This is a genomic window from Massilia sp. Bi118 (assembly GCF_918697865.1).
In the GTDB taxonomy this organism is placed as follows: domain Bacteria; phylum Pseudomonadota; class Gammaproteobacteria; order Burkholderiales; family Burkholderiaceae_D; genus Telluria.
In genome coordinates this window covers 1-112,840 of the sequence record NZ_CAKKMV010000008.1, presented here as the reverse complement: position 1 = coordinate 112,840, position 112,840 = coordinate 1, and the positions used below count along the sequence as shown (strand labels likewise).

98 protein-coding genes, 1 tRNA gene and 1 riboswitch (1 of these 100 cut by a window edge) are annotated in these 112,840 nt (G+C 64.3%); of the genes, 35 read left to right on the top strand and 64 right to left on the bottom strand.

The window, feature by feature from the left end; translation table 11 throughout:
* Together LQV39_RS13585 and LQV39_RS13580 are read right to left on the bottom strand one after the other, a co-directional pair.
* Positions 1 to 964 carry the 5' portion of an MFS transporter gene (locus tag LQV39_RS13585; protein ID WP_230026541.1) on the bottom strand. It extends 206 nt beyond the left edge of the window, so only the first 964 of its 1,170 coding nucleotides appear in the window; its start codon is at positions 962 to 964; the stop codon falls past the left edge of the window.
* The gene (locus LQV39_RS13580; protein ID WP_230026535.1) at positions 961 to 1,740 is read right to left on the bottom strand and encodes a DeoR/GlpR family DNA-binding transcription regulator; all 780 of its coding nucleotides are present in this window, start codon (positions 1,738 to 1,740) and stop codon (positions 961 to 963) included. The genes LQV39_RS13585 and LQV39_RS13580 overlap by 4 nt, the downstream gene beginning before the upstream one ends.
* A 181-nt stretch (positions 1,741 to 1,921) precedes the next feature.
* Between LQV39_RS13580 and LQV39_RS13575 the strand changes: the two genes are divergently transcribed.
* Positions 1,922 to 3,535 carry a response regulator gene (locus LQV39_RS13575; protein WP_230026528.1) on the top strand — a complete coding sequence of 538 codons (1,614 nt, stop codon included), beginning with the start codon at positions 1,922 to 1,924 and terminating at the stop codon, positions 3,533 to 3,535.
* Positions 3,536 to 3,646: 111 nt separating this feature from the next.
* On the opposite strand, the gene LQV39_RS13570 is transcribed toward LQV39_RS13575, so the two are convergent.
* Positions 3,647 to 4,996, bottom strand: coding sequence for a glutamine synthetase family protein (locus LQV39_RS13570; protein WP_230026521.1), 1,350 nt, complete (start codon positions 4,994 to 4,996; stop codon positions 3,647 to 3,649).
* A 174-nt stretch (positions 4,997 to 5,170) separates the two neighbouring features.
* Here LQV39_RS13570 and LQV39_RS13565 point away from each other — a divergent pair, with 174 nt between their 5' ends.
* Entirely contained in the window at positions 5,171 to 6,235 is a 1,065-nt protein-coding gene (locus LQV39_RS13565) for a sensor histidine kinase (protein WP_230026509.1), read from the top strand.
* A gap of 10 nt (positions 6,236 to 6,245) precedes the next feature.
* Complete coding sequence (locus LQV39_RS13560; RefSeq protein ID WP_230026503.1) at positions 6,246 to 6,989, top strand: LytTR family DNA-binding domain-containing protein; 744 nt, start codon at positions 6,246 to 6,248, stop codon at positions 6,987 to 6,989.
* Positions 6,990 to 7,114: 125 nt separating this feature from the next.
* Here the strand turns inward: LQV39_RS13560 and LQV39_RS13555 are convergent, their stop codons facing one another.
* Positions 7,115 to 8,599, bottom strand: a complete 1,485-nt coding sequence (locus tag LQV39_RS13555) for an aldehyde dehydrogenase (protein ID WP_230026500.1) — start codon at positions 8,597 to 8,599, stop codon at positions 7,115 to 7,117.
* A 133-nt stretch (positions 8,600 to 8,732) separates the two neighbouring features.
* Between LQV39_RS13555 and LQV39_RS13550 the strand changes: the two genes are divergently transcribed.
* The gene (locus LQV39_RS13550; protein ID WP_230026494.1) at positions 8,733 to 10,190 is read left to right on the top strand and encodes a sodium:solute symporter family protein; all 1,458 of its coding nucleotides are present in this window, start codon (positions 8,733 to 8,735) and stop codon (positions 10,188 to 10,190) included.
* A 138-nt stretch (positions 10,191 to 10,328) separates the two neighbouring features.
* Here the strand turns inward: LQV39_RS13550 and LQV39_RS13545 are convergent, their stop codons facing one another.
* From LQV39_RS13545 to LQV39_RS13525, 5 genes are all read right to left on the bottom strand, one after another.
* The gene (locus LQV39_RS13545; RefSeq protein ID WP_374199430.1) at positions 10,329 to 11,747 is read right to left on the bottom strand and encodes an aspartate aminotransferase family protein; all 1,419 of its coding nucleotides are present in this window, start codon (positions 11,745 to 11,747) and stop codon (positions 10,329 to 10,331) included.
* A gap of 42 nt (positions 11,748 to 11,789) precedes the next feature.
* On the bottom strand, positions 11,790 to 13,160 hold the full coding sequence (locus LQV39_RS13540; RefSeq protein ID WP_230026480.1) for a glutamine synthetase family protein: 1,371 nt from the start codon (positions 13,158 to 13,160) through the stop codon (positions 11,790 to 11,792).
* 116 nt (positions 13,161 to 13,276) lie between these two features.
* Complete coding sequence (locus LQV39_RS13535; RefSeq protein ID WP_230026473.1) at positions 13,277 to 14,038, bottom strand: gamma-glutamyl-gamma-aminobutyrate hydrolase family protein; 762 nt, start codon at positions 14,036 to 14,038, stop codon at positions 13,277 to 13,279.
* 166 nt (positions 14,039 to 14,204) lie between these two features.
* Positions 14,205 to 15,323, bottom strand: coding sequence for a diguanylate cyclase (locus LQV39_RS13530; protein WP_230026466.1), 1,119 nt, complete (start codon positions 15,321 to 15,323; stop codon positions 14,205 to 14,207).
* Positions 15,324 to 15,327: 4 nt separating this feature from the next.
* Positions 15,328 to 15,966, bottom strand: a complete 639-nt coding sequence (locus tag LQV39_RS13525; RefSeq protein WP_230026462.1) for a hypothetical protein — start codon at positions 15,964 to 15,966, stop codon at positions 15,328 to 15,330.
* Positions 15,967 to 16,107: 141 nt separating this feature from the next.
* Here LQV39_RS13525 and LQV39_RS13520 point away from each other — a divergent pair, with 141 nt between their 5' ends.
* From LQV39_RS13520 to LQV39_RS13510, 3 genes are all read left to right on the top strand, one after another.
* The gene (locus LQV39_RS13520; RefSeq protein ID WP_230026456.1) at positions 16,108 to 17,562 is read left to right on the top strand and encodes an NAD-dependent succinate-semialdehyde dehydrogenase; all 1,455 of its coding nucleotides are present in this window, start codon (positions 16,108 to 16,110) and stop codon (positions 17,560 to 17,562) included.
* A 3-nt stretch (positions 17,563 to 17,565) separates the two neighbouring features.
* On the top strand, positions 17,566 to 17,934 hold the full coding sequence (locus LQV39_RS13515) for a DUF4844 domain-containing protein (RefSeq protein WP_230026449.1): 369 nt from the start codon (positions 17,566 to 17,568) through the stop codon (positions 17,932 to 17,934).
* A 210-nt stretch (positions 17,935 to 18,144) separates the two neighbouring features.
* The gene (locus tag LQV39_RS13510) at positions 18,145 to 19,971 is read left to right on the top strand and encodes an ATP-dependent endonuclease (RefSeq protein ID WP_230026444.1); all 1,827 of its coding nucleotides are present in this window, start codon (positions 18,145 to 18,147) and stop codon (positions 19,969 to 19,971) included.
* Positions 19,972 to 19,996: 25 nt separating this feature from the next.
* Here LQV39_RS13510 and LQV39_RS13505 read toward each other — a convergent pair whose 3' ends face one another.
* From LQV39_RS13505 to LQV39_RS13465, 9 genes are all read right to left on the bottom strand, one after another.
* A complete protein-coding gene (locus LQV39_RS13505; RefSeq protein ID WP_307727847.1) occupies positions 19,997 to 20,362 on the bottom strand; it encodes a nucleotide pyrophosphohydrolase in 366 nt (121 codons plus the stop codon).
* On the bottom strand, positions 20,359 to 21,033 hold the full coding sequence (gene can, locus LQV39_RS13500; protein ID WP_230026437.1) for a carbonate dehydratase: 675 nt from the start codon (positions 21,031 to 21,033) through the stop codon (positions 20,359 to 20,361). Before can ends, LQV39_RS13505 begins: the two co-directional genes overlap by 4 nt.
* 58 nt (positions 21,034 to 21,091) lie before the next feature.
* The gene (gene dnaJ, locus LQV39_RS13495; protein ID WP_230026433.1) at positions 21,092 to 22,216 is read right to left on the bottom strand and encodes a molecular chaperone DnaJ; all 1,125 of its coding nucleotides are present in this window, start codon (positions 22,214 to 22,216) and stop codon (positions 21,092 to 21,094) included.
* Between the two features lie 145 nt (positions 22,217 to 22,361).
* The gene (gene dnaK / locus LQV39_RS13490) at positions 22,362 to 24,305 is read right to left on the bottom strand and encodes a molecular chaperone DnaK (RefSeq protein WP_230026431.1); all 1,944 of its coding nucleotides are present in this window, start codon (positions 24,303 to 24,305) and stop codon (positions 22,362 to 22,364) included.
* A 93-nt stretch (positions 24,306 to 24,398) separates the two neighbouring features.
* The gene (gene grpE / locus LQV39_RS13485; protein WP_230026428.1) at positions 24,399 to 24,962 is read right to left on the bottom strand and encodes a nucleotide exchange factor GrpE; all 564 of its coding nucleotides are present in this window, start codon (positions 24,960 to 24,962) and stop codon (positions 24,399 to 24,401) included.
* 332 nt (positions 24,963 to 25,294) lie between these two features.
* On the bottom strand, positions 25,295 to 26,398 hold the full coding sequence (hemH, locus tag LQV39_RS13480) for a ferrochelatase (protein ID WP_230026426.1): 1,104 nt from the start codon (positions 26,396 to 26,398) through the stop codon (positions 25,295 to 25,297).
* Positions 26,399 to 26,528: 130 nt separating this feature from the next.
* Complete coding sequence (gene recN / locus LQV39_RS13475; protein ID WP_230026424.1) at positions 26,529 to 28,193, bottom strand: DNA repair protein RecN; 1,665 nt, start codon at positions 28,191 to 28,193, stop codon at positions 26,529 to 26,531.
* A gap of 50 nt (positions 28,194 to 28,243) precedes the next feature.
* Positions 28,244 to 29,146 carry an NAD kinase gene (locus LQV39_RS13470; protein WP_230026422.1) on the bottom strand — a complete coding sequence of 301 codons (903 nt, stop codon included), beginning with the start codon at positions 29,144 to 29,146 and terminating at the stop codon, positions 28,244 to 28,246.
* 141 nt (positions 29,147 to 29,287) lie between these two features.
* Positions 29,288 to 30,259: a DUF3667 domain-containing protein gene (locus LQV39_RS13465; protein WP_230026420.1), complete on the bottom strand. Its 972-nt coding sequence runs from the start codon at positions 30,257 to 30,259 to the stop codon at positions 29,288 to 29,290.
* Between the two features lie 147 nt (positions 30,260 to 30,406).
* Between LQV39_RS13465 and LQV39_RS13460 the strand changes: the two genes are divergently transcribed.
* The 5 genes from LQV39_RS13460 to ribB all read left to right on the top strand — a co-directional run bounded on the left by LQV39_RS13460 (position 30,407) and on the right by ribB (position 34,064).
* Positions 30,407 to 30,730 carry a hypothetical protein gene (locus LQV39_RS13460; RefSeq protein ID WP_230026417.1) on the top strand — a complete coding sequence of 108 codons (324 nt, stop codon included), beginning with the start codon at positions 30,407 to 30,409 and terminating at the stop codon, positions 30,728 to 30,730.
* Positions 30,727 to 32,061: a sorbosone dehydrogenase family protein gene (locus tag LQV39_RS13455; RefSeq protein ID WP_230026410.1), complete on the top strand. Its 1,335-nt coding sequence runs from the start codon at positions 30,727 to 30,729 to the stop codon at positions 32,059 to 32,061. Before LQV39_RS13460 ends, LQV39_RS13455 begins: the two co-directional genes overlap by 4 nt.
* Before the next feature lie 30 nt (positions 32,062 to 32,091).
* Positions 32,092 to 32,520 (top strand): OsmC family protein, encoded by a 429-nt coding sequence (locus tag LQV39_RS13450; RefSeq protein ID WP_230026403.1) that lies wholly within the window; start codon positions 32,092 to 32,094, stop codon positions 32,518 to 32,520.
* A 147-nt stretch (positions 32,521 to 32,667) separates the two neighbouring features.
* Positions 32,668 to 33,081 carry a lactoylglutathione lyase gene (gene gloA, locus LQV39_RS13445; protein WP_230026396.1) on the top strand — a complete coding sequence of 138 codons (414 nt, stop codon included), beginning with the start codon at positions 32,668 to 32,670 and terminating at the stop codon, positions 33,079 to 33,081.
* Positions 33,082 to 33,154: 73 nt separating this feature from the next.
* A riboswitch (FMN riboswitch) is annotated at positions 33,155 to 33,302 on the top strand.
* 99 nt (positions 33,303 to 33,401) lie between these two features.
* Positions 33,402 to 34,064: a 3,4-dihydroxy-2-butanone-4-phosphate synthase gene (gene ribB, locus LQV39_RS13440; protein WP_374199426.1), complete on the top strand. Its 663-nt coding sequence runs from the start codon at positions 33,402 to 33,404 to the stop codon at positions 34,062 to 34,064.
* 62 nt (positions 34,065 to 34,126) lie between these two features.
* Here ribB and LQV39_RS13435 read toward each other — a convergent pair whose 3' ends face one another.
* From LQV39_RS13435 to LQV39_RS13420, 4 genes are all read right to left on the bottom strand, one after another.
* Entirely contained in the window at positions 34,127 to 35,488 is a 1,362-nt protein-coding gene (locus LQV39_RS13435; RefSeq protein WP_230026390.1) for a TolC family outer membrane protein, read from the bottom strand.
* Between the two features lie 60 nt (positions 35,489 to 35,548).
* Positions 35,549 to 35,872: a rhodanese-like domain-containing protein gene (locus LQV39_RS13430; RefSeq protein ID WP_230026384.1), complete on the bottom strand. Its 324-nt coding sequence runs from the start codon at positions 35,870 to 35,872 to the stop codon at positions 35,549 to 35,551.
* Positions 35,873 to 35,876: 4 nt separating this feature from the next.
* A complete protein-coding gene (locus LQV39_RS13425; protein WP_230026377.1) occupies positions 35,877 to 36,530 on the bottom strand; it encodes a protein-L-isoaspartate O-methyltransferase in 654 nt (217 codons plus the stop codon).
* Between the two features lie 161 nt (positions 36,531 to 36,691).
* Positions 36,692 to 37,357 (bottom strand): TetR/AcrR family transcriptional regulator, encoded by a 666-nt coding sequence (locus LQV39_RS13420; protein WP_230026370.1) that lies wholly within the window; start codon positions 37,355 to 37,357, stop codon positions 36,692 to 36,694.
* Positions 37,358 to 37,442: 85 nt separating this feature from the next.
* Here LQV39_RS13420 and LQV39_RS13415 point away from each other — a divergent pair, with 85 nt between their 5' ends.
* The 3 genes from LQV39_RS13415 to recQ all read left to right on the top strand — a co-directional run bounded on the left by LQV39_RS13415 (position 37,443) and on the right by recQ (position 40,537).
* Entirely contained in the window at positions 37,443 to 37,715 is a 273-nt protein-coding gene (locus tag LQV39_RS13415; RefSeq protein ID WP_230026363.1) for a YkgJ family cysteine cluster protein, read from the top strand.
* 137 nt (positions 37,716 to 37,852) lie between these two features.
* Complete coding sequence (locus LQV39_RS13410; protein ID WP_230026356.1) at positions 37,853 to 38,686, top strand: undecaprenyl-diphosphate phosphatase; 834 nt, start codon at positions 37,853 to 37,855, stop codon at positions 38,684 to 38,686.
* Between the two features lie 30 nt (positions 38,687 to 38,716).
* Positions 38,717 to 40,537 (top strand): DNA helicase RecQ, encoded by a 1,821-nt coding sequence (gene recQ, locus LQV39_RS13405; RefSeq protein WP_230026349.1) that lies wholly within the window; start codon positions 38,717 to 38,719, stop codon positions 40,535 to 40,537.
* Between the two features lie 18 nt (positions 40,538 to 40,555).
* On the opposite strand, the gene LQV39_RS13400 is transcribed toward recQ, so the two are convergent.
* From LQV39_RS13400 to trmB, 3 genes are all read right to left on the bottom strand, one after another.
* Positions 40,556 to 41,314, bottom strand: coding sequence for a LytTR family DNA-binding domain-containing protein (locus LQV39_RS13400; protein ID WP_230026342.1), 759 nt, complete (start codon positions 41,312 to 41,314; stop codon positions 40,556 to 40,558).
* Positions 41,311 to 42,534, bottom strand: coding sequence for a sensor histidine kinase (locus tag LQV39_RS13395; protein ID WP_230026335.1), 1,224 nt, complete (start codon positions 42,532 to 42,534; stop codon positions 41,311 to 41,313). Before LQV39_RS13395 ends, LQV39_RS13400 begins: the two co-directional genes overlap by 4 nt.
* Before the next feature lie 137 nt (positions 42,535 to 42,671).
* Complete coding sequence (gene trmB, locus LQV39_RS13390) at positions 42,672 to 43,352, bottom strand: tRNA (guanosine(46)-N7)-methyltransferase TrmB (protein ID WP_230026810.1); 681 nt, start codon at positions 43,350 to 43,352, stop codon at positions 42,672 to 42,674.
* A 208-nt stretch (positions 43,353 to 43,560) separates the two neighbouring features.
* Between trmB and LQV39_RS13385 the strand changes: the two genes are divergently transcribed.
* A complete protein-coding gene (locus LQV39_RS13385; RefSeq protein WP_230026328.1) occupies positions 43,561 to 44,196 on the top strand; it encodes a PEP-CTERM sorting domain-containing protein in 636 nt (211 codons plus the stop codon).
* Between the two features lie 74 nt (positions 44,197 to 44,270).
* On the top strand, positions 44,271 to 45,389 hold the full coding sequence (locus LQV39_RS13380) for a succinylglutamate desuccinylase/aspartoacylase family protein (RefSeq protein ID WP_230026324.1): 1,119 nt from the start codon (positions 44,271 to 44,273) through the stop codon (positions 45,387 to 45,389).
* A gap of 115 nt (positions 45,390 to 45,504) precedes the next feature.
* Here the strand turns inward: LQV39_RS13380 and LQV39_RS13375 are convergent, their stop codons facing one another.
* The 5 genes from LQV39_RS13375 to LQV39_RS13355 all read right to left on the bottom strand — a co-directional run bounded on the left by LQV39_RS13375 (position 45,505) and on the right by LQV39_RS13355 (position 54,688).
* On the bottom strand, positions 45,505 to 48,213 hold the full coding sequence (locus LQV39_RS13375) for an EAL domain-containing protein (RefSeq protein ID WP_230026317.1): 2,709 nt from the start codon (positions 48,211 to 48,213) through the stop codon (positions 45,505 to 45,507).
* 57 nt (positions 48,214 to 48,270) lie between these two features.
* Positions 48,271 to 50,292 (bottom strand): ATP-binding protein, encoded by a 2,022-nt coding sequence (locus tag LQV39_RS13370; RefSeq protein WP_230026310.1) that lies wholly within the window; start codon positions 50,290 to 50,292, stop codon positions 48,271 to 48,273.
* Positions 50,293 to 50,583: 291 nt separating this feature from the next.
* Positions 50,584 to 52,386 (bottom strand): reverse transcriptase/maturase family protein, encoded by a 1,803-nt coding sequence (locus LQV39_RS13365; RefSeq protein WP_230026305.1) that lies wholly within the window; start codon positions 52,384 to 52,386, stop codon positions 50,584 to 50,586.
* A gap of 537 nt (positions 52,387 to 52,923) precedes the next feature.
* On the bottom strand, positions 52,924 to 54,597 hold the full coding sequence (gene ltrA / locus LQV39_RS13360; RefSeq protein WP_230026299.1) for a group II intron reverse transcriptase/maturase: 1,674 nt from the start codon (positions 54,595 to 54,597) through the stop codon (positions 52,924 to 52,926).
* Positions 54,598 to 54,614: 17 nt separating this feature from the next.
* A tRNA-Gly gene (locus LQV39_RS13355) sits at positions 54,615 to 54,688 on the bottom strand.
* Positions 54,689 to 55,588: 900 nt separating this feature from the next.
* Here LQV39_RS13355 and epsC point away from each other — a divergent pair.
* Positions 55,589 to 56,512 (top strand): serine O-acetyltransferase EpsC, encoded by a 924-nt coding sequence (gene epsC, locus LQV39_RS13350; protein ID WP_230026291.1) that lies wholly within the window; start codon positions 55,589 to 55,591, stop codon positions 56,510 to 56,512.
* A gap of 100 nt (positions 56,513 to 56,612) precedes the next feature.
* Here epsC and LQV39_RS13345 read toward each other — a convergent pair whose 3' ends face one another.
* A complete protein-coding gene (locus LQV39_RS13345) occupies positions 56,613 to 57,647 on the bottom strand; it encodes a TraB/GumN family protein (RefSeq protein ID WP_230026286.1) in 1,035 nt (344 codons plus the stop codon).
* Between the two features lie 197 nt (positions 57,648 to 57,844).
* On the opposite strand from LQV39_RS13345, the gene LQV39_RS13340 reads away from it, so the two are divergent.
* Positions 57,845 to 58,609, top strand: a complete 765-nt coding sequence (locus tag LQV39_RS13340) for a CPBP family intramembrane glutamic endopeptidase (protein WP_230026280.1) — start codon at positions 57,845 to 57,847, stop codon at positions 58,607 to 58,609.
* A 1-nt stretch (position 58,610) separates the two neighbouring features.
* On the opposite strand, the gene LQV39_RS13335 is transcribed toward LQV39_RS13340, so the two are convergent.
* Complete coding sequence (locus LQV39_RS13335; RefSeq protein WP_230026278.1) at positions 58,611 to 60,131, bottom strand: UdgX family uracil-DNA binding protein; 1,521 nt, start codon at positions 60,129 to 60,131, stop codon at positions 58,611 to 58,613.
* The gene (locus LQV39_RS13330) at positions 60,128 to 61,357 is read right to left on the bottom strand and encodes a putative DNA modification/repair radical SAM protein (RefSeq protein ID WP_230026276.1); all 1,230 of its coding nucleotides are present in this window, start codon (positions 61,355 to 61,357) and stop codon (positions 60,128 to 60,130) included. Before LQV39_RS13330 ends, LQV39_RS13335 begins: the two co-directional genes overlap by 4 nt.
* Before the next feature lie 130 nt (positions 61,358 to 61,487).
* Here LQV39_RS13330 and LQV39_RS13325 point away from each other — a divergent pair, with 130 nt between their 5' ends.
* A complete protein-coding gene (locus LQV39_RS13325; RefSeq protein WP_230026274.1) occupies positions 61,488 to 62,288 on the top strand; it encodes an alpha/beta fold hydrolase in 801 nt (266 codons plus the stop codon).
* Positions 62,289 to 62,290: 2 nt separating this feature from the next.
* On the opposite strand, the gene LQV39_RS13320 is transcribed toward LQV39_RS13325, so the two are convergent.
* The 14 genes from LQV39_RS13320 to LQV39_RS13255 form a co-directional block, all read right to left on the bottom strand.
* Positions 62,291 to 65,059 carry a pitrilysin family protein gene (locus tag LQV39_RS13320; protein ID WP_230026271.1) on the bottom strand — a complete coding sequence of 923 codons (2,769 nt, stop codon included), beginning with the start codon at positions 65,057 to 65,059 and terminating at the stop codon, positions 62,291 to 62,293.
* 26 nt (positions 65,060 to 65,085) lie between these two features.
* On the bottom strand, positions 65,086 to 66,660 hold the full coding sequence (locus LQV39_RS13315) for a hypothetical protein (RefSeq protein ID WP_374199425.1): 1,575 nt from the start codon (positions 66,658 to 66,660) through the stop codon (positions 65,086 to 65,088).
* Positions 66,638 to 68,797: a bifunctional diguanylate cyclase/phosphodiesterase gene (locus LQV39_RS13310; protein ID WP_230026809.1), complete on the bottom strand. Its 2,160-nt coding sequence runs from the start codon at positions 68,795 to 68,797 to the stop codon at positions 66,638 to 66,640. The genes LQV39_RS13315 and LQV39_RS13310 overlap by 23 nt, the downstream gene beginning before the upstream one ends.
* A 94-nt stretch (positions 68,798 to 68,891) precedes the next feature.
* Positions 68,892 to 71,000 carry an HDOD domain-containing protein gene (locus tag LQV39_RS13305; RefSeq protein ID WP_230026808.1) on the bottom strand — a complete coding sequence of 703 codons (2,109 nt, stop codon included), beginning with the start codon at positions 70,998 to 71,000 and terminating at the stop codon, positions 68,892 to 68,894.
* A gap of 303 nt (positions 71,001 to 71,303) precedes the next feature.
* A complete protein-coding gene (locus tag LQV39_RS13300) occupies positions 71,304 to 72,578 on the bottom strand; it encodes a multidrug effflux MFS transporter (protein WP_230026267.1) in 1,275 nt (424 codons plus the stop codon).
* A gap of 3 nt (positions 72,579 to 72,581) precedes the next feature.
* Positions 72,582 to 73,805 (bottom strand): class I SAM-dependent RNA methyltransferase, encoded by a 1,224-nt coding sequence (locus LQV39_RS13295; RefSeq protein ID WP_374199424.1) that lies wholly within the window; start codon positions 73,803 to 73,805, stop codon positions 72,582 to 72,584.
* A 146-nt stretch (positions 73,806 to 73,951) separates the two neighbouring features.
* Entirely contained in the window at positions 73,952 to 74,365 is a 414-nt protein-coding gene (locus LQV39_RS13290) for a CopD family protein (RefSeq protein ID WP_230026265.1), read from the bottom strand.
* A 60-nt stretch (positions 74,366 to 74,425) separates the two neighbouring features.
* Complete coding sequence (locus tag LQV39_RS13285) at positions 74,426 to 75,691, bottom strand: glutamate-5-semialdehyde dehydrogenase (protein WP_230026263.1); 1,266 nt, start codon at positions 75,689 to 75,691, stop codon at positions 74,426 to 74,428.
* A 13-nt stretch (positions 75,692 to 75,704) separates the two neighbouring features.
* Positions 75,705 to 76,718 carry a DNA polymerase III subunit delta gene (gene holA, locus LQV39_RS13280; protein WP_230026261.1) on the bottom strand — a complete coding sequence of 338 codons (1,014 nt, stop codon included), beginning with the start codon at positions 76,716 to 76,718 and terminating at the stop codon, positions 75,705 to 75,707.
* A 10-nt stretch (positions 76,719 to 76,728) separates the two neighbouring features.
* On the bottom strand, positions 76,729 to 77,247 hold the full coding sequence (lptE, locus tag LQV39_RS13275) for an LPS assembly lipoprotein LptE (protein ID WP_230026259.1): 519 nt from the start codon (positions 77,245 to 77,247) through the stop codon (positions 76,729 to 76,731).
* A gap of 3 nt (positions 77,248 to 77,250) precedes the next feature.
* Entirely contained in the window at positions 77,251 to 79,911 is a 2,661-nt protein-coding gene (gene leuS / locus LQV39_RS13270) for a leucine--tRNA ligase (RefSeq protein WP_230026257.1), read from the bottom strand.
* A gap of 53 nt (positions 79,912 to 79,964) precedes the next feature.
* Positions 79,965 to 80,291: a barstar family protein gene (locus LQV39_RS13265; protein WP_230026254.1), complete on the bottom strand. Its 327-nt coding sequence runs from the start codon at positions 80,289 to 80,291 to the stop codon at positions 79,965 to 79,967.
* A gap of 155 nt (positions 80,292 to 80,446) precedes the next feature.
* Positions 80,447 to 81,265: a 4-hydroxy-tetrahydrodipicolinate reductase gene (gene dapB / locus LQV39_RS13260; protein ID WP_230026252.1), complete on the bottom strand. Its 819-nt coding sequence runs from the start codon at positions 81,263 to 81,265 to the stop codon at positions 80,447 to 80,449.
* 4 nt (positions 81,266 to 81,269) lie between these two features.
* Positions 81,270 to 81,887 carry an outer membrane protein assembly factor BamE gene (locus LQV39_RS13255; RefSeq protein WP_230026250.1) on the bottom strand — a complete coding sequence of 206 codons (618 nt, stop codon included), beginning with the start codon at positions 81,885 to 81,887 and terminating at the stop codon, positions 81,270 to 81,272.
* Positions 81,888 to 81,987: 100 nt separating this feature from the next.
* Between LQV39_RS13255 and fur the strand changes: the two genes are divergently transcribed.
* Positions 81,988 to 82,419, top strand: coding sequence for a ferric iron uptake transcriptional regulator (gene fur / locus LQV39_RS13250; RefSeq protein ID WP_230026249.1), 432 nt, complete (start codon positions 81,988 to 81,990; stop codon positions 82,417 to 82,419).
* 23 nt (positions 82,420 to 82,442) lie between these two features.
* Here the strand turns inward: fur and LQV39_RS13245 are convergent, their stop codons facing one another.
* The 3 genes from LQV39_RS13245 to LQV39_RS13235 all read right to left on the bottom strand — a co-directional run bounded on the left by LQV39_RS13245 (position 82,443) and on the right by LQV39_RS13235 (position 85,271).
* The gene (locus LQV39_RS13245; RefSeq protein WP_230026247.1) at positions 82,443 to 83,309 is read right to left on the bottom strand and encodes an alpha/beta fold hydrolase; all 867 of its coding nucleotides are present in this window, start codon (positions 83,307 to 83,309) and stop codon (positions 82,443 to 82,445) included.
* A gap of 194 nt (positions 83,310 to 83,503) precedes the next feature.
* Positions 83,504 to 84,517, bottom strand: coding sequence for a heat-inducible transcriptional repressor HrcA (gene hrcA, locus LQV39_RS13240; protein WP_230026245.1), 1,014 nt, complete (start codon positions 84,515 to 84,517; stop codon positions 83,504 to 83,506).
* 40 nt (positions 84,518 to 84,557) lie between these two features.
* A complete protein-coding gene (locus LQV39_RS13235) occupies positions 84,558 to 85,271 on the bottom strand; it encodes an HAD family hydrolase (protein ID WP_230026243.1) in 714 nt (237 codons plus the stop codon).
* 171 nt (positions 85,272 to 85,442) lie between these two features.
* On the opposite strand from LQV39_RS13235, the gene LQV39_RS13230 reads away from it, so the two are divergent.
* Together LQV39_RS13230 and LQV39_RS13225 are read left to right on the top strand one after the other, a co-directional pair.
* On the top strand, positions 85,443 to 86,051 hold the full coding sequence (locus LQV39_RS13230) for a hypothetical protein (RefSeq protein ID WP_230026241.1): 609 nt from the start codon (positions 85,443 to 85,445) through the stop codon (positions 86,049 to 86,051).
* Positions 86,052 to 86,069: 18 nt separating this feature from the next.
* Positions 86,070 to 86,762 (top strand): hypothetical protein, encoded by a 693-nt coding sequence (locus LQV39_RS13225; RefSeq protein ID WP_230026239.1) that lies wholly within the window; start codon positions 86,070 to 86,072, stop codon positions 86,760 to 86,762.
* Positions 86,763 to 86,949: 187 nt separating this feature from the next.
* Here LQV39_RS13225 and LQV39_RS13220 read toward each other — a convergent pair whose 3' ends face one another.
* Positions 86,950 to 87,144: a hypothetical protein gene (locus LQV39_RS13220; protein WP_230026237.1), complete on the bottom strand. Its 195-nt coding sequence runs from the start codon at positions 87,142 to 87,144 to the stop codon at positions 86,950 to 86,952.
* A 194-nt stretch (positions 87,145 to 87,338) separates the two neighbouring features.
* Here LQV39_RS13220 and LQV39_RS13215 point away from each other — a divergent pair, with 194 nt between their 5' ends.
* On the top strand, positions 87,339 to 88,157 hold the full coding sequence (locus LQV39_RS13215) for a DUF6851 domain-containing protein (RefSeq protein WP_230026235.1): 819 nt from the start codon (positions 87,339 to 87,341) through the stop codon (positions 88,155 to 88,157).
* Between the two features lie 33 nt (positions 88,158 to 88,190).
* On the opposite strand, the gene rsmA is transcribed toward LQV39_RS13215, so the two are convergent.
* The 4 genes from rsmA to LQV39_RS13195 are packed head-to-tail and all read right to left on the bottom strand — an operon-like array spanning position 88,191 to position 93,767.
* Positions 88,191 to 88,967, bottom strand: coding sequence for a 16S rRNA (adenine(1518)-N(6)/adenine(1519)-N(6))-dimethyltransferase RsmA (gene rsmA / locus LQV39_RS13210; RefSeq protein ID WP_230026233.1), 777 nt, complete (start codon positions 88,965 to 88,967; stop codon positions 88,191 to 88,193).
* A gap of 9 nt (positions 88,968 to 88,976) precedes the next feature.
* A complete protein-coding gene (pdxA, locus tag LQV39_RS13205) occupies positions 88,977 to 90,035 on the bottom strand; it encodes a 4-hydroxythreonine-4-phosphate dehydrogenase PdxA (RefSeq protein ID WP_230026231.1) in 1,059 nt (352 codons plus the stop codon).
* A 3-nt stretch (positions 90,036 to 90,038) separates the two neighbouring features.
* A complete protein-coding gene (locus tag LQV39_RS13200; protein ID WP_230026229.1) occupies positions 90,039 to 91,451 on the bottom strand; it encodes a peptidylprolyl isomerase in 1,413 nt (470 codons plus the stop codon).
* A gap of 33 nt (positions 91,452 to 91,484) precedes the next feature.
* Positions 91,485 to 93,767 (bottom strand): LPS-assembly protein LptD, encoded by a 2,283-nt coding sequence (locus tag LQV39_RS13195; RefSeq protein ID WP_230026227.1) that lies wholly within the window; start codon positions 93,765 to 93,767, stop codon positions 91,485 to 91,487.
* Between the two features lie 95 nt (positions 93,768 to 93,862).
* Between LQV39_RS13195 and LQV39_RS13190 the strand changes: the two genes are divergently transcribed.
* The 4 genes from LQV39_RS13190 to LQV39_RS13175 are packed head-to-tail and all read left to right on the top strand — an operon-like array spanning position 93,863 to position 98,163.
* Positions 93,863 to 94,921, top strand: a complete 1,059-nt coding sequence (locus LQV39_RS13190; RefSeq protein WP_230026225.1) for an aminoglycoside phosphotransferase family protein — start codon at positions 93,863 to 93,865, stop codon at positions 94,919 to 94,921.
* Positions 94,922 to 94,937: 16 nt separating this feature from the next.
* On the top strand, positions 94,938 to 95,663 hold the full coding sequence (gene murU / locus LQV39_RS13185; protein ID WP_230026222.1) for an N-acetylmuramate alpha-1-phosphate uridylyltransferase MurU: 726 nt from the start codon (positions 94,938 to 94,940) through the stop codon (positions 95,661 to 95,663).
* Entirely contained in the window at positions 95,660 to 96,994 is a 1,335-nt protein-coding gene (pepP, locus tag LQV39_RS13180; protein ID WP_230026220.1) for a Xaa-Pro aminopeptidase, read from the top strand. Before murU ends, pepP begins: the two co-directional genes overlap by 4 nt.
* Positions 96,991 to 98,163, top strand: a complete 1,173-nt coding sequence (locus LQV39_RS13175) for a UbiH/UbiF/VisC/COQ6 family ubiquinone biosynthesis hydroxylase (protein ID WP_230026218.1) — start codon at positions 96,991 to 96,993, stop codon at positions 98,161 to 98,163. Before pepP ends, LQV39_RS13175 begins: the two co-directional genes overlap by 4 nt.
* 33 nt (positions 98,164 to 98,196) lie before the next feature.
* Here LQV39_RS13175 and LQV39_RS13170 read toward each other — a convergent pair whose 3' ends face one another.
* The 4 genes from LQV39_RS13170 to LQV39_RS13155 form a co-directional block, all read right to left on the bottom strand.
* On the bottom strand, positions 98,197 to 99,039 hold the full coding sequence (locus LQV39_RS13170) for a methyltransferase domain-containing protein (RefSeq protein ID WP_230026216.1): 843 nt from the start codon (positions 99,037 to 99,039) through the stop codon (positions 98,197 to 98,199).
* Between the two features lie 119 nt (positions 99,040 to 99,158).
* Positions 99,159 to 100,616: an NAD(P)(+) transhydrogenase (Re/Si-specific) subunit beta gene (locus tag LQV39_RS13165; protein WP_230026214.1), complete on the bottom strand. Its 1,458-nt coding sequence runs from the start codon at positions 100,614 to 100,616 to the stop codon at positions 99,159 to 99,161.
* Positions 100,613 to 100,957, bottom strand: coding sequence for an NAD(P) transhydrogenase subunit alpha (locus LQV39_RS13160; protein WP_230026212.1), 345 nt, complete (start codon positions 100,955 to 100,957; stop codon positions 100,613 to 100,615). Before LQV39_RS13160 ends, LQV39_RS13165 begins: the two co-directional genes overlap by 4 nt.
* Positions 100,958 to 101,074: 117 nt before the next feature.
* Positions 101,075 to 102,187 carry a Re/Si-specific NAD(P)(+) transhydrogenase subunit alpha gene (locus LQV39_RS13155; protein WP_230026210.1) on the bottom strand — a complete coding sequence of 371 codons (1,113 nt, stop codon included), beginning with the start codon at positions 102,185 to 102,187 and terminating at the stop codon, positions 101,075 to 101,077.
* A 258-nt stretch (positions 102,188 to 102,445) separates the two neighbouring features.
* Here LQV39_RS13155 and LQV39_RS13150 point away from each other — a divergent pair, with 258 nt between their 5' ends.
* The 3 genes from LQV39_RS13150 (at position 102,446) to LQV39_RS13140 (ending at position 104,753) form a co-directional block, all read left to right on the top strand.
* Positions 102,446 to 102,952, top strand: a complete 507-nt coding sequence (locus LQV39_RS13150; protein WP_230026208.1) for an NUDIX hydrolase — start codon at positions 102,446 to 102,448, stop codon at positions 102,950 to 102,952.
* Between the two features lie 5 nt (positions 102,953 to 102,957).
* Positions 102,958 to 104,067 carry a tRNA 2-thiouridine(34) synthase MnmA gene (gene mnmA, locus LQV39_RS13145; protein WP_230026205.1) on the top strand — a complete coding sequence of 370 codons (1,110 nt, stop codon included), beginning with the start codon at positions 102,958 to 102,960 and terminating at the stop codon, positions 104,065 to 104,067.
* A 209-nt stretch (positions 104,068 to 104,276) separates the two neighbouring features.
* Entirely contained in the window at positions 104,277 to 104,753 is a 477-nt protein-coding gene (locus tag LQV39_RS13140; RefSeq protein WP_230026203.1) for a chemotaxis protein CheW, read from the top strand.
* Between the two features lie 4 nt (positions 104,754 to 104,757).
* Here LQV39_RS13140 and LQV39_RS13135 read toward each other — a convergent pair whose 3' ends face one another.
* The 3 genes from LQV39_RS13135 to LQV39_RS13125 are packed head-to-tail and all read right to left on the bottom strand — an operon-like array spanning position 104,758 to position 106,617.
* On the bottom strand, positions 104,758 to 105,141 hold the full coding sequence (locus tag LQV39_RS13135; protein WP_230026201.1) for an ANTAR domain-containing response regulator: 384 nt from the start codon (positions 105,139 to 105,141) through the stop codon (positions 104,758 to 104,760).
* Between the two features lie 16 nt (positions 105,142 to 105,157).
* Positions 105,158 to 105,934 carry a 5'-3' exonuclease H3TH domain-containing protein gene (locus LQV39_RS13130; RefSeq protein ID WP_230026198.1) on the bottom strand — a complete coding sequence of 259 codons (777 nt, stop codon included), beginning with the start codon at positions 105,932 to 105,934 and terminating at the stop codon, positions 105,158 to 105,160.
* 11 nt (positions 105,935 to 105,945) lie between these two features.
* Complete coding sequence (locus tag LQV39_RS13125) at positions 105,946 to 106,617, bottom strand: glutathione S-transferase family protein (protein ID WP_230026196.1); 672 nt, start codon at positions 106,615 to 106,617, stop codon at positions 105,946 to 105,948.
* Positions 106,618 to 106,780: 163 nt separating this feature from the next.
* On the opposite strand from LQV39_RS13125, the gene LQV39_RS26405 reads away from it, so the two are divergent.
* The 3 genes from LQV39_RS26405 (at position 106,781) to LQV39_RS13105 (ending at position 111,077) form a co-directional block, all read left to right on the top strand.
* A complete protein-coding gene (locus tag LQV39_RS26405; protein ID WP_290368586.1) occupies positions 106,781 to 108,328 on the top strand; it encodes a methyl-accepting chemotaxis protein in 1,548 nt (515 codons plus the stop codon).
* A 110-nt stretch (positions 108,329 to 108,438) separates the two neighbouring features.
* Positions 108,439 to 110,367: a CocE/NonD family hydrolase gene (locus LQV39_RS13110; RefSeq protein ID WP_230026194.1), complete on the top strand. Its 1,929-nt coding sequence runs from the start codon at positions 108,439 to 108,441 to the stop codon at positions 110,365 to 110,367.
* A 128-nt stretch (positions 110,368 to 110,495) separates the two neighbouring features.
* Positions 110,496 to 111,077 carry a hypothetical protein gene (locus tag LQV39_RS13105; protein WP_230026192.1) on the top strand — a complete coding sequence of 194 codons (582 nt, stop codon included), beginning with the start codon at positions 110,496 to 110,498 and terminating at the stop codon, positions 111,075 to 111,077.
* Here LQV39_RS13105 and LQV39_RS13100 read toward each other — a convergent pair.
* Both LQV39_RS13100 and LQV39_RS13095 read right to left on the bottom strand, forming a co-directional pair.
* The gene (locus LQV39_RS13100; RefSeq protein ID WP_230026190.1) at positions 111,074 to 111,331 is read right to left on the bottom strand and encodes a Txe/YoeB family addiction module toxin; all 258 of its coding nucleotides are present in this window, start codon (positions 111,329 to 111,331) and stop codon (positions 111,074 to 111,076) included. The two genes, LQV39_RS13105 and LQV39_RS13100, sit on opposite strands and share 4 nt — an antisense overlap.
* The gene (locus tag LQV39_RS13095) at positions 111,306 to 111,605 is read right to left on the bottom strand and encodes a type II toxin-antitoxin system Phd/YefM family antitoxin (RefSeq protein WP_230026187.1); all 300 of its coding nucleotides are present in this window, start codon (positions 111,603 to 111,605) and stop codon (positions 111,306 to 111,308) included. The genes LQV39_RS13100 and LQV39_RS13095 overlap by 26 nt, the downstream gene beginning before the upstream one ends.
* A 148-nt stretch (positions 111,606 to 111,753) precedes the next feature.
* Here LQV39_RS13095 and LQV39_RS13090 point away from each other — a divergent pair, with 148 nt between their 5' ends.
* The gene (locus LQV39_RS13090) at positions 111,754 to 112,641 is read left to right on the top strand and encodes a DUF72 domain-containing protein (protein WP_230026185.1); all 888 of its coding nucleotides are present in this window, start codon (positions 111,754 to 111,756) and stop codon (positions 112,639 to 112,641) included.
* Positions 112,642 to 112,840 lie beyond the last annotated feature (199 nt).

The following is a 112,840-nucleotide window of genomic DNA, read 5'->3' as shown; positions in this document are numbered from 1 at the left end:
GCGGCACCACGTTCGCCGCCGACAGGCCGATCAGCGCAAAGCCGCAGGCCGACAGCACGAAGTGGGTGCTCAGCACCGCCAGCATCAGGCCGCAGAACATGCCCATGCCGCCCGCCACCATCACCCGCATCGGGCCGAAGCGCAGCACCAGGCGGTCGCCCGCGAAGCGGCAGGCCGCCATCGCCACCGAGAAGGCCGAATAGCCGAAGGCTGCGGACGCCGGATCGGCCTTCGTCCGCTCGGTCAGCAGCAGCGCGCTCCAGTCGACCAGCGCGCCCTCGACCGCGAAGCACAGCAGGCCAAGCAAACCGAGGAACAGCGCCGGTCCGCGCGGTAGTGCGAAGTGACTTTGCTGCGGGCTCTCGTGCTTTGCCGCCGCCACGTTCAATACGAAGGGCGTGCACAAGGCGACGACAATCGCGATGACCACGCCCGCCATCAGCCCACCGCGGCCGTCGCCCAGGCCGGCGCCAATCAAGAGGCCACCGAGCGCCGCACCCAGCAGCCCTCCCAGGCTGAAGAAGCCGTGGAAGGAGGACATGGTCGGGATGCCGCGCGCGGTCTCGACCTCGCTGGCGTTGGCGTTCATCGACACGTCCAGCACGCCGTTGCTGGCGCCGAAGGCGAAGGCCGCCAGGAACAGCGGCATCAGGCCATCGACGTTCATCAGCACCGCCGTCGTGATGGAGAACAGGAAGGCGCTGGCCAGGGCCACCGTGCGCGTGCCCCAGCGCCCCGCGAGCCAGCCCGCCAAGGGCATCGCCGCGATGGCGCCGCCGGCGATGGTCAGCAGCAGCAGGCCGAGCACGCCGGTATCGATGCCGGCGTGCGCCTGCACCAGCGGCACGTGGGCGGCCCACAGGCCGATGCCGGCGCCGTTCAGCAGGAAGATGGTGGAGATGGCCCAGCGCGCCTTGTTGACGGCGCCGGTGCTGGCTGGCTGGAGATTCTCGGCCGGTTTCATGGTTTCACTTTCGCTGCGAACTTGATGTCGGGGGTGGGGTCGAGCTGGCGCAAGCGCTCCAGCACCTCGGGCGGGCAGGCGGCTTCCAGCACCAGCTGGTCGACTTCGCCCAGGGGCGCGATCAGGAAGGGCGCCGGCGCCTCCAGGCGCTCGTTGAGCACCGCGACCACGCGCCGGCTGGCGGCGGCCAGCATGGCCTGCTTGACGGCGGCTTCCTCGGCGTCGCTCGCGCCCAGCCCGCGGTCGGCTTCGACGCTGCAGACGCCGACCACGGCCAGGTTCACGCGCAGCCTGCGGATTTCATCGACGGTCTGCGCGCCCAGCACGGCGCCGGCGTGGCCGGCATAGATCCCGCCCAGCAGGATGACCTTGGTCTTGCGCAGCTCGCCCAGCGCCAGCGCGATCTGCGGGCTGTTGGTGATGACGGTGGCGGCGCGGCCGTCTTCGAGCAGGCGGGAGAAGGCCAGGTTGGTAGTACCGGCGTCGACCAGCACGGTGTCCCCGGGACGCACGGCCTCGCACAGCGCCTGGGCCAGCATCGCCTTGCGGGCGCCGGCATCGTCGACGCGCTGGCCGAAGCTGGGCTCGGCGCGTGTACGCCGCATCGCGCCGCCATGCACGCGGCGCAGCAGGCCGGCAGCGTCCAGCTCGCGCAGGTCGCGCCGGATCGTATCCTCGGAGGTCTGGAAACGCAGCGCCAGCTCGGCGGCCAGCACCTTGCCCTGTTGGTCCACCATGTCGACGATTTGTTGCCGACGCTCTTCCGCTAGCTGCATGCCTGTCCTCGCTTGTTCGAGGCGCCATTTTACACGTTTACGCATAAACCAGCATATACAAGCACAGTTCCAGCATGAACATGCGTATTCTGCATGCATATTGACAACAAATTCCGCCTTGCCAGTTGGTTGAGAACGTATTCGTTGTTACACTCGGCCAATAGAAAAAGATATAAAAATCATGGACAAGTCCGCCTCTATCCTGATCGTCGACGACTACCTGCTGATCCGCACCGCAGTGCGCCAGGTGCTCACGGAACTCGGCTTCATCAACATCTTCCAGGCCGAGAACGGCAAAACCGCGCAGGACCTGATGCGGAAGCAAGCGATCGACATCGTGATCGGCGACTGGAGCATGCCGATCATGAGCGGCCTCGAGCTGCTGGGCTGGATGCGCAAGGACTCGCGCTACGCCAGGACCCCGTACATGATGCTGACCGCCGAATCGAACCCGGCCTCGGTGCGCAGCGCGTTGCAGGCGGGCGTCAGCGCCTACATGATCAAGCCCTTCACGGTGCACAGCTTCGCCAGCAAATTCATGGCGATGATCGGCTCGCCCTCGGCGCCGCCTGCTTCGCCTTTCCAGCGCGCGGCCGCGCCCGCGAAACCTGCCGCTGCACCGGCGCCGGCCCCTGCGCCCGCCGCAAGCGCGCCCACCCCGCTTACCCCGCCGCTCGATACCGGCGCCCACGTGATCGGCCTGCAGCAGCCGCTGGCGGAGCGCATCAAGAAAAGCACGGTGCTGATCGTCGACGACGTGCCGACGAATATCGAGATCCTGGCCGGCGCGCTGAAGGACGAGTACGCGATCAAGGTGGCCATCAGCGGCCGCAAGGCGATCGAGATCGCCAACAGCTTCCAGGTCGACCTGATCCTGCTCGACATCATGATGCCGGTGATGGATGGCTTCGAAACCTGCCGCGAGCTGAAGGCAAACCCGAAGACGGCCGGCATCCCGATCATCTTCCTGTCGGCGAAGGATGCCGTCGACGACGTGGTCGGCGGCCTGCGCCTGGGCGCGGTCGACTACGTATCGAAACCGGCCGACCCGACCATCCTGAAAGCGCGCATCGCGACCCACCTGACGCTGGCCGCGGCCACCGCCGACCTGCAGCGCCAGAACGCGCTGCTGGTGGAGAACGCCCACCTGCGCGAAGACGTCGAGCGCATGACCCGCCACGACCTGAAAAGCCCGCTGGCCGTGGCCCTGCACGGCAGCCAGGCCTTGCAGGATTCCGAGCTGACCGACAGCCAGCGCGAGCACGCGCGCATGATCGAGATGGCGGCCAACAACGCCCTCGAGATGATCAACCGCACGCTCGACATCTACCGCATGGAAAAGGGCGAGTACCAGCCGGCGCTGCAGGGCTTCGACATCAAAGCCCTGCTCGAGCGCGTGGCCCAGCAGACCCGCCTCGCCTTCGCGCCCAATGAAATCGACATCCGCTTTGCCGCACCCAGCGACACCATCTGCCTGGGCGAACCGCTGCTGTGCTACTCAATGTTCTCGAACGCCTTCAAGAACGCGGCCGAGGCCTCGCCGGAAGGCGGCGTCATCAAGGTCGACGTCTCGCCGGGCTACGGCAGCCTGCACGTGGTGATCGACAACGAGGGAGAAGTGCCGTTGACCATGCGCGGACGCTTCTTCGAGAAGTATGCGACCGCCGATAAGGAAGATGGATCGGGGCTCGGCACGTATTCGATTCGTTTGATGGCCGAGGTGCAGGGGGGTGGGGCGGAGATGGATACTGGGGATGGGCATACCCGGTTGACCATCACGCTGCCTTGCGTATAACCCCCGTCATTCCCGCGAAGGCGGGAATCCAAGTTTGCGTGCAACTCGTTAGCACATGCTATTTGTCCGCGACGAACTTGGGTTCCCGCCTGCGCGGGAACGACGAGCCAACTACACCAGCAGCATCAAATGCTCCCGCTCCCAACTGCTGATCACCCGCGAAAACGTCGCAAACTCCAGCTCCTTCACCTCGCAAAACGCCTCCACGAACAAGGGCCCCAGCATTTCCGCCAGCGCCGGGCAGCCACGCAGCTGCAGGATCGCATCCTCAAGGTTCCGCGGCAGTTCGCCATGCACGTGCTCCGCACTTTCCGCCGTCGGCGGCGCGGGCTGCAAGCCTTCCGTCATGCCCAGCCAGCCGCAAGCCAGGGTCGCTGCCATTGCCAGGTAGGGATTCACGTCCACGCCCGGCACGCGGTTCTCGACCCGGCGGTTGAGCGGCGTGGAGTTCGGCACGCGGATGCCGCAGGTGCGGTTGTCGTAGCCCCAGTGCACGTTCATCGGCGCTGACTGGAAGCGCGACAGCCGCCTGAAAGAATTTACATGGGGCGCGAACAATAAGGTCGCTGGCGGCACGTATTTTTCCAGCCCGCCGATGAATTGTCGGAACAGCGTGCTTTCGCTGCCATCCTCGTTCGAGAAGATATTGCGTCCACTAGCAAGCTCTACCACGCTCTGGTGCACGTGCATGGCGCTGCCCGGCTCGGTCTCCATGGGCTTGGCCATGAAGGTGGCGAAGATGCCGTGCCGCAGCGCCGTCTCGCGCACGGCGCGCTTGAACAGGAAGACGCGGTCGGCCAGCTCGAGCGCATCGCCGTGCGTGAAATTGATTTCCATCTGGCCGGCGCCGGCTTCGTGAATGAGCGTCTCGACGCCCAGTTCGTGCTGCTTGCAGAAGGCCGACAGTTCCAGAAAGAAGGGATCGAAGTCGTTGACGGCGTCGATCGAGTAGGACTGCCTGCCCTGCTCCGTAAAGCCGCTGCGGCCGGTCGGCGGGCTCAGGGGCTCGTGCGGATTGAGGTTGCGCGCGACCAGGTAGAACTCCATCTCGGGCGCCACCACCGGCTTCCAGCCGCGCTCGCGGTACTTTTCCAGCACGCGCCGCAGCACCGAGCGCGGCGCCAGCGCCACCGGGCTGCCGTCGAAGTTCTGGCAATCGTGGATCACACAGGCGACCCGTTCGGTGGCCCAGGGAACGACGCGGATCGTCGCCGGGTCCGGCACGCAGACCATGTCGGGGTCCATCGGTCCGACGTAAGGCATGTTGTTCGGCTGCTCGCCGTGGACGGTGTTCAGCAGCACGCTTTTTGGCAGGCGCATGTGCTCGCCGGACAGGAACAGGTCTTTGGGGAGGATCTTGCCGCGGGCGATGCCGGTCATGTCCGCGATGACGCACTCGACCTCGTGGATATTGTGTTCGCGCAGAAAAGCGCGCATGTCGCCGCCGCTTGCCTCAGCCATCGAGCTCCCCGCTTGCCCCGCTGTGAATCACGCAGTACAAGCCGAATATAGCACCGGGACCGAAGCTGCTGCGCGCCAATGCCCCGCGTTCCGATCCCGCAATTCGTTGCACGAAATTCGCAGTTGGCGTCATGGCCATCGCTATGGCCGGGATTCTGCGCCATACTTTCTGTTATGGAACTCACCACACATCACGCTATCCCGACCGGCCGCATGTGGCGCCTGTATGCCCTCGGCTGGTTTGCCTACCTGTGCCTGCTGATCATGGCGCTGCAAGTCGACGATTTGCGCGCCGGCCGTTTCAATTGGGCCGTGATCGGCCAGGCCATGTGGACTGCACCGCAGGCATGCATCCTTGCCCTGCTGTGGCCGCTGAGCGGCTGGCTGGAGCGCAAGCGCCCTGTGCCCGTGCTGGAATTCCTGCTACATGCGTTCAATGCCTGTTTCTACGCCATCGGTTCCTATGCCCTGCTGTTCCTGGTGACCGGATTGAAGCAGGCGCTGTCCTGGTACGTCTGGCCCGTCCTGTATGGCATGATGAGCTATGGGGTGATCGCCACCATGTTCCATCTGGTGCGCGTGAACCATGCCCGGCAGCGCCAGGCCCTCGCCATCCAGCAGGCCCAGACCCTGCTCGTCGCCTCCGAGCTGAACGCCCTGCGCAACAAGCTGAACCCGCACTTCCTGTTCAACACCCTGCACTCCATCATCGCGCTGACGCGCCGCAATCCCGAAGCCGCGGAGACCGCCCTCTTCCAGTTCTCCGACATGCTGCGCTACGTGCTCGACACCGAAAAGAGCGGCAGCGACCGCGTCACCCTCGAAGACGAGCTGCGCTTCGTGCGTAACTACCTCGAGCTGGAGAGCCTGCGCCTCGGCCCGCGCCTGAAGATCGAATGGGAACTCGACATGGAGGCCGCCGGCCTGCCACTGCCCGCGCTCTCGCTGCAGCCGCTGGTCGAGAACAGCATCAAGCACGCCTTCAATCCGCACAGCCGCCCGGGCCTGCTGCGCATCCGCACCCGCGTCGACGATGCGGCGCAGTCCCTGACCATGACCGTCGGCGACGACGGCCCCGGCGCCGACCTCGCCGGCGTCAGGCAGTCGAACGGCCTGGGCATCCGCACCGTCGAACGCCGCCTGCAGCTCGAGTACGGTCCGCGCGGCGCGCTGCAGATCGATACCGCGCCGGGCGCCGGCTTCGTCGTCACGATGTCGATTCCGTTCGAAACCGCCTGAGGAGCTTGCATTGGACACCAAAACCGTATTCATCGCCGAAGACGAACCGCTGGCCCGCGACGTGCTGCGCGACGCCATCTACGCCCACCCCGCCCTGCGCCTGGCGGGCGAAGCCGGCGACGGCGCCAGCGCGCTCGAACAGATCGAGCGCATCCGCCCGGACGTGGTCTTCATGGACATCCAGATGCCGGAGATGACCGGCCTGGAAGTGCTGCGCCGCCTCACATGCACGCCCGACATCGTGTTCACCACCGCCTACGACCAGTACGCGGTGACGGCCTTCGAACTGAACGCGGTCGACTACCTGCTCAAACCCTTTACGCGTGCCCGCTTCGACGCCGCCGTGGCGCGCCTGCTCGACTCCCCCGCGCCGCCGCGCGCGATCGTCGACGCGGCGCTCGAACAGGCCACACAACGTGCGGCGGGCCGCCTGGAGCGCATCCTGGTGCGCGACCGCGGGCGGATCTTCCCGCTGTCGCTGAACGAGATCGAGTACTTGAAGGCGGATTCGAAGTACACGGCGATTGCGGCGCGCGGGCAGACCTTCCTGGTGCGGATCGGGATCTCGGAGCTCGAGGCGCAACTGGACCCGGCGCGCTTCATCCGCGTGCACCGTTCGGCGCTGGTCAACCTGGATTTCGTGGATTCGATGCGGGCGGACGATCAGTCGCAGCTGGTGATCCAGATGCGGGATGGGGCGGTGTTGACGGCTAGCCGGGAGGCTTCGAAGGTGCTGAGGGAGATGGCGATCTGATCGTCGTCCCCGCGCCCTTTACTCGTCGTCCCCGCGAAGGCGGGGATCCAAGTTTGCGTGCAACTCGTTAGCACAAGCTATTGGTACGCAACGAACTTGGGTTCCCGCCTGCGCGGGAACGACGCTTATATTCGTATCCACGTCGTCTTCAACTCCGTGTACTTGTCAAACGCATGCAATGACTTGTCCCGCCCATTCCCCGACTGTTTATAGCCCCCAAACGGCACCGTAATATCGTCATTGTCATACTGGTTCACATGCACGGTCCCTGCCCGCAGCCTGCGCGCCGTGCGGATTGCCTTGCTCATGTCCGCGGTCCATACCGCCGCCGCCAGGCCGTAGGGCGTGCTGTTCGCCTGCCGCACCGCCTCATCCAGATCGGTAAAGGACAGCACGGACAGCACCGGCCCGAAAATCTCCTCGCGCGCAATCCGCATTGTCCCATCCACGCCATCGAACAGGGTCGGTTCGATATACAAGCCCCCCGTCTCCGCACGCGCCGCGCGTCCGCCTGCGAGCAGGCGCGCGCCTGCCGCCTTGCCATCCTCGATATAGCCGAGCACCGTCTTCATCTGGGTCGCATCGACGATCGCGCCCATCACGGTCCCGGGGTCGAGCGGATCGCCGGGCGCGTAGTTCGGCATCAGGGCCATCGCTTTATCGAGAAAAGCTTCGCGGATCGATTCCTCGACAAACAGGCGCGAGGGCGCGTTGCAGCTTTCGCCCTGGTTGAAGTAGATCGAGCCGATCGCGCCCGCCACCGCCGCATCCAGGTCCGGACAGTCGGCGCAGACGATGTTCGCCGATTTGCCGCCCAGTTCCGTCCACGCGCGCTTCAGGTTCGACTGGCCCGCCATCTGCAGGATCTGCTTGCCGACGCGGGTGGAACCCGTGAAGGCGATGCAGTCGACGTCCATGTGCAGGCCGAGGGCCCTGCCGGCCTCAATGCCGTAGCCGGGCAGGACGTTGAAGACGCCTTCGGGCACGCCGGCCTCCAGCGCCAGCTCGGCCAGGCGCAGCGACGTCAGCGGCGCCTTCTCGGACGGTTTCAGGACCAGGCTGTTGCCGCTTGCTAAGGCCGGGCCGATCTTCCAGGCCGCCATCAGCATCGGGTAGTTCCAGGGGATGATCGCGGCCACCACGCCCACCGGCTCGCGCACGATCAGGGCCAGGCTGTCCTGCGCGGTCGGCGCCACTTCGTCGTAGAGCTTGTCGATCGCCTCGCCGTACCAGCGGATGCAGTTCTGGGCCAGTTGCACGTCCACGCTGCGGCTGTAGCGGATCGGCTTGCCCATGTCGAGGGTTTCCAGCAGCGCCAGCTCGTCCCTGTTCGCCAGCATCAGGTCGGCGAAGCGGATCAGGATGCGCTTGCGCTCGGCCGGCGCCTTGCCCGACCAGCGGCCGTCTTCGAAGGCGGCGCGGGCGCTTTGCAGGGCCAGGTCGACGTCGGTCTCGGTGCAGCGCGCGACCTCGCCGAGCTTGCGTCCATCGATCGGTGAGATACAGTCGAAACGGGCGCCGGCGACGGCGTCAATACGCTTGCCGTCGACGACGGCGCGGCCATCGATCCGCACTGTTCTGGAACGTTCATGCCAGGATTCGGTCGTCATTGTGTCCCCTCCGGAGTCATGATTGTTGTCTGGCTGATACTAGCAAACAAAATCGATCCAGTTGACGATTTATGCCGCTATAATCGCGAATTTTTCCAGCCAGAATTTTCTCTTTCCCGCTGCCGGAGCCCCAATGAATACCATCCTGATTTCGTCCGTCGTGGTCTACCTGCTGGGCACGCTCGGCCTGGGCATGTGGGCCGGCACGAGGATCAAGAACACGTCCGACTTCGCCGTGGCCGGCCGCAGCCTGCCGCTGATCATGGTGATCACCACCACCTTCGCCACCTGGTTCGGCGCCGAGACCGTGATGGGCATTCCCGCCAGGTTCGTGCAAGGCGGCCTGAATGGCCTGGTCGAGGACCCCTTCGGCGCCGGCACCTGCCTGATCCTGGTCGGCCTGTTCTTCGCGGCGCGCCTGTACAAACTGAACCTGCTGACGATCGGCGACTACTACCGCGCGCGCTACGGCAAGGGCATCGAGGTGTTCTGCTCGATCGCGATCATCCTGTCCTATCTGGGCTGGGTGGCGGCGCAGATCACGGCGCTGGGCCTGGTGTTCTCGGTGCTGACCGGCGGCGCCATGTCCGAGACCGCCGGCATGATCGTCGGCACCCTGGCCGTGCTGATCTACGTGGTGGTCGGCGGCTTCCTGGCGGTGGCGATCACCGACTTCATCCAGATGATCGTGCTGGTGGTGGGCATGTCCATCATCGCCGTCTTCTCGTCGGAGCTGGCCGGCGGCACCGACGTCGTTCTGAAGATGGTCCAGCAGAAAGACCTGTGGAACTTCCTGCCGAAGCATAACTTTACCGACATCGCCTTCTTCGTCGGCGCCGCCGTGACGATGATGCTGGGTTCGATCCCGCAGCAGGACGTGTTCCAGCGCGTGATGTCGGCCAAGAACGCGCCCACCGCGCGCGCCGGTGCCGTGATCGGCGGCGCCAGCTACATCCTGTTCGCCTTCGTGCCGATGTTCATCGTCGCCTGCGCCGTCATCGTGATGGGCAACGACGCCCTGGAACTGGCCAAGAGCGACTACCAGCGCGTGCTGCCGACCTTCGTGATGACGAAGATGCCCTTGATTATGCAGATCCTGTTCTTTGGCGCGCTGCTCTCCGCCATCAAGAGCACCTCCTCGGCCACCCTGCTGGCGCCATCCACCAGCTTCACCGAGAACATCCTCAAGAACCTGCGCCCGGGCATGAGCGACCGCCAGCAGCTGTTCGCGATGCGCGTGACCATCGTCGTCTTCGCGGCGCTGGTGCTGACCTACGCGATCGCGATGAAGGGCACTTCGATCTACGAACTGGTGTCCTCGGCCTACCAGGTGACCCTGGTCGGCGCCTTCGTGCCGCTGGTGATGGGCCTGTACTGGAAGCGTGCGACCACCCAGGGCGCGATCCTGTCGATCGCGGCGGGTATCGCGACCTGGATCGTGTTCTTCCCACAGATCTCCGCGCTGGGCGAAGCCTTCCCGGGCCAGCTGGCCGGGCTGCTGGCGGCGTTTATCGGGATGATCGTGGGGTCGCTGGCGCCGCAGGTTTTGAAGAATCGGCATGAGCCGCACAAAACTGCACTGAGTGTGTGAATGATGGGGCCTCGAACGATGTTCGGGGCCTTTTTGTTTGCGGCTTTGGAAGGAAACTTGGGTTCCCGCCTGCGCGGGAACGACGGCGCCAACTCGTCGTTCCCGCGCAGGCGGGGACCCAAGTTTGGCGAGTAGCCGTCACCCCATCCAGCCCCGCTGCTGCACGTCTTTCAGGGTCAAATCCAGGCAGTACCTGATCCGCTCCACCATCTCATCGATCTGCCCCGTCGTCATCACCAGCGGCGGCGCCACGATCATCCGATCCCCGACCGCCCGCATGATCACGCCGTTGTCGAACATGTGAGCCCGGCACACCATGCCCACGCCCAGCCCTGAAGGGAAGGCTTCGCAGTCGTGCATTGACGCCCCCTTGCGCCGCACCAGGTTCAGTCCCGCCGTCATGCCCATGCTCTCCGCGTGCCCGACCAGCGGGTGCGCAGCCAGCGTCCCGAATGCCGCCTTCAGATGCGGCCCGGTTTCCAGCACTACTCGCTCGACCAGGCCTTCGTCGATCATGATGCGCAGGTTCTCCAGCGCCGCCGCGCAGGCGACCGGGTGGCCGGAATAGGTGAAACCGTGATTGAAGTCGCCGCCCTTCTCGACCAGCGCATGCGCCACGCGCGCGCCGACCAGCACGCCGCCCAGCGGCACATAGCCCGAGGTGACGCCCTTGGCGAAGGCGATCAGGTCGGGCCGCGCGCCCATCAGCTGGCAGCCGAACCAGGTGCCCAGGCGGCCGAAGCCGCAGATCACTTCGTCGGACACCAGCAGCACGCCGTACTTGTCGCAGATGCGCTGGATTTCGGGCCAATAGGTCGGCGGCGGGATGATCACGCCGCCCGCGCCCTGCACCGGCTCGCCGATGAAGGCGGCGACCTTCTCCGGCCCCAGTTCAAGGATCTTCTCTTCCAGCCAGCCGGCCGCGCGCAGGCCGAATTCGGCCTCGCTCATGCCGCGTCCATGCTCGGCAAAACTGGGCTGATCGATGTGGTGGATGCCGGGGATGGGCAAGGCGCCCTGCGCGTGCATGCCGGCCATGCCGCCGAGAGAGGCGCCGGCCACGGTGCTGCCGTGATAGGCGTTGCGGCGGCTGATGATGGCCTGACGCTGCGGCTGTCCCATGATCTGCCAGTAGCGCCACACCATGCGGATGATGGTGTCGTTGGCTTCCGAGCCCGAGCCGGTGAAGAACACGTGCTTGAAACCCGGTGGCGCAAGTTCGACCAGTTGCGCTGCCAGCATCACGGCCGGCACGTTGGTCGTGTTGAAGAAGCTGTTGTAGAAGGGGAGCAGGTCCATCTGCCTGGCCACGGCGGCGGTCATGCTCGCGCGGCCGTAGCCGACGTTCACGCACCACAGGCCCGACATGCCGTCGATGACCTTGTGCCCTTCCGAATCCCACAGGTAGATGCCGTCCCCGCGCACCATCACGCGCGCGCCGCGTTCGCGCAGGGCGCCGTGGTCGGTAAAGGGATGCAGGTAATGCGCGCTGTCCAGCTCCTGCAGCGCACGTGTGTCAAAGCCCGGAGTGTCGACCTCCAGGATCGGCGCGAGCATGTCGCCCGCAATGGTATCGCTTGCCATGTTGAACTCCCATTGTCATACATGCAGCAGCAGGTGCTCGCGCTCCCACGGGCTGATCACGGTCATGAATTCCTGGTGCTCGAGTTCCTTGACCGCGGAATAGACATCGATGAAGCGCTCGCCCAGGATGTCGCGCAGGCGGTCTTCCTTGCGCAGCAGGCTCAGTGCTTCCGGCAGGCCTTGCGGCAGTTCCACGGCCATCTTGTAGGCGCTGCCCTCCACCATCGGGGTCGGCTCCAGCTGTTCCTGGATGCCGAGGTAGCCGCAGGCCAGGGTCACGGCCAGCGCCAGGTAGGGGTTGGCGTCGGCGCCGATCACGCGGTTCTCGACGCGGCGGTCCTGCGAGCCCGACACCGGCACGCGGATGCCGACCGTGCGGTTATCCACGCCCCACTGCAGGTTGATCGGCGCGGCGGCGCGGCGCACGATGCGGCGGTAGGAGTTGACGTAGGGCGCAACGATGCCCATCGCCGACGGCATGTACTTCTGCAGGCCGCCCACGTACCAGCGGAACAGCTCGGACGGCGAGCCGTCTTCCTTGCTGAAGATGTTCTGGCCTGTTTCGCCGTCGACCACGCTCTGGTGCACGTGCATCGCCGACCCCGGCTCGCCCGCCATCGGCTTGGCCATGAAGGTGGCGTACATGTCGTGCTTGAGGGCCGCCTCGCGCAGCGTGCGCTTGAAGTAGAAGACCTTGTCCGCCAGCCCGAGCGGCTCGCCGTGCTGGAAGTTGATCTCCATCTGGCCGGCGCCGATCTCGTGGATGAGCGTGTCGACATCCAGGCCCATCATGTCGCAGTAATCGTAGATGTCTTCGAACAGCGGGTCGAACTCGTTGACGGCGTCGATGCTGTAGACCTGGCGGCTGGTCTCGGAGCGCCCGCTGCGGCCGATCGGCGCGGCCAGCGGCAGGTTGGGGTCGATGTTCTTGGCGGTGAGATAAAACTCGAGCTCCGGCGCCACCAGCGGCTTCCAGCCCTTTTGCGTGTAGAGCTTCAACACACGCCGCAGCACGCTGCGCGGGGCGAAATCGACCAGGCGGCCATCGGCGAAATAACAGTCGTGGATCACCTGCGCGGTCGGGTCGACGGCCCAGGGCACCATCGTGATCGTGCCGGGGTCGGCCTTCAGGATCATGTCGCGGTCGGTGGTCGAGATCGCGCGGTCGAAGGCGTCGTCGTTCTCGGGCGAATTGCCGGTAACGGTCATGCCCAGCACGATTTCCGGCAGGCGCATGCCGCGGTCTTCAGTAAATTTTACACGTGGCAAAATTTTTCCACGGGCGACGCCGGTCAGGTCGGGGACCAGGCATTCGATTTCGGTGACTCGTTTACCGTTGAGCCACTCGTCCATGTCGTTGTACGAAAAATTGTCGCGGATAGCCATGATGATTCCTCTGTTCGTTGAATGGTCGCGGGCGCGCAAACGCAGCCCGCGGCGCGCGGGTTGGTCTGAACAGGGACGCTATGGGACGGGGCGGGCCGCCCACTTTTCGTAGACGGTCATAGGTTCTTCCGTTTTTTGGATTGAAAACGGGCGCGGCAGGCGTCGCCAAAGGCACCGAACATCTTCATCGAGTGCGGATTCTGGGCGATGCGCCATTCCGGGTGCCATTGGCAGGCCAGGGTAAAGCCCGGCGAGATCGAGACGGAAAACGCCTCGACCAGCCCATCCTCCGCTACCGCTTCGACCGTCAGGCCGGGCGCAAGTTCGTTGACGCCCTGTCCATGCAGGGAATTGACCGGAATTTCATCCTTGCCCAGGATCCCATGCAGCATCCCTCCTTCGATGATCCGGATCTTGTGCGCGTCGCCATACTGCTCGTCCATGCCGAGTTCAGGGTTTTCGCGGTGGTCGAAATGCCCCGATACGGTCTGGACTGCCTGGAACAGGCTGCCGCCCAGCGCTACGTTCATCTCCTGGAAGCCGCGGCAGATCGCGATGATCGGAATGCCGCGCTTGACCGCCTCCCGGATCAGCGGCAGCGTGGTCTGGTCACGCGCCGGATCCTGCGGCAGGGTCGGGTCGAGTACTTCTTCGGAGTAGTAGCTGGGATGAACGTTGGACGCCGAACCGGTCAGCATGATGCCGTCGCACAGGTCCAGCATGGTTTCCAGGTCGAGCCTCTCCCCCAGCGACGGCAGGATCATGGGCGCGCAATCGGCGCCGATCACGACTGCGTCGACATATTTGTGCTGGGCCGCGTAATAAGGATGTTCTCCGAAATCGCGGGTGCAAGCGGGGATGATAACGATCGGGCGCATGGTCTCTACCTTGAAGTGAGGCGCACACGAACCATCATACTGCAATCTGATCCGAATGCGGAGTGGCCGTTAATCCAGATCAACTGGCTGGAAACCGATAGCAAAATCTTATCGTCAACTCGCAAACGATGCCAACACGAACCGGCGTCGACCGGGAATGCCGGCTCTACAGGGCGTGGACTTGCAAGGGCATGTCCATATGCATCCTCACCTGATCGCCTCCTGCATTTTTGGCGCGGTAGACAGCAGCATCCGCAGCGGCAAAGAGTTCGTTGATACTCTGCCCTTGTGCCATGGTTGCAACACCGATCGACACCGTGACCTGCACTTTCGGCTTGTTCAGAAGGGGAAGCTCCGCCACTCCCGTGCGGATACGCTCGGCCACTTCGCGGGCGGTGGGCAGCGTCGTCTCCGGCAGGACGACGACGAATTCCTCGCCGCCATAGCGCGCACAAAAATCGCCCGAGCGCAGGAATTCGCGCAGCCTTTGCGCGAACGCCCGCAACACATCGTCGCCGACCAGGTGCCCGAATTCATCGTTGATCTTCTTGAAGAAGTCGATGTCGAGCATCAGGATGGAGAAGGTTTTCTGGTGCTTGAGGAAGTCGTCGAGTGCGCGGCGGTTCCATTGCCCCGTCAGCGCGTCGGTGGCCGCATCGAGTTCGACCTTTTGCAGCGCCGACCGCAGCTGCGCCGCCAGCGACGCATTCGCGTGCTGCAAGCGGATCCCTTCCATCAAACGTTGCGAGATCGCGCGCGTGTAGTAGGCGGTGAGCGCGATGAACACGCTCAGGCCGGCAGCGTAATCGATCGCGCTCTGGCTGCCGGTCACCAGCATCAAACCGAGTACCGACACACCCCAGAGGATACCGATCTGCCCGTAATAAGCCGATACATAGGTGCCATACACTTGCGCATTGATGGACGTGACGCCGCACAGCAGCGCCATCAGTATGGCATCCAGCACGGGGTCGTAACCGACCAGGAACCACGCGAGCGATCCCCAGCCCAGGCCATCCAGTGCGGCGATCCAGCGGAAGCGCTTGCGATGCAGCGCCAGCTTCGGCCCCTTGACGATCAATTGCTGCAGGACCAGCAGGCTGCCGGCCCATATCGTGGCGGCCGTGCCCAGCCACAGGAAAATCGCGTCCGAGGGAACGCGGCCCCAGCAGAACCATACGGCGAGCAGCCAGCCGACCGGGGTGGTCGTGAGCGCACGCCGCAGCGCAATGGCGCATTCTGAAAAGCCCGCTGCGCGCGCGATGGAAAGGTCGGATTCGGTCATGGTCTCATTGGTGCTCACGGCCCGGCTGCCGGCAAATGTTCTTGTACGCGTCGGCATAAGGCTTGTCGAAACAGTTCTCCAGCCCCTCGACGACATCGATATTCAGCGGCCAGCGTATCTTCCGCTTCGAGCCGTCGGCAAATTCCGCTTCCATGTAGCCATCGACGACAGGCGGTATGCCGGCGCCCACTGGTGGCGGGACGGCAGCCAGTGCCAGCCTTGCCTGCCGCAGCGCCGCCCGGTTCCTGCGCAGGAAGGCAATCGTCGCGTCCACGTACGGGTTCCACCCGGCCCTGTCCTCCGCCGCGGGTTTGTAGGCCCGTTTCATCAAGGCGATCGCTTGCGGGTACTGTCCGGCATTGGCCCGTACCTGGGCCTCATGCCAGAACAGCAGGCCCGAGTCCGGATGATGCGCTTCCCGGTAATCGCGCAGCAGGTCCGCTGCCACCAGGGCGCAGCCCGGTATGGACGACAACGCCCGCCATCCTCCCGACATGTCCTGGTCGAACTGGTTTTCATCCAGCGCGAGCAGGTGTGCGCGGTCATGCGCGCAGCTTTCCGGGGCAGGCGCCTGCGCGCCGGCCACGCCGCAGGAGGCGCCGATGGCACACGCAAGGAGAACGATCAGAGGTCGGTTTGGCATAAGTCGCCAGTTGGGGGATTGATGCGAAGCATTAAGTTACCAGAAACTCAAGCCCCAAAATACATACATTCTCACGCCGACGACCGACTGTTGCGTGGCGTGCTATCTTTATCTTCTGATACGAGCACGTACGAGGACATCATGCTGAACCTGAAAGATCCCTCCCTGCTGCGCCAGCAGGCCTGCATCGACGGCGAATGGTGCGATGCGAACGAGGGCCAGACCGTGACGGTGACCAATCCCGCCACCGGCGAATCGCTGGGCACCGTGCCGCACATGGGCGCCCAGGAGACCCGCCGCGCGATCGAAGCCGCGAACGCCGCCTGGCCGGCATGGCGCAAGAAGACCGCGCGCGAACGCTCGCTCATCCTGCGCAAGTGGAACGACCTGATGCTGGAAAACGCGGACGACCTCGCCGCCATCATGACCGCGGAACAAGGCAAGCCGCTGGCGGAAGCCAAAGGTGAAATCAGTTACGCCGCCTCCTTCTTCGAATGGTTCGGCGAGCAGGCCAAGCGCATCGAGGGCGACGTGCTGGAGGCGCCGGCGCGCGACCGCCGCATCATCGTGACCAAGGAACCGATCGGCGTCTGCGCCGCCATCACGCCCTGGAATTTCCCCTCGGCGATGATCACCCGCAAGGTCGCCCCTGCCCTGGCCGCCGGCTGCCCCATCGTGCTGAAGCCCGCCGAACTGACCCCGTATTCCGCGCTGGCCCTGGCCGTGCTGGCGGAGCGCGCGGGCGTGCCGAAAGGCGTGTTCTCGGTGGTGATCGGCGATGCGAAAGCGATCGGCGCCGAGATGTGCGCGAATCCGCTGGTCCGCAAATTGAGCTTTACGGGCTCGACCGCGGTCGGCCGCCTGCTGATGGAACAATGCGCGCCGACGGTCAAGAAGCTGTCGCTGGAACTGGGCGGCAACGCTTCCTTCATCGTGTTCGACGACGCCGACCTCGACGCCGCGGTCGAAGGCGCGATCGCATCCAAGTACCGCAACGCCGGCCAGACCTGCGTCTGCGCGAACCGCATCTACGTGCAGGACGGCGTCTACGACGAATTCGCGCGCCGCTTCACCGAGAAGGTCAAGGGACTCAAGGTCGGCAACGGCATGGAGCCGGGCGTGAACCAGGGGCCGCTGATCGAAGACAAGGCTATCGTGAAAGTCGAGCACCACATCGCCGACGCCCTGTCCAAAGGAGCGCGCCTGCTGCTCGGTGGGAAACGCCATGAACTGGGCCACAGCTTCTTCCAGCCGACCGTGCTGGCCGACGTCACGCCGTCCATGCTGATTTCGGAAGAGGAAACCTTCGGCCCGGTGGCGCCGCTGTTCCGTTTTAAAACCGAGGAAGAGGTGATCGCCCTGGCCAACGACACGGAATTCGGCCTGGCCTCCTACTTCTACGCGCGCGACATCAAGCGCGTGTGGCGGGTGGCCGAGCAGATCGAGACCGGCATGGTGGGCGTGAACACCGGCCTGATCTCGAACGAGATCGCGCCTTTCGGCGGCGTGAAGCAGTCCGGCCTGGGCCGCGAAGGCTCGAAATACGGCATGGACGACTACCTGGTCATCAAGTACATCTGCCTCGGAGGCATGTAAAGCATGGAAGGCGACGACCCATTCGAATTCGTGCAGGATGCGCCGCTGTTCGTCGTGCCACGCACGCTGGAGCAGCTGCGCGCCTTCCGCGAAGGCCCCAAGCTGGCCGACCTGCCGGGCGTGAACCCGTCGCCGGAACGCGAGCGCCTGGCGGTGGTGCTGGACGACCTCACCACACGTCTGCTGGCCGGGATCGAGGCGCATCCGACCAAGTTCTGGGTGCTGAAACAGTTCCAGGAATCGCTGGAGATCGTGCGGGAGGAGGATACCGAGGCGCGTGAGCATTTTGGTATGGAGCTGGAGCGGCTGATGGAGATGCTCGGGATCGAGAGTTCGGATGGGGTGCTGACTTACTACCTATCTCCAATCTAGATTCACTCTGCAAATAAAACGCTGTATTATTCTTACAACTACTTACATAAGCAGTGTACGTTGTTAGACGATGTCATTTTCTACGACCTAGATGGTACAGCGCATCGAATTTTTGAACCGTATTGCATCGGCTTAAGCATACCGCTTACAAATCGGTTAAGAGCAAACCATTAATCATTCCACTTCGCATTTAATCACTAATAATCACTAATGCAGATCCTAGCATTTTCTGTAAAGAATTTTCGCTCCATTGTTGACTCAAAGTGGATCAAACTCTCCCCAGATGGAATTACTGTTTTTGTTGGGCAAAACGAAAGCGGCAAATCCTCCCTTTTAGCCGCACTTTCGTATGCGCTCTCTTATAATTATCCATCTAGTGATGACTTCAGGGTCGGCGCTGAAGATCCCACTGTAGATTTGAGAATACAGCTCCCGTATTCCGAGATCGAAGAAGACATGAAAGGATATACAAACTCCGAGTGTGAAGCAATACGATCGTATCTCGATGAAGAAAGCGAATTTTTAGATATTAGAGTTTACTGGAAAAAGACCGACAGCGGGATTGAAGAAGTCGAACGGGTAGTAGAACTAAAATCTGCCAGCCTAATAAAACGGATCGGAGAATTATCCAGAGCTTCAAAAGCCGGCCGTATGACTTTTAGTGGGAATAGCGCAAACGCATATGAAACAATTATAATTCGCGATGCTGCCGACGATGTAGAACCATCCTTAGAACTTACTCAGACTTTATTAGCGGATATCATTTGGCAAGCACTTCCACTCGGAGTCCTATTTAGTGAAGAAGATGGCCAGCTACCAAATACCATTGATATAAATGATGAAGGCGAGCCGTATGGAGACGGCGCACACGCCGCTGAAAGCTACCTACGCATAGCCAATATCAATCTGGCCGAGCTAATGAAAAAAGAACGCCGGAGCCGTGAATATATTTTAAACAAAGCCAATGAAAAGCTGACAGACGATTTTAATTTATTCTGGAGCCAAACAATTGGAAAAACTGGGCGTTTGTCCTTGAAATGTGAGATCGATCATTACGACATTACCGATATTGAGAGAGTTGGCAAGCCTCACCTTACATTTTGGATTTCTGATGGCCACACTCAGTTGTACCCACGGCAGCGTAGTCAAGGCGTACGGTGGTTTATTTCTTTTTATCTGCAATTAAAAGCAAGCGAAATTGATGGGTACGATCGAGTGTTCTTGCTTGATGAGCCGGGAGCAAATTTACACACGCGTGCGCAGGCGGACGTTTTAACGCTTATAAATAATCTTCGAAAGAAAAATTCCACTGTTATATATAGCACTCATAGCCCGCAATTATTAGAATACTCAAAATTGTACCGAGTACATGCCATACAAAGAAATAGCGATCTAGACGACAATCCATCAGTGGTTATTGGTGCCCACGAGTTAGGCGTAGCCTCGTCAGATACCTTATCTCCTATTTTGAACGCGATGGGAGCAAACTTATCGAATCAGCAAGTAATACATCGAAAGAACAATGTCTTGCTTGAAGAAATGAGTGGGCACTATTATCTCTCATCCTTTTGGAAGTTAACAAAACAAAGCAGAAATGCCCATTTTATAGCTGCCACGGGTGTCAATAAAATTGAACCGCTTGCTAATATGTTTAGAGGATGGGGGCTTGATTTTATTGTTGCAATCGATGATGACACTCAAGGACGCGAAGCCTATAAATCGATGAGAAAAAATCTATTTGGGGATAATGATGAGCTTTCACGCAGAAAACTATTAAAGCTTCCCGAGTGTCCCGGGATAGAAGACGTTTTTAGTCAAAGCGATTTTTCCCGATTCGTCCTCAAAGATCCAAATTTGAAGTTTTCAGAATCAACAAGCAGCTATGTTAAGATACAAGGGCTATCAAAACCGGTTCTTGCTTTCCAGTTTGCCCTTATGGTGGAGGAAGGGAATATCAAATTCGAGGACTTCGATGAAATTACGAGAACTAAAATATTAAAGGTAGTCAACGAAATCAATAAAAGACTTTCTGACTAAATTAATTACAGTTCTTGAAAATACCCTATGGTTCTGAGCGACTTTTGTACTCGTAATACTTGCGCGCATCCCCGCGCACCTGCTCCGCCGGGTACTTGGCCCGGTTGACCACCATCTTCTCCTGCACCGCGGCCACCAGGTCGACGTCCAGCTTGTCGGCCATACGCACCAGGTAGACCAGCACGTCGGCCATCTCGTGCCGCACTTCCACCAGCTTGTCCGGCCCGAGTTCCTCGATGCGGCCGTGCTGCAGCCACTGGAAGTGTTCCAGCAGCTCGGCCGCCTCCACCGTCAGCGCGGACGCCAGGTTCTTGGGCGTGTGGAACTGGTCCCAGTCGCGCTCGTCGACGAACTGGCGCACCAGTTCGCGCAGCTGCAGCAGATCGCTCACGCCGGAGTCCAGCCTTCCGCGTAGCGCGTCAGCAGCGCGTCGTATTTTTCCGTCAGCTCCTCGGCGCTGGACACGGTCACGCCGAGGTCGCGCAGCAGGCCGTCCTTCAGGCCGTAGACCCAGCTGTGGATCGTCAGTTCCTGGCCGCGCTCCCAGGCGTCCTGCACCACGGTGGTCTGGGCGCAGTTGATCACCTGCTCGGCCACGTTCAGCTCGACCAGGCGGTCGTGGGCGGCGGTGGGCTGCACGATCTCGCCCAGGTAGCGGCCGTGCTTGTGCTTGACGTCCTGCACGTGGCGCAGCCAGTTGTCGGTCAGGCCGACCCGGCGTCCGGTCAGGGCCGCATGCACACCGCCGCAGCCGTAATGGCCGCAGACGATCACATGCTTCACCTTCAGCACATCGATGGCGAACTGGAGCACCGACAGGCAGTTCAGGTCCGAGTGCACCACCACGTTCGCCACGTTGCGGTGGACGAACATCTCGCCCGGCATCATGCCCAGCAGTTCGTTGGCGGGTACGCGGCTGTCCGAACAGCCGATCCACATGTATTCCGGCGCCTGCTGCGCGGACAACGATTGGAAGAAATCCGGCTGCTTGGCGACGACCGATTCCGCCCAGGCGCGGTTCTTGGCGAAAAGTTCTTTGGTGATGGGTTTTGAATTTGGCATCTTTTTTCCCTAAAAAAAACCGCTGAAGGCTCGCACCGTTCAGCGGTCTGTGGACCTCTTACTCGAAGAAGTCCTTCACTTTATCCATCCAGCCCTTGCTTTGCGGGCTGTGCTTGGAACCACCTTCCTTGGTCAGGCGGTCGAATTCCTTCAGCAGGTCCTTTTGCTTGTCGGTGAGCTTGACCGGGGTCTCGACCACGACGTGGCAGAACAGGTCGCCCGCATAGCCGGAGCGCACGCCCTTCACGCCCTTGCCCTTCAGGCGGAAGGTCTTGCCGGTCTGGGTGCCTTCGGGGATGGTGAAGGACACCTTGCCGCCCAGGGTCGGGACTTCGATCTCGCCGCCCAGCGCCGCCTTGGTGAACGAGATCGGCATTTCGCAATGCAGGTCGTCGCCTTCGCGCTGGAACACTTCGTGCGGCTTGATGTGGATCTCGACGTACAGGTCGCCCGGCGGCCCGCCGTTGGTGCCCGGCTCGCCGTTGCCCGAGGAGCGGATCCGCATGCCGTTGTCGATGCCGGCTGGGATTTTCACTTCCAGGGTCTTGTTGCGCTTGATGCGTCCGGCGCCGCCGCAGGCCGCGCAGGGTTCCGGAATGATCTTGCCGCTGCCGTGGCACTTCGGGCAGGTCTGCTGGATCGAGAAGAAGCCCTGCTGCATGCGCACCTGGCCGTGGCCGGCGCAGGTCGAGCAGGTGACGGGCTGGGTGCCCGGCTTGGCGCCGCTGCCGTGACATGTGTCGCACTTGTCCCAGCTCGGCACGCGGATCGTGGTGTCGAAGCCGGCGGCTGCCTGCTCCAGCGTGATCTCGAGGTTGTAGCGCAGGTCGGCGCCGCGGTACACCTGCGGGCCCGAGCTGCGGCCGCGGCCACCACCGAAGATATCGCCGAAGATGTCGCCGAAGGCATCGCCGAAACCGCCGGCGCCAAAGCCGCCCCCGCCCATGCCGCTGTTCGGATCGACGCCGGCGTGACCGTAACGGTCGTACGCTTCGCGCTTCTCCGGATTGGTCAGCATCTCGTAGGCTTCCTTGACCTCCTTGAACTTCTCCTCCGCTTCCTTGTTGTCAGGGTTGCGGTCGGGGTGGTACTTCATCGCGAGCTTGCGATACGACTTCTTGATCTCGTCTTCCGACGCAGTCTTCGCGACCCCGAGGATCTCGTAAAAATCACGCTTTGCCATTTGTCGGCACCTTGCTGTTGTCTATCTACTGAACTGTCTGTGCAAAAAAACCGAGCCGGGCACCAGAAGGCTGCATCGGCTCGGGATATTCCGCGAGGGATGGCGGGTGGCCACACCGGCCATCCCGCAACCCCCTATTGTGACATTACTTGGCGTCCTTGACTTCCTTGAAGTCGGCGTCGACCACGTCATCGTCCGCCTTCGCGCCCGAATCGGCGCCCGGCTGTTGCGCGCCAGCCGCACCCGCAGCGCCAGCCTGCTGGCCCTGCATGTCGGCGTACATCTTCTCGCCCAGCTTTTGCGCAGCGGTCGACAGGGCTGCCACCTTGGCGTCGATCTCGGCCTTGTCGCCTGACTTGATCGAGCCTTCCAGGTCGGTGATCGCAGCTTCGATCTTCTCCTTCTCGCCGCCTTCCAGCTTGTCGCCGTACTCGGTCAGGGACTTGCGGGTCGAGTGGACCAGCGCGTCGGCCTGGTTGCGCGACTCGGCCAGTTCCTTGACCTTCTTGTCTTCTTCCGCGTTCAGCTCGGCGTCCTTCACCATCTTCTGGATCTCGTCTTCCGACAGGCCCGAGTTCGCCTTGATGGTGATCTTGTTTTCCTTGCCGGTGGCCTTGTCCTTCGCGCCCACGTGCAGGATGCCGTTGGCGTCGATGTCGAAGGTCACTTCGATCTGCGGGGTGCCGCGCGGCGCCGGCGGGATGCCTTCGAGGTTGAATTCGCCCAGGCCCTTGTTGCCCGCAGCGATTTCACGCTCGCCCTGGTAAACCTTGATGGTCACGGCCGGCTGGTTGTCGTCGGCGGTCGAGAACACCTGCGAGAACTTGGTCGGGATCGTCGTGTTCTTGTGGATCATCTTGGTCATCACGCCGCCCAGGGTTTCGATACCCAGCGACAGCGGGGTCACGTCCAGCAGCAGCAGGTCCTTGCGGTCGCCGGCCAGCACCGAGCCCTGGATCGCGGCGCCGACTGCGACGGCCTCGTCCGGGTTGACGTCCTTGCGCGGATCCTTGCCGAAGAACTCCTTCACCTTTTCCTGCACCTTCGGCATACGGGTCATGCCGCCGACCAGGATGATGTCGTCGATGTCCGAAACCTTGACGCCTGCATCCTTGATCGCAACGCGGCACGGCTCGATGGTCTTGTTGATCAGTTCCTCGACCAGAGACTCCAGCTTGGCGCGGGTCATCTTCAGGTTCAGGTGGACCGGCGCGCCGTTCGCCATGGCGATGTACGGCTCGTTGATTTCGGTCTGCTGCGAGGACGACAGCTCGATCTTCGCGCGCTCGGCCGAAGCCTTGATGCGCTGCAGGGCGATCGCGTCCTTCGACAGGTCGAGGCCGTTGATCTTCTTGAACTCGTCGATGATGTAGTCGATGATGCGCTGGTCGAAGTCTTCGCCGCCCAGGAAGGTGTCGCCGTTGGTCGACAGCACTTCGAACTGCTTCTCGCCGTCGACGTCCGCGATCTCGATGATCGACACGTCGAAGGTGCCGCCGCCGAGGTCATACACGGCGATCTTGCGGTCGCCCTTGTCGGTCTTGTCCAGGCCGAAGGCCAGTGCGGCCGCGGTCGGTTCGTTGATGATGCGCTTGACGTCCAGGCCGGCGATGCGGCCGGCGTCCTTGGTTGCCTGGCGCTGCGAGTCGTTGAAGTAAGCCGGCACGGTGATCACGGCTTCGGTGACTTCTTCGCCCAGGTAGTCCTCGGCGGTCTTCTTCATCTTGCGCAGCACTTCGGCCGAGATCTGCGGCGGCGCCAGCTTCTTGTCGCGCACGCCGACCCAGGCGTCGCCGTTGTCGGCCTTGGTGATCGAGTACGGCATCAGCGAGATGTCCTTCTGGACTTCCTTCTCGTCGAATTTACGGCCGATCAGGCGCTTGACCGCGAACAGGGTGTTCTTCGGGTTGGTGACAGCCTGGCGTTTTGCAGGCGCGCCGACGAGGATTTCGCCGTCTTCCTGGTAGGCGATGATCGAAGGCGTAGTGCGAGCACCTTCGGCATTTTCGATGACCTTGGGCTGGCCATTTTCCATGATCGCCACGCAGGAGTTGGTGGTGCCCAGGTCGATACCGATGATTTTGCCCATAATGTTGTCCTTTTTAGTACTTAGTGTTCAGATGTGTCGAATATAGGGAAAAACTGCGTGCTTTCAAGAGCTTGGAAGTAGGCTCAGCAATATTTATTTCGGCTGTGCAGCAGTCACGATGGCCGGACGCAGCAGGCGGTCGGCAATCATGTAACCTTTTTGCAACACTGCGACGACGGTGTTCGCTTCCTGCTCCGAAGGCACGACGGCCACGGCCTGGTGCCTGTTCGGGTCGAGCTTGTCGCCCGCCTGCGGCATCACTTCGACCAGGCGGTTCTTCTCGAACGCGGCGGTGAGCTGCTTGAGGGTCATCTCGACGCCTTCCTTGATCGACTCCACGGTGGGAGCTTCGACCTTCAGGGCCATCTCGAGGCTGTCGCGCACCGGCACCATGGCCTCGGCAAAACTCTCGATCGCAAATTTATGGGCCTTGCTCACATCTTCCTGGGCGCGGCGGCGGATGTTGTCCGCTTCGGCTTTCGCGCGCATGAATGCATCGTGCATCTCGGCCAGCTTGGCTTCGGTGGCGCTCAGCTGTTCTTCGAGGCTGGTTTCCGACGATTGCGCGGCCTGGCCTGCATTCGCGGCATTCGCCGCGTCGGCAGCGGCGTTGGCTTCCGGCTGGTTGGATACCTCTTGGTTTTCTTGGTCTTGCATCGAAAAAACTCCTAGAATCAAGGACTTGGCTGATTGTTTAACTTGTCCTGCTTGTCACACGGGCCACATATGGGGCGATCCCCTACGTTTTCAAGGGGAATTGCAGGGCTAACATGTGCATATCGCGTCATTTTTTGTTACAAGATTTACGCGGCAGCAGAACCCGGCAACCATTGGCCGTTTTACCATGTTTCCTAATTGGAACAGGGGAAAGATCATGAGACTGCATCTGATCAGCGGCGCCGTGGTGGTCTGGACCGCCCTCGCACTGGCAGCGATCTGCCTGGCGGAACTTGGGGCGACGCCGCAAAACGTGCCATTTTAGCAGGTGATTACGCGCCCAAACGGGCGGCGTGCTCGCGCGCGGCTTCCGCATCCTTGCGCTGGGCTTCGCGCTGTGACGGGCTCATCATCGTGGGCCAGCCGATCAGGTGCTGCTCGGCGATCTCCGCCAGCCCCGTGATCCAGACCGGATTGTCGTTCAGGCAGGGAATGTAGTGGTAGTCCTGGCCGCCATTGGTCTCGAAATCGCGCCGCACTTCCATATTGATTTCTTCGAGGGTCTCCAGGCAGTCGCTGGTGAAGCCCGGGCAGATCACATCGATGCGCTTGACCCCCTCGCGCGCCAGCTGCTGCACGGTCGGCGCCGTGTAGGGCTGCAGCCATTCGGCGCGCCCGAAGCGCGACTGAAAGGTCACCAGGTACTGGTCCGGAGACAGGCGCAGGCGCGCCGCCAGCAGGCGCCCGGTGCGCTGGCATTCGCAATAGTAGGGGTCGCCCAGCATCAGGGTGCGCTTCGGCACGCCGTGGAAGCTCATCACCAGCTTCTCGCCGCGGCCGTGGGTTTCCCAGTAATCGAGCACCGAATCGGCGAGCGCCTCGATATAGCCTTCGTGGTCGTGGTAGTGCTTGACCAGGCGCAGTTCGGGAATGTTGCGGACCTGGCCGTAGTGCGCGTAGACGGCGTCCCAGATCGAGGCCGTGGTGGTGCCCGAGTACTGCGGATAGGCCGGCAGCACCACGATGCGGTCGACGCCCTTCGCCTTCAGTTCATCGAGCACCTGCGGCAGCGGCGGCGAGCCGTAGCGCATCGCCATCGCCACTTCGACGTCCTCGTGGCCGCGCTCGACCAGCAGCGCCTGCAGCCTGCTTGCCTGCCGCGCCGTGTACACCTTCAGCGGCGAGCCTTCGCGGGTCCAGATCATCGCGTACTTCTGCGCCGACTTCCCGGAACGGAAAGGCAGGATGACGAGTTTGAGGATCAGGTTCCAGATCGCGCGCGGGATTTCCACCACGCGCGGGTCGGACAGGAATTCCTTCAGATAACGCCGCACCGCCTTGCGCGTGGGCGCGTCCGGCGTACCGAGGTTGACCAGCACGACGCCGCTCTTGGCGATCGTGCCATGGGTATGAGGCGGTTCTTTTCTGAAGGGCATGAGTTGGGATAGGGGAATTCGACCTGTAATTATGCCATCCGTCGTCCCCGCGCAGGCGGGGATCCAAGTTCGTGGCGCATCAGAGAAACTTGGGTTCCCGCCTGCGCGGGAACGACGGGCAGGCGACGACTCAAGACGCCAGCAGCTCGCGGGCGTGCTTGCGCGTGGTCTCGGTGATCTCGATGCCGCCCAACATGCGCGCCACCTCTTCCACCCGTTCCTTCTTGTCCAGCACGTCGATGCGCGAGACGGTCTTGCCCTCGCCGGTCGTGCCCTTGGCCACCTGGAAGTGTTGGTTCGCCTGGCTCGCCACCTGCGGCAGGTGGGTCACGCACAGCACCTGGCGGCTGTGGCCGAGGCGCTTCAGCAGGCGGCCCACCACTTCCGCGACGCCGCCGCCGATGCCGGTATCGACCTCGTCGAAGATCAGGGTCGGCACCGTGGTGGCGTGCGAGGTGATGACGGCGATCGCCAGCGAGATGCGCGCCAGTTCGCCGCCCGAGGCCACCTTGGCCAGCGGGCGCGGCGCCACGCCGGCGTGGCCGGCCACCAGGAATTCGACCTGCTCCATGCCGTAGACGGCCGGCTCGCAGGGGTTCAGCGCGACCACGAAACGGCCGCCGTTCATCGACAGTTCCTGCATCGCTTCCGAGACCTGCTCGCTCAGGCGCTGCGCCGCTTCCCGGCGCGTGGACGACAGCGCGGCGGCGACTTCCACGTAGGCGGCCTTCGCCTTCTCTTCCTGGCGCCGCAGGCCCTCGACGTCAGTGGCGTCGGCCAGCTGGCGCAGCTTGGCTTTCAACGTTGCGTGCTCATCCGGCAGTTCCTCCGGCGTGACGCGGAACTTGCGGGCGGTGCTGTGGATCGCATCCATGCGCGCATCGACCTGGGCCAGGCGCTCGGGATCGAGCTCGACCTTGTCGATGTAGTCGTTCAAGGCGTACACCGCTTCCTGCAGCTGGATGCGGGCCGGCTCCATGCAGTCGAGCACATTCTGCAGGCCGGCGTCGACGTCGACCAGCTTGGCCAGCTTCTGGTTCATCGAGGACAGCTGCGACAGGATGGGCTGCTCGGATTCGGAGATGGCGTTCAGCGCTTCCTGCGCACCTTCGAGCAGGCTGGCCGCGTGCGACAGGCGGCTGTGTTCATTCGTGATCTCGGTCCACTCGCCCGGCTTCACGGCCAGCTTGTCCAGCTCGCCCACCTGCCATTCGAGGCGCTCGCGTTCGAGCAGCACGTTCTTCGCGTTGGTCTCGAATTCCTCGCGCTGGCGGGCCAGCGCGCGCCAGGCTTTGTAGCAGGTTGCGACCGCGTGCACCTGGGCCGTCGATTCCGGATCGCGCACGGCGATCTGGTTGTCCAGCAGCGCGCGCTGGGCATCCTGCTTGAGCAGCGACTGGTGCGCGTGCTGGCCGTGGATGTCCACCAGCAGCTCGCCCAGTTCGCGCAGCTGGCCGGCGGTGGCGGCGATGCCGTTGATATAGGCCTTCGAGCGGCCGGCATTGTCGATCACCCGGCGCAGCAGCGCGCCGCCTTCCTCGACGGCGAATTCGTTCTGCTCGATCCAGCTGGTGGCCGCCGGCGTGAGGGCGAAGTCGGCGCTGATGTCGGCCTTGGCTGCGCCTTCGCGCACCATGCTGGCGTCGCCGCGGCCGCCCAGCGCCAGCTGCAGCGCATCGATCAGGATCGACTTGCCGGCTCCGGTCTCACCGGTGAAGACCGTGAAGCCATTCGAGAACTCGAGTTCGATCGTATCGACGATGACGAAGTCGCGGATGGTCAATGTGCGCAACATGAAGAAACAGGTCTCCTGAGGATCGGTAAATAAGCGGAATTTCTTGTTGATTATTTCAGCTTGCCGTCGCTGGAGGGATACTCGTTCCAGTGCAGCTTTTCGCGCAGGGTGTGGTAGTAGCTCCACCCCTCGGGATGCAGGAAGGTGATGGTGTTCGGCGAGCGCGAGATCATGATCTGGTCGCCGTGCTGCAGGCTCGTGAAAGTCTGCATGTCGAAGTTCACGCTGATGTCGCGGCCATTCATGATCTCGACCACGATGTCGCTGGTGTCCGGCACCACGATCGGGCGGTTCGACAGCGCGTGCGGCGCGATCGGCACCAGCACGATGCCGGCCAGGGTCGGATGCAGCAGCGGGCCGCCGGCCGACAGCGCGTACGCGGTCGAGCCGGTGGGCGTGGACACGATCAGGCCGTCCGAACGCTGGTTGTACATGAAGGCGCCGTCCACCGACACCTTCAGTTCGGCCATGCCGGCGCCGGAACCGCGCGCCACCACCACGTCGTTCACCGCCACCGAGCAGTGGATCTCCTTGCCGTCGCGCACCAGGCGCGCTTCCAGCAGGGTGCGTTCCTCCGCCCTCGCCTTGCCGCTGAGGATCTCGGCCAGCGCCGGCAGCATGCGGTCGATCGGGATGTCGGTCATGAAGCCGAGGCGGCCCTGGTTGATGCCGATGAGGGGCACCTTGTAGCGGGCCAGCTGGCGCGCCACGCCCAGCATGGTGCCGTCGCCGCCCATCACGATCACGAGCTTGGCCTGTGCGCCGATCTCGTCGACACCCATCGCGGCCACGCCCTCCACCTGCACATGGCTGGCGGTCTCCTGCTCGAACACGACAAGGTAGCCGGCATCGCGCAGGAAATCCACGATGGCCTGCACCGGCTCGTCGATCCCGGCAGTGTTGTGCCGCACGACCAGCGCGATGGTTTGTTGCGTTTCGGGCGTAGCGGACATAGGGAGATCTCGGCGGTAATGGAAAACGACACGGGGGAGATTAACCGATTCTCCCGGCTTCTGCCATACGGCCGCTCAGCAATTACTGTACAAACGCACAGTATATTTGGCCGGCGCAGATCCGGCAAGATTCACCGGAACTTAATGCGACGCCCCGACTCCGACCGTGACGGAGATGGCAACGGTCAGTGTCAGCAGATGCAGGAACATCAGCACGATCCATCTTAATGCCGTCATCTTGCGCGAGCCGCCATACACGCGGCGCATCGCGGTGGGCAGGTAGAAGGTCAGCCACAGGCCGAGCAGCTTGCCGACCCAGGGTACGCCGGACGGGATCACGAGGAGCAGGGTCAGCATCAGGAAGGCGAAGGCATTCGTGTGCAGCGCGAACAGCAGGTGCTCGCCGTAGCGCTTGCCGGTGCCCAGGTAAAGTATTTTCAGGTACAGGGCGAACAGCGGCATCATCGCGAACACCGCATAGGGCGCGGAGCCGAAGAAGACCTTCTTGAGCTTTGCGCCATCGTCGTCGGCTGCGGCGCTGGCGATTTTTTCGATCGTCTCGACGATGCCCGCATTGTCCTTGCCGAGGTCCTTCTTGACGTCCTGCAGGGCCTCGTCCTTGCGCAGTTCGGCGCGCACCTTGTCCATCGCCGGCGGATCGTCGCTTTCGTCCTCGTCCGGCTTGGCGGCCGTCGCGGCGGGCGGGTGCGTGGACGCGGCCTTCTTCTTGTCCTGTGGGTCGACTTTGACGACTGGGGCACCGTCGAGTTTGACGCCGCCGATGTGATGATCCTCGCCCATGAACTTAAACACGGCAAAGAAGATCAGACTGAAGGTCAGGTAGACGCGCAGCGGCTCGATGTAGCGCACGCGGCGTCCCTGCATGTATTCGAGGCTCAGCTGGCCGGGCTTGAGCAGCAGCAGCTTCATCGTCTGCAGCAGCTTGCCTTCCAGCGCCACGTAATGGCCGACGAATTCGTGCAGGAACTCGCGCGTGCTCGGCGGATGCAGCACGGTCTCCTGGCCGCATTCGTGGCAGAAGTTCCCGGACACATGGGCCCCGCAATTCGGGCAGTCGCTGGCGGTATGGTGGAGGTCGACTTGAGAGTTCACGGCAATTCCCGGCAAACGGCACACAAACCAGCATGTTAGCTATTTAATTGCAAAAAAGCATCACTGTCTTTGTATTCAATTGCGCGACCCGCTTTCAGGCTGCGCGTTAGGCTTTAAGCAATGTGAGCATGCTTGAGGAGAATTGCTATGGTAGAAGAAGCCAAAGACCGCGTCGTGAACACCGACCGCAAGATCGAAGAGCAGGACTACAAGCGCGAACCGCACGAGCGCGACGAATCGCCGGACGGCCAGGGCATCAAGCCGCGCGGCATCATCCAGCAAGCGGCTTCCGATCTGGAAAACGGCCTGGTCGATACCGAGAACTACGAAGGCCGCGGCACGCCCGGCATCGAGCAGGCTGTCGACCCGAAACCGGGCGCCACCGGCCAGGCTGAACCGCAGCCCGAACGCCATCGCGACATGCGCGATCACGATGCCGCCCGCCTGGGCAACGACGGAAAAAAAGAATGACCCCGCGCACTCTCACGGCGGCCCTGCTGGGCGCCGCGAGCCTGTGTGCGTGTGCCCAGCAGCCCGTCTCCCCGCCCCTGTCCGCCGGCGGCTATGCGCCGGGCTTCGGTCCGAATCCGACCCTGCCGGCGCCCGAGCACACGCTCATCCCGACGGTCCACATCGCGAAGGCCGAGGCCTGGCCGCAGGGCACGCACCCGACCCCGGCGGCCGGGCTGGCGGCCACCGCCTACGCCAGCGATCTCGAGCACCCGCGCTGGCTTTACGTGCTGCCGAACGGCGACGTGCTGGTTGCCGAGAGCAACAAGCCGGTCAATGCGCCGAAGGAGCCGGGCATCAAGGCCAAGGTGCAAAAACTGGTGCAGAAGCGCGCCGGCGCCGGCGTCGAATCGCCGAATAAAATCATCCTGCTGCGCGGCGTGAAGGCCGACGGCACGGCGGAATCGAAAACGGTGTTCGCGGAGAACCTGAATTCGCCCTTCGGCATGACCCTGGCCGGCAGCGACCTGTACATCGCGAATGCCGACGCCTTGTGGCGCTTCCCGTACAAGACCGGCGAGACCACGCTCGGCGGCCAGGGCGTGAAAGTGATGGACCTGCCGGCCGGGATCAACCACCACTGGACCAAGAACGTGGCTGCTTCGCCAGACGGCAAGAAGCTCTACGTGACCGTCGGCTCGAACAGCAACGTCGCCGAGAACGGCATGGCGGCCGAAGAAGGCCGCGCCGCGATCTGGGAATATGACATTGCCAGCGGCAAGGCGCGCATCTTTGCTTCCGGCCTGCGCAACCCGAACGGCCTGGCCTTCCACCCGCAAAGCAAGCTGCTGTGGACCGCCGTCAACGAGCGCGACGAGCTGGGCAACGAGCTGGTGCCCGACTACATCACCTCGGTGAAGGACGGCGCCTTCTACGGCTGGCCCTACAGCTACTACGGCCAGCACGTCGATACCCGCGTCAAGCCGCCGAGGCCGGAGATGGTGGCCAGGGCGATATCGCCGGATTACGCGATGGGCGCGCACACGGCCTCGCTGGGCCTGGCCTTCTACGACGCCAGCCTGATGCCGCAGTTCAGAAACGGCGCCCTAGTCGGCCAGCACGGTTCGTGGAACCGCAGGCCGTATTCCGGCTACAAGCTGGTCTTCGTCCCCTTCAGCGACGGCAAGCCGAGCGGCCCGCCGCAGGACGTGCTGACCGGCTTCCTGAGCAAGGACGACAAAGCCTATGGACGACCGGTCGGCGTCGCGGTCGACAAGCAGGGCGCGATCCTGCTGGCGGATGACGTCGGTAACGTGGTGTGGCGGATCACGCCGGCCTCATCAGGCAAATGAGCAATCAAATGAGCAAAAGGAGATACTCACATGATCAAGCGTAAGGGAAGCGCCGTCTGGAGCGGCGGACTGAAAGACGGCAAGGGCACGGTCTCGACCCAGAGCGGCGTGCTGAACCAGAGCCAGTACGGCTTCAATACCCGTTTCGAAGACGGCGCCGGCACCAATCCGGAAGAATTGCTGGCGGCGGCCCACGCCGGCTGCTTCACGATGGCCCTGTCGGCCCAGCTGGGCGAGGCCGGCATGACCGCACAAAAGCTGGAAACCACGGCCACTGTCTCGCTGGACAAGGCCGACGGCGGCTTCGCGATTCCCGCGGTCCACCTCGAGCTTGTCGCCACCATTCCGGGCGCCAGCGAGCAGGCCTTCCAGGAAGCGGCGCGCAAGGCCAAGGAAGGCTGTCCGGTGTCGAAGCTGTTCAATGCCGAGATCACGCTGGACGCGAAGCTGCAGTCGTAATTTCGTAGGGTGGGCTCTCCGAGCCCACGCGTGACGCTTGCATCTGGCCGGCATCGACGTGGGCACGGTGTGCCCACCCTACGTCAGCAGGAATTCTCCCGAGCGCATAAAATTCCAGCTTCACCGTATCTCTACCAAGGAACAAGAATGCGCCTCCTGCACACCATGTTACGCGTCGGCGATCTGCAGCGCTCCATCGACTTCTACACCAAGGTGCTGGGCATGAAGCTGTTGCGCACCAGCGAGAATACCGAGTACAAGTACACCCTGGCCTTTGTCGGCTACGGCAACAACCCGGACCACGCCGAGCTCGAGCTGACCTACAACTGGGGCACCGACAAGTACGAGATGGGCACCGCCTACGGCCACATCGCGATCTCGACCGAAGACATCTACAAAACCTGCGAGCAGGTGCGCGCAGCCGGCGGCAACATCACCCGCGAGCCGGGCCCGGTCAAGGGCGGCAGCACCGTGATCGCTTTCATTACCGACCCGGATGGCTACAAGGTCGAGCTGATCGAGCGTGCCGACAATGCCGGCGGCGGCGGTCTGAGCAGCTAAAAGCGGCGGCCGGCAGGCTTTTGCCGGCCCTGCTACAATCGTCTTCGCCTGTGTGAAAGCAGGCAAACAACCAATACGTCTTCGGGGCGGGGTGCAATTCCCCACCGGCGGTATGGCCATCACGGCCGAGCCCGCGAGCGCCTGCAGTGTCAAACTGCAGGGTCAGCAGACCTGGTGAGAAGCCAGGGCCGACGGTATAGTCCGGATGAAAGAAGATGTGCGTCATAACGCGTCCTGCTGCCGCTATCGGCATGCAGTGCCGCGCCGTTTCGCTTTGCCCTGATGCGTTCCTTTTATTATTTCGCGAGGAGCGTCTCACAATGAGTACCACCATCAACACCTTCACCCTCGAAAGCAGCGACCTCCAAGGCCGCATCGCCGCCGCCCTCGAAGCCACGCGCGCGGGCATTCCCGTGATCCTGCTCGACGACTTCGACCGCGAGAACGAGGCCGACCTGATCGTCGCCGCCGAAAAGCTCACCGTCGAGACCATGGCCGTGATGATCCGCGAATGCAGCGGCATCGTCTGCCTGTGCCTGTCCGACAGCAAAGTGCGCGCACTCGAGCTGCCGCCGATGGCGCCCGAAAACGGCAGCCGCTACGGCACCCCGTTCACGGTCTCGATCGAAGCGCGCGAAGGCGTCACCACCGGCGTCTCGGCCCAGGACCGCGTGACCACCATCCGCGCCGCCATTGCGCCGGACGCCCGGCCCGATGACCTGGTGCGTCCGGGCCACGTGTTCCCGCTACGCGCCAACCCGGCCGGCGTGCTGGGCCGCAAAGGCCATACCGAAGGCTCGGTCGACTTGTCCATCCTGGCCGGCCTGCAGCCCTCCGCCGTGCTGTGCGAGCTGATGAATGAAGACGGCAGCATGATGCGCGGGGAAAGCATCGAACGCTTTGCGCGCGAGCGCGGCTATCCGATCCTGACGATTGCCGAGCTGATCGCGTGGCGTACGCAGCTGGAGCAAAAGGCGGCGTAAGCGTCCGCCATCAACGAAAAACGGCGCCGCGGCGCCGTTTTTTACGTCAGCGGTGGAACCGCTTACGGCTGCGACAGCAGCGCATTCACCGGCAGCAGGTCTTCCTCGCGCAGCGAACCGGCAGCCGCCTTCAGCTTCAGGCCGGCCAGGATGGTGTTGTAGCGCGCCTTGGCCAGGTCGGTGCGGGTCTGGTACAGCTGGCGCTGGGCGTTCAGCACGTCGATGTTGATGCGCACGCCAACCTGGTAACCCAGCTTGTTCGATTCCAGCGCCGAGTTGCTCGACACTTCGGCCGCTTCCAGCGCCTTCACCTGGGCCAGGCCCGAGTTCACGCCGAGGAAGGATTGGCGCGCCACCAGGGCGGCGTTGCGGCGGTTCGCTTCGAGGTCGTTCCTGGCCTTGTCTTCCAGGGCGATCGATTCACGCACGCGGCTGGTGACGGCGAAGCCGCTGAAGATCGGGATGTTGTACGAAATGCCGATCGCGTTGTTGCTCGAACGGCCTGACTGGTTGGTCTGGCCGCTGAGGTTCGTATGCTGCGAGCTCGCCACCAGGTCCAGGGTCGGCAGGTGGCCGGCACGCTGCTTCGAGATCTCGCGCTTGGCCGATTCCAGCTGCAGCTGGGCCACCGACACGGCGTAGTTCTGGTTCTCGGCGGCCGAGACCCACTGGTCGACGTTGATCGGCTGCGGCGCGGTCAGGTTGACGCCGGTGCGCAGGGTGGCCAGCGCGGCTGGCGGGGTGCCGATGATGGCCTGCAGCGCGGTCTTCTTGCTTTCCAGGTCGTTGACCGCGGCGATCTCCTGCGAGATCACCAGGTCGTAGGCGGCCTGGGCTTCATGGGTGTCGGTGATGGTCTGGGTGCCGACTTCGAAGTTGCGCTTCGCCGAGGCCAGCTGCTCGGTCACGGCTTCCTTCTGGGCGCGGGTCGAGGCCAGGGTGTCCTGGGCCGCCAGCACGTCGAAGTAGGCCTGGGCCACGCGGGTGATCAAGTCCTGCTGGGCCTGGGCGAACTGGGCTTCGGCAATCGACTGCTGCAGCTTGCTCTGCTGGTAGGTTTCCCAGCGGTCCCAGCGGAACAGCGGCTGCGACAGCTGGACCGTGTACTGCTTCTGGGTCGTGGTGGCTCCCCCGCCTTCGACGAACTGGGTGACGCCGTCGTCGTCCTTGAAGGGCGTGCCGACGTTCCACGGTGTGCTCTCGCCCTTGGCGCGGGTCACGTTACCGATGATGCCGACAGTAGGCAGCAACCCCGCGCGCCCCTGGGGGACGCGTTCGCGGCCCACGGCAGCGGAAGCGCGCGCGCTCGCATAGGTCGCGTCATTCGCCAGCGCCTGCTGGTACACCTGCAGCAGATCGGCCGCCTGGGCGTTGAGCGAGAAAAACGCGCTGGCCAACAGCACGGCGATGAGGGGTTTCTGCATTACTTTCTCCGTCGGAGTCATCAATAGTCAAAGGACACAGGCCGCCGAATGCTCAGTACATCAGTACTTCGGCATCGATGGATCGACCTGCACGGCCCAGGCGTGTATGCCGCCTGTCAAATTCGTAATCTTTTCAAATCCGTTACGTTCCAGGAAAGCCGCCACCTGCATGCTGCGCGCGCCGTGATGGCACACGCAGACGATTTCCTGGTCATCTTCCAGCTCGCCGACGCGGATCGGGATCAGGTTCATCGGGATCTGCTTCGAACCGTCGATGTGGCAGGTCTCGAATTCCCAGTTTTCCCGCACGTCGAGCAGCAGCGGCTTCGGGCGCGACGGGTCGGCCAGCCAGGCCGCCAGTTCGGGAGCGCTTACGTGCTGCATCGTCTTAGAACTGGAAGTGCGAGACTGCCGGCGCGCCGGTCAGGTACTTCACGTTGGTCTCGAACACTTTCACCGTGTTCCAGCTGTTTTCGCCGGTGCGGGTGACGATGTTGAATTCCATGGCCGGCGGCTCGCCCACGATCGCTGCGATGCGGCCGCCCACCTTCACCTGCTTCAGGAAGGCTTCCGGCAGCACTTCCAGTGCGCCCGAGATCACGATCACGTCGTAGGGTGCGCCCTTGTCCCAGCCTGCAGCGCCGTTGCCCAGTTCTACGGACACATTGCTGATGCCGGCCTTGGCCAGGTTCTTCTCGGCCAGTTCCTTGATCTCGGGATTCACTTCCACGGTGGTGACCTTGGCCGCGCGGTGCGCCATCAGGGCCGCCATGTAACCCGAGCCGGCGCCGATTTCCAGCACGGTCTCATGCTTCTTGAGGCCGATTTCCTGCAGGATGCGCGCTTCAAGCTTCGGGTTCAGCATGGCCTCGCCAGCCGGCAGCGGGATTTCGGCATCCGCGAACGCCAGGTTCTGGTACGCGGCCGGCACGAACTGTTCGCGCTTGACCACGTGCAGCAGGTCGAGGATGTCGGTGTCCAGCACGTTCCATGGACGGATCTGCTGTTCGATCATGTTGAAGCGGGCTTGTTCGATATTCATGTTGTTACTCGGCGAGAAATTAAATAATCCGATATTTTATCGTTGAACGGCCTCGGGAACACATCTTAGCGATATGGCACCCGGGACCACGGGAAATTGCGACAGTCTGCAGTTTAGGAGGGATGAACGCCGGAAAAAGGCGTCCTGACTCGACAATATGCTCACGCCGCGGCCGGCCGCGTTGCGCAGTCCCTGGCCGGCAGCAGGCCGTTCAGGGCCATGTCGAGGAAGGTGTCGAGGAAGGCCAGCGGTTCCAGCTCGGCGCGCGGACAGGGGCCGACCGAATGCTTCCAGGTGATCAGCATCAGCATGGGCGCCACCAGCACCTGGGTCATCAGGGTGATGTCCATGGGACGGAACTCGCCGCGTTCGATGGCGCGTTCCAGCATGCTGGCCATGGCAGCGGTGCCGCGGTTGATGACTTCTTCCTGGTAGAAGCACGCCAGTTCGGGGAAGTTGTCGGCTTCGGCCATGACCAGCTTGATGATGCCGGATGCCTTGGTCGCGCCCAGGCGCTGCCACCAGGAATGGATCACGTGGCGCAGCAGGTCGGCGCTGTGGCCTTCGAATTCGGCGACGGAGGTTTCGGCATCGCCGATGACCGGCACGATGCTGCCGCGGACCACGGCCTTGAACAGCTCTTCCTTGTTCTCGTAGTACAGGTAGAGCGTGCCTTTCGAGACCCCGGCGCGGCGCGCGACGTCTTCCAGGCGTGTGGCGGCGTAGCCACGTTCGACGAACAGGTCGATGGCTGCCTCCAGCAACTCCTGGGGCCGCGCGTCTTTACGGCGCTCCCAGCGTGGCTTGGCATCAAATGGGCATGGCATGCTTCTGTCCGACAACTAACTGTTGAGTCAGGAAATATAGACCGGGGGCTGGGGGTAGTCAAGCTACCGGTAGTATACTTACAGGATGAATGTCCCGCCCGAACCCGCCAGTTGCCGTCCCGACTGCGGCGCCTGCTGTATTGCGCCCTCGATCAGCTCCCCCATCCCCGGCATGCCGAACGGTAAGCCGGCCGGCGTGCGCTGCGTCCAGCTCGACGAGCGCAACGGCTGCAGGATCTTCGGGCAGCCGGCGCGGCCCAGGGTGTGCGGCGGCCTGCAGCCCTCCCACGAGATGTGCGGCGATTCAAGCGGGCAGGCGATGTTCTTCCTGAGCGAGCTGGAGCGGTTGACCGCCTGACAAGGCGGGAAAAATGATACCGGGTAACTCGACGGCAGGCGGTCCCGGCATGGTAAGCTTGCGGCCTGCCGCAGTTCCGTCGCACCGAGCAGCCCCCTTCCCCGTTCCGACCACAATAACATCCTTAATAAAACTTCATGGACATCATTCTCGCCCTGAAAGCGATCATCATGGGCCTCGTCGAGGGCTTCACCGAGTTCCTGCCGATTTCCTCCACCGGCCACCTGATCCTGGCCGGCAGCCTGATCAATTTCACGGGCGAAGTCGCCAAGGTCTTCGAGATCGCCATCCAGGCCGGCGCCATCCTCGCAGTGATGTGGGAATACCGCGCGCGCATCGCCACGGTGCTGGGCGGTTTGACGTCGGATGCGCGCCAGCAGAAGTTCGTGCTCAACCTGATCGTCGCCTTCCTGCCGGCCGCGGCCCTGGGCTTCCTGTTCAGCAAGGCGATCAAGGCCCACCTGTTCGCCCCGGTCCCGGTGGCGCTGGCCTTCATCGTCGGGGCCTTCGTGATCCTGTGGGCGGAACGCCGCCATAAAGTGCTGCCGGGCTCGCACCGCATCGAGACCGTCGACGACATGAACATGCTCGACGCCTTCAAGGTCGGCTGTGCGCAATGCTTCGCGCTGGTCCCGGGCACCAGCCGTTCCGGCGCCACCATCATCGGCGGCATGCTGTTCGGCCTGTCGCGCAAGGCGGCCACCGAATTCTCCTTCTTCCTGGCGATCCCGACCCTGCTGGCGGCTACCGTGTATTCGGTCGTCAAGGCGCGCCACGAGCTGCACATGAGCGACCTGCCGCTGTTCCTGGTCGGCGGCGTGGCGGCCTTCATTTCCGCCTTCCTTTGCGTCCGTTGGCTCTTGCGCTTCATCAGCTCGCACGACTTCACGGGCTTCGCCTGGTACCGTATCGTGTTCGGTATTGTCATCCTCGTCACCGCGCACTTCGGCTGGGTGAACTGGGTCGACTAACCAAGGCACTGGACTGAACGAAGCAACATCATGACGAGCGACATCCAGCAAAGCGCCCTGCACATCCTGCAGACGGTATTCGGCTATCCCGCCTTCCGCGGGCAACAGGCCGAGATCGTCGAGCACGTGGCCAATGGCGGCGACGCGCTCGTCCTCATGCCCACCGGCGGCGGCAAGTCGCTGTGCTACCAGATCCCGGCGCTGGTGCGCGATGGCGTCGGCGTGGTGGTCTCGCCGCTGATCGCGCTGATGCAGGACCAGGTCGACGCCCTCGCCGAAGTCGGCGTGCGCGCGGCCTTCCTGAATTCCACGCAGACCTTCGAAGAGACGCTGCGCATCGAGCGCCTGGTGCGCACCGGCGAGATCGACCTGGTCTACGTGGCGCCCGAACGCCTGATGACGCAGCGCTGCCTAGACCTGTTCGAGGACTCGCACATCGCGCTGTTCGCGATCGACGAGGCGCACTGCGTCTCGCAATGGGGCCACGATTTCCGTCCCGAGTACATCCGCCTGTCGATCCTGCACGAGCGCTTCCCGCACGTGCCGCGCATCGCGCTGACCGCCACCGCCGACCAGCTCACGCGCGCCGAGATCGCCCAGCGCCTGCAGCTGGACGAGGCGCGCCAGTTCGTGTCGTCCTTCGACCGGCCGAACATCCGTTACGCCATCGTCGAGAAGACCAACGGCCGCAAGCAGCTGCTGGACTTCATCAGCGCCGAGCACCCCGGCGACGCCGGCATCGTGTACTGCCTGTCGAGGAAAAAGGTCGAGGAGACCGCCGAATTCCTCAACGAGAACGGCATCCGCGCCCTGCCCTATCACGCCGGCATGGACTACGCGCTGCGCGCCGATAACCAGGCGCGCTTCCTGCGCGAAGACGGCATCGTGATGGTCGCGACCATCGCCTTCGGCATGGGCATCGACAAGCCGGACGTGCGCTTCGTCTGCCACCTCGACCTGCCGAAGTCCCTGGAAGGCTATTACCAGGAGACCGGACGCGCCGGCCGCGACGGCCTGCCCTCGAATGCCTGGATGGCCTACGGCCTGCAGGACGTGGTGCTGCAGCGCCGGATGATCGACGAGTCGGACGCCGACGAGAATTTCAAGCGCGTGCTGGGCTCGAAACTCGACGCCATGCTGGGCCTGTGCGAAACGCTCAGCTGCCGCCGCATGCGTTTACTGGAATATTTCGGCGAGCGCTCCGGCCCCTGCGGCAACTGCGATACCTGCCTGATCCCGCCGGTTTCCTTCGATGCCACCGTGCCGGTGCAGAAGCTGCTGTCGGCCATCTACCGCGTCGACCAGCGCTTCGCCGCCGGCCACGTGATCGACGTGCTGCGCGGCGTGCAGACCGAGCGCATCACGCAGTGGCATCACGACAGCCTGACCGTCTACGGCGTCGGCGCCGACCGCAGCGAGCACGAATGGCGCGCCATCGTGCGCCAGGTGATCGCGCTGGGCCTGATCACGGTCGACCACGACGCCTTCAGTTCGCTGAAGCTGACCGAAGCGGCGCGCCCGGTGCTGAAGGGCGAGCGCAAGGTCGAGCTGCGCCAGTACCAGAAGCCGGTCAAGCAGAAGCGCCAGGCCGGCCCCACCAAGGGCTATGTCGAGATGGACCTGTCGCCGGCCGAGCAGAAGATCTTCGAGAAGCTGCGCTGGTGGAGACTGGAGACGGCCAAGGCGCACAGTGTGGCCGCCTTCATCATCTTCGGCGACGCGACACTGCGCGAGATTGCCAAGGTCAAGCCGACCTCGCTGGACGAGTTGCGCGTGGTGTCCGGCGTGGGCGCGAAGAAGTTAACGTCCTACGGCGACGAGATTGTCGCAATGATCACCGAGATGGTTTGATCATTCGTCGTTTCCCAGTTACTCCCTGAACAAGTGCACGAAGGTCCGGCTCACCGCCAGCTTCTCCTCACTCCCCTTCACCAGAACCTGCATCCGCTCGGCATCGATCCGCTCCGCCGCGGCAATCGCATTCGCGTTCACCACCGTGGCCCGGTGAATCTGCCAGAAGCGGTCCGGATCCAGCGTGCTCAATAAATCCTTCAGCGGCGTGCGCACCAGCGCTTCGTAGTCGCGCAGCACGATGCGGGTGTAGCGGGTGTCGGACTGGAAGAACAGCACCTCGTCGACGTCGATCACGCGCACCTGGCGGCCGACGCTGGCCTTGATCCATTTGGTGCGTTCCTGGCGCACGCCCGGCAGCGCGGTTTTCAGGTGGCGCAGCAGCTCGCCCATCGAGGCGCCGTCCGCGGGCGGCTGCGCCAGCTTGGATTTCAAGCGCGCCAGCGCCCGCTCCAGGCGGTCAATCTGCACCGGCTTCAGGAGGTAATCGACCGCGCCGGCGTCGAAGGCGTCCACCGCATACTGGTCGTAGGCGGTGACGAACACCACGTGGGCCATGGCGCCGATGCGCTCGGCCACTTCGAGGCCCGACAGGCCGGGCATGCGGATGTCGAGGAAGACCACGTCCGGCTCGTGCTCGAGAAAACCGTCCCAGGCATCGTTGCCGTTTTCCGCCACCATGACGACCCGCGCTTCCGGCCAGGCCTGCGCCAGCATCTCCAGCAGCCGCTCGCGCATCAGCGGTTCGTCTTCTGCCACCAGGATGCTCGTGTTCATGCGCATGGGTCTTTCAAAGGGATGCTCAGGTCGGCGATCAGGCCCGGCTCGCCGTCGCGCAGTTCGAGGCAGGCCGCGCCGCCGTAGGCCAGGCGCAGGCGGTGGCGGACGTTATCGAGGCCGGTACCGCCGCCGCCGTCCGGCTCCGGGAGCGTGCTCATGCCGACGCCGCCATCCTGCACGCGGATCCGCACGGCGCCGCCGACCGCCTCGGCCAACAGCGTCACCTCGCCGCCGCGCAGGGCCGGCTCGATGCCGTGCTTGATCGCGTTTTCGACGAGGGTCAGCAGGATCATCGTCGGCAGCTGGACCTCCTCGAGGGCGCGCGGCAGCTGAAGGCTGAAGCGCAGGCGTTCGCCCAGGCGCACCTGCATCACCTTCAGGTAGGACTCGACCAGGCCGAATTCAGCGGCCAGGCACACCTGCTCGCTGCGCATGTCGCGCATGCTGGAGCGCAGGAAGTCGATCAGGTTACTGGTGAGTTCCGCGGCGCGCGGCGCGCCGTGCTGGGCCAGTTGCTGCACGGCGCCCAGGGTGTTGAACAGGAAGTGCGGCTCGATCTGGGCGCGCAGCAGCCGCAGCTGGGATTCGGACAGTTCGCGCGCCAGGCGCGCCTGCTCGGCTTCCTGCTGCAGCTGCAGGTTCAGGGTTTCGTACTGGCGGTTGCGCAGGATACTGATGATCAGCGCCGGAATCATGATGGTCAGTGCGCCGGCCAGCACGCCACCCGTGAAATGCGACACCCTTTCCATGGCATGGCCCAGCGGCTGCCCTTTCATCCACATGGACAGGCCGGTCGAGGTGACGGCGGCGAACACGCTGAAGCCCAGGATCGCCAGCAGCAGCTTGCCTTTTTCCTGGGTCAGGCGGCGGTAGTCGTACCATGCGCCGACCACGGCGGCGGTGACCGAAAACCCAATGACGTTGGCGATGAACATCGAAAACAGGAAGCCCATGTCCTGCGCAAAAAAGTGCAGCAGGACGCCGCACAGGCTGAACACCAGGGAAAGCCTGGCAAGCGCCCAGGCCATGCGCGCGCCGCGGTATTTCTCGGTAAAGGCCTGCAGCTGCTTGCGCTGCACCAGCGGCATCTTCGCCAGTTTCAGCGCCTGGCGCTTGCGGTAGCCCGGCGGCAGGGTTTCCGCCAGCTCCGGCTGCGCCAGGACGGCCAGCGTTTCGTCTTCCCACTCCGTGTACCAGTTCGCAAACCTGCGCAGCATGATGCCCTCCCGTGATCGTTAATATATAGCAACGATCACAGTCTAGGCAGGGCTGGCTGAACCGCCTATGAAAATGGGACGAGCGACGAATCCGGGCGCACGAACGACGAGCCCCGCCTGCGCGGGGCCGACGTAAATCATTTTTTGGTGAACACCAGGTCCCACACCCCATGGCCCAGCTTCAGGCCGCGGTTCTCGAACTTGGTCAGCGGGCGGTAGGACGGCTTTTCCGCATAGGTTTCGGCCGTGTTGGCCAGCATCGGCTCGGCGCCCAGCACTTCCAGCATCTGCACCGCGTAGTCTTCCCAGTCGGTGGCACAGTGGATGTAGCCGCCCGGCGCCAGCTTTTCGCACAGCAGCTTGACGAAAGGCGGCTGAATCAGGCGGCGCTTGTTGTGGCGCGCCTTGTGCCAGGGGTCCGGGAAGAAGATGTGCACGCCGGACAGCGAGCCGTCGGCGATCATGTTGTTCAGCACCTCGACCGCATCGTGCTGGATCAGGCGCAGGTTCTCGATGCCCTGTTCGCCGATCTGCTTGAGCAGGCTGCCCACGCCCGGGGTGTGCACTTCGACGCCGACGAAATCCGTGTCCGGCATGGCCCTGGCGATGTGGGCCGTGGTGTCGCCCATGCCGAAGCCGATTTCCAGCACCAGCGGCGCCTTGCGGCCGAAGGGCGCGTGGAAGTCGAAGGCTTCCTTGCGGTACTCGATCATGAACTTCGGCCCGAATTCCTCGAGCGCGCGCGCCTGCCCGGTCGACAGCCGTCCCGCGCGGGTGACGAAGCTGCGGATGCGGTGCTCGGTCGGGTCGTAGAGCATCGGACGGCCTTGGCTGTTGGTGGGCGTATCGGAGGACATGATCGGTCGTGTGACAGGAGAAAAGGGCGACATTATAGCAGCGCCTGTCGGCAGACTTTACACTGCGGTTCCCAATGCAAACTTAAGCGTTTGTTTTTTCTGACATTTTCCTTGAAGGCATGAAATTTGCTTAATTGCAAACATCGTTTCTATCAATACAGGAATTAGCATGAAGAGCTTCATCACCTCCCTGGCCTTGGCCGCTTCCCTCACCGCGCTGGCCCTGCCGGCATCGGCCGATATCGTCTGGACCGACGTTCCTGTCACGGACAAGGGTGCACTGGGCCAGACCTGGACCGGCGTCTGGGACCAGGACAACAGCTGGAACGTCGCCGAATACGTCAGCGACGTCTCGGTGACCGGCAATACCCTGTCCTACAAATATCTGGGCGCGGGCTTCTGGATGGGCACCCCGACCCAGACCTATGTGTTCAAGACCACCGCCGCTACTGCCGGCTCGCTGACCCTGGGCATCGACCTGATCACCAATACGGCGTGGGATGGCTCGGCCGCCAACCTGTACATCTGGCAGGGCAGCACCGCCACCCGCACCCTGCTGGCCAGCGATACCGACGGCAAGGTCGAGCACAAGACCTTCGCGCTGGAGCTGGAAGCGGGCCAGGACTGGGGCTTCCTGGCCGTCAGCGGCAGCATCGGCGACGACCTTCACTTTACCGGTCCGGTGTGGGGCTCGATCACCATCACCGACCCGGCGACGCCTTCCGACGTCCCGGAACCGGCCTCGCTGGCCCTGCTGGGCCTGGGCGTGCTGGGTGCTGCCGCGGCGCGCCGCCGCAAAGGCTGATCCATCGGAACGGGACGTGGCCGCGCACGGTTCTCATTCATAATGGCGCTTCGCCGAATGGAGAGAGAAAAAGCATGCAGTCCATGTCCCACCCGATCGCGACCGAAGACAACGTCGCCACGTTCCAGCTGACGTCCTACCACTTCGGTACACCTGGCACCGGCAAAAAGGTCTACATCCAGGCCTCGCTGCACGCCGACGAAGTGCCGGCCATGCTGGTCGCCCACGTGCTGCGGCGCGAGCTGGAGCGCCTCGAAGCCGAGGGCCGGATCAAGGGCGAGATCATCCTGGTGCCGGCCGCGAATCCGATCGGCCTGTCGCAGGTCGTCCACGGCGCCCCCTTCGGCCGCTACGACCTCGCCAGCGGCCACAATTTCAACCGCTTCTACAAGCACGCCGCCGCCGACCTGAAGGCATCCCTGAAGGACAAGCTGGGCGCGGACCCGCAGGCCAACGCAGTCCTGGTGCGCGAGCATGCGCGCCGCTCCGTCGCCGACTGGAAGACCGACAATCCGACCCAGGACCTCAAGAAGACCCTGCTCGGCATGGCCATCGACGCCGACATCATGCTCGACCTGCACTGCGATAACGAGGCCGTGCTGCACCTCTACTGCGGCACGCCGCTGGCCGATCAGGTCAAGCCGCTGGCGGCGCTGCTGGGGGCGCACGCGACCCTGCTGGCGCGCGAGTCCGGCGGCGAACCCTTCGACGAAGCCTGCAGCCGCCTGTGGTGGGAGCTGGCCGACCACTTCGGGCCGGACACGCCGATCCCGATGGGCTGCGTCGCCGTGACCGTCGAGCTGCGCGGCGAGATGGACGTGCGCTACGACCTGGCCGAAAAGGACGCGCAGGGCCTGCTGCAATACCTGGCGATCCAGGGCGTGCTGGACCTCGAACGCGCGCCGCTGCCGGCCCTGATCGCCGAGCCGACCCCGCTGGAAGGCGTGGAGCCGATCGCAGCGCCGCACTCGGGCGTGCTGGTGTTTTTGAAAAAGCTGGGCGAGCGCGTGCAGGCCGGCGATGCCGTCGCCGACATCGTCAACCCGGTCAGCGGCAAGGTGAGCACGCTGCGCTGTACGCAGTCCGGTGTTCTGTTTGCCAGCACGGCGCACCGGCACCTGCTGCGCGGGATGCATGTCTGTAAGATCGCCGGAGGCACGGCCTGGCGTACGGGGAGCCTGCTGGGTAGTTAGCAGACCGTCGTTCCCGCGCAGGCGGGAACCCAAGTTTGCATGCGTTTCGGCTGCTCAAACAAAACTTGGATCCCCGCCTTCGCGGGGACGACATTTTTCGGCCGCCGGCCTCAGTTCAAGCCGCCAGCCTCTCATCAAACAAAAACCGCCGCGCCAGCAGCGGCGCCATCGCCTCCGCCGCCATCGGCCGCGCCACCAGATAGCCCTGGACCTCGTTACAGCCCAGCGTGCGCAGGATCGCCAGCTGGTCCGCATTCTCCACGCCCTCGGCCACCACCTCCATGCCCAGCGCGTGCGCCATCGAGACGATCGCCTGGAAGAACACGGTGCCCTCCTTCGAGCGCCCCAGCTCGGCGGTAAAGGAGCGGTCGACCTTCAGCACGTCCATCTTCATGCGCTGCAGTTGCGACAGCGAGGAGTAGCCGGTGCCGAAGTCGTCGACGTGCAGCTTGACGCCCAGTGCGCGGATCGCCGCCAGCTCGGCCAGGATCTCATCCTGGTCGCCCATCATCGCGGACTCCGTGATCTCGACCTCGAGCAGGCGCGCCGGCACAGCGTGGCGCGCCAAAGCCTCGGCCAGTTCTCTCCGCACGCCGCCGCGCAGGAACTGCTTGGGCGAGACGTTGATGGACACCGGCGCCGCCGGCAGGCCCTGCGCCGACCACGTTGCCAGCTGGGCGCAGGCCTGGTCGATCACGATCGCGCCGATTGGCACGATCAGGCCGCTCGCTTCGGCCAGCGGAATGAATTCGTCGGGACGGATCATGCCCAGCTGCGGATGCTCCCAGCGCAGCAGCGCCTCCATGCTCAGCAGCTCGCCGCTGCAGGTGTCGACGCGCGGCTGGTAGTGCAACACGAACTGGCGCTTCTCGATCGCTTCCAGCAGGCGCTGGCGGAGCTGGGCGCGGGTCTTCAGGGTCGTGGACTGGGCCGGCTCGAAGAAGCGGTACTGGCCCTTGCCCTCGTTCTTCCCGGCGTACATGGCGATGTCGCTGTGGCGGATCAGGGTGGCGGCGTCCTTGCCGTCGCGCGGGTACACGCTGATGCCGACCGAAGCGCCGATCGCGTGCTGCTCCTGGTCGATCTGGAAGGGCTTGCTGAAGGATTGGATGATGCGCTGTGCCACCATGGCGACTTGCTCGTCGGTGTCGAAGGGGCTGAGCAGGACGATGAACTCGTCGCCGCCGAAGCGCGCCACGCGGTCGCCCGGACGCAGCTGCGACAGCAATCGGGTGGCGGCGGCCTTCAGCAGGCGGTCGCCGACCGCGTGGCCGTGCGAGTCGTTGACCTGCTTGAATTCGTCAAGGTCGATGAACAGCAGGGCCAGGCCCTGGCCCTTCGCTTCCGCCTGCGCCAGCGCGGACGGTACGAAGTGCAGGAACCAGTGGCGGTTCGGCAGGCCGGTCAGGCTGTCCTCGTTGGCCAGGCGCGCCAGCTGCACTTCGTGTTCCTTGCGTTCGCTGATGTCCTGCAGGGTGACGGCCAGGCCGTCGCCGACCCGCACCAGGCGCCGGTGGCCCCAGCGGATGTTCAGTTGCCTGCCCTCGGACGCGACGAGCTCCGGCATGCGCCGGTCTTCCTGGTGGAAGCCGGTCGCCATCGCCTGGCGATAGGTCGCGATCAGTTCGGCCGAACCGAGGCCGTGATCGAACTGCGAAACAATGCTGCCGACCAGGCGCTCGCGCGTCATCCCGTAGAAGAAGGCGCCGCGCTCATTGCAGTCGACGATGCGGAAATCGAGGATCTGGCCCTTGCGGTCGCGTAGCGGCGCGACCATGTAGAAGCCGTCGTTGCCGCTCTCGGTGGCGGTGCGGTAGGCGCGCGCCACTTCGTCCTGCTCGCGCGCCCGCGCAGCGGCCCGCAGCGACAGCATGGTGGCGATACCGGCCATCAGCAGCAGCACCGCCGTGGCGATCGAGGTGTAGGTGCGGCTGTCCTGCCAGTAGGCGTCTGCACCGGCCAGCACGGCTTCGTGCGACAGCGCGACCAGCGCCACCACCGGATAGGCGCTGGAACGGCGCCAGCCCAGCACGCGCGCGCGGCCGTCGCCGAAGCCGGCCTGCCCTGCTTTCGCATCGACTAGTTGCACGCCGCGCGCCACCGGCCAGCGATCGGCATTCGCCGGCAGCAGCGAAGCGCGTGTATCGGTGCGTACGACGCCCTGGCTGTCCTGCTCGATGCGCAAGCCGCCCTCGCTGCCGACCAGCGCCAGCAGGCTGTGCGCACCGAGAGTCGGCGAGCTGACGAAGGAGGTGAAATAGGCGGCATCGACCGCCATCAGCAGCACGCCGTCGAATTCGTCGTCGCCGGTATCGAGGCGGCGCGTGAACAGCACCGCGCCGCGCATGCCCAGCTCCGGCGGCGGCATGGCGATGCGCAGCGCGGAGGAGTTGTTATCGCGGTGCTGGCGGAAGAAGGCGGCGCCGGATAAATCGGTATCGAGGCCAGGCCGCATGCCGCTCGTCGATGCCGGCCGGCCGTCGCGCCCGATCACGCCGACGGCGAGGAAGGCGCTGTCGGTGAACATGCCGTCGCGCCGCATGTCCTCGACCAGGGCGCGGTTGTGCGAGTGCTCCCAGCTGTGCTTGAGCTGCATCGTGATCTGGTCCATCTGCGCGATCGAGCGCGTCACGTACTGCTCGTAGGCTTCGGCGTAGGCGTCGGCTTCCTTGAAGGCCTGTTCTTCGGCGCGGCGCTGCTCGGTGTTCGCGCGCAGCAGGGCGGCGGTCCACAGCGCGGCGCAGGCCAGCACGGCCAGCGCGGGCCACAGCAGCGCGAGGAATCGGTGGGTGCGCGGGGCGGTATGCGTGCTGGGCTTGCTCATGCGGCAAGTTTAGCCAGCCCGTATGACGGTTTGATGACAGCGCCGGCAGGCGCCCCGCTAACGCCCGTGCGCCTTGGCGGCGGCCGCCAGCACCTCGTTGACCTGGTCCATATCCGCCGGCTTGACGAGGTAGTGGTCGAAGCCCGCCTGCTCGGCCTCCTTGCGGTCCTGGCTCTGCCCATAGCCGGTCAGGGCGACCAGGGTCGCATCCGCGCTTTCGGGCTGACCGCGCAGGCGCCGCGCCAGCTCGTAGCCATCCAGGTCGGGCAGGCCAATGTCGAGCAGCAGCACCTCATGGTGCTCGCGCCGCACCCGTTCGAGCGCGCCCTTGCCGTCGTATTCGACGCTGACGGCATGGCCCTGCACTTCGAGCAGCGCGGCCAGCATCTGGGCGGCGTCGACGTTGTCGTCGACTACCATGACGCGCAATGCGCCTGGCGCCTGCAGGCCGGCGGACGGCGTCGCCTCGTCGTCCATGCCGCCCGGCGCCGCGAGGCGCGGCAGGCAGATGCAGAATTCGCTGCCCTCGCCGATGCCGTCGCTGGACGCGTGCACGGTGCCGCCATGCAGGGCCACCAGGCTTTTCACCAGCGCCAGGCCGATCCCGAGGCCGCCCTGCGAGCGGTCAGGGGTGCGCTCGGCCTGGGTGAAGAGGTCGAAGATGTAGGGCAGGATGTCGGGCGCGATGCCGACGCCGTTGTCGCGCACCGCCACCAGCACGCGCTGTTCGTCCACCGTCACCGATAGCGTGAGGCGGCCGCCCGGCGCGGTGTACTTGGCGGCATTGTTGAGGATATTCGAGATCACCTGCACCAGGCGGGTGCGGTCGCCGACCACGTGGGCGCTGCGGCCGGACAGCTGCAGGGTCAGGGAGTGGCGCCGCGCGTCGACCAGCGGACGCACCTGCTCCACTGCGGCGGACACGATCACGTTCAGGTCCAGCTCTTCCTTCTCGAGCGTGACCAGGCCGCGGGTGACGCGCGAGACGTCCAGCAGGTCGTTCACCAGGTCGGTCATGTGGGCGGCCTGGCGCGCGATGATCTCGCTGGCGTTGGCCACGCTGCGCGCATCGAGCCTGCCGACCTTCAGCAGCTGGGCCGCGGTCATGATCGGCGCCAGCGGATTGCGCAGCTCATGGGCCAGCATGGCGAGGAACTGGTCCTTCTGGCGGTTGGCGGCGCGCAGCTCGTCCTCGACCTGCTTGCGCAGGGTGACGTCGCTGCCCTCGACGAAGATGCCGGAGACGGCGCCGCCGGCGTCGCGGATCGGCTGGTAGACGAAGTCGACGAAGCGCTCCACCAGCGGCCCGCCCGGCTCGAGCTGCACGCGCAGCGGCAGGGCGTGGCCGACGAAGGGTTCGCCGGTGGTGTAGACGCGGTCGAGCAGCTCGAAGAAGCCCTGTCCGGTCACTTCCGGCAGCGCGTCGCGCGCGGCCCTGCCGACGATCTGGCGATGGCCGATCAGCTGCAGGTAGGACTGGTTGGTCAGTTCGAACACGTGGTCGGGCCCGCGCAGAACGGCCATGATGCCAGGGGCCTGCTCGAACAGCGCGCGAAAGCGCTCGTTCTCCTCGTCGCGGTATTTTTCGGCCAGCACCTGCTCGGTGACCTCGACGCAGGCGCAGTGCATGCCGCGGATGGCGCCGTGCTCGTCGCGCACCGGCGAGTAGGAAAAGGTGAACCAGGTCGGCTCGTCATAGCCGTGGCGGTTCATCACCAGCAGCAGACGGTCGGCATAGGTCGCCTCGCCATGCAGCGCACGGTCGATCAGCGGACCGATGTCGTCCCAGATTTCCGCCCAGATGTCGTGGAAGCGCCGTCCCATCGCGCGCGGGTGCTTGTCGCCCAGGATGTCGCGGTAGGGGTCGTTGTACAGGAAGCCGAGTTCCTCGCCCCAGGCGACGAACATCGGAAACCCCGAGTTGAGCATCAGCCCGACCAGGGTGCGCAGCGCCTGCGGCCAGGTGCGCGGATGCCCGAGCGGCGACTCGCTCCAGTCCTGGCTGCGCATCAGTGCCCCGGCCTCGCCGCCTCCGCTCAGGAACATGAGCGAGCCGGCAAGGCTGTCAGTGTCGTGCAATGGATCTTCGGGCCGCGGGGCGTGTTGTTGCATGGTCAAGTCAGGTCGGAGGAAGACCCGAGTTTGCCATAGTTTCAAGATGGGAGCCGCACTACGGGGGTGTAAAGGCGGGAGCGACTGGAGCGGGTGAAGGGAATCGAACCCTCGTATGAAGTTGGGTAAGGAGAAAACCTCGCGGTTTCCCCCTCCCCTAAGAACCGTACGTGCAGTGGAGTAGGGAGCCGGCGAGTTGCCGCTTGCGCGGTACTTTTCCGGACACCCCTCCCCAAACCGGACGTGAGTCTTTCGATCTCATCCGGCTTTCCAGTGACGCCTTTTCTGAAGCCACGGGGCTCGGTGAATCTCCTCGTGGCACGGTATGCAGGTAACGAGGGTCTTGCGTCTGCGTGCAGCCATCCGCTTAACCCACAGAGGTTTTTCCCTCCGCCCCGGTTGGTCCAGGTCGGCCAGCTTCCGTACATGATGAACTTGGAATGGTCCGTCCCGTGTACCGCAGACTTCGCACTCCTCGGCTAACAGGCGGGACACGACCTCGCTGCGCAACCCGTTGAACACCTGCTTCGGATTGTCATCGATGACCGCTTCCTTGCGCCATGCCAGAGATATGCCCCCGAACATCGCCACCAGTGGCCTCTTTCCGTCCTTTCGTTCCTTCACTACCATCATTGCTTTGACTGTGCCCGAAGGCACGGCCACGTCCGCACTCAACTTCCGCGCCAAAACTGCAATCGACGCACGGTGCTTGTTGGCCAAGGTCGCTAGTAACGAATGCCGCATGACGCGGTGGACTTCCCAAAGCCTATGAGCGTTGAAGCCCAACAGGTAGTACTGGACGAACCCCCGGTATTCCGCTTGGTATTGCGTGACGATGCTGAAATCCTCGTTCGTCAGCCGTTCCGCACGGTGCGTTGGTTTGCCCCTTCGCATATATCGCCGGCACCGCTCCCTTATTACATCCATTGGTACCTTCAGCCGCACGGCCCCGTTGATGCTGCGTTGACCACGCTGGTCAAGCTTCACATTGGAGTCGAGCACCGTCACCTCGTAGCCCAGGAACCGCGCCGGATGCGTCTTGGCGTGGGTGATCAAGGTCTTTTCCTCAGACATCTCCAACCGCAATGTTTCGCGGAGGAAGTCCCTGAGTTGTTGCTTGATCTCCTCGGCTTCTTGCTTCGGGCCGCTGAATCCGAGCAGAAAGTCATCGGCATACCGCACATACCAAAGCCGTCGAAAGTCCGGGTCCTCGGGGTCACGCGACGGCATTTGCCGGGCTTGCTTGCGCAATTCCCGTGCCTTCTCGTGATCACCTTTGTCTCCGGCTGCCTTCGACGCGTTTAGCAGCGCCTTATATACCGGGTTATTCCTGCGTCGCGCACCTTTGTTGTACTTCGGAAGCAAGGTGTTCTCTACAAACCGATCCAATCGATCCAGATAGATATTCGAAAGTAGCGGACTAATCACACCGCCTTGGGGTGTACCGCTCAAGGTCTGATGGTGCCGCCAATCTTCCAAATACCCAGCCTTCAGCATATTGGAGACGAGACGCAAAAGGCGGTTATCGTGAATGTCCTCGCCGAGTATCGACAACAGTACTTCATGATTGATGTTGTCGAAGCACCCTTTGATGTCACCCTCAATGAACCATTTCACGCCGCGCCAACGCTGGGTTATTTCCCGCAACGCTGTGTGACATCCACGCCCAGGTCGAAAGCCGTGGGAGAGGTCGCTGAAACGGGGTTCGTAGTACGCCTCCAACAGGGTTTTAACTGCTTCCTGTGTCAGCTTGTCCGACCACGTCGGCAGCCCTAACGGACGCTTACCTCTCTTCTTTGGAATATACGTCCGCCTCGCTGGTGTCCACCGGTAGGTTTCCCGCCGAAGATGGCCGGTAATGTTCCCGATTTTCTCCAACGACATAGCGTCCACGGTTTCTGCCGTGGCACCTGGAGTCAATGCCCCATCATTACGGTAGATTCGCCCATACGCACGGAGGTAGAGGTCCGGTCGATACAGCTGCCGGTATACACCCTCCAGTGGTAGTCGTTGTTCACCACGCTCTGAATAGACGGCCAGGATATTTTCGATCGTTGCCATTTCGGCTACCTCCATATCTGGACATCACATCACCTGTGGCCCTTCGCCATGTAGACGGCTTTCCCGTCCTCGGACTACTACGGCCACTCCGTCACCATCGGCCTCGCGGCCGGAAGGTGATCCCGTGTTCGTACGAACCGAACGACAGCGCAACTTAGGTTCCCCGTTCAACTCCTTGAACGACCTCGCTGGTCGTCGCCCAATGGGGGAAGATTTTCAGTCGACGAAACTTGTTTCGACTGATCCCATTGGCACCGCCCTTACATACCGTGGCGGAGGAAGTGCGGATTTCATCGCTGGGGTCTGGGGTTCAAGCAATTCAGCCTTAACCATATTGCGCGGGTCTTGCACAGCGACCGGTCTGGTATGTTCGCCAGCCCTGCGCTTTTCAGTCATGCTCTTGTCCCTTAAGGCTTTCGCCGTCCGGTAAGACTGATGACCCGGAAGTATCTCTTCCGACTTCCCTTGCCTGTGGCAAGAATTCGATTCGCCGCTTTCACGGCGCACAGTTTCCCCGCATACGGCTCAAGCAATCCGTCAGCACCCCTTGAACATGGAGATGCCGGCAGGACCGTTTTTCTCGTTGGCGTGATGCTGCCTGTGACAGTCAGGATGCAGCAGTATCAGGTTGGTCAGCTTGTCCGATCCACGTTCGGATCGCTTGACGATATGGTGCAGATGCCACCCTGTCTCGCGTGTAATCTTCCGATCGCATACCGGACAAAGACCTTCCTGCCACCACCACAGCCATCGCAACTTGCGGCGTCCCTCGAAAGTTCTTTCCATGCGCTGACCAAGCCGTTTGGAGAAGTACTCGTCATGCTGAGGGTCGTAAGGATTCGCTTCGCTTCTTATCTTGATGTGATTGTGCAGCTTGTAATCACCCAAGACCGGCAGCAACTTGTCCTTGTCCGCGAAACGCCATTGGCGTCCCCTGATACACCTGAAGTAACGCTGCTTGATCCACCGCTTGCCTTTGGTGGGATGGCGTCTGCACGCCCAGCGCCACAACGCTTGCCAGATTTGATGGTCGCACTTTGCAAACGCCCGGGTTGCGTTCTGACTTTGATGATAGTTGGCCCATCCCCTGATGACGGGGGTGAGTTCTTCGATCACCTGCGTCTGAGCCACAGCCTTTCTCGACCTCAGCAGGTCGCGGATCTTGTCGAGAAATGCCTTCTGGTTCTTCTTCGACGGCTGTACCAGCAAGCCGCAGTCGAAGAACCGTACATTCCATCCCAGAAAGTCGAATCCTTCGGTCACATGAGTGACCTTGGTCTTCGTCTTCGAGAGGACCAACCCTCTGGCAGCAAGGAACTTCTCTACCAAGGGCCTGACCACATCTTCCAGCAGCTCTCGCGAGCTTCCGGTAATGATGAAGTCATCCGCGTACCGGACCAGGTTGACCTTTGCAGCCCTTGCTGACCTCACTGTCGGGAACAGATCGGCCAACGCTTTCTGCAGGCCATCCAGGGCCAAGTTTGCCAGCACGGGGGAAATGATGCCTCCCTGTGGCGTACCGGCTTGGGTCGAAAACATGCGTCCTGACTCGATGAATCCTGATTTCAGCCACTTCTTTAAAATCGCTTTGTCCATGCAGACGTTGGCGATCAGCCAGTCATGATTGATGTTGTCGAAACATCCTTTGATGTCCCCTTCAAGAATCCATTTTGGAGACGCTTCCCGACCTGTTGCGTTGCGTACCTGCTGCACCGCATCGGTCGTCGAGCGTTCGCGAAGGAACCCATAAGAGTCCGGATCTCCAGTTGTTTCAGCGACAGGATCCAGCGCCAGCAGATGCAGCGCTTGCATTGCCCGATCACGCATGGTTGGAATGCCCAAGGGACGTTTCCCACCATTGGCTTTCGGGATATAGATGCGACGTAATGGCAGAGGCTTGTATCTCTTGCTGTCGAGACCGTTCAGCGCTTGCCACTTCTCTTCCGGGGTGCTCCAGGTTTGCGAATCCACACCAGGAGTTTTTCGGTTACGATTCTCCGTCACCCGCCTCACTGCCAGAGCTTTCGCTCCAGAGGATTTGGTCAGGAGTCTCTGCAGGGAGCGAACCTTCCGCCATTCACCTGCTTTTACTGCCTTCGCAATGCGTGCCTGTATCCTCGCGACAGCCTGATAAACCTTGACCCAACTGATGTCGTGCCAGGTTTGCCAGCCTGTGGAGGCAATATCACAATCATGAAGACTTGCGTCCATATCAACCTCCGGTCGATTGGAGCGGGTGAAGGGGATCGAACCCTCGTCGTAGGCTTGGGAAGCCTCTGCTCTACCATTGAGCTACACCCGCACAATCCCAAAGGGATAGACGCACTTATCCCCCAAGGGGGCGTGCGTCCCCGATGGGTGCGATCAACAGACCTGTCTTGCGACAGATCACCAGATGGAAGTCTGCACGCTTTCGCGTCAGGGCAATCATTTCATCCCCTATCCCTTCCATTACAGAAAGGCATTCGCTTTTTCCATCATCCTTTACCTGCTGCGCCTTCGGTCCGCCTTTACAGCTTGTCCTAGTCTGCCAAGCTAGCCAGACAGCACATCAGGCTTACCTCGTTCCGTACAAACAACGAGATTGGGAAGGTTCTGCCTTTTCGCCGGTGATACCCACGTCAGCGTGTCTGCACCAAGCAAGCAGACAACCGATCACGTCGAGCCTACTACCATTGCACGGCTCGTCCAGCTTGACGACGTTTAATAGCAGTTCACTTTACGTTAACCATCCAACCCAGCCTAGCACCTCATCCGGTCGCAACTACCGAACTCACGAAAAACGCCTCGCGGTGTCTCCGTACCCCGAAGGGCGGTTACGTTGTTGGAGCGCTTTAGGACCCCACCGTTGCCAGTGACGCCCCGCTCCTAGGCTACGAGGGGCTGAACCCTCGGTCTTGCAGGTCATTGACGCACCTCAAGACAATTGCTTGTACAGCCTTCGTCGCTTCAGAAACTACTGAAATTCCACCCCACCTACCGAGTGGCGCACTGGGTTTTCACACTTTTGAACCGTAGTGTGAAGGCCTTGGCGTACCTTCGCGACGCGAGTCGCACGCTTGGGAAGCTGCCGTTCTACCATTGAACTACACCCGCGTTGCCTACATTCTACGCGGGTTCTAGCCGGTTTGACAAATCCCGACTCCCCCCTCGTTGATGCCGCCTAAGATGGGGAAGTTAATATTCATTCAAGGAAAATCTGATGGCTCACTTCGATATCGGCGCGATCGTGCGCGACCTGCACGACGCCCGCCAGCAATGGCGCCAGGCCCACCGTCCCGCCGGCGAGGTGCGCGGCATCGAGTTCCCGTCGCGCGATGCGCTGGCGGAGATCGTCGCCCAGCTGAAGGGCGTGCTGTTCCCGATGCGCCTGGGGCCGCCGGGCCTGCGCCGCGAAAGCGAAGACATCCACGTGGCCCACGCCCTCGATTCCGCCCTGCACTCGCTGCTGCGCCAGGTGCAGATCGAGCTGCACTACAGCGCCGCCCTGCAGCAGCGCACCGACGGCGACATCGCCAGCCAGGCGCTGGCGGCCACCCAGGCCTTCGGCGCCGCACTGCCGGACGTGCGCGTGCAGGTCGACAGCGACGTGCTGGCCGCCTACCAGGGCGACCCGGCCGCGCGCAGCGTCGACGAAGTGCTGCTGTGCTATCCCGGGGTGCTGGCGATGATCCATTACCGGCTTGCGCACCGCCTGTACGAACTGGGCCTGCCGCTGCTGGCGCGCATCATCTCCGAACTGGCGCACGCCGCCACCGGCATCGACATCCATCCCGGCGCGAAGATCGGCGCCGGCTTCTTCATCGACCACGGCACCGGCGTCGTGATCGGCGAGACCGCCGTCATCGGCCAGCGCGTGCGCCTGTACCAGGCCGTCACCCTCGGCGCCAAGCGCTTCCCGACGAATGCCGACGGCAGCCTGCAGAAAGGCCTGCCGCGCCATCCGATCCTGGAGGACGACGTCGTCATCTACGCCGGCGCCACTGTCTTGGGCCGCATCACGATCGGCAAGGGCGCGGTCATCGGCGGCAACGTGTGGCTGACCCACGACGTGGCGCCCGGCACGCGCGTGGCCCAGGCGGCGTCGCGCGAAGAAGTGTTCGGGGCGCCGGGCGACCCGTCTTAAGAGCGTTTAACAAACGCCCCAGGGCAAAGCGCATCGTCGAAGACAGTACGCTAGTACGGCGAGACGATGCAACGCCGCCATGGGGCGCTTTGTTAGACGCTCATTTCGGGCTCTCGACGGTATAACCCCTGGCCTGCAGCGCGGCCAGGTAGCTCTTCGGTCCCAGGATGTCGCTCATCTGCAGCATGGCAACCGTGGACGTGTTGTTGGCCAGTGAACGTTCGGCCGCCTTCAGCCAGGATTCGAGGCGCCGCTCGCGCAGGTTCTGGAAGGCCGGGTGTTTTTGGGCCGCCGGGCTGTTCAGGATGGCGTCGTTGCAGGCGTCCTCGCGCTCGGCGTAATCGAGATTGCTGATCTCGGCGATGTTGCCGTTGGCCCAGGCGTTGGCGCGCATGCGCATCGCGTCGATGTCGCCTTCGAAGCGCGCCAATGTCTTGGTGAAGCAGGCCGTGTCTTCCATCTGCGAATTCTTGAAGTCCCTGATCACGCGGGCCGGATCGTCGAGATTCACCGAATAACCGGTCGGGGTCAGCTTCACGTCGCGCTTCTTGGCGAGAGATTCGATCTGCTTGCGCACCTCGATGCCGCCGGACAGCCCGCTCTTCTTCATCCCGGCCTGCTGCAGCATTTGCGCAGCAAAGAAGGGGCGCAGGCTTTCGCCGCTGTCATCGTCGCCGATGTACTTCTGCCTCAGCACGCTCCAGCGTGCATAGACGTCGGCCGGCAGCACGTCATGCAGCTTGGCACCGTCGGGGTTCTTCACCATGCCGACGATGGACGGCAACGCTGTCAGCGCCTTCAGCCCGCCCCACCAGCCGACGCCGACGCCGGCCCCGGGCGGCCCCAGCACTTCCTGCGACTGTCCGATCAGGCGCTCGACCCGGCTGTCGTCCCATTCCATCTTCGGCGGCAGCGGCGCATAGAGGCCGACTACCCACATCACGTGGCCATCCTTGCTCACCTTCCACATGCCGGGGCCGGGGCGCTTGCCGGAGACGAGGACCTGGGACGGCGCCTCTTCAGGCGCTTGCGCGGCGGCTTGCTCCACGGACGCAGACGGCGGATCGGTCTGCGCCAGCGCCGCGGCGCTCAACAGACCCAGGGAAAAAACACAGGCAATACGCGTAGCAAGCATCGAGGACCCCTTTATTGTTGTGTGAGCAAAGATTACCTAAATGGCATCGGCGTAGATAGGTGCGCAACAGGATGTTACAAGCTGTGCATATCCAGATTGCATAGACATTGTGACATCCTGCCGGCCCCTGGAATTACTTTTTGACAATGGCTTTTGCCTTTTGTAGAGTCGGCCCTTCGTTCACGCAGGAGAGCCCGATGACGCTGGGAATGGCAGTGGAAGTGATGATGCTGGTGGCGGCCCTCGGCTTTGGCGCCTATGCCATCCGTTATTGGCGCGCGCGCGGCCAGCCGGTGCTGCGCGGACTCGGCCTGTGCTGGGATGCCGGCGCCGGACGCGACCTCGTCGTGGGGACCGCGATCACGAGCCTGGCCATGCTGGGCATCCTCGGCGCCGAATACGCGCTGGGCGGCGTACGCATCGTCCCCTTGCCGCGGCTGGCCTTCGGCGAGCTCGGCATCTGGTTTGCCGGCAAGGCGGCTGCCTGCCTGAAGGAGGAGATCCTGATGCGCAGCCTGCTCCTGTCCGGCCTGGTGCTGGCGCTGCGCGGACGCCGCACGCTCGCCATCCTGCTGTCGGCGCTGGCCTTCGGCTGCATCCATCTGAGCAATCCGGGGGCGACGCCCTTGTCCGTGCTCGGCAACGCGCTCGGCGGCGTCATCTACGGCGCCGCCTTCCTGCTCGGTGGGAGCCTCTGGCTGGCGATCGGCCTCCACTTCGCCTGGAATTTCGTCCAGGGTCCGGTGCTCGGGTTCCCGGTAAGCGGCATGGCGGCAGGCGGCCTGCAACAGGTCCAGGACCTCGGGCCGGCATGGCTGACCGGCGGCGCCTACGGCCCGGAAGCAGGCCTGGTCGGCATCCTGTTCCGCTTCGTCGTCATCGCGCTGATGCTGCTCTGGCTGCGTTCCCGCTGGCGCCAGGCTTCCACGCGCGCCCTGCCCTTCGGCATCGTCCAGGGATAGCTCAGGGGTAGTTCGACGCCGGCGGCTCTTCCGGCTGCCGGTTCAGCAGATCGTGGGCCAGCTTCAGGCTGTCCACCATGGTCTGGAAAGCTTCGCGCTTGGCCTCCTCGCCCGGCACACGCAGCACGTACGAGGGGTGGTAAGTGGTGACGATCCAGTGCCCTTCGTGGAAGACCGGGTGGCCGATCGAATTCTTCAAGGTCACGTTCGCGGTGCGCATCACGGACTTCAGCGCGGTCGCGCCCAGCGCCACGATCACGGTCGGCTTCACGTGGGCCAGTTCCTTGTCCAGCCAGTAGTGGCAGGCCTCGATCTCCTTCTGCGCCGGGGTTTTATGCAGGCGGCGCTTGCCGCGCGGCTCCCATTTGAAATGCTTGACGGCGTTGGTCACGTAGATGGTGTCGCGGTCGACGCCGGCCTTCTCGCAGACCTGGTCGAGCAGCTTGCCGGCGGGCCCCACGAAGGGCTGGCCGGCCAGGTCTTCCTGGTCGCCCGGCTGCTCGCCGACGAACATGATCTTTGCTTTCTTCGGTCCCTCACCACCCACCGCCTGGGTGGCGAACTGCCACAGCTCGCAACGGCGGCATTCGTCCAGCTTCGAAGGCTGCTGGCGCTCCGGCTGCGCATCCTCGGGGGCGATCGGGATGGTCGTGCCCTTGCGCTGGCCGACGGCCTCGTACTGGCCGACCTTGCGCGCGCCACGCGCCGCTTCCGAAATCATGTGGGTCACGATTTTACCTTCTGGCAAATTTTTCCAGCGATGCGAGGGGATGTGCTGCTGCATCACCGCCTGGTTCAGGCGCGCCGGGTTGAACACGCTGCGGTAGTAGGTCAGCCACAAGGCCTCCCCCGTGTCTTCGAGATCCTCGGAATTCTTCACCAGCGGGCCGGTGTTGTGCAGGGTCTGGCCATCCCACAGCACGCTGGCTTCGGGCGTGGCGATCATCCAGCTGACCTTGCCCATGCGCGAGACAAAGTGTTCCGCCACCTGCGGCAGCACGTCGTGCTGCGGCTCGTACCAGGCGACGAAGCGGGGCGGCCCGGCTTCGGGCGCGCGTTCGCGGAATCGGATGTAGGCATGCATGTCGTGCTCCTCGCGCCGCACCGCCTTCACCATCGCATTCAGGCGCGCGCCGTCTTCGTCGGCCGGCGACTGCACGTCATGCTCGCCCTGCTGCCAGCGCCAGATGACGCGGTACAGGAAGGCCCAGCGGTCCGGCACGCGGCAGCAGGCGGCGCTTTGCAGCATGTCCATCAGCGAGCGCGGAATGCTGGGAGCGCTGTGTCTCGGCCCGTGGCGTGGCGCGCCTGAGGCCACAGGCGGTATGCCGGCTGGATTATGCGGCTGCCCAGCCGCAGGCGGCGCACCCGAGAACAGGTCGCCGCCCGCATACGGCGTGCTCCAGGTGACGGCTTCCGGCGGCACGTCGTGGACCAGCAGCTCGCGCGCCGCCTCGCGCCATTCGGCGAAGGTCTCGACCAGCAGCGGCTGGCCTGCGCGCAGCTGCTCGATCGCGCTCATGCTGCCTGCAGCTCCGGCCACAGATTCATCTGCTGCGGCGCGTCGGCCATGTTCCGCCGCAGCAGTTCGGAAGACGCCGCGCCTGACGCCGGCTTGTAGTCCGCGGTCACCACGAAGGGCGCCAGCTTCTTCAGGCTGCAGCGCAGGCGGGACAGATCTTCCCAGCGGATGCGGCGCAGCCGCCGCAGGTCGATCAGGCGCTTGGCCGAGCGCAGGCCGATGCCCGGCACACGCGCGATCATGCTCTCGTCGGCGCGGTTCAGGTCCATTGGAAAATGCTCGCGGTTGCTCAATGCCCAGGCCAGCTTGGGGTCGATGTCGAGCGCCAGGTTGCCGGCCGCCGGCATCAGTTCGCCGGCCGTGAAGCCGTAGCCGCGCAGGAGGAAATCGGCCTGGTAAAGGCGATGCTCGCGCAGCAGCGGCGGCGGGGCCGAAGGCACGCTGCTGGGGCTCTGCGGGATCGGGCTGAAGGCCGAGTAGTAAACCCTTTTCAACTTGTACGAACCGTACAGGGTCTGGGCCGTATTCAGGATGGTCTGGTCGTCGCTGGCGTCGGCGCCGACGATCATCTGGGTGCTCTGCCCGGCCGGCGCAAAGACGGGCGCCTTCGGGTGGTCGTCCTTTTCATCGAGCCTGGTGCGGATCGAACCCATCGCCAGCTTGATGGTGTGGACGTTCTTTTCAGGCGCCAGGCGCGACACGCTGTCCTGGGTCGGCAGCTCGATGTTCACCGACAGGCGGTCGGCGTACTTGCCGGCCAGTTCGATCAGGCGCGGATCGGCATCCGGGATGGTTTTCAGGTGGATGTAGCCGCGGAATTGGTGCTCTTCGCGCAGGCGCCGCGCCACCTCGACCAGCTGTTCCATCGTGTAATCGCTGGACTGGATAATGCCGGAACTGAGGAAGAGCCCATCGATGTAGTTGCGCAGGTAGAAATCCTGGGTCAGCTTGACCACTTCCTCGACCGAGAAGCGGGCACGCGGCACGTTCGAGGTCCGGCGGTTGACGCAATACTGGCAATCGTAGATGCAGAAATTGGTCAGCAGGATCTTCAGCAGCGATACGCAGCGGCCGTCCGGCGTATAGCTGTGGCAGATGCCCATGCCATTGGTGGCGCCCAGGCCATCCTTGTCGACCGAATCGCGTTTCGGCGCCCCGCTGCTGGCGCAGGAAGCGTCATATTTGGCCGCGTCGGCCAGGATCTCGAGCTTGTCTTTGAGTTCCATTGTGCAGTAAATACTGTATGGATGAACAGTATACCGCAGTTCCGGTGCGCGCGGCGGTGCGTGGCCGCACGTATGCAACACGGGAAAATATTATAATTCGTACTATCTCTTTTGACGAATTTGATTGTCGATGTCTGTTCAATTCCGCAACAACGTCCATATTGCCGGTGCCGGCCACGCGACCATGGTGTTCGCGCATGGCCTCGGCTGCGACCAGAGCATGTGGCGTTTGCTCGCGCCGGCTTACCAGGACCGTTTTCGTACCGTCCTGTATGACCTCACCGGCAGCGGCGCCTCCGACCGCGCGGCCTACGACCGCACGCGGCACGGCAGCCTGCACGGCCATGCCGACGATCTGCTGGACATCCTGGAGGCCTGCTCGGCCGGGCCGGTGGTCTTCGTCGGCCATTCGGTCAGCGCGACGATCGGCCTGCTGGCGGCGAACAAGGCGCCCGAGCGCTTCGTGGCGCAGGTGATGGTGGGGCCGTCACCCTGCTATCTCAACGACGGCGACTATATAGGCGGCTTCAACCTCGACGACCTCGAATCGATGCTGGCCTCGATGGACGACGATTTTCCGGCGTGGACGCGGCGCATGGCGCCGGTGCTGATGGGCGCTTCGCGCGCCGAGCTGACCGCGGAACTGGTGGACACGTTCATGCGCAACGACCAGGGCATCGCCCGCCACTTCGCGCGCGCGACCTTCCTGTCCGACCACCGCGCCGACCTGCTGCACTCGACCGTGCCGTCGCTGATCCTGCAATGCAGCGACGACCTGATCGTCCCGCGCGAAGTCGGCGACTACATGCTGCGCCACATGCCGAACAGCAGCCTGCGCGTCATCGACGACCAGGGCCACTGCCCGCACGTCAGCGCGTCGACCGCCACTTCACGGGCGATCGACGTTTTCCTGCACCGTACGCTGGGCTGAACTCAGCGCACCGGCTTGCCGTCCGCGTCCAGCACCGTCACCTCGCCCCAGCCCAGCTTGCGGATGCCCGGCTCGACCTTGCGCAGGTCGCCGATCACGAGCCACACGACTTCGTCCGGGTGCACGTAGCGCGTGGCGGCGCCGGCCAGCTGCTTGTCGTTCAGCGAGCGCATGCCGCCGGCGTAGCGGCTCCAGTAATCGTCCGGCAGGCCGAGGTTGATGCTGGTGATGGCCGCGCCTTCCAGCGCATCCAGCGTGGCGAAGCGGCCCGGCAGGCGCGAAGTCACGTTGCGCATCACGCTGTCGAACTCCTCGCCGGCGATCGGACGCTGGCCGGCGATGTCGCGGATCTCCTTCGCCACTTCCTGCATCGCTTCGACCGTCTTGTCGGTCTGCACCGGCGCCAGCGCCAGGAAGCTGCGCTGGCCGCGCATGTCGATCATGCGCGCGGTGGTGCCGTAGCTCCAGTGCTTATCGAGGCGCAGGTTACGGTTCAGGCGCGAGGTCGCCATGCCGCCGAAGTTGTGCATCACCGCCTGGATCGCCAATTCGTCCGGCTGGCCGGCGGGCAGCGAGACGTGGGCGGCGACGATGGTCGACTGCGGCGCTTCCGGCTTGTCGATCAGGTAGACGCGCTTGCCCGCGGTAGCCGGCACGCTTGGCACCTGCTTGGCGGGGGCGCTGCCGGCCTGCCACTTGCCGAAGCTGGACTCCAGCGCCGGCACCAGCTTCTCGAGCGTGGTGTCGCCGGCCACGACCAGGGTCGCGCTGCCCGGACGGAACCAGGCATCATGCCAGTGCGCCACGTCGTCGCGGCCGATGGTCTGGTTGCTGGCTTCGGTGCCGGAAGCCGGGCGGCCGTAGGCGTGGTTCGCGCCGTACAGGATGCCAGGGATCACGCGTACCGCGAGCGCGGTCGGCTGGGCCTTTTCCTGCCCCACCTGGGCCAGGCGGCGCTGCCTGGCCAGCTCGACCTGGTCTTGCGGGAAGGTGGCGTTGAGGGCGGCGTCGGCCATCAGCGCCAGTGAGGGCGCCAGGTTGGCGCTGGTGGCTTTCAGGCGCACCACCGACTGGTCCTGGCTGGTAGAAGTGCTGATGTCGGCGCCCAGCGATTCCAGCGCATCCGACAGCTGAAACGCGTTGCGCGTCTTCGTGCCCTTGTCGATCAGGCCAAGGCTCAGCGAAGCCAGTCCTTCCTTGCCGGCCGGATCGGCGGCGGCGCCGGCGTCCAGCACCAGTGCGGCGTTGACGATCGGTGCGCCATGGCGTTCCAGCAGCACGACCTTCAAGCCGTTCTTCAGCTGGGCGCGCTGCATGGCCGGGAAGCTGACGTCGGGCGCCTGGCCCAAGCCAGGGAGCTGCTTGCGGTCGAAGGTCGATTTGGTCGCCACCAGTTTCGGATACGGCTTGACCGTCATCGTGTAGTGGTGTGCGCGCAGCCAGCGGTTACCGGCAGCCTTCACTTCCGCCGGGGTGGCGTTCGCCATCTGCTCGAGGCGGGTCAGGTAGGCGTCCGGGCTGCCGCCGTAGGTCATGCTCTCGGCCAGCACGTCGGCGCGGCCGCCGAAGCCGCCCAGGCGCTCGAGACTGCGCGAGAAGTCGGCCAGCTCGCGGGTTTTTACGCGCGCCAGTTCCTCGCTTGTGGGGCCCTTTTCCAGCAGCTCGGCCACGATGCGGTCGACTTCGCGTTCCACCTCGGCCTGGTCGGCACCGTTCTTCAGCGTCACGGTGATGCCGAAGCTGCCGCCCAATTCGCTGTCCCCCACGCCGGCGGAGACGCTGGTGGCCAGGCCCTTTTCGTACACCAGGCGCTTGTCCAGGCGCGCGCTCTTTGAACCGGCCAGCACGTCGCCCAGCAGCTGCAGGCGCGCCACATCGGCATCCTTCCACGCGGCGGCATGCCAGCGGCGGTAGACGCGCACCTGCGGTACCTGGTCCTGCATCTCGTCGCGGATGTCGCGGTCCAGCACCGGGATCCAGGTCTCGGTGCGCGGCAGCGGCGGTCCCGGCGGCAGCGCGCCGAAGTACTTGTTCACTAGTTCGAGCGCGCGTTCCGGGGTGATGTCGCCGGCCAGCGACAGCACCGCGTTGTTCGGGCCGTAGTAGGTGCGGTACCACTCGCGGATGTCTTCCAGCGAAGCGGCGTTCAGGTCGTCCATGCTGCCGATCGTGGTCCACGAATACGGGTGCGAGTACGGGTACATCTTGGCCGCGAATTCGTAGCGCACCTTGCCGTAGGGCTGGTTGTCGCCCTGGCGCTTTTCGTTCTGCACCACGCCGCGCTCGCGCTCCAGCATGGCCTGCGAGATGTAATTGCCGAGGAAGCCCATGCGGTCCGACTCGAGGAACAGCGTGCGTTCCAGCGCCGAGGTCGGGACGTCTTCGAAGAAGTTGGTGCGGTCCGTATTCGTGGTGCCGTTGCGGTTGTTGGCGCCGAGGTCGTCCATCGCCTCGCGGAAGCCGTGCGGGTAATTCTCCGAACCATTGAAGAAGAAGTGCTCGAACAGGTGGGCGAAGCCGGTCTTGCCGCGCTTCTCGTTGCGCGAACCGACGTGGTACCAGACGTTCACGCCGACCACCGGCACGCTGTGGTCTTCATGCACCAGCAGGGTCAGGCCGTTCGGCAGCACGAATTTTTTGTAGGCGATGCTGTAGGCCTTGCGGTCGAAGGCGGGCGATGCGGCTTTCGGCGCGGTGGCATTGGCGGCGAAAGCCGGCGCGGATGCGGCGGCCGCCAGGCCGAGCGCGAGCACGATCTGCTTCAATTTCATTGTCTTCTCTCTTGTTGTAATGATGATTAGGCTACGCCGGCGTAGCCGTTCGCCTGCGCGAGGAGAGCAGGTTCCATGCGTGCGGCGATGCGCTGGATATAAGTGGTGGCGGGGATGACGCCGGCGGCGCCGGCGCGGTGCAGCCAGGCATAGGCCTCGACCAGGTCCTTCTGCACGCCCTGGCCGCTGGCATACATGACGCCGAGGTTGAACTGGGCGCGTGCATGGCCCTGGCGCGCGGCGCACAGGTACCAGAAGTGGGCGGCTTCGTAGTCGCGTTCGACGCCGTGGCCGCTGTCATAGCGCAGGCCGAGCGCGAACTGGGCCAGCGCATGGCCCTGGTCGGCCGCCTTGCGGTACCACTCCCAGGCCTGGCGCGGATCGACGGCGCCGGAATCGTCGCGGTCCAGCAGCTGGCCCAGCATGTACTGGGCCGGCGCGTAGTCCTGGTCGGCGGCCTTGCGGTACCAGTGCATGGCTTCGTCTTCGATGCGCAGGGCGAGGTCGAACTGGGCGCGCAGGTGGCCCTGCTCGGCGGCTTTGCGGTACCAGGCGATCGCCTCCTGCGCATCCTGTGGCACGCCATGGCCGGCGTCGACCAGCTGGCCCAGGTGGTACTGGGCGCCGGCCGAGCCCTGTTCGGCGGCCTTGCGGTACCAGTGCGCGGCAATCGCATAATCCTGGTCCACGCCCTGGCCGTGTTCGTAGCGCAGGCCGAGGTTGTCCTGGGCGCCCGCGTGGCCCTGCTCGGCCGCCTTGCGGAACCAGTGCAGCGCCAGGTCCGGATCGCGCGCCACCCCATGGCCGCTGTCGTGGATCAGCGCCAGGTTGAACTGCGAGCTGGCGTGGCCCTGCTCGCCGGCGCGGCCGTACCACAGGATCGCCTTCTCGCTGTCCTGCGGCAGGTCCTGGCCCTTGTCGTAACGCAGGCCGAGGTTGAACTGGGCCGGCGCATAGCCCTGCTCGGCGGCCTTGCGGAACCAGTGGATGGCCTGCTGCACGTCGCGGGCGATGCCCTGGCCGCTGTCGTAGCGCAGCGCGAGGTTGAATTGCGAGCGCGCGTAATTCTGCTCGGCGGCGCGGCGATACCATTCGATGGCTTGCCCGATGTCCTGGGTCACGCCCTTGCCGCCTTCGTACATCATGCCGAGGTTGTGCTGGGCGCCGGGGTCGCCCTGCTCGGCCGCCTTGCCGAACCAGTGCATGGCCTGGTGCACGTCGGCCGGAATGCCCTGGCCTTTCGCATACAGCCAGCCCAGGTTGTACTGGGCCGCCGCATAGCCCTGCTCGGCGGCCTGGGTGTACCAGTAGACGGCCTGCGCCAGGTCCTGGGGCACGCCCTGGCCCTTCTGGTACATCACGCCGAGGTTGTACTGGGCCTGTTCGAGGCCAGCGCTGGCCGCCATGCGGTACCAGGCCACGGCCAGCTCGTCGTTCTTCGGCACGCCCTGGCCGTTCACGTACAGGAAGCCCAGGCTGTGCTGGGCGCTCGCCACGCCGCGTTCGGCCAGCGCTTTTACGCGCAGGAATTCGGCGGTGTGAGTGGCGACGGAATCCGGCACGATGGCAACCCCGGGATCAAGCCTGGAAGGCCAGCACATTGCCGGCGCCGGCCGGCATGCCCTGCGAGCGCAGCACTTCCGTGAAGCGCGGCAGCGGCATCGGGCGGTGGTACAGGTAGCCCTGCATGGTCATGCAGCCGTTCGCGCGCAGGTAGCGCGCCTGCGACTCGGTCTCGACCCCTTCCGCGATCAGGTTCAGGCCCAGGCCGCGCGCGATCGAGATAATCGCCAGCACCACCGGATAGTGGCCGTACTCGTCGTGGATCTCCTTGACGAAGGACTGGTCGATCTTGATCGTGTGGACCGGGAAGCGGTGCAGGTAGGCTAGACTCGAATAACCGGTGCCGAAGTCGTCGATGGCCACCGACACGCCCAGCTGTCCCAGTTTGTTGAGCTGCTCGATCGCATGCTGCGGGTTGCGGATGCAGATGTTCTCGGTGATCTCGACTTCGATCTGGCTCGGTGCGATCCCGTAGCGCACCAGGGCGCCGCGCATCTTCTCGAAGAAGTCGCCGCGGTCCAGGTATTGCGGGGACAGGTTCAGCGACAGCCGGACGTGATTCGGGCAGATGTTCTTCCACTGCAGCATATCGCGGCACAGGGCGCCGATCATCCAGTCCGAGATCGGGATCATCAGGCCGTTCTCTTCGGCGAAAGGCAGGAACTCGCCCGGCGAGACGATGCCGCGGGTCGGGTGGTTCCAGCGCATCAGCGCCTCGGCGCCGACGATGCGGCCGCTGGCGGCGTCGATCTGCGGCTGGTAATACATCTCCAGCTCGTCGTTTTCCAGCGCGCGGCGCAGGCTCTGGCCCAGCGCGATCTTCTGGTGCGAGATGTCCTGCATCGAAGCGTCGTAGAAGGCGTGGCCGTTCTTGCCTTGCCCCTTGACCTGGTACATGGCGATGTCGGCGTGGCGCAGCAGCTCGTCGATCGACTCGCCGTGGCCCGGATAGATCGCGATGCCGATCGAGGCCGAGATGTGGACCTGGTGGCCGTCCAGGTCGAACGGCAGCTGCAGGCACTCGAGGAACTTGTCGGCCACGTGGCTGGCGTCGCCGCGGTCGCGCAGCTCGGGCAGCACGATGGTGAATTCGTCGCCGCCCTGGCGCGCCAGGGTATCGCCTTTGCGCAGGCATTCCTTCAGGCGCACCGAGACCTGCTGCAGCAGCTCGTCGCCCTTGACGTGACCGAGGGTGTCGTTGACCAGCTTGAAGCGGTCCAGGTCAATGAACATCACCGCGAGCTCGGTCTGCTTGCGCTTGGCCTGGATGACGGCCAGTCCCAGCCTGTCCTTGAACAGGATGCGGTTCGGCAGGTCGGTCAGGATGTCGTGGTAGGCCTGGTAGGAGATGACCTCTTCCGCGCGCTTGCGGTCGGTGATGTCGCGCGCCACACCGTAGGTGCCGAAGAACTCCAGCTTTTTGACTTCCTGGTCGGGCACGTGCATGCCGATCGCGTTCAACGAAATCGTCATCAGGGTGTTGTTGAAGGTGCGTTCCTGGTTCGAGCCGGCGTGGCACTTCAGGCGCAGTTCGACGTTGCGCGAAGCCCGTTCGTCGACGCGGCGCTCGTTGAAGGAATAGCGCGCGCGCTCCAGGTCTTCATCGTGCACCAGCACCGAGTAATGCTGGCCGATCAGCTCTTCGCGGCGGTAGCCGAGCAGCTGGTAGGCGCGGTCGTTGACGAAGGTGAATTTGCCTTCGTGGTTCAGGGTATAGATGATGTCCGGCGAGGAGTCCACCAGGTAGCGGTACATCTTCTCGGAGTTTTCCAGCTGGTTCGCGATGCGGCGGTTGGCTTCCTCGAGGCGGCGCGCCTTGAGCGCGTTGCCGACGGTTTTGAGCAGCTCTTCGCGGCTGTAGGGCTTGCGCAGGTAGTCGTAGGCGCCGCGCTTCAGGGCGCCGATCGCGGCGTCGATCCCGATCTCGCCGCTCATCACGATGACGTCGGCGTCGATGCCCTTCTGGTTGATGAAGTCCATGATCTCGTGGCCGCCGATGTCGGGCAGGCGCAGGTCGAGCAGGACCATGTCGAAACGCAGCTTCGACAGGTGGTTCAGGGCCTCGGCGCCGGTCGACGCGGTGACCAGGTGATAGCCGCGGCCCTGCAGCAGTTCATACAGCGAGGACAGCAGGCGCGGCTCGTCGTCGACCAGCAGCAGGCGCGGCTGCTCCATGGCGGACGAGAGCGAGGAATGCGATGCTTGCGGCGCAAGCGCGTCGTGAGGCATGGGGGACGGGGCGCTGGCGGAGAATGGATTCATTGTTACCTTATACGGATCCAAGCGCGCGCACCGGCAGTCCGGCCGGGGCGCTGGCGCCGGCATGCGCCGGCAGCAGGATTTCGAAACTGGTGCCGGTCTTGCCGCTGCGGCAGGCGATATGCCCGTTCAGCTTCTTGACCAGGCTATGCACGATCGACAGGCCGAGCCCGTGATGCGGGCCCTCCTTCGTGCTCTTCACGGCGGAGAACAGGTTGGCCAGCACCTCGCGCGACAGGCCCGGGCCGGTGTCGGAAACGACCAGCTCCAGGTACAGCCTGCGCTCGCGGTTGACGTGGCCGCGGTTGGCGATCTCGATCCGGCCGCCGGTGGCGGACAGCGCTTCGATCGCGTTCTTGACCAGGTTGACCAGGATTTGCTTGAGGATGTCGGGGTCGCCTTCGATGCGGCCGGCTTCATCGAGCGTGCTGACCACGATCTCGACGTTCGGCGGCACGAAGTCGGTGGCGCGGAACAGGCGCAGCACGTCCTCCACCACCTTGCTGACATCCGCGCTGGCGCCGCTTTCAAGGATAGCTTGAGCCCCGGGTTGCACCTCGGTCAGGCTGTTGACCAGCTGGCCGACGCGGTCGATCTCTTCGTTCAGGATCGACAGCTCGCCACCCACCGGTTCCTGGCGTTCCAGCTTGCTGTCGAGGACGGACAGATAGTTCTTGATGATAGCCAGCGGGTTGTTCACCTCGTGCACCACGCGCCGCGAAGCCTCCCTGTATTCCTCGGCCACGTGGGCCAGCTGGCGGCGCGCGTGGCCGCGTTCCGACATCGCGTTTTCCAGCGCGCTCGCGGCCTGGGCGCCGAAGGACTGCATGAAGCGCTCGCGCTTCTGGCAGGACGGCACTTGCCAGCTCGAGATGCCGCCGATCAGGACGCCAATGCAGCGCGCGCCGCTCACCAGCGGCACGCAGACCAGCGATTCGGTGCCCAGCATGCGCAGCAGCTGCTCCTCGGGCAGGCCGAGCGGCGCGCCCTCGCGGCGCACGAAGGCCAGGCGGCGCTCCAGCGCGGCCTTGGCCACGGCGCCGCCCTTCGACAGCGGGATCGAGAACTCGGCGATGCGCTGCTGGGTCGGCGTCGGCGCGCCCACCAGCGCGTGGCCGGTCGGATTCTCCAGCAGCACGGCGACGTTCTCGAAGTCGAACAGCACGCGCGCCGAACGCGTCATCGATTCGAGCAGGCCGCTTTCTCCCTGCTGGCGTGCGAAGGCCTGGCCGATTTCCGAGACCAGCACCAGGTTGCGCATTTCCTCGGTCAGGCGTTGCTGCACCGGATCGACGGGCGGCTGCGGCGCAAAGGCCGGCAGCGCCGGGATGTCGTCGGCGCCGGCCAGGTCGATGCCGAGGTGGACCGCGGCGCGCTCGACCTGGCGCGAGGCCTGGGCCAGCAGCTCGTCGGCGGCTTCCGGTTCGAGGTCGCACAGCCTGGCCGCTTCGACCACCCGGTTCGGGTCCTCGGCGTGGCCGGCCAGCAGGTGGGCGGCGCGCACGATGCGGATCAGCGGATGCGCACCCTCCAGGCGCTCGCCCGGCTCATGGTGGTACAGCACGGCGTCGGACAGGAAGGAATCGAGCTGCCAGCGTTCGATCAGCCAGGCGCCGGCTTCGGCGTGGGTGATCTGCAGGGTGCGCTGCTCGACCGCGCACAGGTCTTCGTCGTCGCACGCGGTGAAATTGAAGCCGTATTCCTTGGGCGCGGTGGCCAGCAGGGCCAGGCGGCCGACGTTGTGCAGCAGGCCGGCCAGGTAGGCTTCTTCGGGCTGCGAATAATTCAGGTGGCGCGCCAGGTCGCGCGCCAGCACGGCGGTGGTGAGCGAATTCTTCCAGAACGCGCGCAGGTCGGTCGCGCTGGAATTCGGGAAGCTGTTAAAGGTCTGGAACACCGAATCGCTGATCACCAGGGTCTTGATCATGTCGGTGCCCAGCGAGACCATGGCCTGCTCGAGATTCGGCTGGCGTCCGCCGCGGTGATAGGCCGAGCTGTTGGCGACGGTGAGGACCTTGCCGGTCATGCCGGCATCCTTGGCCACCAGCGCGGCCAGTTCGGGCATGCCGAGGTCGTCGGCCTGCAGGTGGGCCAGCAGCTTGATGAGGATCTGCGGCATGGCCGGCAGCCGCGCGATCAGCAATCGATTGCGGATATCCTGGTCTGGTTGGTAATTGGTCTCAAGCACGGCCGCCACTTGTTGTTCTGGATAGTAAGTGGCGCTCTCCCCGGCTAAGCTGCCACGATAATTCTTCTAGTGGTACCCGGAACAAGGCTGGTTTTGGGCCATTGTTCCGAAAGTGAAAAACTTATCTTAGCATATATACATTTCTGACCGGGAACAACATTTTCCGCTGAAAGTGATGTGTTTTAGAGTCAGGACTCGGCCGCGCGTACTGACGTACGTCAAATTTTCGTTGGGTCAGGCCAGAGCCTGCTTGCGTCGATAGTGACGCGACACCATCCAGCATGCCAACGAAGCCAGCGCAAACGCGGCCTGCCCGATCGCCATCGCCAGCACCGAGTAGTCCACCGCCGGCACGATGATGCCGGCCACGATCGCGCCCATCAGGGTGGTGATGAAGGACTGGCAGGACGCCACCGTGCCGCGGATGTGCGGAAACAGGTCGAGCGTCAGCAGGGTCGCGCTGGGGTTGATGATCGAGCTGCCGAAGTTATAGAAGAACATCGGCAGCACGGTCCAGGGCAGCGCCGGCGGCAGGAAGCTGTGATACAGCACGCTGCCCGTCACCGCGGTCAGCATGAAGGCGTAGCCGATGCCGATCTGGCGCCCGTAATGCATCTTGCCGGCCAGGCGGTTGGCGGCCAGCGCGCCCAGGAAGATGCCGGCCACCGCCGGCACGAACAGCCAGGCGAAATCCGAGGGTCCCAGGTGCAGGTGGACCGGCAGCAGCACCGGCGCACCGGCGATGAACAGGAACATGCCGCCGAAGTTGAAGGCGACCACCGCCGACTTCATCTGGAACAGCACGGAGCTGAAGATGGCCCAGTAGCTCTTCGCCAGGAAGCGCGGATTGAAGGGCTGGCGCCGCTCCACCGGCATGGTCTCTGGCAGGTGCTGCCAGCAGACCCACCACAGGCCCAGGCTGAACAACAGCAGCGCGAGGAAGATCGCGCGCCAGTCGAGCAGGGTCACGATCCAGCCGCCCAGCACCGGCGCGATGGCCGGCGCGATCGAGAAGATCATCGTCACCATCGACAGCAGGCGCGCGGCCGGCGCGTCCGAGTACAGGTCGCGGATGATCGCCCGCCCCACCACCACGCCCGCCCCGGCCGAGAAGCCCTGCATGATGCGGAAGATCCACAGGTAGTGCACGGAATGCGCCGACGCGCAGCCGAGTGTGCCGACCGCGAACACGATCAATCCGACCAGCACCACGTTGCGGCGCCCGAAGGCGTCCGACAGCGCACCGTGCCACAGCGACATGACGGCGAAGGACAGCATGTAGGCCGTCAGGGTCTGCTGCACTTCCAGCGGAGTCGCATGCAGGGTCTCCTGGATGCGCGGGAAGGCAGGCAGATAGGCGTCGACCGAGAACGGCCCGAGCATCGACAGGGCCGCTAGCAGCGAGGCCAGGCCGCCGGCGGTCAGCATGGTTACCTTGTGCGGTTCCGGCAGCGGAACGGGGATGACCGGGTCTTTGGGTAGATTGTCTGGTTCGGGTTCGGGCAGCATCGTTTACTCGGGTTGGGACTTGGCCGCATCGGGCTTCGCCGCGTCTCTGCGGTTGAAGCCGGCGACCATGTCGAAGCGGAACAGGCGGCATTCCAGCGCGCCGTTGAAGAACGGGGTCTTGCGCGATTCCTTCAGGCGCAGCATCTTCGGCAGCGAGAGGTCGGCGGTGAACAGGTACACGGTCCAGCCGGCGAAGCGCTGCTTCAGGGTGCTGGAGAGGTCCTGGTAGAAGCCGACCGCCATTTCGTCTGCCGGGATGGTGGAGTCGCCGCGCACACCGATACGCTCGCCGTAGGGCGGGTTGGTCAGCAGGATGCCCGGCTGGCTGGTAGGCGGCTGCACCTGCTGCGCCTCGATCTGCTTGAGCGGGACCTCGAACATCACGCCGGCAATCTTGAGGTTATGACGGGTCATCGCCACCATGTCGCCCGAGATGTCGGAGCCGAAGATGGTCGGTTCAAGCGGCAGCGGGTTCGGCTTGATCGCCGTCTTCATGTCCTGCCAGGCCGCGCGCTCGAAGTTCTTGAATTTTTCGAAGGCGAAGCGGCGGCGCGCACCGGGCGGAATGCCCTGCACCATCTGGGCCGCTTCGATCAGGATGGTGCCCGAACCGCACATTGGATCGAACAGCGGCACGCCCGGCTTCCAGCCCGACACGCGCAGCAGGCCGGCGGCCAGGTTCTCGCGCAGCGGCGCGTCGCCGGTCTCTTCACGCCAGCCGCGCTTGAACAGCGCCTCGCCGGAGGTGTCGAGGTAAACCGTGAAGTTGCGCTGGTCGAGGAAGCCGAGGATGCGCATGTCCGGCTCGCGCGTGTTGACCGACGGGCGCTTGCCGAACTGGTCGCGGAAGCGGTCGCAGACGGCGTCCTTGATCTTCAGGGTCGTGAACTCGAGGCTCTTCAGCGGCGATTTCACGGCCGTGATGTCGACGCGGATCGTGTGGTCGACGTCGAACCAGTCTTCCCAGGGCTGCTCGAGCACCAGGTCGTAGATGTCGTTCTCGTTGGTGTAGGTCTTGTTCGCCATGCGCATCAGCACGCGCGAAGCGATACGCGAATGCAGGTTGATGCGGTAGGCGTCCTGCATGGTGCCGGAGGCGTGCACGCCGCCGGGGACCTGGTTGTGGACCTTCAGCGTGGGGCTGTTGGTGGTTTGGGCGATTTCCGCCAGTTCTTCGGCAAGCGCCGCTTCCATGCCGCGTGGGCAGGGGCAAAAGTATGAGGCCATCAGGGGAACCCTTTATCCGTAGTTAAAAAATCAATTCTTTTGTTGGCTCGTAAACGTCATTCCCGCGCAGGCGGGAATCCAAGTTTTGCGATCTACCTGTAACTTGGATTCCCGCCTGCGCGGGAATGACGTTCGAACGGTCGTGCTTAGAAAGGCTTTACCACCACCAGAATCACGATCGCGATCAGCAGCAAAACCGGTACTTCATTGAACACGCGGAACCACTTGTGACTGCGCGTATTCGCGCCGCGCTCGAACTTTTTCAGCAGCGATCCGCAGGCGTGATGGTAGCCGATCACGAGGATCACAAGCGCCAGCTTCGCATGCAGCCAGCCGCCCTTGATGCCGAAACCCAGCCATAACCAGAGGCCCAGCAGCAGGGCCGGAATCATCAGCATCGTGGTGAAGCGGTACAGGCGGCGGCCCATGCCCAGCAGGCGGGCCAAGGAGGCGGGATTGGCTTCCTGGGCCAGGTTCACGAAGATGCGCGGCAGGTAAAAGAGGCCGGCGAACCAGGAGGCGATGAAGACGATGTGGAAGGCTTTGATCCAGAGGTACATTTTATCCTTATAGTCAGTCGGGGTCAGAGCCCAACCGAGAAAACCGGGCTCTGACCCCGATTAATTTCGAACTTCTCCGTGCCCGAACACGATGTACTTCAGCGAGGTCAATCCCTCCAGCCCCACCGGCCCGCGCGCATGCAGCTTGTCGTTCGAGATCCCGATCTCGGCGCCCAGGCCGTACTCGAAGCCGTCGGCAAAGCGCGTCGACGCATTCACCATCACCGAGGCCGAATCGACTTCGCGCAGGAAGCGCATGGCGTCGGTGTAGTCTTCGGTGACGATGGCTTCGGTGTGCTTCGACGAGTACTGGTTGATATGCTCGATCGCCTCGTCGATGTCCGCGACGATCTTCACCGCCAGGATCGGCGCCAGGTATTCGGTGCTCCAGTCATCGATGGTCGCCGCGCTCAGATGCGGATAACCCTGCAGGATGCCGAACGCTTCCGGGTCGGCGCGCAGCTCGACTTCCCTGGTCGCGTACAGCGCGGCCAGCTGCGGCAGCACGGTGGGTGCAATCGCGCGCGCCACCAGCAGGGTCTCCATGGTGTTGCAGGTACCGTAGCGGTGGGTCTTGGCGTTCATCGCGATCGGCAGCGCCTTGGCGATATCGGCTTTCGCGTCGATGTAGACGTGGCAGATGCCGTCCAGGTGCTTGATCATCGGGACCGTCGCTTCCTGCATCAGGCGCGCGATCAGGCCCTTGCCGCCGCGCGGCACGATCACGTCCACGTATTCCGGCATCGTGCTGAGGGCGCCGACGGCGGCGCGGTCGGTGGTCTCGACCACCTGCACGCCCTGCTCCGGCAGGCCGGCGCCGCGCAGTCCCTCCGCCACCAGCGCGGCCAGCGCGCGGTTGCAGTGGATGGCTTCCGAGCCGCCGCGCAGGATGGCGGCGTTGCCGCTCTTGATGCACAGGCCGGCCGCATCGACCGTCACGTTCGGGCGCGCCTCGTAGATGATGCCGATGACGCCCAGCGGCACGCGCATCTGGCCGACCTGGATGCCGCTTGGACGGAACTTCATGTTCGAGATTTCGCCGATCGGGTCGGGCAGCGCGACGATCTGGCGCAGGCCCTCGACCATGGTGGCGATCGCTTTGCTTGATAAGGCCAGCCGGTCCAGCATGGCCGGCTCCAGGCCGGCGGCGGCGGCCGCTTCCATGTCGCGTGCGTTTGCGTCGCGCAGCGTGCCGGCGTCGCGTTCGATGGCCTCGGCGATCAGGAGCAACGCGCGGTTGCGGGTGGCGCTGTCGGCGCGTGCCATCGCGCGCGAGGCCGCGCGGGCCTGGCGGCCGATGGTTTGCATGTATTCCGTGATGTTCATGATGCGTCGTCCGTTATGAAGCCACTCTTAAAGCCAGCTGCAGCATCGCATCCCAGGCATCGCCCGCGAACTGCTTCGCGCGCAGACCCTTTACCATGCGGTCGACCTGGGCCGCTTCCTGCATGGCCGCTTCCAGGGTCGGCAATGAAACGCGGCGCAGCGCCGGTTCCATCATGCGCTCGCGCGGGCCCCAGATCCGGTATTCCTTCAGCAGCGCGCCCAGCGGGCGTCCCTGCGCCATCCCGGATTTCAATTTTAGCAGCGTGCGGATTTCTTCACTGACCGCCCACAAGACCAGCGGCAGCGCCTCGCCCTCGCCTTTCAGGCCCTCGAGCATGCGCACCAGGCGCGCCGGGTCGCCGGCCAGCATGGCTTCCGACAGCTTGAACACGTCGTAGCGCGCCACGTTCAGCACGGCGTCCTGCACCTGCTCGAACGTCAGCTTGCCCGGCTCGTACAACAGGCCCAGCTTCTGGATTTCCTGGTGCGCGGCCAGCAGGTTGCCTTCGACGCGATCGGCGATGAAGTCCAGGCTCTGGCGGTCCGCGCTCTGCTGCTGGCTCGACAAACGCATGCCGATCCAGGCCGGCAATGCGGGGCGTTCGATATTCGGGATCTCGACGTAGACCGCGGCCTGCTGCAGGCTGCCCACCCAGGCCGCCTTGGCCGTCTGCCAGTCCAGCTTCGGCAGCGTAATGAGCGTCAGGTTGTCCGGGTTGAGGTCTTTCGCGTAGCTCTGCAGGGCGGCGCTGCCGTCCTTGCCGGGCTTGCCGCCGGGGATGCGCAGCTCGATCAGCTTCTTGTCGCCGAACAGCGACATCGCCTGGTTCGCGGCCAGCAGCTCGCCCCATTTGAAGCTGCGCTCGACGGTGAGCACGTCGCGCTCGGAATAGCCCTGCGCACGGGCGGCGCGGCGGATCTTGTCCGCCGCCTCCAGCGCCAGCAGGTGTTCGTCGCTGGTAATCACGTACAGGGGCGCCAGCCCCTTGGCGAGCTGCCCGTCGAGCGCCTCAGGCCGCAACTGCATAATCTTTTCCTTATTTGGCCGGACGCAGGGCAGCCAGACGGCGCATGATCTGCTGCACCAGGTCGGCCGACATGTCGCGGTACAGCAGCGCTTCCTCGGATTCCTTGGCCAGCACCTGGGTCTCGTCGAAGGCCATGTTCCGGCGCAGCGTGATCTCGGTGGCCGGCAGCAGCTCGACGCCCTTGCTGTCGCGGACCGTGAAGGTCAGCGTATAGGTCAGCAGGTATTCGCGCACGCGGCCCAGGCTGTTCAGCGACAGGATCGATTTGCCGCGGCTTTCGCTCAGCACCACGAACTGCGCCTCGGCGTCGGCCGGCTTGTCGGCGATGCTCACGTCGCCCGCGCGCAGGTTGCGCTTGAGCTCAGTGCCGAGCGGCGAGGTGTCCGGGAAGGTCAGGTACAGGCTGTGGAAGGGCATCGTGTAGCTGCCGTTCGAGCCGCGCAACTGGAAACCGCAACCCGCCAGCGACCCTGCCACCAGCAGGGCCGCGACGGCGCGCACCACCAACTTCTTGGAATGGGCGCGCATCGGTTACACCACGATGTTGATGAGTTTACCGGGGACGACGATGACCTTCTTCGGCGTGCCTTCGATGAACTTCTGGGCTGCTTCCGAAGCCAGTGCGGCGGCTTCGATGGCAGCCTTGTCGGCTTCTTTCGGCACCTTGACCGAGCCGCGCAGCTTGCCGTTCACCTGGATCATCATCTCGATCTCGGACTGCTCCAGCGCTGCGGGGTCGACTTCCGGCCACTGCACGTTGAGGATGTCGCCGTACACGCCGGCGTAGCCGAGTTCCTGCCACAGCGCGTGGGTGATGTGCGGGGCCACCGGGTTCAGCATGCGCAGGAAGATCGACAGGCCTTCGGCGATGACCGCGTTGCTGGCCACGCCTTCGGACAGCCTGGCCGACTCCAGGGTATTCAGCATCTTCATACAGGCCGAGACCACGGTGTTGTACTGGATGCGCTTGAAGTCGTAGTCCGCCTGCTGCAGGATCTTGTGGACTTCGCGGCGCAGCGATTTTTGATCAGCGTCCACCGGAGCGCCGGCCGGCGAACCTTGCTGCTGGCCGGCCAGCGCCGCGGCGATGCGCTCGCGCTGCGCAAAGGCGAAGGCCCAGACGCGGCGCAGGAAGCGGCTCGCGCCTTCCACGCCCGACTCCGACCACTCCAGGGTCTGTTCCGGCGGGGCCGCGAACATGGTGAACAGGCGGGCGGTGTCCGCGCCGTACTGCTCGATCTGGGCGGCCGGGTCGATGCCGTTGTTCTTCGACTTCGACATCTTCTCGGTGCCGCCGATGATGACCGGGGCGCCGTCCAGCTTCGATGCCGCAGCCTGCGGGCGGCCGCGGTCGTCGAACACCAGGTCGACGTCGGCCGGGTTGAACCAGGTCTTCTTGCCGGATTCGTCTTCGCGGTAGTAGGTCTCGTTCAGCACCATGCCTTGCGTGAGCAGGTTGACGAAGGGCTCGTCGAACTTCACCAGGCCGAAGTCGCGCATCACCTTGGTCCAGAAGCGCGCATACAGCAGGTGCAGCACGGCGTGCTCGATGCCGCCGATGTACTGGTCCATCGGCATCCAGTAATCGTTGCGGGCCGGGTCGACCATCGAGTCGTTCGAGCCCGGCGAGGTATAGCGCATGTAGTACCAGGACGAGTCGATGAAGGTGTCCATGGTGTCGGTTTCACGGCGAGCCGGAGAACCGCAGCATGGGCAATCCACTTTCAGGAAGGCTTCGTGCTTCTTGAGCGGGTTGCCGGTGCCGTCCGGGACGCAGTCTTCCGGCAGCACGACCGGCAGGTCCTTCTCGGGAACCGGCACCGTGCCGCACTTCTCGCAGTGGATCATCGGGATCGGCGTGCCCCAGTAGCGCTGGCGCGAGATGCCCCAGTCGCGCAGGCGGAAGGTCACCTTCTTGTCGCCCAGGTCCTTCTCGGCCAGGTCGCCGGCCACGGCGTTGACGGCCGCCGTGTAATCGAGGCCGTCGTACTTGCCGGAGTCGATCAGGACGCCGCGTTCCTTGTCGCCGTACCACTCCTGCCAGCCGTCCAGCGAGAAGGTCTCGCCTTCGACCGCCACGACCTGCTTGATCGGCAGATTGTATTTTTGCGCGAACGCGAAATCGCGCTCGTCGTGCGCCGGCACGCCCATCACGGCGCCGTCGCCATAGGTCATCAGCACATAGTTGCCGACCCAGACCGGCACCTGCTCGCCGGTGACCGGGTGCATGACGGTCAGGCCCGTCGGCATGCCCTTCTTTTCCATCGTCGCCATGTCGGCTTCGATCACGGAGCCCTGCTTGCACTCGGCGATGAAGGCCTGCAGCTCCGGGTTGTTCTTCGCTGCCTGCGTGGCCAGCGGGTGCTCGGCGGCGACCGCGGCGAAGGTCACGCCCATGATGGTGTCGGCGCGGGTGGTGAAGACGTACAGCTTGCCCTCGTTGATCAGCTCACCGGCGTCGTCCATGATCACGTGCGGGAAGGCGAAGCGCACGCCGGTCGACTTGCCGATCCAGTTGGCCTGCATGATGCGCACGCGCTCCGGCCAGCCCGGCAGCTTGTTGTCGACGTAGTCCAGCAGCTCGTCGGCATAGTCCGTGATGCGCACGTAGTACATCGGGATTTCGCGCTTTTCGACCAGCGCGCCCGAACGCCAGCCGCGGCCGTCGACCACCTGCTCGTTGGCCAGCACGGTCTGGTCGACCGGGTCCCAGTTCACGGTGCCGGTCTTCTGGTAGATGATGCCCTTCTCGAGCATCTTCAGGAACATCCACTGGTTCCACTTGTAGTAGTCCGGCTTGCAGGCGGTCATTTCACGCGACCAGTCGATGGCCAGGCCCATCGACTCCATCTGGGCGCGCATGTGGGCGATGTTCGAATAGGTCCACTCGGCTGGCGGCACGTTGTTGGCCATCGCCGCGTTCTCGGCGGGCATGCCGAAGGCGTCCCAGCCCATCGGCATCAGCACGTTGTAGCCGTTCATCCGCAGGTAGCGGTACATCACGTCGTTGATCGTATAGTTGCGGACGTGACCCATGTGCAGCTTACCGGACGGGTAAGGCAGCATCGAGCAAGCGTAATACTTGCCTTTTGGGAAACGCGGGTCATTTTCGACCGCTTTATAGGCGTCGATCGACTTCCAGTAGGCCTGGGCGGCCTGTTCGACTTCGGCTGGACTATATTTATCTTGCATGATGTTCTGCGGACTAAAGGGAGGTGAGCAGAACATTATACTGGTTCATTCGTCTAGCGGAGCTCCAACTCCAGCGCCGGCTTTTCGCCGTAGTCCTCATAGCGCTCGTTGATGCCGATGATGCAGAAGGCCATTTCCTCCAGCACGTCCTCGGCGCGCTCGCGCATGGCGTCGGAATGCAGCACGACGATGTGCAGGGTCTCGTCCGGGCCGAGGCGGATGCTGCTCATGCCGTCCTCGTCGCGCAGGTAGCTGAGGCAGTCGACCCAGGAATCCATGGTGTGCGGATAGGAATCCGGAAAGCCGAAGGCGCGCTGGCTCTCGGCGTGAAAACTTTCGGTGTCGACGATTGCGGCGCCGTTCAGTTCGACGGTGGCCATATGGATTCTCCGATTCATCGTCGTTCCCGCGCAGGCGGGAACCCAAGTTTCGCGGCTTAGCTACGAACTTGGATTCCCGCCTGCGCGGGAATGACGGTTTTTAGTGATGTGGCCAGTATGCCAGCAGTCCGCCGGCAAAGCCGTACAGTTCGGCTTTAAGCCTTCAGCGCGTTCAGGCCGAGTACATCCTGCATGTCGTACAAGCCGGTCTGCTTGTCGGCCAGGAAGCGCGCAGCGCGCAGCGCACCCTGGGCGTAGCTCACGCGGCTGCTCGACTTGTGGCTGATCTCAATGCGCTCGCCGATGCCGGCGAACAGCACGGTGTGGTCGCCGACGATGTCGCCGCCGCGCACGGTGGCAAAGCCGATGGTCGAGGGGTCGCGCTCGCCGGTCACGCCTTCGCGGCCGTAGACGGCGCACGCATTCAAATCGCGTCCCAGGGCGTCGGCGATCACTTCGCCCATCTTCAGCGCGGTGCCGGAGGGGGCGTCGACCTTGTGGCGATGGTGGGCTTCGACGATCTCGATGTCATAGCCTTCCGAGAAGTTCTTCGCCGCCATTTCCAGCAGCTTCAGGGTGACGTTCACGCCGATGCTCATGTTCGGGGCGAACACGATCGCGGTCTTTTCGGCGGCGGCGCGGATCGCGGCCTTGCCGGCTTCGTCGAAGCCGGTGGTTCCGATGATCATCTTGATGCCGTGCTCGGCGCAGTAAGCCAGGTGCTCCAGCGTGCCTTCCGGACGGGTGAAGTCGATCAGGTACTGGGCGCCGGCCAGGCCCTCGGCCAGGCTCGAGCGGATCGTCACGCCGGTCAGCTGGCCCGAGAAGGCGCCGGCGTCCGAGCCGATGAAGGGATTGCCTTCGCGGTCGAGGGCGCCGGCCAGGGTCGCGTCACCGGCGGCGCCGATGGTCTCGATCAGCATGCGGCCCATGCGGCCGCTGGCGCCGGCGACGGCAATGTTCAGCTGGGTCATGCGCTTACTCCCCGCCGCGCTTGGCCGCGTCTTCGCGCTTGCGCTTCAGCTCTTCCAGCGACTCCTGCTCGGTCTTGGTCTCGTATTTCGAGATGCCGATCAGGCGCGAGATGTATTCACGCTCGCTCGGCAGGTTGCCGCCGTCGATCTTGGCGACCAGGTTGTCCTTGAAGTAGACGGTAACGCGGCTGGCGGTCAGCTCGCCGTTGCCGCGCGCGAGGTAGAACGGGTAGTCCCAGCGGTCGGCGTGGAAGGCGTCGGTCAGCAGCGGGGTGCCGAGGATGAACTTGACCTGGTCGCGGCTCTGGCCGACTTTCAGCTGGTCCAGCATCTCTTGCGAGACGAAGTTACCCTGCTGGATGTCCGGGCGATAGGGCGAGAACACCCACAGGAATTTCTGCAGCTTGGTGACTTTGGTGGTCTGCGCGCCCGAATTCGCGGCTGCCGCGGCCTTGTCGGCATCGGCGGCGACCGCTTCCGGAGCGGTGCTCACCGGCGCCGCCGGCTTGGTCTGGTTGCGCCAGGACGCGCAGCCGGAGACCGCCATGGCCGTGACGGCAAGGCCGGCCACGAGCGCGGCCCGGGCGTGGGAACGATGGAAAACGGCATTCATGACGCGCATATCTAACCTTAAAATCGAACGACTTTTGATTGGGCGGAGCTGTAAAACGCTATATCATAAAGCACTCCGCACATCTCAGCCCATTTAAGAGTAACAAAACATGAGCAATAACCCAACCGACCTGAAGGCCAGCGGCCTCAAAGCGACACTGCCGCGGCTGAAAATCCTGGAGATCTTCCAGAACAGTACGGTGCGGCATTTGACGGCGGAAGACGTGTATAAAACCCTGCTGAACGAGAATATGGACGTGGGCCTGGCGACGGTCTACCGCGTGCTGACCCAGTTCGAGCAGGCCGGTCTCCTGAACCGCAACCACTTTGAAACCGGCAAGGCGATCTACGAGCTCAACGCCGGCTCGCACCACGACCACCTGGTCTGCCTGGACTGCGGCCACGTCGAGGAGTTCTACGACGAAGAAATCGAAAGCCGCCAGCAAAAGATCGCCCTCGAACGCGGCTTCAAGATCGCCGAGCACGCCCTCGCCATCTACGGCAACTGCCAGAAGACCGACTGCCCGCACCGCCACCGCTAAGCAGCGGCCTCATCACAGCTCGATCACAGCTTGTTCTGCGCCGCGCGCCCATCGGCCGCGGCCATCACCTTTCTTACCGCCTCGATTACCAGTTCCGGCTCCTCCTGCTGGATGTTATGGCCGCTCCTCAAGGTCAGCACCTGGGAGCCCTCGCTGAACTGACGCAGGAAATCGGCGTGCAGGTCGCGCTTGACCGCCACCGCCTCCACGCTTTGCAGGAAGAACTCCGGCCTGGCCAGCTGCTGCACCGAGGTCAGGACGACCACCGGCACGTCCGGCAGCTTGCCGTTCAAGGGCGGCGGCAGCGCACCCTGGTCGAGGACCGGCTTCAGCGCATCGTACTCGGCTCTGAACTTGGCCGGCACGAGGGCGTTGAACTGGCGGTCGTCGTCGGCCGCGCGCGCGGCATCGAGCCTGCGCAGGGCTGGATTGAAGCGTTCGTCGGCCGGGTCGACCAGCACCATGCCGGCCACCTGCTCCGGATGGCGCAGCGCGAAGGCGCGCGCCAGCAGGCCGCCATAGGAATGGCCGACCAGGATGAAGGGCGGGGTCAAGCCCGCAGCAGCCACCAGCTGGTCGAGCTCGCGGCTGCTTTCCAGGATGCTGCGCGGTTCCGGACGCGGGTCGGAGCTGCCGTGGCCGGCGCGCGAGTAACTCATGACGTGCGCCGATTTCGCCACCTCCGGCGCAACCTTGCGCCAGGACTCCAGGCCGGTGCCGAAGCCGGATTCGAAGATCACGGTATAGCGCCCGCTGCCCTGCTCCGCCGCCTGCACCTGATAAGCGCCGACGGCGATGCGCTCCTCCGGGGCCGAAGCGCCGGGGCGGGCAACGGCGCAGCATGCCAGCACGATGGCGGCGAGAATATGGGTTCGTTTGAATCGGATCACGGCACACCTGGACGGAAAACGCGCGCACAGGCGCAATGAACCGACTATAGCCGGGGGCCGGAACCGCCGAAACTGTAAGAAACCGCAGGAAAGAGCGTCTCAAAAAGCCTTCATGGCTGCGTTGCATCGTCTCGCCGTACTAACGTACTGTCTTCGACGATGCGCCTTGTCCTGAAGGCTTTGTGAGACGCTCTTCAGGAGTGGCTGAGCGCGTTGGAGAGCAATTTGGCCGTGATATCCACGATCGGAATCACGCGCTCGTAGGCCATGCGGGTCGGGCCGATCACGCCCAGGGTGCCGACGATCTTGCCGTTCACCTCGTAGGGTGCGGTGACCACGCTCATCTCGTCCATCGGCACCAGCTTGGATTCGCCGCCGATGAAGATCTGCACGCCGCCGGCCTTGCTGGAGACGTCCAGCAGCTGCATCAGGCCGGTCTTCTGCTCGAACATCTCGAACATCTGGCGCAGCGAGCTCATATTCGACGAGAGATCGGCCACCGACAGCAGGTTGCGCTCGCCCGAAATGATCATGTCGTCGGTTTCCTGCAGCGCTTCGCTGCCCGCATCCACCGCGGACTGCATCAGGCGCGCCATGTCGTCGCTCAGCTTACGCAATTCCCCGGTCAGGCGCGCACGCACCTGGTCGAAGGACAGGCCGGCGAAATTCTGGTTCAGGTAGTTGGCCGACTGGGTCAGCTCGGAGGGGCTGTAGTCGACGTCGGTCAGCAGCAGGCGGTTTTGCACGTCGCCGCGCGGGTCGACGATCACCAGCAGGATGCGTTTTTCCGACAGGCGCAGGAATTCGATCTGCTGGAACGCCGATTCGCGCCGCGGGCTCTGCACCACGCCGGCGAACTGCGACAGCGAGGACAGCATCTGGGCCGCGTTCGCGATCACCTTCTGCGGCTGGTGCGCGGGCAGGCGCATGCCGGCGCCCACGGCGCCCTCGTCGATCTGCTGCACGGTGAGGAGCGTATCCACGAAGATGCGGTAGCCGCGCGGCGTCGGGATCCGGCCGGCCGAGGTGTGCGGGCTGGCGACATAGCCCATTTCTTCGAGGTCGGCCATGATGTTACGGATCGTGGCCGGCGACAGGTCGAGGCCGGAAATCTTCGACAGCGCGCGCGAGCCGACAGGCTGGCCGTCGGCGATGTAGCGCTCGACCAGGGCTTTCAGCAGGGTTTGTGCACGATTATCGAGTTGCATGGTTCACATTATGCACGTTCGCTAAGCGGCTGGGGAGTCATCATGCGTGCTCGCGCTTGAGCCAATCCAGCAGTTCGTCGAAGTTGCGCACGATCGCATCCGGCTCGACGCCGTGCTCGAGGTGCTTGCTGCTGCCGTTCCGGTTCATCCACACGCCGCGCATGCCGATGTCCTGCGCGCCCTGGACGTCGAGCAGGACGTCGTCGCCGACATACACCGCATCCCATGGCGCCACGCCCACCGCCCTGCAACCGGCCAGGAAGATCGCCGGGTCGGGCTTGGCCACGCCCAGCTGGGGCGCCGACACCCAGGCCTTGAAATGATGCTCCAGGCCGATGGTGCGCAGGTCGGCATTGCCGTTCGTGATCGCGCCCAGCAGCACCCGCCCCTTCAGGCGCAGCAGGCCGGGCAGCACGTCGTCGTAAGGCACCACGGCATTGCGCGCGGCGAAGAACTCGGCCATCGCCAGCTCCACCTTGGCGGCATCCTCGCCGGCCGTCTCGAAAGCGTTGATCAGGCAGACGCGGCGCAACTTACCGAGGTCGACCTGGAATTCCGGGCGCTGCGCCAGCAGCTCCAGGCGCGCCTGGCGCATGCTGTCGATGGTGAACTGCTGGGCCACGCGCGGCGCGTGCTCGCGCAGCCAGGCGTAAAGGGTTTGCTCGGCCTGCAGGATCACCGGGGCGATCGGCCACAAGGTGTCGTCCAGGTCGAACAGGATGGCTTTGGGCCATGCGGGGCGGGTCGAGGTCATAGTCAAGGATAGCGAGGCCGGCCATGAAAATCAACGATATGCAGACGTGGTTACACCGTGATACAAAGGCAAATGACGCTGCGGCTTGGCAAATGCTCTAAAATGTCGGGTTATATTCTACTCAGCGGTGCCGCCGGATTTCCGTGCGCCATCCCGTCCAACGGAGATTCTATGAAGAGTTCGATCCTGTATGCCGGCGCTGCGCTGGCATGCGCGCTTGGCCTGTCCGCCTGCGGCGGCGGCGATGGCGACCTGCCCCTGACCGTATCGATTGCCGGTGGCGTAACCAAAGACGGCCTGGTGTTGCGTAACGAAGGCAATGGCGAAGAAATCGCCGTCCCGGCCGGCGCCGGCAGCGTCCTGTTCACGAAATACCTGTCGACCGACGACGAATTCAACATCGTCGCCAAGACCGTGCCGTCGAACGTGGAAAAATGCACTGTCAGCAACGGCAAGGCCCGCGCCAACTACTACACGGTCTATACCACCGTGCCGTCGGTATTCTGCACCATCAAGACCCACGACCTGGGCGTGACCGTCAACGGCCTGACCGGCGCCGGCCTGGTGCTGGTGAACGGCTCCGACAAGCAGCCGGTAACGGCAAATGCCGGCGCCGCAGTCACCGTGCCGATGGCCAAGGTGCCGGAAGACGGCCCCTACGGCGTCACCATCCTGACCCAGCCGGATACGCAAACCTGCGCCATCAGCGGCGGCAGCGGCACCATGACCGCCACCGGCCCGAGCACCGCGCCGGTCGTCACCTGCGGTCCCAAGACCTAATCATCTGGAGAGTAAAGTATGAAGTTCCACCTCGTGCGCCCGGCCCTGGTCCTGGCTTCCTCCCTGGTCCTGGCGTCCTGCGGCGGCGGCGGCAAGGAGACCTATCCAGTCAAGGTGACGGTCGCCGGCGTGCAGTATCCGGGCCTGATCCTGACCACCAATGGCCAGGAACTGGCCGTGAGCCCGCCCGCCAAGGCCGGCGACAGCGTCGTCCTGAGCTTCCCCAACGGTCTCGACTACGGCACCTACTATAACGTGATCCCGAAGGGCGGCACCGCCAGCGGCGGCGGCTCGCAGCCGGCGCACCAGAACTGCCAGACCAATGGCTACCCGCGCGAATACGGCACCGCAGGCCAGACCGCTTCGCTCGAATCGGCGCGTACGCCGGCGATCGAAGTGTTCTACACCTGCGCGATCCTGTCGTACGAACTGAGCGGCACGGTCACGGGCCTGGAATCGTCCACCGCCAGCGTCACGCTGATCAACGGCAGCAACAGCCAGATCACCCTGACCAGCACTGCCACCACGACCACGCCGCTGGCGTTTGCCCTGTCGCCGGTTCCCTATGGCACCAGCTTCGGCGTGACCGTGCTGACCCAGCCAACCGGCTACACCTGCAGCGTTGCCAACGGTACCGGCGTCATGAACGACGCGCTGGAAGCAAAAGGCGGCAACAAGGAAGTCAAGGTTACCTGCGTCAAGAACGCCTGAGCAGGAAAGCAGTAGTTTCGATGGAGATATCTTCGTTGCTTATATCAAATATTTGAAACGAAAATTGGACGCATATGCTGTAACGCAGCATACTGCTTCCTGTCTCCTCCAACTCTCCTCAGAAAAGAATTGGATTTAAGCCCGCCTCAACAGCGGGCTTTTTTTTCGCCTTGTGCAGGCGCAGGAATTACAGCGCTGCCTTCTCGGCGGCGGTCAGGCGCTTCGCCGTCACCACCACCACTGCCATCTTCTGCCCCTGGACCGACAGCTGGGCTTCCTGGCGCACGCGTGCGCTCTCGCTGGCGGCGCTGGCGACGCTGGTGACACCGGTCAGGAAGGCGGCTGCCAGGAAGATCGCTTCCATGTTTTTCATGACGTTCATTTCGGTTCTCCTCGGGGTGAAGGCGTTGCGTTTTGTCTTTCGATGGTGTCACTGTAGGCGCCCGCGCCCTTGCCTTCCAGCGCACTGCGACGAACTGCAAAAAACGCGTCATGGATCGCCAAAAACCGAGAACGATCAACAGCCAGCACGCCCGTGCTCGCCATACTCGACGGCGGCACAAATGCGGAGGCGAAATGAGGCGGGAGAACTTTCTAAAACTTGAATCCGAAGGTGCGGATGCAGCCGCCGGCATGGCCGGCACCGTGCTCGGCTGGAACCGGCTGGCCTTGCAGGCGGTCCGCAAGGCGCAACCTGGGCCGGCGCCGGCGGCGCGCACGCTGGCGGCCTTGCACACCTGCATGTACAACGCCTGGGCCGCCTATGACGACACGGCGCGCCAGACCGCGCACGGGGTCGCAGTGCGGCTCCCGGCCGCCGAACGGCGCGCGGACAGCCGTGCGGCGGCCATGAGCCACGCGGCCTGGCGTGTTCTCGGCGACCTGTTCCCGGCGCAGCAGGCGGCCTTCGACGCCAGGATGGCCAGCCTGGGCCTGGACCCGGCGGCGGGCGGCGGGCCGTTGAGCCCGGCCGGCATCGGCCGCGGCCAGGCAGCCGCCATGCGCGCCTTCTGCCGGCACGAGGGCGCGGGCCGGCCGGGCGGGCTGGTCGGCAATGCGGGCCTGGCGTCGCCACAGGCTATGCCCCCGGTGATCGAGCCGGCGCCGGGACGCTGGTTCCTGCCGGCCCACCTGCTGTCCGAACACGACGGTTACAGCGACGACCAGGACGTGCGCCTGTTCTTCGCGCTCGCCAACGCGCTGGCCGAGGCCGGGACCCTGGCCATCCAGGGCAGCCTTGGCGCGGCAACGAGCGAGGTGATCCGACGGTTCAAGTGTGAAAAGCGGGGCGATACACGCTTCGAGCTCGCCGGCTCGGCCGGGGAGGAGCTGGGGAGGAAGGCTGGGGCGCGGGCTTTCGAGGGCGCGCGCCGTTACTGGGAAGGGAAGTTGTAGGGAACTTGGGTCCCCGCCTGCGCGGGGACGACGTTATGCTGGTTTGAGCAGGTTGGCCAGCGCCACGTACTGCTCCAGGCCCACCGCTTCCGGGCGGGCGCCCGGATCGATGCCGGCCTCGACCAGCTGGGCCTCGGTGAACATCCCCGCCACGCAATTCTTGATGACCTTGCGGCGCTGCGAGAAGGCCTTGGCCACTACCGCTTCCAGCGTGGCGGCGTCGGCCGGCAGCTGGCGCCTGGTCGGCACCATGCGCACGATCGCCGAATCGACCTGCGGCGGCGGATCGAAGGCGGTGGGCGGCACCACGAACATCATCGCCATGTCGTAGCGCCATTGCAGCATCACGGACAGGCGGCTGTAGGCCTTGGTGCCCGGCTCGGCCACCATGCGCTCGACCACTTCCTTCTGCAGCATGAAGTGCTGGTCCTCGACCAGGTGGGTGAAGTCCGCCAGGTGGAACAGCAGCGGGCTCGAGATGTTGTACGGCAGGTTGCCGACCACGCGCAGCTTCTTCCCTTCCGGGACCGGAATCGAACCGAAATCGAATTTCAGGGCGTCGCCGGAGTGCACCGTCAGGCGCTCGCGCGGATAGGCCTTTTCCAGGCGCGCCACCAGGTCGCGATCCAGTTCGACCACGTGCATGTGGTCGAGTTCCTTGAGCAGCAGCGCGGTCATCGCCGCCAGGCCGGGGCCGATTTCGACCATGGTTTCGCCGCGGCGCGGGCCGATGGCGTCGATGATGTCGCTGAGGACGTGGGCGTCGGTCAGGAAGTTCTGGCCGAAGCGCTTGCGGGCTACGTGTTTCATGAATTCTTCTTAGGTTGTTGCTCGGGCGCGGACCATGGACAGGGCGACGCGGATCGCCTCTTCCATGCTGCCGCAATCGGCCAGGCCAAGTCTCTGGGCCGCCAGGTCCAGCGCGGTGCCGTGGTCGACCGAGGTGCGGATCAGGGGCAGGCCCAGCGTGATGTTGACGCCGCGCCCGAAGGTGGCGTGCTTGAGCACGGGCAGGCCCTGGTCGTGGTACATCGCCAGCACGGCGTCGGCGTCCTGCAGGTACTTGGGCTGGAACAGGGTGTCGGCCGGATACGGGCCACGGGCGTCGATGCCGCGCGCCTGCGCCGCTTCCAGTGCCGGCGTGATGACGTCGATCTCTTCACGCCCCAGGTAGCCGTTCTCGCCGGCGTGCGGATTCAGGCCGGTCACCAGGATGCGCGGCGCCTTGATCCCGAACTTGCCGCGCAGGTCGGCGTGCAGGATGTCCAGCACCTGGTCCAGGGTCTCGCGCGTGAGCGCGGCCGGCACGTCTTTCAAAGGTAGATGGGTGGTGGCCAGCGCCACCCGTAAATACGGCCGATCCGGTCCCGAAGGTTCAGCTTGTAATGAGCCGGCCAGCATCATCACCACCTTGTTCGTACCGGTCTTCTCGGCCAGGTATTCCGTGTGGCCGGAAAACGCGATGCCGGCATCGTTGATCGTGCTCTTCTGCAGCGGTGCGGTGACGATGGCGTCGAACCAGCCGGCCTGGCAGCCTTCGATCGCCAGGTCGAGCGTGGCCAGCACCGCGCGGCCGTTGGCGGCGTCGAGCCGGCCCGGCGTCACGTGGGCTTCGAGCGGCACGTCGATCACGGGAATGGTGGCAGGGCCGAAGTGCGGCAGCCCGCTGTGGCGCAGCGCCATGGTGGAGAGCCCCGACAGGCGGATAGCCGGGTCGATCAGGCTGGCCGTCAGCGAGAGGAAGGCGGCGTCGCCGACCAGCACGCACCTGGCCTGCTCGCGCAAGGCCCAGGCGGCGCGGATCGCAATCTCCGGGCCGATCCCGGCCGGCTCACCGACCGTGACCGCCAGCGTGGGACGTGGGCCCGGATGATTCATTGCTTACTTGTCCTCGCGGAACTCGACGTAGGCGCGGTCGCGGGTCTGGCGGGCCCAGTCTTCCATCGCTTCCTGGCGCTTGCGCTCGGTCAGCACCTGGCGCGCCATCGCGCGTTCCTTGTCCTTCGAGGTGTCCTGGGTCTTGCGCTCGACCACTTGCACGATGTGCAGGCCGAACGGGGTCTTGATCGGGTCCGAAACCTGGCCCGGCTGCAGGCCATTGATCGCGGCCGCCAGTTCGTCAGGGACATCGCCAGGTTCGACCCAGCCCAGGTCGCCGCCCTTCGAGGCCAGGCTGTCCTGCGAATTCTGGCGCGCCAGGTCTTCGAACGTCGCCTGCTTGCCCTCGATCTTCGCCTTCAGGTCGAGCAGCTTCTTGCGGGCGTCCGCTTCGGTCTGGGTCGGGGTCACTTTCAGCAGGATGTGGCGGGCGTGGGTCTGCGTCACGGCGGCGCCGGCTGCGGCTTCCTGCGCGGCTTCCGGCTTGCGCACGTTGTTGACCTTCAGGATGTGGAAGCCGACGTTGGTGCGCAGTACCGGCGTCACCTGGCCCGGCTTCAGCTTCACCAGCTCGCTGGCGAAGGTAACCGGCAGGCGGTTCGGGTCGCGCCAGCCCACCGCGCCGCCCTGCAGGGCGTCCGGCGAATCGGAATAGGTGGCGGCCATCTTGGCGAAATCGGCGCCGGTGCGCAGCTGGCGCGCGACCTCGTCGGCACGCGCCTTGCGCGCCGCGATCTGCTCGGGCGAGGCGTTTTCCGGGATGCGCACCAGGATCTGCGACAGGTCGACTTCGACGCGGTCGGCCGCGGCGGCTTTCTCGGCGGCCAGGTAGGTGTCGATCTCGGCGTCCGAGACCTGGATCTTGGCATCGACTTCGTGGTCGATCAGGCGCTGCATGATGATCTCGTTGCGGATCTGCTCGCGGAACTGGGCGAAGGTCATGCCCTCTTTTTCCATCTGGTTGCGCATGTCCTGCACGCTCATCTTCTGCGATTCGGCGATGCGGCCGATGGCGCGGTCGAGTTCGATGTCGGAGACGCGGATGCCGTATTCCTTGCCGAGCTGGAGCTGGGCGCGCTCGGTGATCATGGCTTCGACCACCTGGCGGCGCAGGTCGTCCGCGTCGGGCAGCTGGGCGTTCTGCGCTTTCAGGCGCTGCGTGATCTCGTTGACGCGGTTGTCGACTTCGCGCTTGGTGATGACCTCGTCGTTGACGATGACGTAGACGGAGTCGATGACCTTGGCGTTGCTGGATGCCGGCGGCAGGAAACCGGTGGACGGCTTCGCCGCGGCAGGAGCGGCGGGCGCCGTGGTGGCCTGGGCCAGGACGTCGCCGGCTGCGATGGCGCACAGGAGCACTGCGGCCAGCTTGACTTGATGCAAACGGGTAGTACGCATATTCAGGGAAGCACTCATTTCAGGGTTTCTAGTTGTCCATGGCCAGACCGCTCAAGGGCGGCCGACGTTGGTGTTCAGCCGGGTGTAGCCCGGGATGCTCTTGTTAAAGGTTTCCAGCGGGTTGCCGAAGCCCAGGCGCGACAGACCATTCAGCTCGAGCTGGAAGAAGATCGGCGTCGAGGTGGTCTGCAGCGCGGTCACGAAGCGCTGCGCGCCCAGCCGGAAAATCCAGCAGTCCGCCTTGTACTCGAGGCCCACGAGGCCCTCGAGCAGCTTGCGGTCGCGCACCGAATAGCTGGCGCGCGCCACCCCATACCAGCGCCGCGACAGCGGCCACTGGCCCGACACGTCGGCATTCCGGAAACCGCTGGCAAAGCCGAGGGCGTCGCGCTGGTAACGGTACTCGAGATTCAGCACCTTCATCGGCGCAGGATTCCACTGCACCCCGTAGTTCATGCTGTACAGGCTGCGGCTCTGCGCGTCGTATTGTACGCCGCTGTCGAAGGCCCAGGTCTCGGAAATGCGGCCGGAGGCAGCCAGCAGCGCGTCGGAACGTGTCACGTTCAGCGTTTCGGCGCTGTTCAGGCGCACGTTCGGATCGCTGAAATAATAGCGGTTGCCGACCACCAGGCGCAGGCGCTCGGCGCCGTTGGACTCGATGAAGCGCGAAACCACGGCCGCCGTCAGCTGGTTGGCGTCCGACACCCGGTCGGCGCCGACGAAGCGGTTTTCCGTGAACAGCTGGGCGTAGTTGAAGCCCGCCACCGCGGTGTCGAAGTTCGGGATCGCGCCCTGGTCCTTGTACGGCGTGCGCACGTAGAACAGGCGCGGCTCCAGGGTCTGGGTCGAATTCCCGCCGAACAGCGAGCTCTGGCGCTCGAAGATCAGGCCGCTGTCCAGGGACACGGTCGGCAGCACGCGCGAGATCTTGTTGCGCTGCAGGTTCGTCGCCGGATCGATGTTGTTGTCGAGGTCGTACTGGGTCGCATGCAGGATCGCCTTGGGCGTGATGAACCAGCCCGGGCGCACCACGGGATAGCTGACCTGGCCCACCAGGTTGGCGCGGTTACCCTGCACGAAGGTCTCGGTCGGGTGCGAGAAGCGCACCAGCTCGGCGTCCACCGCCCAGTCGAAACCGCCCAGCACGTCGTAGCGGCCGGCGTGGAAGTTAATCTGCGGCAGGCGGTCGTAGGGACGCGCCACCGTGAGCAGGGCCGCGTTCGGGTTGTTCGGGTCCTGCGAGGCCGGGTCCTGCAGCACCTGGTAGCTCTGGACGCGTGCGTTCAGGCTCCAGTAATGGCCGGAATAGTCGGTGCGCAGCTCGCGCAGCAGCTGGCGCTCGGCGCTGGCCGCCACCGTGCGCGAGAAGTCGGACGGGTATTCGTTGTCGGAGGCCGCGTGCGCGTTCCAGCCGAAGCTCCAGCCCGGCGCCAGCACCTGGCTGTGCAGGGTGTCCACCCACCAGCGGTCGCGCTTGGCCACACGGTCGTTCGGCAGCAGCTCGAGGTGGGTCTCGCCGCTGTAGGGGCCGCGCGAGGTCTCGCCGAGGTAGCGGCCGGTGGCGCCCATCTGCAGGCCGCGGTTGAAGATATAGCGCGGGTACAGGGTCAGGTCGCGGTTCGGCGCGATGTTGACGTAGTACGGCACCATGACTTCGGCCGCGCCCTTGGAACCGGTGCCGATCGAAGGCGGCAGCCAGCCCGAGCGGCGCGCGCCGGACAGCGAGAAGGACAAGGCCGGGGTGCCGAGGATGGGCACGTCCTTGAAATAGATGATGGTCTTGCCGGCGGTGCCGACGTCGCGCCCGCTGTCCAGGTTCAGGGTGCTGGATTTCAGGTACCAGTCCGGATCCGGGCCTTCGCAGGTGCTGTAGGTGCCGTCCAGTACCAGGGCCTGGTTCTCGCCCAGGAAATCGATGCGCTTGGCCTTGCCCTGGCCGTTATTCATCTGCAAATGGTAGGCCGGATTCAGCACCCAGCCCTTGCCGGTTTCCAGGTTCAGCTGCAGGGCGTCGCCCTTGTAGCGGTCGCCGAAGCGCCACATCGTGATGTGGCCCTGGGCCGTGACTTCGTCTTCGACCTGGCGGTAGCAGGCGGTGTCGGCGGTGATACCGGTGGCGCCGCGCGTGACTTCCACCTTGCGGAACATGTTCAGCTCACGGTCCGGGCGGCCGGTGAACTCCTCGGCGCTCATGGTCGTGGGCTGGTCCTGGTCGTCCGCGCGCGAGCCGGCGGGCGCGGTCTGCGCATACAACGGCCCCGCGGCCACGGCGACGAGGGCGGAGAAGGCAGCGGCGCGCCGCGGCGGGAAAGGAAGGGCCGAAATCCAGCTCATGAAAGATCGCGTTGCACCATAGAGGGCGATTTTTTGGATTGAATCCCTTATTATATGGGAATTCCTTACCTCAACCGGATTCACCGGGACGCTTCATGTCTTCTCTGTCTCAACAAACTCCCGCCCCCATCGACAAGGATGCCCGCCTGGCCCAGCTGACCGCATGGCTGGGCAGTCTCGACCTGGTCGAGGTCGGGAGCATGCGCCCGGCCTCCGCCGATGCCAGCTTCCGCCGCTACTTCCGGCTCGATGTTGTGCCGGCGCTACGCGCCAGGCTGGGCGACACCCTGGTCGCCATGGACGCCCCGCCGGAGCGCGAAAACGTGCCGGCCTACATCCACGTGGACGGCCTGCTGTTCGACGCCGGCGTCACCGTGCCGGCCATCGTCGCCCGCAAGGTCGAGGACGGCTTCCTGCTGCTGTCCGACCTCGGCACCACCACCTACCTGCAGCGCCTGAACGCCGACAACGCTTCCTTCATGTACTCGGATGCCGTCGACGCCCTGATCAAGTTCCAGCTCTCCAGCCAGCCCGGCGTGCTGCCCGAGTTCGACCGCGCCTTCGTGCTGCGCGAACTGAACCTGTTCCCGGAATGGTTCATCGGCCGCCACCTGGGCGTCACGATGGACGAAAAGCAGCAGGCCCAGCTGGACAAGGTGTTCGAAGCCATCTGCGCCAACGTGCTGGCCCAGCAGCAGGTGTTCATGCACCGCGATTTCCACTCCCGCAACCTGATGTTCCTCGACCAGGGCAACCCGGGCGTGCTGGACTTCCAGGACGCCGTGTACGGCCCCATCACCTACGACCTGGGTTCGCTGATGCGCGACGCCTACATCCAGTGGGACGAGGAATTCGTGCTCGACTGGGTGGTGCGCTACTGGCAAAGCGCCAAGCAGATGGGCCTGCCGGTCAACCCGGACATCGACGCCTTCTACCGCGACTTCGAATACATGGCCCTGCAGCGCCACCTGAAGATCCTCGGCATCTTCTGCCGCCTGAACTACCGCGACGGCAAGCCGAACTACCTGGGCGACCTGCCGACCGTGATGGACTACGTGCGTAAGACCGCCAACCGCTACACCGAACTCAAACCGCTGCTGCGCCTTCTCGATGCCTTCGAGGACAAGGCGCCTTCGGTCGGTTACACCTTCTGATTCCCGGACCGAACGCATGAAAGCCATGATCTTCGCCGCCGGCCGCGGCGAACGTATGCGTCCGCTGACGGACGCCTGCCCCAAGCCCCTGCTCAAGGTGCGCGGCCGTCCGCTCATCACCTACCACGTGATGAACCTGGTCCGCGCCGGCATCAGGGACATCGTCATCAACCACTCCCACCTCGGCCACATGATCGAGGCGGAGCTGGGCGACGGCAGCCGCTACGGCGCGCGCATCGTCTACTCGCACGAGCCGACCCCGCTGGAAACCGCCGGCGGCATCGCCAACGCCCTGCACCTGCTGGGCGACGAACCCTTCCTGGCGGTGTCCGGCGACATCTACGCGCCTTACTTCGACTTCGAGCAGGTGCTGGACGCGCTGCCGGACAATGACGCCGTCGGCCGGCCGATCCCCGCCGACAAGCGCGACATCGCCTGGCTGTATTTGACGCCCAACCCCTGGCACAACCCGGAAGGCGACTTTGGCCTGACCATGTACACGCTGACGAACGAAGGTTCGCCGAAGTGGAATTTCGCGGGCATCGGCGTCTACCGTCCTGAAATGTTCGACGGCATCAAGGCCGGCGAGTTCCTGAAATTCGGCCCACTCATGCGCAAGTTCATCGATGAGGGCCGGGTCGGCGGCGAAATCTACGACGGCGAGTGGGTCAACGTCGGCACCGTGCGCCAGCTGGAAGAACTCAACGCCCCTTACGCCGCCAAAGCCAGGACAACACCATGACCAACTTTGCAGCACGCCGTGCGCGCCTGGCCGCGCAGATGCTGCCGGGCGCGGTGGCCGTGCTGCCCACCGCGCCGGAAGCCCCGCGCAACGGCGACAGCGACTATCCCTACCGGCACGACAGCTATTTTTATTACCTGAGCGGCTACACGGAGCCCGAGAGCGTGCTGGTTTTATGCGCCGCCAACGGCGAGCGGCCGGCGCGTTCGGTCCTGTTCTGCCGCGAGAAGAATCTCGAACGCGAGATCTGGGACGGCTACCGCTACGGCCCCGAAGCCGCGCGCACAGCCTTCGGCGTGGACGAAGCCTGGCCGATCTCTGAACTCGATACCCGCCTGCCCGATTTGCTGGCCGGCGCGCCCGCGCTGTACTACGCCACCGCCTCCAGCGCCTCGCTGGATGCCCGGGTACAGGGCTGGATCAAGGCCGTGCGCGCCCGCTCGCGCAGCGGCGTGACGGCGCCCGCCGCCTTCCACGACCTGCTGCCGCTGCTGGACGAGATGCGCCTCATCAAGGACGCCGATGAGCAGGCGACCATGCTGCGCGCCGGCGAGATCTCGGGCAATGCCCACGCCCGCGCCATGCGCGCCGCCCGTCCCGGCCTGCACGAATACGCGCTGGAAGCGGAGCTGCTCTACGAATTCCGCCGCAATGGCGCGCAGTTCCCGGCCTACACGCCCATCGTCGCTTCCGGCCCGAACGCCTGCGTCCTGCACTACAACGTCAACGACCGCGTCATGCAGGACGGCGACCTGGTGCTGATCGACGCCGGCTGCGAGCTCGATGGCTACGCCTCCGACATCACCCGCACCTTCCCGGTCAACGGCCGCTTCACGCCGGCCCAGCGCAGGCTGTATGAACTGGTGCTGGCGGCCCAGGAAGCGGCCTTCGCGGCGATTCAACCCGGACGCCCCTACAGCGCCTTCCACGAAGCGGCCCTGCGCGTGCTGGTGCAGGGGATGCTGGACCTGGGCCTGATCCCGGCCGGCCAGTATGCCGATGTGGAGGACGCCATCGCCGGCAAAGCCCATGTAGGCTTCTACATGCACGGCACCGGCCACTGGCTGGGCATGGACGTGCACGACGTCGGCGCCTACCGCGACCTGACGCAGCCTGACAAACCTTCGCGCGCACTGCAGCCGGGCATGGTGCTGACGGTCGAACCGGGCATCTACGTGCGCCCGGCGGAAGGGGTGCCGGAAGAATACTGGCACATCGGCATCCGCATCGAGGACGACGTGGTCGTGACTGAAGACGGTTATCGCATCCTGACGTCCAGCGCGCCGAAGACCGTGGAAGAGATCGAAGCATTGGTTGGAAAGGGTGTATGAGCGAGGTGCCGAAGACTGAAGAAACGCTGGAAGCCGACGTCGCCATCTGCGGCGCTGGCCCGGTGGGCATGGCGCTGGCCGCCTTGCTGGCGCGGCGCGGCGTCGAGGGCAAGCGCATCGTCCTCATCGACGGCAAGTCGCTGGGCCAGGCCATCTCCGATCCGCGCTCGATCGCGCTGGCCTGGGGCAGCCGCCTGCTGCTGGAAGAGGTCAAGGCGTGGCCCGGTATTGGATCGTCGGCCACCGCCATCCACCAGATCCACGTCTCGCGCCGCGGCCACCTGGGCCGCAGCATGATGGACCGCGACGAACACGACCTGGAAGCGCTGGGCTATGTGGCGCGCTATGGCGACGTGGTCGACGCCCTCGCCCGCGCCTGCGAGCGCGCCGGCGTGCAGGTGCTGCGCCCGCTGCGCGTGACGGACATCGTCGAACGCGCCGACAGCGTGCAGCTGCAGCTCGACGACGGCCGCAGCGTGCACGCGCAAGTCGCCGTGCAGGCCGAAGGCGGCGTGTTCGGCGAACAGGCAGACAAGACCACCACGCGCGACTACGGCCAGACCGCCGTGATTGCCCGCGTCTCCGCAAGCAGCCCGCTCGCGCACCGTGCCTTCGAGCGTTTTACGGACGAAGGCCCGCTGGCCCTGCTGCCGCAGGATGGCGCCGACGGACACCAGTACGCGCTGGTGTGGTGCGTGCAGCCCGAGCGCGCCCAGCACCTGCTGGACCTGGGCGAGGACGCCTTCCTGCACGAACTGGGCGAAGCCTTCGGCGAGCGCCTGGGACATTTTACGAAAGTGTCGCCGCGCCTCGCCTTCCCGCTCGGCCTGAACGCGGACCCGCGCGCAAGCAGCCGCACGGTGGCGATCGGGAACGCGGCCCAGACCCTGCACCCGGTGGCGGGCCAGGGCCTGAACCTGGGCTTGCGTGATGCGGCCGTGCTGGCGAGACTGCTGGCGCGCGAGATGACGCCGGCCGCCATCGACCGCTTTGCGAGCGAACGCGAAGGCGACCGCGGCATGGTGATCCGCGCCACCGACACGATGGCGCGCGTGTTCGCGGACAAGGGCCCGCTGCAGCCGCTGTTCGGGCTGGCGCTGGCGGCGCTGGATACCGTGAAGCCGGCGCGGATGCTGCTGGCGGAATTGATGATGTTCGGCCGCCGCTGATTCGCTGCGTGGGCACGGTGTGCCCACCCTACCCTACCCCGGCTTGCTCGCTTCCATGAACAATGAGGTCGGATCGATCACCGATCCATCCTTCACATCCAGCTCATAGGCCTGCCAGTCCGGAATCGCACTGCTGTGCGCATCCACCCGCCGCACGTTGGTGAAGCCGGCCTGCTCCAGCAGCCGGCCCAGCGAGTAGCGGTCGTACATCCACATGTGGATTTCCCCGCTCAGCCGGAAGGCGCCGATACGCAGGGCCTCGCTGCCCAGCTTGTCGCGCAGCTTGACGCGCAGGTGGCTGGCGAGCCGTTTGGGCGTGACCTTTTTCAGCTTCGCCATCATGGGGGTGGGCTGCGCGGCGGCGCTGCCGTCGGCCTGGCTGCGCCCGCGGGCGATGATGCTGCGCCCGACGTGCCCGATGCGCTCGACGATGTAGTCCTCGTTGGGCAGGCGCGGCTGCTTCAGGAAATCGCCCATCTCGCCTTCCGGCCGGTTGCGCACCGTCTGGTCGAACAGCTCGAGCAGGATCCAGTCGTAATTGGCGCTTGACACCGCACTCGGATGCTCGAGGTTTTCCTTCAGGTGACGCAGGTATTCGATGGCGATGTTTTCCAGGTCGGGCACCACCACGCGCAGCACGCCGCCGGGTTTCAGGACCCGAAGGCATTCGCGCACGAAGCCGGGCGCCTTGTCCTTGGGGACGTGTTCCAGCACCTGGGAATGGTAGACGACGTCGAACTGGTTGTCGGGATACGGAAACCCGTGCAGCAGGTTATGGACCTCGACGTGCGGACTGCTCGAGGCCATGTCGACGTTGGTCCACGCCGGGTGGAACTTCTTGCCGCAACCAACGTTGAGATAGTTGATTTTTTGCATGGCTGCCTCCACGAAGGATGTAGACAACCGATCCACTATATCAACTTCGCAAATTCAGCCGTGGACGATACGCAAATGTGTGGCGGGCGCGGCACAGTCGGCCGTGCCCGCCTGCTGTTTCATTCCACTGCTTTCACCATCGATTCGATCACCTTCTTCGCATCGCCAAACACCATCATCGTGTTCGGCTGATAGAACAGGTCGTTGTCCAGGCCCGCATAGCCGGACGCCATCGAGCGCTTGTTGACGATGATGCTCTTGGCTTTATAGGCCTCCAGGATGGGCATGCCGGCGATCGGCGATTTCGGGTCCTTGGCCGCCGGGTTCACCACGTCGTTCGCGCCCAGCACCAGCACCACGTCGGTCTGGCCGAACTCGCCGTTGATGTCCTCCATTTCCGCCACCTGGTCGTAGGGCACCTCGGCCTCGGCCAGCAGCACGTTCATGTGGCCGGGCATGCGTCCCGCCACCGGGTGGATCGCGTAGCGCACCGTCACGCCATGTTCCGTCAGCTTGTCGACCAGTTCCTTGACCGTGTGCTGGGCGCGCGCCACCGCCAGGCCGTAGCCCGGCACGATGATCACCGATTCGGCGTTCTGCAGGATGAAGGCGGCGTCCTCCGGCGAGCCGGATTTGACTGGGCGCTGCTCCTTGGCGCCGCCGGCGTCGGTACTCGTTGCCTCGCCGCCGAAACCGCCCAGGATCACATTGAAAAAGGAGCGGTTCATCGCCTTGCACATGATGTACGACAGGATCGCGCCACTCGAGCCCACCAGCGAACCGGCGATGATCAGCATCGAGTTATTCAGCGAGAAGCCGATGCCGGCCGCCGCCCATCCCGAATAGGAGTTCAGCATCGACACCACCACCGGCATGTCGGCGCCGCCGATCGGGATGATGATGAGTACACCCAGCACGAAGGACAGCACGGCCATCACGATATACGGCGTCCAGGCCGGCGCCACGCCATCCGAGAAGCAGAACACCAGGCCCAGCGCGATGATGGCGATCGCCACCAGCAGGTTGATCAGGTGCTGGCCCGGATAGCGCACCGGCGCGCCCTGGAACAGGCGGAATTTATATTTGCCCGCCAGCTTGCCAAAGGCGATCACGGAACCGGAGAAGGTCACGGCGCCCACGAAAGTACCGATGAACAGTTCCAGGCGGTTGCCGAAGGGGAGCGCGGCATCGCGGGCGGCGATGTTGAAGGCCCAGGGCTCGGACACGGCGGCAATCGCGATGCAGACCGCGGCCAGGCCGATGAGCGAGTGCATGGCCGCCACCAGCTCCGGCATCTTGGTCATCTCGACCTTGCGCGCGGCAACGGTGCCGATCGCGCCACCCACGACCACGCCCAGCAGCACCAGGCCGAAGCCCATGCCGCCGGTCTGGATCTGCTCTTTTAATTTGAACATCAAGGCGATCGTGGTGACGACCGCAATCGCCATCCCGCTCATGCCGAACACATTGCCCATGCGCGCCGTCGAGGGCGAGGACAGGCCCTTCAGCGCCTGGATGAAGCATACCGACGCCACCAGGTAGAGCAGCGTCACCACATTCATGCTGACGAAATTCATGCCGTCTCCTTTTCACGCGCGGCGGGCGCGGACTTCGCTTCGCGGGAAGCTTTCGGCTCCTTCTTCTTGAACATCTCCAGCATGCGCTGGGTGACCAGGAAGCCGCCGAACACGTTGACGGCAGCCAGCGCCACGGCCAGCGTGCCCGCCACCTGGCCGGTCACGCCCTCGGTCAGGCCGGCCGCCAGCATGGCGCCGACGATGATGATGGCCGACACCGCATTGGTCACTGCCATCAGCGGCGTGTGCAGGGCCGGCGTGACGGTCCACACCACGTGGTAGCCGACGTAGATCGCCAGCACGAAGATGATCAGGTTGATGATTGTGTGGCTGATTTCCATATTGTTTCTCCTTCCGAATTCCAGTTACCGTCATCCCCGCGCAGGCGGGGATCCAAGTCCGTTCGCGTAACGCTAGCTGAACTTGGGTTCCCGCCTTCGCGGGAACGACGATGAGTGTTATTTGCGCAGCACTTCGCCGTCGGCGCACACCATCACCGCCTTCACGATCTCGTCCTCGCGGTCGAAGGCCAGCTTGCCCTCCTTGTCGACGATGAGTTTCAGGAAATCGAGCACGTTGCGCGCGTAAAGGGCCGAGGCGTCGGCCGCCACCAGGGCCGGCAGGTTCGGCTCGCCGATCAGGGTGACGCCGTGCTTGACCACGGTTTTACCCAGTTCCGTCAGCGGGCAGTTGCCGCCCTGCTCGATCGCCATGTCGACGATGACGGAGCCGGGTTTCATGGCGCGCACCGTGTCCTCAAGGATCAGGACCGGCGCCTTGCGGCCGGGGATCAGCGCGGTGGTGATGACGATGTCGGCCAGCCTGGCGCGCTCGTGCACCAGTTCGGCCTGGCGGCGCATCCAATCGGCCGGCATCGGGCGCGCATAACCGCCCACGCCTTGCGCGATCTCCTTTTCTTCGTCGGTAATGAAGGGCACGTCGATGAACTTGGCGCCCAGCGACTCGACCTGCTCCTTGACCGGCGGGCGCACGTCGGACGCCTCGATCACGGCGCCCAGGCGCTTGGCGGTGGCGATCGCCTGCAGGCCGGCCACGCCGACGCCCATGATCAGCACGCGCGCCGCCTTCACGGTGCCGGCGGCCGTCATCAGCATCGGCATGAAGCGCTGGTAGGCGTTGGCGGCCATCATGACCGCCTTGTAGCCGGCGATGTTCGCCTGCGAGGACAGCACGTCCATCGACTGCGCGCGCGTGATGCGCGGCGCGGCTTCGAGGGCAAAGGCGGTGAGGCGCTTGTCGGCCATCGCGGCCAGGTTTTCGGTATCGAAGGGGTTCAGCATGCCGACCAGGGCGGCGCCGGGCTGCATCAGGTAGCGTTCGTCGGCATTCGGGGCGCGCACCTTCAGCACCAGCTCCGCCTGAAACGCTTCCTGGGCAGTGACGATGCGGGCGCCGGCAGCGGCGTAGGCGTCATCAGGCACGGAGGCATGCAGGCCGGCGCCTGACTGCACGAGCACCTCGTGCTGGGCGGCCAGCTTCTTGACGGTTTCGGGCGTTGCGGCGACGCGTGTTTCGCCCGGCCGCGATTCGGCCGGTACACCAATCTTCATGATGCCCCCATTAAATTGATAAACTGTCTACAATCTAGCATGCCAAAGTGGACAAGAGCTGTTGTCAATACCGATCAGTGGTATTTCGTAAACAGATCGGCAATTTTCCTGCTCAACGTGTTACTGACCTAGGCATATCCCACTGTTTTTTGTATCAAATCAAGCGAAAACCCCGGCTGGAACTGTTGCAATGCAGCGTGCGTGCAAGCAACGACCTTTTCATCAAGGTAGAATGTCGGCACATTTTCAAGGACGCGCATGACCCATACCTTCAGACCATCGGTGACCGTCGCCGCCATCATCCAGCGCGATGACGGCCGCTTCCTGCTGATCGAAGAGGAAACCAGCGACGGCATCCGGTTGAATCAGCCGGCTGGCCACCTCGATCCATTCGAATCGCTCGAACAGGCGGTCATTCGCGAAGCCATGGAAGAAACCGCGCACGAGTTCATCCCCGAAGCGCTGGTCGGCATGTACATCTCGCGCTACCACTCGAAGTCGCGCGGCGCCGACGTAACTTACCTGCGCTTCACCTTCTGCGGCAAGCCGGGCAAGCAATACGACCGGCCGCTCGACGATGGCATCCTGCGCACCCTGTGGATGACCCGCGACGAACTCGCGGCCTGCCAGGAGCGCCACCGCAGCCCGACCGTGCTGAAATGCGTGGACGACTACCTGGCCGGCAAGCGCACCTCGCTGGACCTGATCTACACAGATGAGTCCGTCTTCCATGGCGGGCTGCCAACCCAACCGAACGTAAGCTGAACACAATGAGCAAGAAAAAAGTCGTGATCGGGATGTCGGGCGGCGTCGACTCCTCGGTCGCGGCCTGGATGCTGAAGGAACAAGGCTATGAAGTCGTCGGCCTGTTCATGAAGAACTGGGAAGACGACGACGATTCCGAATACTGCTCCACGCGCCAGGACTGGATCGACGCGGCCAGCGTGGCCGACGTGGTCGGCGTGGACATCGAGGCCGTCAACTTCGCCGCCGAATACAAGGACCGCGTGTTCGCGGAATTCCTGCGCGAGTACCAGGCCGGCCGCACGCCGAACCCGGACGTGCTGTGCAACGCCGAGATCAAGTTCAAGGCCTTCCTCGACCACGCCATGAAGCTGGGCGCCGACCTGATCGCGACCGGCCACTATGCGCGCGTGCGCGAGAACCTGGGGACCGGCAAGTTCGAACTGCTGAAGGCCTTCGATTCGACCAAGGACCAGAGCTACTTTCTGCACCGCCTGAACCAGGCGCAGCTCTCGAAAGCCCTGTTCCCGCTGGGCGAGATCCCCAAGAACGAGGTCCGCAAGATCGCCGAAAAGCTGCAGCTGCCGAACGCCGCCAAGAAGGACTCGACCGGGATCTGCTTCATCGGCGAGCGCCCCTTCCGCGAATTCCTGGGCCGCTACCTGCAGCACAAGCCGGGTCCGATCAAGCTGGATAACGGCCAGACGGTCGGCGAGCACGTCGGCCTGTCCTTCTACACGCTGGGTCAGCGAAAAGGCATCGGCATCGGCGGCCTGAAGTCGCACAAGAACGCGGACGGCACCAGCGAGCCGTGGTTCGTCGCGCGCAAGGATATCGCCAGCAACACCCTGTACATCGTGCAGGGCCACGACCACCCGTGGCTGCTGTCCGCGGAACTGGGCGCGGGCCAGGCAAGCTGGATCGCCGGCGAGCCGCCTGCGCCGCGTGCGCTGTCGGCCAAGACCCGCTACCGCCAGGCCGATGTGGCCTGCAGCGTGGCGCCGGAAGGGCTGGACCGTTTCAGCCTGCGCTTCGACGAGGCGCAGTGGGCGGTGACGCCGGGGCAGTCGGCGGTGTTGTATGACGGGGATGTTTGTTTGGGTGGCGGCATCATCGATTCGGCCAGCGCAGTTTGAACGCTGACGCGTAACCCGCAACGTTTTGCACGTCATTCCCGCTTTCGCGGGGATGACGGCGGTAAGGCCTCAACTGTTGCATCCTCCCCCCAAAATTTCAAGAAATGTGCCCACGCTTGCCATTTCTCCATCGAACTCCCCGCCGAAATGCCGTAATCTTCACCAAAGTTGCCGAACGGCAAAATAATTGAAGAACACAGGGAGTAGCCATGGCTGAAGGTATCGTCAACAACACGACAGAAGTGCTGTCGTTCCGTCTGGGCGGCGAAGAATACGCGCTCAGCATTCTCAAGGTCCAGGAAATCCGCGGCTACGACAACGTCACCCGCATCGCGAGCGCGCCGGATTACCTGAAGGGCGTGGTCAACCTGCGCGGCATCATCGTGCCGATCGTGGACATGCGCATCAAGTTCGGCGTCGGCAATCCGACCTATGACGCCTTCACCGTGGTGATCGTCCTGAACATCAATGGCCACACCATTGGCGTGGTGGTCGACAGCGTGTCGGACGTGGTTACCCTGACCCCGGACCAGATCAAGGCCGCGCCGGACCTGGGCGCCAGTGTCGCCGCCGAATACCTGCAGGGCCTGGGCACCGTGGGCGACCGCATGCTGATCCTGCTCGACATCGACAAGCTGCTCAGCTCCGACGAGATGGGCCTGCTGACCGCCGCGCGCAGCGCCTGATCATTCAGCCGCCGCGGTGCTGCTTGACGATCGCCAGCACCGTATTGCGGATCGTCTTCAGTACCGCATCCGCCTTGAAGGGCTTCACGATGAAGCCCTGCACCCCGCGCGCCAGCGCCGCCTGCACCGCCGGCGCATCCAGCGTGCCGGACACCATGAAGATCATGGTCTTCGGCAGCTGGGCGCGCAGCTGTTCGACCACGTCGTTGCCGTCCTCGACCTGCTCGCGCGCGATGCAGAAGATGTGCGGATGGTGCTTCTGCGCCAGCAGGAAGCCGGAATGGCTGGTATGGGTCTGCCCCACGACGTCGTAGCCGGCGTCCATCAGCACCGTGTTGAGCAGGCCGCGCGAAATCGCGTTCGAGTCGACAATCACTGCCTTCAGCATCGTTCGTTCCTTGTAGTCAGAAGCTGTCGTAGGCGAGCATGTTCCAGCTCACCCCGAGCTTCACGTCGGTCTTCAGCTCGACCAGCTTGCGCGAGACCTCGAGGATTTCGCGCTCGGCGCGCAGGCGCTCGCCCAGCGGCGTCTTGAGGATGCCGGCGCCGGCCATCACGGCTTCCAGGCTACCGTAGGCATTCAGCAGGCGCGCCGCCGTCTTCATGCCGATCTTCGACACGCCCGGCACGCCGTCGGTCGCGTCGCCCATCAGCGCCAGCAGGTCGTGCAGGCGCTCCGGCGCGACGCCGAATTTATTCCGCACCCAGGCATCGTCGTGCCACTCGCCCTTGAAGTGGTCCCACACCAGGGCGCCGTGCGCGATCAGCGCGTGCAGGTCCTTGTCGGTGGTGGCGACGACGGCATCGCCGCGTCCTTCCGACAGCCAGCGCATCACGCCGGTGGCGATCACGTCGTCGGCCTCGACCTCGGGAATCATCAGCACGTGCAGGCCGGCCTCGCGCAGGCGCTCGTGGAATTCGGGCAGCGCCTTGCGCAGATCCGAGGGCATGGGCGCCCGCCCTTCGCGATAGCGCGGATACAGCGCGTGGCGCCAGGTCTCGCCGCCGTAGTCGAAGGCCGCCAGCACATGGGTCGGCGCATGCGCCTCCAGCACGTTGCGGAAGGACGAGAAGGCGTGGCGCAGGGCGATGCTCGCCTTCAGGTCGGAGTCCGGCTCGGGACTCGCCTCGTACACCCGGCGGACGATGTTCAGGCCGTCGATGGCCAGCAGTTTCGCCATGCTCTTTGCTCTTACTTTACGAAATCGTACTTGCCGCCCCGGTCGAGCGCGCGCTGGTAGGCCGGGCGCGCGTGGATGCGTTCGAGGAAGGCGCTCAGCTTCGGATACTGCGCGTCCAGCCCGCCGCGCGCCGCGGCCGCCTCCAGCGGGAAGCTGAGCTGGATGTCGGCCGCCGAGAATGCATCGCCCGCAAACCATGCGCGCTGCGCCAGTTCGCCCTCGAGGAAGGCCAGGTGCTGGCGGATCTGCGGCAGCACGAAGCTGTCCTTGACCTTTCTGGCAATGGCGCGCGCGATCGGCCGCACGAAGAAGGGCGCGGGCGTGCTCTCGACGCGGTCGAACACCAGTTTCAATAACAGCGGCGGCATGGCCGAGCCTTCGGCGTAGTGCAGGAAATAGGTGTAGCGCAGGCGCTCGGGCGTGCCGGCGGCGGGAGCCAGGCGGCCCTCGCCATAGCGCCCGACCAGATACTCGATGATGGCGCCGGATTCGGCCACGATGGTATCTCCGTCCTGGATCACCGGCGATTTGCCGAGCGGGTGCACCGCGCGCAATTCCGGCGGCGCCAGCATCGTCTTCGGGTCGCGCTGGTATTTTTTGATCTCGTAGGCCAGGCCGAGTTCCTCCAGCAGCCACAGGATGCGCTGGGAGCGGGAGTTGTTCAGGTGATGGACGATGATCATGTAAGGCCGGGGTCGCGTGAAATGGCGCTAGCTTAGCACTGTTGCGTGTTTGCCAGTAGTCATCAGCAATTTCGACAATTTATTTATTGATTTGATGCAACTTGCATGTATACTCGCCAACTTCCGTCAAAACTGACAATTGTTATTTCCTGATTTCATTCCCATGAAACGTTTCTCCAGCCTGAACATCGCGAGGAAGCTCGGCCTCCTCACCCTCATCACGGGCCTAGGCATCGCTGCCGTCGCCGCCGGCTTCCTGGTGTCCGAGCGCAAGCTGATCGGCGACGAACGGGGCCGCGCCGTGCGCCAGGCAGTGGAGGTTGCCGCCGGCGTGGTCGCCCGCTATGAGCACCTGGCCGCCAGCGGCGCCCTGCCCGCCGAGCAGGCCAGGCACGAGGCGCTGGAAGCGCTGCGCGCGCTGCGCTACGACGGCCAGGAATACTTCTGGGTCAACGACATGCAGCCGCGCATGCTGATGCATCCGACCTCCAGCAAGCTGGAAGGCACGGACGTCAGCGGCATCGCCGATCCGGACGGCGTGCACCTCTTCGTCAAGGCCGCCGACGTCGCCAGGACCCAGGGCGCCGGCTTCATCGCCTACATGTGGCCCAAGCCGGGCAGGGACAAGCCGGTCCCGAAGATCTCGTATGTGAAAGCGGTGCCGGGCTGGGGCTGGGTGGTGGGTTCGGGCGTCTACCTGGATGCCATCGGCGCCGTGTTCTGGCCGCGCGTGATCGAGTTCTCGCTGGCCGCCGCCCTGCTCTCGGGCGTGCTGATGCTGGCCGGCCACCTGATCTCGCGCAGCATCCGCCTGCCGCTGGCGCGCGCCGTGACGCTGGCGAACACGGTGGCCGCCGGCGATCTCACCACTGTCATCGAGGCCAAAGGCCAGGACGAGACGGCCCAGCTGCTGCGCGCCCTGCGCGAAATGAACGACAGCCTGTCCGGCATCGTCGGCGAAGTCGACGCCGGCATCCGCACCATCGCCAGCGCCTCGACCCAGATCGCGAGCGGCAACCAGGACCTGTCGAGCCGTACCGAGCAGCAGGCCGGCGCACTGCAGGAAACCGCGGCCACGATGGAAGAGCTGACCGGCGCCGTGCAGCAGAACGCCGCCAATGCGCGCCACGCCAGCAGCCTGGCCTCCTCGGCCAGCGACGTGGCGCAGCGCGGCGGCGCCATGGTCGCGCGCGTGGTCGACACCATGGATGCGATCCACGGTTCGGCGCAGCGGATCGCGGACATCATCGGCGTCATCGACGGCATCGCCTTCCAGACCAATATCCTGGCCCTGAACGCGGCGGTGGAAGCGGCGCGCGCCGGCGAGCAGGGCCGCGGCTTCGCGGTCGTCGCCGGCGAAGTGCGCGCCCTGGCGCAGCGCTCGGCGGCGGCGGCCAGGGAAGTGCGCAGCCTGATCGACGATTCCGTGCGCAAGGTCGACGACGGTTCGGCACTGGTGCGCCAGGCCGGCGACACGATGCGGGAGATCGTCGCCAGCGTCGACCGCGTGAACGGCATCATCGGCGAGATCGCCGGCGCCAGCGAGCACCAGCAGGAAGGCATCGTCCAGGTCAACCGCGCCATTGCCGGCATGGACGATGCGACCCAGCAGAACGCGGCCTTGGTCGAGCAGGCTGCTGCCGCGGCGGCGGCGATGAACGAGCAGGCGCAGCGCCTCAGCGAAGTCTTCAGCGTGTTCAAAGTAAGCTGAGGGCCTCTAAACATTAAACCGTGCGTGATTGCGTGCGGGGCTTCGCTTGGGTTATGCTTTAATGCAACTTTTAACAATGTTGCTTACTTAATCACCCATTGGAGAACCCGATGTCGCGTTCGCGCCTGCCGTCCCTGTCCCTTCTTCCCCTGCTGCTCGCCGCGCTCGGCGGCGCGGCCATGGCCCAGACGCCGCCGATGGCGCCCGACATCCCGTCCGACAAATTCTCCATCACGGTCCCGAACGCGGATTACACGAAGCAGGAAGTGATGATCACGATGCGCGACGGCGTCAAGCTGCATACCGTGATCGTGATTCCGAAGGACGTAGCGCACGCGCCCATCATGCTGACCCGCACGCCCTACAATGCCTCGGGCCGCGCCGGCCGCATGAAGAGCCCGCACATCAGCTCCATCCTGGGCGACGGCGACGACGCCTTCATCGCCAACGGCTACATCCGCGTGTTCCAGGACGTGCGCGGCAAGTACGGCTCCGAAGGCGACTACGTGATGACGCGCCCGGTGCGCGGCCCGCTGAACAATACCCAGGTCGACCACAGCACCGATGCGTACGACACCATCGACTGGCTGGTCAAGAACGTCAAGGAATCGAACGGCAAGGTCGGCATGGTCGGCTCCTCGTACGAAGGCTTTACGGTGCTGATGGCGCTGGTCGAGCCCCACCCCGCGCTAAAGGCCGCGGTGCCGATGAGCCCCATGGTCGACGGCTGGCGCGGCGACGACTGGTTCCACAACGGCGCCTTCCGCAATACCAACCTCGATTACATCGCCGGCCAGAACTCGGCGCGCGGCGCGGGTGAGCGCATCGCCACCGGCACCTTCGACGACTACGACGCTTTCCTGCGCGCCGGCTCGACCTTCGATTTCGCCCACCTGTACGGCGTCGACCAGCTGAACTTCACGAAGAAGATCTTCGAGCACCCGGCCTACGACAGCTTCTGGCAGGAGCAGGCGCTGGACCGCATCCTGGCCAAAAAGCCGCTCACGGTGCCGACCATGACCGTGGTCGGCCGCTGGGACCAGGAAGACATCTACGGGGCCTACGCGACCTATGCGGCGGTGGAGCCGAAGGACAAGGACAATCGCATGAATTCGCTGGTGGTCGGCCCCTGGCGCCACAGCGGCGTGAACTACGAGGGCTCCTCGCTGGGCGCGCTGAAATTCACCGGCGACACCGCCCAGCAGTTCCGCCGCGAGGTCATGCTGCCCTTCTTCAACCAGTATTTAAAAGATGGCGCGCCGAAGTTCGACACGCCGCCGGTGTGGAGCTATCAGACTGGCGTGAACCGCTGGCGCCGGCTGGAGCAGTGGCCGCTGGTCCCGAGTTCGACGAAGATGTACCTGAAGCCCGGCTTCGGTCTCGGCTTCAGCAAGGATGAGATGCGGGCCGACAGCAAGGCCACGGCCTTCGACGAATACGTGTCCGATCCGGCAAAACCGGTGCCCTTCGTGCCGCGCCCCGTGCGCATGAGCGAGGGCACCGTGTGGAAGCCCTGGCTGGTGACCGACCAGCGTTCGTATTCGGACCGCCCGGACGTGCTGACCTATGTGAGCGAACCCCTGAGCCAGCCGCTGGCACTGGCCGGCGAACCGATGGTCAACCTGTTCGCGTCCACCAGCGGCACCGACAGCGACTGGGTCGTGAAACTGATCGACGTCTATCCGGACGAAGTCGCGGCCCAGCCGGAGATGGGCGGCTACCAGCTGCCAATCGCGATGGACATCCTGCGCGGCCGCTACCGCCAGGGCTTCGACAAGCCGGCCGCGATCCCTGCCAACAAGGCCGAACGCTACCGCTTCGCGCTGCCGAACGTCGATCACGTCTTCCTGCCGGGCCACCGCATCATGGTGCAGATCCAGTCCAGCTGGTTCCCGCTCTACGACCGCAACCCGCAGACCTTCGTGCCGAACATCTTCTACGCGAAGCCGGGCGACTACCGCAAGGCCACCCAGCGGGTTTATCACGCGCCGGGCATGGAAAGCGCGATCGAATTGCCTGTCGTTTCGGCTGGGAAATGAAAGCGGCCGAGCTGGCCACGCGTTGTGGCCGCTCGGCGACAAATGTTAAAAACAGGCAGGACTTTCGTCACAGACAGGTGTAGGCTGAACCCAGCATTTCGTTCACCTGCACTCCTCCGAGGTCCACCATGAAACACCTGTTCACCGCCACCGCCCTGTTGTTCGGCAGTGCGCTCGCGCATGCCCAATCCGCCCACTGGACCTTCACCTATACCGGCTTCTACGACAGGCAAGCCGCCGCCTTCCTGCCCGACATGCAGATCGCCGGTTCCTTCACCGGCTTCGACCAGAACGCCGACGGCGTCCTCGAAATCGGGGAACTGAGCTCGCTCACCATCGGCTCCATGGACTACGTGGCCTGCGCCGCGTCCAGCAATGCTTATTACCACTGCGGCGCCGACAGCTTCGTCTTCTCGCCGAACAGGGGCCTGGCCTTCAGCCTCGGCGAATACGGCGGCGATCCCGAAGGCTGGAACAGCGGCGGCCACCTGATCGAGACGGGCAAGCTGAGTTACGACTACCAGATCACGCCCTACAACACGGTCGAACACCACCTGCTGTGGAACGAGAACACGGTGCTGAGCATGGTGTCGGCCTCGCCGGTGTCGCCGGTGCCGGAGGCGCCTGCGTGGGCGATGCTGGCAGCGGGGCTGGGGGCGGTGGGTTTGTGGCGCCGGCGGCCGGCAAAGGCCGTGCCCATCAGCCGTTAGTAGTGGTAGCGACAGGAGATAATCACCAGCTCTTCTTCGTTTAACTGGTAGACCAGGCGGCTGGTCTCGTCGATCCGACGTGACCAGCAGCCACTCAGGCTATGTTTCAAGGCCTCGGGTTTGCCGATCCCTTCGAATGGGCTTCTCTGTGCATCCTTGATCAGGTCGTTGATGCGCTTGAGCGTTTTTCTATCTTGTGTCTGCCAATAGATGTAGCTGTTCCAGGCTTCATCTGTGAACTTCAGGTTTCGCATCTTGCGCTTCCTCGGCTTCAGGGGTTTCAATTAACTCCCGATGCTGCGCTTGACCGCCACGTGCCTGAGCGAGTGACTTTGCAAGGTGAGCCGCGTTTGCTGGCGAACTCAACAAGTGCACAGTCTCCATGAGGCTACTGTAGTAATCAAAGGACATAACAACGGCATCCGGCGCATCGCGGCGCGAAATGACGGTTACGTCTGCATCTTCAACTACTTGGTCAATGACAGTCCGAAGACTGTTGCGAGCATCGGAAAAGTTGACGATTCTCATTGCGATGTATCCCTTCTCACCAAGCAAAACTTGTACAACAAATTGTACAAGTAATAGTATAGCGCAAACTGCGCAAAAAAGAATCCCGATTGATCACGGTTCGTCAACGTACCGAAACCTAGCCCCTTCCCGCCCTACCATCGCTGGCATGGGCGACATCTTCATCGGCATCTCGGGCTGGCGTTACGAACCGTGGCGCGGCGTGTTCTATCCGCGCGGGCTGGTGCAGGCGCGCGAACTGGAGTACGCCTCGCGCGAACTGCCCACCATCGAGATCAACGGCTCCTTCTATTCGCTGCAGCGGCCGTCCAGCTACGAAGCCTGGTACGCCGCCACGCCGCCCGGCTTCGTCTTCGCCGTGAAGGGCAACCGCTTCATCACCCACATGCTCAAGCTGCGCGGCATCGAAACGCCGCTGGCGAACGTGCTGGCTTCCGGCGTGTTCGCGCTGCGCGAGAAGCTCGGCCCCATTTTGTGGCAGTTCCCGCCGCAGCTGCGTTTCGAACCCGAGAAGACCGAACGCTTTCTGGCCATGCTGCCGGTCGATACCGGCCAGGCGCTGGCCATCGCGCGCGGCCACGACGCCAAGATGGAGGGGCGTTCGCTGCTGGAAATCGACGCCATGCGTCCGCTGCGGCACGCGGTGGAGGTGCGCCACGAGAGCTTCCGCGACGAGGCTTTCATTGCGATGCTGCGCAAGCATAATGTGGCGCTGGTGGTGGCCGACACCGCGGGCAAATGGCCGGACTGGGAAGACGTGACGGCGGATTTTGTCTATATCCGCCTGCATGGCGAGCATGAGCTGTATGCCAGCGGGTATGAGGACGAGTCGCTGGAGCGCTGGGCTTCGAAGATCCGCTTGTGGAGCGAGGGCAAACAGCCGAAAGATGCGCGGCTGGTGTCGAACGTGGCGCCGCCGAAAGCAAAAAGCCGGGATGTGTACTGCTACTTCGATAACGACATCAAGGTGCGGGCGCCGTTCGATGCGAAGCGTTTGATGGCCTTGCTGGACCTGGGATGGCGGACTGCGGCTTGAAACGTCGTCCCCGCGGAGGCGGGGACCCAAGGAAAAGTATGCTCTGATCGTGCAACTTGGATTCCCGCCTGCGCGCACTGCTGTCCAAGATAGTTCGTTACCTCTTCGTTAAAGTCTACGTCGCTGTCTCGGTTGTAGTGTCCGGGCCTTTTTTCGACACGTTCGAAAAGGCTCGGGGTCGACAACAGGTGGCTCGAAG

Excerpts from the sequence above, each read along its gene's own strand:
- LQV39_RS13435 (WP_230026390.1), bottom strand. The coding sequence starts at position 35,488 with ATGCAGAAACCCCTCATCGCCGTGCTGTTGGCCAGCGCGTTTTTCTCG.
- LQV39_RS13455 (WP_230026410.1), top strand. The coding sequence starts at position 30,727 with ATGACCCCGCGCACTCTCACGGCGGCCCTGCTGGGCGCCGCGAGCCTG.
- pdxA (WP_230026231.1), bottom strand. The coding sequence starts at position 90,035 with ATGAATCATCCGGGCCCACGTCCCACGCTGGCGGTCACGGTCGGTGAG.
- LQV39_RS13315 (WP_374199425.1), bottom strand. The coding sequence starts at position 66,660 with ATGTGCTGGCCTTCCAGGCTTGATCCCGGGGTTGCCATCGTGCCGGAT.
- rsmA (WP_230026233.1), bottom strand. The coding sequence starts at position 88,967 with ATGAAACACGTAGCCCGCAAGCGCTTCGGCCAGAACTTCCTGACCGAC.
- LQV39_RS13580 (WP_230026535.1), bottom strand. The coding sequence starts at position 1,740 with ATGCAGCTAGCGGAAGAGCGTCGGCAACAAATCGTCGACATGGTGGAC.
- LQV39_RS13200 (WP_230026229.1), bottom strand. The coding sequence starts at position 91,451 with ATGAGTGCTTCCCTGAATATGCGTACTACCCGTTTGCATCAAGTCAAG.
- LQV39_RS13340 (WP_230026280.1), top strand. The coding sequence starts at position 57,845 with ATGACGCTGGGAATGGCAGTGGAAGTGATGATGCTGGTGGCGGCCCTC.
- LQV39_RS13320 (WP_230026271.1), bottom strand. The coding sequence starts at position 65,059 with ATGAAATTGAAGCAGATCGTGCTCGCGCTCGGCCTGGCGGCCGCCGCA.
- LQV39_RS13470 (WP_230026422.1), bottom strand. The coding sequence starts at position 29,146 with ATGTCCGCTACGCCCGAAACGCAACAAACCATCGCGCTGGTCGTGCGG.
- LQV39_RS13110 (WP_230026194.1), top strand. The coding sequence starts at position 108,439 with ATGTCGCGTTCGCGCCTGCCGTCCCTGTCCCTTCTTCCCCTGCTGCTC.
- LQV39_RS13555 (WP_230026500.1), bottom strand. The coding sequence starts at position 8,599 with ATGACGACCGAATCCTGGCATGAACGTTCCAGAACAGTGCGGATCGAT.
- LQV39_RS13285 (WP_230026263.1), bottom strand. The coding sequence starts at position 75,691 with ATGAACATCACGGAATACATGCAAACCATCGGCCGCCAGGCCCGCGCG.
- hemH (WP_230026426.1), bottom strand. The coding sequence starts at position 26,398 with ATGCCCTTCAGAAAAGAACCGCCTCATACCCATGGCACGATCGCCAAG.
- LQV39_RS13520 (WP_230026456.1), top strand. The coding sequence starts at position 16,108 with ATGCTGAACCTGAAAGATCCCTCCCTGCTGCGCCAGCAGGCCTGCATC.
- murU (WP_230026222.1), top strand. The coding sequence starts at position 94,938 with ATGAAAGCCATGATCTTCGCCGCCGGCCGCGGCGAACGTATGCGTCCG.
- LQV39_RS13160 (WP_230026212.1), bottom strand. The coding sequence starts at position 100,957 with ATGGAAATCAGCCACACAATCATCAACCTGATCATCTTCGTGCTGGCG.
- LQV39_RS13195 (WP_230026227.1), bottom strand. The coding sequence starts at position 93,767 with ATGAGCTGGATTTCGGCCCTTCCTTTCCCGCCGCGGCGCGCCGCTGCC.
- LQV39_RS13140 (WP_230026203.1), top strand. The coding sequence starts at position 104,277 with ATGGCTGAAGGTATCGTCAACAACACGACAGAAGTGCTGTCGTTCCGT.
- LQV39_RS13215 (WP_230026235.1), top strand. The coding sequence starts at position 87,339 with ATGAGGCGGGAGAACTTTCTAAAACTTGAATCCGAAGGTGCGGATGCA.
- ribB (WP_374199426.1), top strand. The coding sequence starts at position 33,402 with ATGAGTACCACCATCAACACCTTCACCCTCGAAAGCAGCGACCTCCAA.
- LQV39_RS13450 (WP_230026403.1), top strand. The coding sequence starts at position 32,092 with ATGATCAAGCGTAAGGGAAGCGCCGTCTGGAGCGGCGGACTGAAAGAC.
- LQV39_RS13430 (WP_230026384.1), bottom strand. The coding sequence starts at position 35,872 with ATGCAGCACGTAAGCGCTCCCGAACTGGCGGCCTGGCTGGCCGACCCG.
- LQV39_RS13300 (WP_230026267.1), bottom strand. The coding sequence starts at position 72,578 with ATGCTGCCCGAACCCGAACCAGACAATCTACCCAAAGACCCGGTCATC.
- mnmA (WP_230026205.1), top strand. The coding sequence starts at position 102,958 with ATGAGCAAGAAAAAAGTCGTGATCGGGATGTCGGGCGGCGTCGACTCC.
- LQV39_RS13335 (WP_230026278.1), bottom strand. The coding sequence starts at position 60,131 with ATGAGCGCGATCGAGCAGCTGCGCGCAGGCCAGCCGCTGCTGGTCGAG.
- LQV39_RS13425 (WP_230026377.1), bottom strand. The coding sequence starts at position 36,530 with ATGAATATCGAACAAGCCCGCTTCAACATGATCGAACAGCAGATCCGT.
- LQV39_RS13510 (WP_230026444.1), top strand. The coding sequence starts at position 18,145 with ATGCAGATCCTAGCATTTTCTGTAAAGAATTTTCGCTCCATTGTTGAC.
- LQV39_RS13365 (WP_230026305.1), bottom strand. The coding sequence starts at position 52,386 with ATGGCAACGATCGAAAATATCCTGGCCGTCTATTCAGAGCGTGGTGAA.
- LQV39_RS13410 (WP_230026356.1), top strand. The coding sequence starts at position 37,853 with ATGGACATCATTCTCGCCCTGAAAGCGATCATCATGGGCCTCGTCGAG.
- LQV39_RS13545 (WP_374199430.1), bottom strand. The coding sequence starts at position 11,747 with ATGCTCGCGCCGATCCTGGAGGTCGACACTCCGGGCTTTGACACACGT.
- LQV39_RS13100 (WP_230026190.1), bottom strand. The coding sequence starts at position 111,331 with ATGCGAAACCTGAAGTTCACAGATGAAGCCTGGAACAGCTACATCTAT.
- LQV39_RS13515 (WP_230026449.1), top strand. The coding sequence starts at position 17,566 with ATGGAAGGCGACGACCCATTCGAATTCGTGCAGGATGCGCCGCTGTTC.
- LQV39_RS13525 (WP_230026462.1), bottom strand. The coding sequence starts at position 15,966 with ATGCCAAACCGACCTCTGATCGTTCTCCTTGCGTGTGCCATCGGCGCC.
- trmB (WP_230026810.1), bottom strand. The coding sequence starts at position 43,352 with ATGCTCTACGACCCGACCGAGCACCGCATCCGCAGCTTCGTCACCCGC.
- pepP (WP_230026220.1), top strand. The coding sequence starts at position 95,660 with ATGACCAACTTTGCAGCACGCCGTGCGCGCCTGGCCGCGCAGATGCTG.
- LQV39_RS13375 (WP_230026317.1), bottom strand. The coding sequence starts at position 48,213 with ATGAGCAAGCCCAGCACGCATACCGCCCCGCGCACCCACCGATTCCTC.
- LQV39_RS13295 (WP_374199424.1), bottom strand. The coding sequence starts at position 73,805 with ATGGCCTCATACTTTTGCCCCTGCCCACGCGGCATGGAAGCGGCGCTT.
- leuS (WP_230026257.1), bottom strand. The coding sequence starts at position 79,911 with ATGCAAGATAAATATAGTCCAGCCGAAGTCGAACAGGCCGCCCAGGCC.
- LQV39_RS13235 (WP_230026243.1), bottom strand. The coding sequence starts at position 85,271 with ATGACCTCGACCCGCCCCGCATGGCCCAAAGCCATCCTGTTCGACCTG.
- hrcA (WP_230026245.1), bottom strand. The coding sequence starts at position 84,517 with ATGCAACTCGATAATCGTGCACAAACCCTGCTGAAAGCCCTGGTCGAG.
- grpE (WP_230026428.1), bottom strand. The coding sequence starts at position 24,962 with ATGCAAGACCAAGAAAACCAAGAGGTATCCAACCAGCCGGAAGCCAAC.
- LQV39_RS13255 (WP_230026250.1), bottom strand. The coding sequence starts at position 81,887 with ATGCGCGTCATGAATGCCGTTTTCCATCGTTCCCACGCCCGGGCCGCG.
- LQV39_RS13190 (WP_230026225.1), top strand. The coding sequence starts at position 93,863 with ATGTCTTCTCTGTCTCAACAAACTCCCGCCCCCATCGACAAGGATGCC.
- LQV39_RS13310 (WP_230026809.1), bottom strand. The coding sequence starts at position 68,797 with ATGGAGCAGCCGCGCCTGCTGCTGGTCGACGACGAGCCGCGCCTGCTG.
- recN (WP_230026424.1), bottom strand. The coding sequence starts at position 28,193 with ATGTTGCGCACATTGACCATCCGCGACTTCGTCATCGTCGATACGATC.
- LQV39_RS13570 (WP_230026521.1), bottom strand. The coding sequence starts at position 4,996 with ATGGCTGAGGCAAGCGGCGGCGACATGCGCGCTTTTCTGCGCGAACAC.
- dnaJ (WP_230026433.1), bottom strand. The coding sequence starts at position 22,216 with ATGGCAAAGCGTGATTTTTACGAGATCCTCGGGGTCGCGAAGACTGCG.
- LQV39_RS13330 (WP_230026276.1), bottom strand. The coding sequence starts at position 61,357 with ATGGAACTCAAAGACAAGCTCGAGATCCTGGCCGACGCGGCCAAATAT.
- LQV39_RS13460 (WP_230026417.1), top strand. The coding sequence starts at position 30,407 with ATGGTAGAAGAAGCCAAAGACCGCGTCGTGAACACCGACCGCAAGATC.
- lptE (WP_230026259.1), bottom strand. The coding sequence starts at position 77,247 with ATGCGCGCCCATTCCAAGAAGTTGGTGGTGCGCGCCGTCGCGGCCCTG.
- LQV39_RS13575 (WP_230026528.1), top strand. The coding sequence starts at position 1,922 with ATGGACAAGTCCGCCTCTATCCTGATCGTCGACGACTACCTGCTGATC.
- LQV39_RS13130 (WP_230026198.1), bottom strand. The coding sequence starts at position 105,934 with ATGGCGAAACTGCTGGCCATCGACGGCCTGAACATCGTCCGCCGGGTG.
- gloA (WP_230026396.1), top strand. The coding sequence starts at position 32,668 with ATGCGCCTCCTGCACACCATGTTACGCGTCGGCGATCTGCAGCGCTCC.
- LQV39_RS13550 (WP_230026494.1), top strand. The coding sequence starts at position 8,733 with ATGAATACCATCCTGATTTCGTCCGTCGTGGTCTACCTGCTGGGCACG.
- LQV39_RS13400 (WP_230026342.1), bottom strand. The coding sequence starts at position 41,314 with ATGAACACGAGCATCCTGGTGGCAGAAGACGAACCGCTGATGCGCGAG.
- dapB (WP_230026252.1), bottom strand. The coding sequence starts at position 81,265 with ATGACCCAGCTGAACATTGCCGTCGCCGGCGCCAGCGGCCGCATGGGC.
- LQV39_RS13395 (WP_230026335.1), bottom strand. The coding sequence starts at position 42,534 with ATGCTGCGCAGGTTTGCGAACTGGTACACGGAGTGGGAAGACGAAACG.
- LQV39_RS26405 (WP_290368586.1), top strand. The coding sequence starts at position 106,781 with ATGAAACGTTTCTCCAGCCTGAACATCGCGAGGAAGCTCGGCCTCCTC.
- LQV39_RS13345 (WP_230026286.1), bottom strand. The coding sequence starts at position 57,647 with ATGCTTGCTACGCGTATTGCCTGTGTTTTTTCCCTGGGTCTGTTGAGC.
- LQV39_RS13325 (WP_230026274.1), top strand. The coding sequence starts at position 61,488 with ATGTCTGTTCAATTCCGCAACAACGTCCATATTGCCGGTGCCGGCCAC.
- LQV39_RS13230 (WP_230026241.1), top strand. The coding sequence starts at position 85,443 with ATGAAGAGTTCGATCCTGTATGCCGGCGCTGCGCTGGCATGCGCGCTT.
- LQV39_RS13105 (WP_230026192.1), top strand. The coding sequence starts at position 110,496 with ATGAAACACCTGTTCACCGCCACCGCCCTGTTGTTCGGCAGTGCGCTC.
- LQV39_RS13090 (WP_230026185.1), top strand. The coding sequence starts at position 111,754 with ATGGGCGACATCTTCATCGGCATCTCGGGCTGGCGTTACGAACCGTGG.
- fur (WP_230026249.1), top strand. The coding sequence starts at position 81,988 with ATGAGCAATAACCCAACCGACCTGAAGGCCAGCGGCCTCAAAGCGACA.
- LQV39_RS13170 (WP_230026216.1), bottom strand. The coding sequence starts at position 99,039 with ATGCAAAAAATCAACTATCTCAACGTTGGTTGCGGCAAGAAGTTCCAC.
- ltrA (WP_230026299.1), bottom strand. The coding sequence starts at position 54,597 with ATGGACGCAAGTCTTCATGATTGTGATATTGCCTCCACAGGCTGGCAA.
- dnaK (WP_230026431.1), bottom strand. The coding sequence starts at position 24,305 with ATGGGCAAAATCATCGGTATCGACCTGGGCACCACCAACTCCTGCGTG.
- can (WP_230026437.1), bottom strand. The coding sequence starts at position 21,033 with ATGCCAAATTCAAAACCCATCACCAAAGAACTTTTCGCCAAGAACCGC.
- LQV39_RS13150 (WP_230026208.1), top strand. The coding sequence starts at position 102,446 with ATGACCCATACCTTCAGACCATCGGTGACCGTCGCCGCCATCATCCAG.
- LQV39_RS13135 (WP_230026201.1), bottom strand. The coding sequence starts at position 105,141 with ATGCTGAAGGCAGTGATTGTCGACTCGAACGCGATTTCGCGCGGCCTG.
- LQV39_RS13530 (WP_230026466.1), bottom strand. The coding sequence starts at position 15,323 with ATGACCGAATCCGACCTTTCCATCGCGCGCGCAGCGGGCTTTTCAGAA.
- recQ (WP_230026349.1), top strand. The coding sequence starts at position 38,717 with ATGACGAGCGACATCCAGCAAAGCGCCCTGCACATCCTGCAGACGGTA.
- LQV39_RS13305 (WP_230026808.1), bottom strand. The coding sequence starts at position 71,000 with ATGCCGCAGATCCTCATCAAGCTGCTGGCCCACCTGCAGGCCGACGAC.
- LQV39_RS13125 (WP_230026196.1), bottom strand. The coding sequence starts at position 106,617 with ATGATCATCGTCCATCACCTGAACAACTCCCGCTCCCAGCGCATCCTG.
- LQV39_RS13220 (WP_230026237.1), bottom strand. The coding sequence starts at position 87,144 with ATGAACGTCATGAAAAACATGGAAGCGATCTTCCTGGCAGCCGCCTTC.
- LQV39_RS13415 (WP_230026363.1), top strand. The coding sequence starts at position 37,443 with ATGAATGTCCCGCCCGAACCCGCCAGTTGCCGTCCCGACTGCGGCGCC.
- LQV39_RS13420 (WP_230026370.1), bottom strand. The coding sequence starts at position 37,357 with ATGCCATGCCCATTTGATGCCAAGCCACGCTGGGAGCGCCGTAAAGAC.
- LQV39_RS13385 (WP_230026328.1), top strand. The coding sequence starts at position 43,561 with ATGAAGAGCTTCATCACCTCCCTGGCCTTGGCCGCTTCCCTCACCGCG.
- epsC (WP_230026291.1), top strand. The coding sequence starts at position 55,589 with ATGGCTCACTTCGATATCGGCGCGATCGTGCGCGACCTGCACGACGCC.
- LQV39_RS13540 (WP_230026480.1), bottom strand. The coding sequence starts at position 13,160 with ATGGCTATCCGCGACAATTTTTCGTACAACGACATGGACGAGTGGCTC.
- holA (WP_230026261.1), bottom strand. The coding sequence starts at position 76,718 with ATGCAGTTGCGGCCTGAGGCGCTCGACGGGCAGCTCGCCAAGGGGCTG.
- LQV39_RS13380 (WP_230026324.1), top strand. The coding sequence starts at position 44,271 with ATGCAGTCCATGTCCCACCCGATCGCGACCGAAGACAACGTCGCCACG.
- LQV39_RS13535 (WP_230026473.1), bottom strand. The coding sequence starts at position 14,038 with ATGCGCCCGATCGTTATCATCCCCGCTTGCACCCGCGATTTCGGAGAA.
- LQV39_RS13225 (WP_230026239.1), top strand. The coding sequence starts at position 86,070 with ATGAAGTTCCACCTCGTGCGCCCGGCCCTGGTCCTGGCTTCCTCCCTG.
- LQV39_RS13175 (WP_230026218.1), top strand. The coding sequence starts at position 96,991 with ATGAGCGAGGTGCCGAAGACTGAAGAAACGCTGGAAGCCGACGTCGCC.
- LQV39_RS13265 (WP_230026254.1), bottom strand. The coding sequence starts at position 80,291 with ATGGCCACCGTCGAACTGAACGGCGCCGCAATCGTCGACACCGAAAGT.
- LQV39_RS13155 (WP_230026210.1), bottom strand. The coding sequence starts at position 102,187 with ATGAAGATTGGTGTACCGGCCGAATCGCGGCCGGGCGAAACACGCGTC.
- LQV39_RS13290 (WP_230026265.1), bottom strand. The coding sequence starts at position 74,365 with ATGTACCTCTGGATCAAAGCCTTCCACATCGTCTTCATCGCCTCCTGG.
- LQV39_RS13165 (WP_230026214.1), bottom strand. The coding sequence starts at position 100,616 with ATGAATTTCGTCAGCATGAATGTGGTGACGCTGCTCTACCTGGTGGCG.
- LQV39_RS13095 (WP_230026187.1), bottom strand. The coding sequence starts at position 111,605 with ATGAGAATCGTCAACTTTTCCGATGCTCGCAACAGTCTTCGGACTGTC.
- LQV39_RS13565 (WP_230026509.1), top strand. The coding sequence starts at position 5,171 with ATGGAACTCACCACACATCACGCTATCCCGACCGGCCGCATGTGGCGC.